Source organism: Olegusella sp. (genome assembly GCF_057238325.1).
Map to the genome: position 1 here is coordinate 56776 of NZ_DBHHGF010000004.1, position 91504 is coordinate 148279.

Here is a 91504-nt window from a genome sequence, read left to right on the forward strand (position 1 = left end):
GCTTTTGTGTTTGCGGCAATTATTACGGTAACTGTAGTTTGTGTGCTACTAAATGGTTTGTTGGTACTTGCAATACAACAATTCGGCATCAATGCTTTGGAAAACATGGCAGAGGTTGGACCGGTACTAGTAGCTACTGCCTTGATGCTGCTTGTGCTACTTTCGTTTCAAATGCCTGTTTTGTTTTGGTGGGGAGCTCAACGTGGTTGGTTTGTTTTGACACTACCCGCGCTACTTCCCTTGTTGATGACTTTTAACGCTGTGAAGCAAGGCTTTTTGTTAGCAGTAGAAACGCTGTCAAAGTTGTATGTGCAGCTAGGAATGGGGTGGAGTTTAGTTGCTGTGGCGTTACTTGTGGGTTTGCTCTACTTTGCTTCTCTAAAACTCTCGCAGAGACTTTACACAAAAAGGGATTTGTAAGGAAAAGCACCTGGGACACATTGCTGTCCTAGGTGCGATGTGCGTCATAGGTGGATGAGTCGCCGCTTAGATAAGTGGGGTCTCACGATGATCAATCGTCAGATAATCTTTGTTGGTGGTATGAGCACCAAGAATTTCGGTCGTAAAGACCTCCAGTTGATCGATAGCATCATGAAGATCATTGACGCGATTAGGCTCGATGCATTCCATAATGAATGCACAGTGGGGAGTATTGTCCGTAGCTTCGGTGCGCTGACAGTCGCGCCAGTTCCAGCAGCGACAAATAGCTCCTGCATCGTCTAGGTATGCAAGCTCACCAGGTAGGGTGGGGTCAGGAGTATCTTCACCAACAGCGAGATAGTCATCTCCACCTTCGCTTACAGCGAGGCGGAAGGTACCCACAAAGGCATCGATATTCTCAACACCCATGGGGAAGGCATAGGTCAGAGAAACTGCATTAGATACATCAACTGCGGGGTTGATGGAGCCAACAGGATTATCTTTAAGAACGCGTTTAAGTAGGTTTTCGACTGAGCAGCGGGCGCCGTGCTTGGTCTTGAATTTACGGTATGCCTCGCGCCATACAGCGGGAACTTTGTTTTTGCTGATGGTATTGCTGGGTACCCATTTGCGCGCAACGATATTGGCACGTTTAAGCTCTTTCTGAGCACGGGCGACCAGCTCGGGATCAATTTGGTCGGTTGGCTTGATGCCATCTACTGTCAAAACGCCGATAGTTGCCTCGGGAAAAAGCTCCCAGAAAGACTCTTCAGTGACAAAATTAATCATACATTCCCCAATGTCTGCTGCTCGTGGTGAACACGCTTGAACGACTTGAATGTTCCCACATTAGTTAAGACTCATGCAGCAGAGTTAAACAAGTCGAAAATTGATGAACATATAAGAGACAGATTAGTAATGTCTTTTTGAGGCCCGGTACAGGGGGTAGACTGTTAGTTCCCAAACGATGAACGGAGTTTCCCTTGCCGCTGTCTTTCGATGAGTTTATGAAGTCTCAGCCTACCTTCTCCGAGGTACAGAGCGCCTCTGCGCCTGCCCTAAAAAAACAATCTCAACCAGCTGTTGGTACATCTGATAAAACACCTCTTCCCCATGTAGAGAGTGCTGTTGATATCGATAGTCTTAATGCTGCTCAGCGCGAAGCTGCGCTGTGTACATGTGGACCCTTGCTGGTTTTGGCAGGCGCTGGTTCAGGCAAGACGCGTGTGTTGACTCACCGCATTGCACATATGATTTCTGATGAAGGCGTACGTCCTTGGCAGGTGCTAGCAATCACTTTTACCAACAAAGCAGCAGCCGAGATGCGCGAGCGTCTGGATGCATTACTTCCTGGGGGCACGCGTGGTATGTGGGTGTGTACCTTCCATGCGATGTGTGTGCGTATGTTGCGCGAGGATGGTGAGCTGTTGGGATATCGTCCAAATTTCACTATCTATGATGACGATGACTCAAAGCGCCTTGTCAAGACCATCATGGATGAGTTGGATATTGATCCCAAGCAATTTCCCCTACAAGCTATTCGTTCGCGTATTTCTCAGGCAAAAAATGCAATGAAAACACCTGAGGATATGGCAGGTGAAGCCACAGGAGATCATAATCCGCTTAGCCTTAAAGCGGCTTGTGTATATCGAGAGTTGCAGCTTCGCTTGGCACGCGCAAACGCTATGGATTTTGATGATTTGCTTATCAAGGCATACGAGCTGTTGGCAAAACATCCCGAAGTATTGGACAAATATCAAGAGCGGTTCCGTCAAATTAGTGTGGATGAGTATCAGGACACCAACCATGTTCAGTATTCAATTACCAATTTATTGGCAGCAAAGTATCGCAATTTAATGGTGGTTGGCGATGATGACCAGTCAATTTATAGCTGGCGTGGCGCCGATATAAAAAATATTCTTGCTTTTGAGCAGGACTATCCCGATGCGCGGGTAGTTAAGCTCGAGCAAAACTATCGCTCAACCCATCATATTTTGTCTGCAGCAAATGCGGTGGTTAGTAACAATTCCCGACGCAAGGCTAAACGTCTTTTTACTGATCGCAGCGATGGAGACAAGATTCGTCTGTATCAAGCGGATGATGAACGCGATGAAGGTCGTTGGATTGGCTCGGAGATCGAAAAAATTCATGACACGGGTACCAGCTATGATGATATTGCGGTCTTTTATCGTACTAATTCTCAGTCGCGTGTACTCGAAGATATGTTACTGCGTGCGGGGGTGCCTTACAAAATCGTGGGCGGTACGCGATTCTTTGATCGGGCAGAGATTCGCGATGTAATGGCTTATCTCAAGCTCGTGGTCAATCCTGACGATGACGTATCGGCATTACGTATTATCAACACACCCCGTCGAGGCATTGGTACAACTTCCATTGGCAAAATCCGCAGTTATGCCACAGAAAATAATTTGACGTTTTTTGCAGCTGCTCAAGCTTGTGTGGCAGAAACAGGTCTTTTTAGTCCTAAGGTACGTGCAGGCTTGGGGGAGTTTACCGCAGCTATAGAAGCAGGTCGTCATCTGCAGGGTGACTTGTCAGATGTGGTTGAGGCAATTGTTGACAAAACGGGTCTTATACGTGCTCTTGAGGCAGAGCATTCCGTTGAAGCCGATGGTCGCATTGACAACATTCGAGAGTTTTTTGGTGTGGCTGCCGAGTTTGATGAGTCGCATGATGATGTTGCAGCAACGCTTGAGAGCTTAGCTCAACTTGCCGCGTCCGCTGCCGGGGATGAAGCTTCTGCAGCGCCCAGTGTAGCAGCAGAAAATGCGGCTAGCGTTGCTGCCAAAAAGCTTCCTGCCTTCATGGAATGGCTGGCTCTACGTTCGGATCTTGATAGCCTAGCTGGATCGAGTAGTGCTGTAACGCTCATGACTATTCATTCTGCAAAGGGCTTGGAGTTTCCTGTTGTTTTTGTTGCGGGTATGGAAGAGGGGCTTTTTCCTCATCGTGCAAAGGAAGGCGAGCCAGATTCCTTTGAGGAAGAACGCCGTCTTGCCTATGTGGCCATTACCCGAGCAGAGCGTAGGCTTTATCTTAGCTATGCAGCAATACGCAGAATGTTTGGCTCTACTTCGGCAAATGCGCCTAGCCGCTTTTTGGCAGAAATCCCTGAGGACGATATTCAGGCTATAGGGCTCGGCTCTTCGGGGTATCGTGGAGTCGGTTGGGAAAAACGTGGCGATCGACATGGTACCTATGGTAGTGGTCGCGGTAGCGAGGTTTATGGTGGTCAGGTCTTTGGCTCGCGCACGCGCTCAACAGGTGGTTCTCGTGAGATTGGCTCTAACGCACAACTCATTCGTCGCGATGCTGCAAAGGCAAATGAAAGCTTTGCGGTGGGTGACCGAGTGTCGCACAAGACTTTCAAGACGGGAATCGTGCGTGCAATAGACAAGGACACCTTGACGGTCTATTTCGAAAGTCTTGGCACTACCAAACGCTTGCTTAAGGGATTTGCGCCGATAGTCAAGATTGTTTAGGAGCAAACGACTCTTTGGTTCTGCTTGCGTTACTCTTTATATATCTGTGAGAGTCCCTATACAGGAGGTTGTTTGTGAAAGGCATTATTCTTGCGGGCGGCTCGGGAACGCGCCTCTACCCCTTGACCATGGTCACGTCCAAGCAGCTTTTGCCTGTGTATGACAAGCCGATGATTTACTATCCGTTGTCTACGTTAATGTTGGCTGGTATTCGCGACATCTTGGTGATTTCTACCCCTACAGATACTCCTCGTTTTGAGCAACTACTTGGTGATGGTAGTCAGTTTGGCATCTCACTTAGCTATGCTGTTCAACCTAGTCCTGATGGGCTAGCTCAAGCTTTCATCATTGGAGAGGAATTTATTGCAGGAGATTCTTGTGCGCTCGTCTTGGGCGACAATATTTTTTATGGCAATGGTCTTTCGCGTCATTTGCGTCATGCTGTCGAGGCTGCTGAGCGTGATGGGGGAGCGACGGTCTTTGGTTATTACGTTGATGATCCCGAGCGCTTTGGTGTGGTGGAATTTGGTGAGGATGGCAAGGCAGTTTCCATCGAAGAAAAACCTGTCAACCCCAAAAGCAATTATGCTGTGACTGGTCTGTATTTTTACGATAACCGAGTGACCGAGCTGGCTCGTCAGGTTAAGCCTTCTGCCCGTGGTGAGCTGGAGATTACCTCACTCAATGAGATGTATTTGCAGGATGGCGATCTTGATGTAGTAACGCTGGGTCGTGGTTATGCATGGTTGGATACTGGCACCATGGATAGCCTCTTTGACGCTTCTAACTTTGTTCGCACTATCGAAAGCTCGCAGTCCATTATGGTTTCGGTACCCGAAGACATTGCGTATCAAAATGGCTGGATTGACAAGGATGCGCTCAGACAAGCGGCCGAGACTTACGGTAAAAGTCCCTATGGTGAGCACCTGCGCCATCTGCTTGATGGCAAGATTCGCAAGGATAGTCGCTTCGAATAGGATTTGATAATCATTTCAAGCGGGTTTTGCTTGTTTATTTTGAATGAGAAAGCAGTACCGCTCTGGTAGCCGAAAGGAATCTACATGGCAGAAGAGAAATTTATTCCCAAGCATATCCTTGTGACAGGCGCGGCTGGTTTTATTGGCTCAAATTTTGTGCATTATGTCACCCGTGAGCACCCAAAGACACAGGTGACTGTGCTGGACAAGCTTACCTATGCAGGCAATATTCATAATCTTGATGGTATTGCATCCGAGCAGATGGGTTTTGTACAGGGAGATATTTGTGATGCTGAGCTGGTAGACCAGCTGGTGGCAGACTGTGATGCCGTCGTACATTATGCCGCCGAGAGTCACAATGACAATTCGATTTTGGATCCGTCACCCTTTATCCAAACCAATGTGGTAGGTACCTATACCCTGTTAGAAGCAGCACGTAAATATGGTGTGCGCTATCACCAGATTTCAACCGATGAGGTTTATGGAGATCTGGCCTTAGATGACCCTGACAAGTTCCACGAGGGTTCGCCTTATCGTCCAAGTAGTCCTTATTCTTCGAGCAAAGCAAGCGCAGATCATCTGGTACGTGCTTGGCATCGCACATTTGGCGTACGTGCAACCATTTCGAATTGCTCCAACAACTATGGTCCCTACCAGCACATTGAGAAATTTATTCCTCGTCAGATTACCAACATTTTGTGTGGTATTACACCCAAGCTTTATGGTGATGGCAAGAATGTGCGCGACTGGATCCATACCGATGATCACAGCAGCGCGGTCTGGGCAATTCTTACTCAGGGACGTGTAGGAGAGACTTATCTCATTGGTGCTAATGGCGAGCGCAACAATATTGATGTTTTGCGCTTGATTTTGGAACATATGGGCAAGCCTGCCGATGATTTTGATTGGGTGCGTGACCGCCCTGGTCATGACCGTCGTTATGCCATTGATTCGAGCAAACTCCAAACTGAGCTTGGTTGGCGCCCATCCCACACTGACTTTGAGAGTGGACTTGATGCCACTATCGCTTGGTACCGCGATAACCGTAGCTGGTGGGAAGATGTAAAAGCCGAGACCGAAGCAAAATACGCCAAACAAGGGCAGTAAGTAAAAATTCGAGGGAGCTTCAGTGGATTTTGGAAAGCAACTCGCGGCACACGAGACAAGCATACCGGGTGTTATTGTTTTTGACCTAACTGTGCACGGCGATAACCGCGGTTGGTTCAAGGAAAACTGGCAGCGTGCCAAGATGCTGAAGCTAGGACTTCCTGACTTTGGTCCTGTCCAAAACAATATTTCTTATAACGAGTCTCGTGGTGCTACTCGTGGCATTCATGCTGAGCCTTGGGATAAATTGATTTCTGTTGTAGCAGGCAAGATTTTTGGTGCTTGGGTAGATTTGCGTCCTGGCGCTAGCTACGGTCAGGTTTTTTGCTGTGAGCTAGATTCAACGCGGGCTATTTACGTGCCACGTGGCGTAGGCAATGCGTATCAGGCGCTTGAGGACGGTACCATCTATACCTATCTCGTTAATGCGCATTGGTCTGCTGAGCAAAAGAAAAACTATACTTTTGTAAATTTGGCTGATCCACAACTCAATATCAATTGGCCCATCCCTTTGGAGGAATCGATACGCTCCGAGGCAGACTTGCATCATCCTTTCCTTGCGGATGCCTTGCCCATGGGCCCTCGCAAAACATTTGTAGTGGGTAGCCATGGTCAGCTAGGACGTGCACTCCAAGCAGAAGTTGCGCGGCGTGGGCTTGAGGGCTGGGAGTTTCACGATATCGATAGTTTTGATATGTGTGACCCCTCAGCCTATAAAAGTATCGCTTGGGATACTTTTGGCACCATAATTAATGCGGCTGCTTTTACGGCGGTGGACAAGGCAGAGACCACTGAAGGTCGTAGAGCTGCTTGGAAAATTAATGTCGAGGGTGTCACCAAACTTTGCCGTACGGCTGCTGAGCATCATCTCACGCTTGTACATGTGAGTAGTGATTATGTTTTTGATGGTACTCAAGAAAGCCATAACGAAAGCGAAGAGTTTGCTCCTTTAGGCGTATATGGACAAACCAAGGCCGCAGCAGATGCACTAGTAGCGCAGCTCCATCGCCATTTTATTGTGCGCTCCAGTTGGGTTATTGGTGATGGCAAAAATTTTGTTCGTACAATGATGGATCTTTCGCATCGCGTTGCAACAGGCGGGCTTTCTCAGGTAAGCGTGGTTAACGACCAAATTGGTCGCCTGACCTTTACGGAAGATATGGCTGCGGGCATTTTGTGGCTGTTGGGATATCGTGAGGGTGATACGGCACTAGATGACCGTGCGCCACATGCTGAATTTGGTACCTACAATCTTACTGGTAGTGGTGCAAGTGCCAGTTGGGCTGATATTGCTGCGCGCATTTTTGATTTGACCGAGGGTAATGGCGATGCGGTCAAGCCAGTTTCTACAGCAGATTATTTTGCCGCTGCTACAAGTCCCATCTCTCCTCGTCCACATTACAGTACCCTTGCGCTGAATAAACTCTCAGCTACAGGTTTTGTTCCTGCGAATTGGGAACAATCGCTCAAAGCCTATATTGAGGCTAAGAAGGCTAATGAGGAGTAAGTGATGTTTGGACTCAAGACGGAAGCGTGCTTTGATAGCGCACATTTCTTGGCTGACTATCACGGCAAATGTGAAAACCTCCACGGTCATCGCTGGCGTGTCGTTGTGTATATCAAGCAAAACCAGCTTGGCGCTGAGGGAACAGAGCGCGATATGGTGCTTGATTTTGGTGAGTTTAAGCGTGTTGTGCGCGAAGAGGTTGCTGCGTTTGACCATATGTTTTTGGTTGAGGAGGGTACGCTCAAGCAGATCACCATTGACGCTTTGCGCAACGAGGGTTTTAAGCTCAAGATATTGCCCTATCGAACAACTGCAGAAAATTTAGCCAAAAATTTTGCTGAGCTTTTTGGCAAACGCTGTCTGCCTATAAGCCAAGTGGATGTATATGAAACGCCTTTGAACTGTGCAAGTTATTTTGTAGATTAGCTTTAGAGAGATTTTCATCGATTTTCCTGTATTCAAATTGGATTGGTTGTGCAAAAAGTAGTGTCATGGGGGGGGGTAGCAAGGTCCTTATGTTCCTCCTTTGGTGTTCGGTGGGGTGGGTATACTTCAAGTGCGAGCAAAATTTTGAACAGAGGAGCAAGTAATGGACAGGCGGGCTCTACATGGTGTGAACCTTACTGGCTGGCTCACGCTTGAATCATGGGTGACCCCTGGTCTTTTTGCGGATTCCGGTGCCCTTGATGAGCCTTCACTGATTCGTGCGGTGGGTGTGGAGCGCTATCAGGAGATTGTGCGCCATCATCGTGAGACTTTTATCTCTCAGGCAGATTTTGTACAGATTGCTGGTCGCGGGTTTAATGCGGTGCGTCTAACCGTGCCATGGTATGTGTTAGGTGATGATGGTCCCGAGACTGGTCCTTATGTGGGATGTATCCAGCAGGTCGATAATGCGCTTGAGTGGGCAGAAGATGTTGGACTCAAATTGCTGCTTGTGTTAGATATCAATCCTGGTCGCGAGACGGATGATGATGGTCTTGTACACGGTCGGGCGCGTTTTATCGATTATCGCCAAAGTGCTTTGCAAGTAATTGCTACTTTGGCTCGCCGTTATGCGTTGCGTGATGGTTTTGCTGGTATTGAAGTAGCAGATGAGCCTCTAGCTCAGGTACGTCATGGCTTGGTCTTAAGCGACGGCGTGCCTATGCACATCTTGCGTACCTATTATCGTGATGCGTACGAGCTTATTCGTAAGGAAGCGGGCGAGGATGTCGTTGTAGTTTTGCCCGACGCAGATTTACATCACTCTTGGCGTTCGTTTATGGGACAGCGTCAATACAAAAATGTTTGGCTTGATGCTCATCTTTACCATTACGAAGATAAGGTGGATGCTACAGGTCCTGTAGGCGTGCGCAAACTCGTGGCAAGTTCTCGCGCAGCGCTTAAAGCTACAGGACGTGGTCGTCTGCCCATGATGGTAGGTAAATGGTCTGGTTCTTTGCCTTTCCCAGATTCTCTGATGACACCTGAAGGTCGCATTGCACTTGAGCGTGTCTTTATAGCCGAACAAATTAATGCTTTTCGCGACTGTCCTGCGTGGTTCTTCCAGACTTGGAAGACGACAAGTAGGCTGATAGGCTGGGATGCTCGTGTGGCTTTGGCGACCTTTGAGAGGCGGATGCTCGACTAATGGCTATTGCACATTCTCATGCAGCTGCAGCCCAGGGGGAGGGTGTCCTTTCTTTAGTTGGTACACCTATTGGTAACCTTGGTGATATTTCACCACGTGTAAAGCAGACTTTGAGTTCTGCTGATGTGGTGCTCTGTGAAGACACCCGCGTTACTGGCAAGTTGATGTCACATTTAGGCCTGCATGTACCTCTTGAGCGCGCCGATGACAATGTGCTAGCGAGTCGTATTGAGCCTACGCTTGCACGTATTGCTGCAGGTCAGCGTGTTGCTTTTGTATCTGATGCAGGTATGCCTGGAGTATCCGATCCTGGTGTTCGTTTGGTAGACGCTGCACTTGAGCAAAACCTTTGCGTGGAAGTTATTCCTGGACCATCAGCGGTTACGTGCGCTTTGGTGGCATCAGGCCTACCCATGGAGCACTTCTTCTTTGAAGGCTTTTTGCCGCGGAAAGCAAGAGCTCAGCACGAGCGTTTGACCGAACTTTCGGTAGTGCCGGGGGCATTGGTACTCTATGAGTCGCCACGCCGTGTGGTAGACACCTTGACTGTGATTGCTCAGTCTTTTCCTCGACGTTTGGTAGCTTTGGTGCGCGAGTTGACTAAGTTGCATGAAGAAGTTTTGCGTGGGCCAGCAAGCGAGTTGGTAGATGAACTTGTGCAGCGAGAAGCTGCGGGCAATGTGCTCAAAGGCGAGTGTGTCATTGTGATTGCGCCACCTTCTGCAGACGAATTGCGCCAGATTGCTCTGCTTCTCTCACAAACTCAGGGGCAAGCTGTCAGTTTTGAAGAAGCGGCACAAGCAGGACTTGCCGCTGGAGAAGCAAAAACTGTTCTTGCTAAGCGTCTTGCCAAACAATATGGTCTCCCAAAATCTGATGCCTACTCTCGCATTTTGGAGCTCTCTGACAACTAAACTGCTTCCAGTCTGTTTGGAGCCTTTTTCTATGAGGAGAACAAATGGGGCTTGAGTTAGAATAATGAGTTGCATCATTCGCAGACTTTTAGCGGGAGACATTTTTCATGGCAGACAATTTGAACAAGCCGTCTTTCTATATCACCACCCCTATCTATTATGTCAACGCCGCTCCACACCTAGGTACCGCGTACTGCACTATCTTGAGTGATGTGCAGGCCCGTTATCGCCGTGCTGCTGGCTATGATGTCAAGTTCCTCACGGGTCTTGATGAGCATGGCGAAAAGGTTGAGACTACGGCCGCTGAACACAAGATGACTCCTCAAGAGTGGTGTGATTCGCTAGCTCCTGCCTTTACGGATATTTGGAAGACTCTTGAGATTTCCAACGATGACTTCATTCGTACTACCGAGCCCCGTCAGGAGCGCGCGGTGCAGTACCTCTGGGAGCGCATGCTGGAGTCGGGCTACATCTATAAGGGCAGCTATGATGGCTGGTACTGCGTTCCCGAGGAGACGTACTTCACCGAGACTCAAGTGCGCCACTCTGACGAGGAAAATCACACCGAAGGTCAGCATCTTTGCCCCGACTGTGGACGTCCCCTACAGCGTGTGCAAGAGGAAAGCTGGTTCTTTAAACTCTCTGCTTTCCAGGATCGCCTCCTTGCTTTTTATGATGAGCATCCTGACTTTGTGATGCCTGCCTTCCGCATGAAGGAAGTTCGTACCTTTGTTGAGGGTGGCCTGCAGGATCTTTCCGTCAGTCGCACGAGTTTTGACTGGGGTATCAAGCTCCCCTTTGATGAGAAGCATGTGACGTATGTCTGGTTTGATGCGCTACTTAACTACATGACGGCAGTGGGTTATGGTCAGCCAGGTGAAGCTGCCGCAGCAAATCTTGCGCGCCGTTGGCCTGCTCAGTATCACGTGGTTGGTAAGGATATCATCCGTTTCCACTGTGTTATTTGGCCTGCCATGCTGATGGCTATCGGTGAAGCTCTGCCCGAGCATGTCTTTGCTCATGGCTTCTTGATGGTCCGCAATGAAGAAACTGGCCAAGGCGAAAAGATGAGCAAGTCTCGCGGCAATGCTATTGCGCCTCAGGAGGTTATTGACCTGTTGGGTATTGAGGGCTACCGCTATTACTTTATGCGCGATTGCAAGCCTGGCGAGGACGGCGCTATTTCTTTTGCTCGCATGGAGCAGGTCTATAACGCTGATTTGGCTAATAGCTGGGGCAATCTTGTGTCTCGTGCACTTAATATGTCCGTTAAGTATTTTGATGGCAAGACGCCTGCGCTTCCCGAGGACTGGGCGCAACGCGAGAGTCCTTTGACACGGGTAGCTGCAGGTATTTATGAGCGCTATGCCGCAAAGATGGACGTTATGGCATATCCTGATTCAATTGATGAGGTCATGGCTCTAGTGGGTGCTGCAAATCATTACATTGAGGACTCCAAGCCTTGGGCTTTGGCAAAGCCAGATGAGAATGGTGTGGCTCAGCTGGACGAGCTGTCCTTTGTCATTGGTGGTCTACTTGAGGCAATTCGCATTTCTGCTCATTTACTTGCACCCTTCATGCCCGAGACCTCCTCTGAGGTTTTGCGTCGCCTTTCCCTCGGTGATGAAGCTGAGACTGACGATTTGGTTGCTGTTTGCAATTGGGGTCAGTTACCTTCTGGTGTTGCAGTGGAGAAAGGTGAAGCGCTCTTCCCACGTTTGGCAGCTAAATAAGTAGTATCAAGTAGAAGTGGTTGTCCAGAAGTAGCAGCAAATATAAATTTGTCCAACCAAAAGAGGGGAGAGCAGGCGTGACGACTGAGACCAAGCAACCGCCCCTGTCGTCTGTAGTTGCCTCTCCTCTTGCCAATCCTCGTGCGACTCATGCCGCTCTGGAGCGTCATGGTCTTGTTGCAAAGCATCGTTTGGGACAGAACTTCTTAGTTGATGATTCTGTTGTGCGTCGTATTTTGCAGCTAGCAGAGCTCAGCAAAGCAGATACGGTACTCGAAGTGGGGTCTGGTATGGGTACGCTTACCTGTGCGCTTTTGCCTCGCGCAGAAAAAGTCATTGCAGTTGAAGCAGATCACACGCTAGAGGCTGTACTCGCCGAGACTTGTGCCCAAGCCTCTGATCACCTAGAGATTCTTTGGGGCGATGCGCTTAAAGTGTTACCTACAGGTCTGGGTGAGGTGCAGCCGACTCAGCTGGTTTCCAATTTGCCATATCAAGTAGCGGCAACTTTGATACTCAAGGTGTTGAGTGAACTTCCTTCTATCAAACGGGTAGTCGTAATGGTACAGGCGGAAGTAGCAGATCGTATTGCAGCGGTACCTGGCAACAAAAATTATGGTGCGTATACAGCAAAGCTTGGACTTTATGCTCAGGTAACCGGACGTTTTGAAGTGAGTCATGCTTGCTTTATGCCAGCGCCACATGTTGAGTCAGCGGTTGTGCGTATTGATAGGCGACCGCTCGAGCAAGACTATGACCCTGTCTTTGTGTCTCAAGTTATTGATGCCGCCTTTGCGCAGCGGCGTAAAACTATTAGAAATTCCATGGCCGCAAGTGGCTTTGACAAAGCAGCCCTTGATACTGCATTCAAACAGGCAAATATTCAGGCAACGTGTCGTGCAGAAATGCTTGCTGTTGAGGACTTCATACAGCTTGCTCGAGCCTTGGAGTCATAGCGATGAATGCAGAGCTTAGTCAAGAACAGCTTAGTGCTGAGTATTGGTGTCTACGTGACAAAAAGAAACGTGTAATAAATTTGCCTCAGCCTTTGGCTGCGTTGGCGGATACTCACGGTCACCTTACGGTCTTTAGACAAGCAGATCCTGTAGATGCTTTGGTGCGCGCAGCTCTTGCAGGACTGAGGCTTTTGGTGGTGCCGCTTGATCCCACAGAGGATGTAAAAGATGTTCCTGCTTTTCTTAATTGGTGGGATGAAATCAGAGAACATGCACATGCGATGTTGGAGCAGCTGGCAGAGATAGGTATTGCGACAAGCGATGATAAAGATTTGCTTGATAAACTTTATTTCATTGCAGGTATTCACCCCTATGGTGCTCAGATTTGGCTTGATGACGCATCTACTCATGAGCGTTTGGATATGCTGCTGGCCAATCCATACTGCCTAGGTATGGGCGAAATTGGTCTTGATTTTGGCCCCTATCATGAGTTGTCTGCAGATGTACAAATTGAGACTTTTCGTCAGCAACTACGCATGGCGCATGAACACAACCTTCCTGTTGAGTTGCACCTGCGCGATGGAGAAAACGATAGTTTGGGTCATGACCTAGCGCTTCAATTGCTTCGTAAAGAGGGCGTGCCACAGGCAGGATGCGATCTGCACTGTTTTACGAGCGGTCCTGAAATTATGAAGCCTTTTGTTGAATTGGGCTGCCATATTGCCTTTGGTGGCGCTGCTACTTTTAAGCGTTCCGATGATATCCGAGCGGCGTTTTTTGCCTGCCCAGATGAGCTACTGCTGTCTGAGACTGATTGTCCTTATATGGCGCCAACTCCTTTGCGTGGTATGGAATGTGAGCCTGCAATGGCGGCTTTGACAATTGATTTTTTGGCCGAGCAACGCGAGTTTGCGGGCATTTCTTCTCGCGAAGAAACGTATCGCAACTTTTGGCATAACGCTCACGATTTCTTTGGACTTACGCTTTAACTTTTAGGTATTGATGCTCTAGGGACTGGGTATATCCCAAGCACTGGTCTTCCTCGTGTACTGCTTGTGCGCGAGGGGAGTTGCCCTGCCTTGAGTTCATATCAAGAAAATCAGCCATATAATCTAGAACCTCATTTACTTGACCATCTCATCGAGTTGATGTGGCCTACTCGCTGCATCGTCTGTGATATGCCAGGTCAGCTGCTTTGTGGTGATTGTCGTCAGAAGCTCAAGTGGATACAACAACGCTATGCCTGTCCCATCTGTGGCACTCCACATGGCTGGCTAACCTGTACAAACTGCGGAGCAGAAGCCCTGCGTGAAAGACGTGTGCGGGAAAACTCTGATACAGATGGAGGTCTTGCGCCCTATCACTGGGAAGCTCGTGCGACTATCTCGGCACTAGAGTTTTCAGGTAGCGGTGCTTTGCTTGTAACCACACTTAAAGACTCTCACGAGTTGCGTTTGGCTCCTATTATTGCAGCTTTGATGGCTACAGCCCTTGATGAAGCGGCAAGCTGGGCGGCAGCAGATGGTTGTGCACGTTATGACTCTCAGGAGTTAGATGGAATCTGTTTTGTACCTGCCTCACCTTTGGCTTTTATGCGTCGCGGTTTTGACCATATGGAACTTATTTCGCAGATGCTTGCAACTTTACTGGGTCTGCCTGTGTATGACGTATTGCTACGCCATGAGGGTCGCGACCAGCGTGAACTGGATAGACAGGGTCGCCTGCGCAACTTAGAAGGTTCAGTGGAGGTGATAGATGATGTAGCTGATGCACGTCTGTTGTTGGTAGATGATGTTATTACAACGGGTGCTACCCTGCGTGAAAGTACGCGTGTGCTGCTTGGACGTGGTGCTCAATCGGTCACTGCCTGTTCTCTTGCGCGCGCATGGTAGGCAAAGGTAAGCAGCTGGTATAATACGTATTGTCTTTCCAGGTCTGTGGTTGCGGACGCAAAGGGCTATAGCCTGTGCGTCTTAGTCCATGACAGACGAGGTCAAAAGGATCCACGTAAGTTCGGATCGCGATCCGAGCGAGCATGGCTCGTCCTAGAGGTAAGCCGCACCGCCCGTCCTACTAGAGATATTCCATCTCGCGGGCGAGAGAGTTTGTAGTGGGGGCACCGCGTCGCCCGAAGCGAAGACTCCTGTGCGCGAGTGTGGGGTCAAATACCAGGTCAGCTGGGAAGACTGTGATTTTTGGTAAGCTCATAGTGGCTTTGAGAGGATAGTGTATGGGGCGAAGTACAAAAAAGCAGCTCACTGGCCTTGTTTGTACCGTACTTATTACGAGTTGCTTGATGGGCTGCAAAGCCAAACTTCCTTTTAAACTTCCCTTTGAGCTACCAGACTTGTCTCATATCACTTCCTCAACAACAAAGCAGGGAAGTATCGCTGATGGCCTTGCTTCTCTCAAACGCAGTGGCTCTGATTTGGCGGAGCCTACTATTCGTGAGACTGGCGTACTCACAATCGGCATCAACACCAATCTAACTTCGGCACCTTTTGTACTTTCGACTCTGGGTGGCGACGCTGTTAAGGGTTACGGCATCGAGTTGGGCGAGGCACTAGCCGATGAGCTGGGCTTGGATGTGCGCTTTGTGAATGTGAACGATATTGATTCTGCCTGTGCCAATACTGTTGATATTGTGCTGGGTGTTTCAAAGGATGATGTCAAGAAATGCAGTATTGTTGGCCAAACCAATGAAGCAGCACCTTCTTTCTTTTATCGCGGCGATGAGCGCGTGCTCGATAAAAAAGAGTTGTCGGGTAAGAGTTGTGGTTTGGTGGCAGGTAAGTCTTCTGAGGCAACTCTTAGTCGTACCGATCTCAAGATGAATCAAAAATCTTATAGCAACCTCAATGAAGCTTTTGATGCTCTTGATGTCGGTGAAGTTGAATATGTGCTTTGTGATGCCTATGCTGGTGCTTTTCTTGCCAATCAGTACAAGGATATTCACTTTGCCGGTAGCCTGATAGCTCCTGTAAATCGCGGTATCGCTGTGCTTTCTTCTAACAAGGGTCTCATTACTGAAATAGGACGTGCTCTTGAGACCCTTAAATCCAATGGTGTTGATACTATCTTGCGCACGAGGTGGTTGGGTAAATTTGCAGGCCTGAGTGCTGAGACGCAGATAGGCGGCATCAAAATTACCGAGAAGAAAGATGATGCTCCTGAAGTGGCCACCAATGCAGGTACAGCAACAGCGCCTGCAAATACAGGTGATTCTGAGGGCTTTGCTAATTCTGGTTATGGCAGCTATGTTGATTACAGCGACTACGGCAATTACAACACGTATAACGACTATAACGAAGGTGGAAATGCTGACGCTGCTGAGACCAATACTGAAGCTATAGGTGGTGAGGAGACCACCTATAGCACAAATGAAGGTGAAAGTGGCGAAGAAACAGTCACGCCCCAAGAGTAGCCGCTGGGCGGATTGTTGGTGATGCTTTGGGTAAGAGAGGGTATCAAAGCAATAGGGCAGAGCTTTTGAGCCCTCGTTTTATAGGACTACAGCAAGGAGGCGCCGATGGTGGATATTAAAATTTCGGGACGCAAGGTTAGCGTCACGGACGCCATGCGCGATGCCGTTGAGGAAAAAATTGGTGGTGCCCTCAAAGTGTTTGATATTCAGCCTATGACCTGCGATGTTGTACTGCGTGTGGACAAAAATCGCTCTAACCCTGAGCGTCGTGCCTGCGAGGTTACGGTTTTTGTTCGTGATACTGTCGTACGTGTTGTTGCTGAGGCCCAGGATATGTATGCGGCAATTGATGAAGCTGCTGACAAAGTAGCTCGTCAGCTGCGTCGTTATAAGACTCGTGTGGTCGATCGCCACCAGCATGCAGGTCATGCTATGCCTCGTCCTCTGCCTACCTCTGTAGAGGATTTGGCAGATTTGATTGAGCCAAGTGAGGACGACGATCAGCTTGTACGTGAGAAGTATGTTGACCTTAGGCCTATGACTGAGGAACAGGCACTGGTGCAGACCGATTTACTCGGCCACGATTTCTTTGTTTTTGAGAACGCAACGACCGGTCTTATAAATGTCATCTACCACCGCCACAATGGTGGTTACGGCATTATCAAGCCAAAGATCGAGGAGTACGATGAGCGAGCTTAGTCGCGAGAACGAACAGCACATTGATATTCAGGAGGGCTCTGCTGCCAACAGCGGGGCCCTTCCCCCACAAAATGAGGGCAGCACGTCCGCTGTAGCCCCTCTTGAAGTAAGGCGCATTGGCAACGCATATCACAAAAAGCGTACGACGCGCATCATTGTAGATACCACCTCTGACTACAACGTTGAAGTTTTAAAACAGCTTGGTGTCGAGGTGATTCACTTCCGCTATGTAGGTCCTGATGGTGAGCATGAGGATGATCTTTGGACCTCACAGACGCCGCATGACTTCTATGAGTACATGCGCAAAAATCCTGAAGCACGTTTTACCACTGAGGCAGTCACGCCAGGCACATACCTTGAGATTTTTGAGAACGCTGCCAAGGAAGGCACGCCCACGCTCTACCTTTGCCTGTCTGAAGGTCTCTCCTCAACTATTAACTCTGCTCGACAAGCTGCAGAGATGATTGCCGAAAAATATCCAGACTTTGAGTTATATGTGCTAGATAACTGCTGTGATTCGGCCGCAGCAGAGCTTTTGGCTATTGAAGTCGTGCGTCAAGCTTCTTTGGGGCTTACTGCTGAGGAGCTCTATGCATGGGCACAGGATGCACGCTATTTTGTGCATGGTTACTTCACTCTTGATAGTCTGCATTGGTTGGGTTTGGGTGGACGCATTCCGCCCGCAGCAGCTCAGTTGGGCGGAAAGTTAGATATGAAGCCCGAGCTTTCTTACGATACCAATGGTTCCCTCACACTGCGTGGCGTGTGCCGTGGTCGCAAAAAAGCTCTGCGTGCCATTCTGCAAGACTTTCGTGATAACTATGCCCACGACTCTTCATTACCGCTGGGCATTGTCTCGGCCGATGCCGACAAAGATGCGGACTGGATTGAAGCTCAGGTTCGCAAAGAAAAGGGTTGCGAAGATGTCGCAGTTATTCGTAGCTCGGTTTCTCCCGTGTTAGGTTCTCATGTGGGTCCTGGTATGGTAGCGCTTTGTTTTTGGGGTGTTGACCGTAGAGAGAAACTATCGCTGACTGACCGTATTGCACGTCGCGTGCGCAAGCGGGGGACCGACGAAAAGTAGAATAGCTTGTGTGCCTGGCGTTTTATATGAAGAAGAATAGAAACTGCGCAAAAAGGGAACCCTAACAGGGATTCGTGTCTTGTGGACAGAAAATTTTTGTCTATACAGCGCAGTATTCAATGGAGGAATAGATGCACGATCAGCATGCTCAAATACACGCTAAATCTCGGGTTGCCTTTATCGGTACGGGCATCATGGGTGCGCCCATTGCAAAACATATTCTAGATGCGGGCTATGACCTTACGGTGTTTAATCGCAGTAAGGACAAGATGGCAGCTCTGGCAGCAGCAGGTGCTCATGAGGCAAGCTCCATTGCCGATGCTGCCCAGAATGCTGATGTGGTCTTTACTATGTTGGGCTATCCCACTGATGTTGAGGATGTATATCTGGCAACGGCAGGTATCCTCGCAAGTTCCAAAAAGGGCGCCTATCTCATTGACCTTACAACCAGCTCGCCCGAGCTTGCACGCGATATTCACGATGCGGCTGAAGTTTCGGGTAGACATGCCTTTGATTGTCCTGTAACTGGTGGACAAGAAGGTGCTGAGGCGGGTACGCTAACACTTATCATTGGTGCTGACGAGCCTACGGTAGCTCCTGTACTTCCTCTTCTTCAAACTTTTTCTGCCAAGCAGTACTACTTTGGTGCCGCAGGTAAGGGTCAACTTGCAAAACTTGCCAATCAAGTATCGCTTGCTTCTTGCATGATGGGTTATGCCGACGCTATGGCTTTGGCCGAGCAGGCAGATCTTGATGTTCAGCAAACCCTACAGATGATTTCTGATGGCATGGGTGGATCAGTTGCGATGACTCGCTTGGCTCCCAAGTCACTTGCGGGCAACTATAAGCCAGGCTTTTTAGCAGAGCATCTGCACAAAGACCTGAACCTTGCTTTGGCATCTGCGCAGGATTTGGGCATCACGCTTCCTGGTACGGAGACGGCGTTTACCCTCTATGACCTGCTTTGTCAGGTGGGTGGCTCTCGTATGGGGACCCAAGCTCTGACTCTGCTATATGCCGACCAAGAAACGGGCGAAGCAGCTGGTCTTGACTGGTCTATTTTGGAAGCAGAGCAGGATGAAGATGAAGAGTGTGATTGTGGCCACAACCATGGTCATCATGACCATGAGCATTGCCACAACCATGGTCACGATCACAACTGCAACTGTGATCATCACCACGAGGACTAAGGCTGCTGCAAACAAGTAGCAGATAGAATGGATTTGTTTATGAGTGAGAATGAAGCACAACGCTCCATGGCGGTGCTCATTGACTATGAAAATTTGGCATTAGGTACAGGTAAACGCAAGCGTAATGGCCACCAAGAGCCGGGGCCTCGTCCCGATGTTAAAAAAATTCTCGAGCGTTTGGTTGAGAAAGGCCGCATTGTTTCTAAGCGTGCCTACTGTGATTGGCAGCGCTTTGACGATGCAATTACACCCTTGCATGAGCTGGGTATTGAGCTAATTGAGATTCCTGACCGTGCCTATACGGGTAAGAATTCGGCAGATATTCGCTTGTCTGTTGATGCAGTAGAGATGTGTCTTACCAAGGATCACATCAATACGTTTGCCATTTTATCGGGAGACTCTGACTTCTCTCCGCTGGTAGCCAAGCTCAAGGAATTTGGCAAAACAGTTGTAGCGGTGGGTATGAAGGAGTCAACGAGTCCACTGCTTTCCGAAAACTGCGATGAATTTATCTTTTACGAAGACATTGTCAGTGATACGGGCATCCCTGATTTTCGTAGCAAGGTTTCCAAGGACAAACACGAGTGCTATCAGTTACTTTTTGAGACCATTGATGCACTCCAGCGTGAGAATGATAGTCCTGCTCTCGCTAGTCTTATCAAGCAAACGATGCGTCGCAAGCGCCCGCAGTTTTCGGAGCGTACCTACGGTTATCATTCCTTTACCAATCTTTTGCGCGAGGCATCCAAGCTTGGTTTCCTTGAGACACATCAGGATGAAAAGAGCGGCACTGTTGTCGTAGATGGATTTAAAGAGTAATGACTGCCGTAAAGGCATATGAGAGGAAGCGAACTATGACTGAACAGCAAACAACTCTGAGCGATGAAATGCTTGCCTCCTGTGTGGAAGAGCTGGGCGGCGTTCGCCGTAGGGCACGCCAAGAAGCGGCCCATGCGCTCGCCGCCGTTGCACATGATACACCCGAGCGCATTTATGACATCGTACCTCAGTTGGTGGAGGCTCTCTATCGTCCTGAAGCTCAGACCCGTTGGGAGGTGCTCGATGCGCTTTCTTGCATCGCCGCCGAGCGTGCTGACTTGGTAGCGGATGGTTGTGATGGTGCTGAGGCTGCCCTTTTTGATGAGAGTTCTTCTTCGGTGCGTGAGTCTGCATTTAGATTCCTTTCATGTTTTGGTGCAACTACCCCTGAGAGGTCCAACGCAGTCTGGCGTCTGTTGGATGAAGCTGTGCAATGCTATCATGGTGACCCCGAGTATCGCGACATGTTGGCAAGCTTGTTGCTCTTTGCACAAGGCTCTCTATCTGATGAGACTCGTGCTGCGTTGATTGAGCGTGTGAGTTTTGATGCTGAACATGGACATGGCTATATCAAGGCTTTTTCGGGAGATATCCTTAAAGCTTTGTCCGATGCAGCAGATTCCAACGGTGAGTAGTATCATTTTTTTCGTTTTGCAGGCTGTCGATATGAGATGCAATGCTGCTTATTACCGCAAAGATGAAATTGCAGACCTTGTCGGTCAGCGCGAAATTTACACTATGACAGCATTGGTTTTGCAGGAGGTTTAGATGGCAGGAAATTCTCAGATGTTCTCTGGTTTTAAGCGCATTATGTGGCCACTTATCGCTGTGGTCTGCCTTGTTGTGGGCTTATTGATTGGCAAGTTTGTGCTTACCAGCAATACAAGCGTTGCATCAATTAAAAACCTTGGTGACAAGACTACAATTGCCGCTGACAAACTTGATACCGTAATGGCGATGTATACCTATGACGGAAAGACCTCCAACATTACCGTTAAAGATGTATTGGAGCTTTCGGGTAACCTTGATAGTGCAAAACAAAAAGATGGTAGCTACACATTGCCCTCTGCTGATGGAGTACTTGCTGCTGCACGCACTCAGATTGTGTTGCAAGAGGCAGAAAATCAAGGAATCAAGATTTCTGATAAAGAACTCGATGAATACACTACTCAGCAATTAGGTAGTGCCGACTACGAGACGCTTGCCAAAAACTATAAGGTTGATGTTGATGTCCTCAAGAAGCTGATTCGTCAGCAGGCTATGACTACCAAGCTGCGCGAAAAGGCAACAGGTTTGACTGCTCCTACGGCACCTAGCGCTCCTACTAAGCCTTCTGATGACAACAAAGACAAGGCTACCGAAGATTATGCCAAGTACGTCATTAAGCTCGCGGGTGATCAATGGGATTCCAAGAAGAATAGCTGGAAGGATGAGGCGGGTAGTTATGCCGCGGCTCTCGCCAACTATGATTTTGATGGCAAAACTGCCACCTATGAGGTTGCAACCATTGCCTACAAGACTGCAATGACTGAGTATTCAACCAAGAGCCAAGAGATTACCCAGACTTATCAGAAGTTCTTCAATAGTCTTTTTGCTAAAGCAACGCTTTCTTTGAGCACGCTCGCCAGCTAAGGAAGTAAACACTATGCGTGTCATAGTGAGCAAATGTTTGCAGGGTTTTGCCTGCCGTTATGACGGTGGAGCAAAGCCCTGCTTTGCTGTCTCAAAACTATGTGAAAAAGCCGAAGCACTAGGGGTTTGCCCCGAGTGTGAGGCAGGTCTTCCCGTACCCCGACCACCCGCAGAAATTCAAGATGGCAGGGTATTTTTCAAAGACGGGCGCGAGGTGACAGAGGCTTTTTACCGTGGTGCTAATCTCTGTTTAGAGCAAGCAAAGCACTTTGGAGCACCGCTCGCGGTTCTTAAAGAGAAAAGTCCCACATGCGGTGTCTCGTACGTTTACGATGGTACATATTCAGGAGTATTACAGGAGGGTACGGGTATCTTTGCTCGACTGCTCCAGGAGGAGGGGATGTGTGTGGTAAGCGAAGAGGTTGTTGAGAGTTGCAAACCGTCTGTTGAGCACCCCGTAGCTATTATTCTTGGGACTGGCTTGGGTCATATTGCAGAGCTGGTTAAGCCTGTGCGTCGCATTGATTATCACGATATTGAAGGTTTCCCTGTGGACGCGCGACCTATTGAAGGCCATAGTTTTGAAGCAACCATTGGCACAATTGATGGAGTGCCAGTCATTGTATATCCCGGTCGTATCCACCTGTATCAGGGGTATTCTACCGCTGAGGTTACCTCATTGGTCCGTCATGCTCATCATTTGGGTGCACGAGATATTATTTTTGCTTGTGCAACTGGTGCAGTTGAAGGCAAGGACCATGTGGGCTTAGGCATCCTGTCCGATCAGATTAATCTGACGGCACGTAGTCCTTTGGCTGAATGGGATGAGATTCGTAATATCGATACACCTTTTGTGGATATGACTGATGCCTATAGTCCTTATCTGCGTACCCTTGCTCGTGGCGTCGCTGATGATGCAGGTATTGCCGTTGAGGAAGGTGTTTTTGCTGGTGTGCTCGGTCCCTGTTTTGAGACCAAGGCTGAAGTGGCTGCGCTGCGCACGTTAGGCGTGTCTTATGTGGGTATGTCAACAACCTGTGAGGTTATTATGGCTCGCGCTCTGGAGATGAATGTTTTGGGTCTTACCTTGGCGGCAAACGCTGCAGGGGATGGCACTTCAACACACGAAAGTGTGCTTTTGCAGGCGGGCAAATATGCAGCTAACTTTGAGCGTCTCGTGCGTGGCGTTTTAAGAATGCTCTAGATCAAGTAGTAGTTCCATCAATCAAGATCTTCATAGAACCCGGCGCGGTAGTTGTCAAAGACTACTTCGCCGTTTTCTTGTGTCTCATCAAGCAAAACATCGGCTTTGATTTGGAAATCACGGTCATCATCTGAATCGCTAATGATTTGAGTAACTTGCCAACGATATTCGCTCTTCTCATCTTGTTCGTCGATGGAGAAGAATTGTGTGGAACGCGCATCACCGTCTAGTTTGATATAGCCGTGCTGCTCAAAGAAGGCATCGGAGCATTCACGCCAACGACGTTCTCCCCAGCCCCAATCGATATCAATGGCGCCTAATGCTTGAATATCGCGTGCGGCGAGCAGGCGTACACGCTGCCAGAGTGCATTGCGGACAAGTAGCGTAATAGCGCGGCGGTCACGGACAACAACATCTTTTGCCACAGGTGGGAGCTGTTCTTCACCGCTTATGCCAGAAGATTCCCACTCGTCAACTAGGCTAGAGTCTACGGTACGTACGGTAAAGCCCAGCCAATCGATGATTTCTCTCAGTTGGTCGTTGAGCTTATCGGGGGGTACCGTGCGTGAAAGTGCACGATATGCTTCGGAGAGGTAACGCAGCAGTGTACCTTCGGATCTGCTCATGCCAAAGCCTGAGACATAGCTTCTAAAGTCGTTTGCTGTTTCGAGCATGTCGCGGAGTACGGACTTAGGATGTAATTCAAAGTCACGGGCCCAAGGAACTTCTTTGCAGTAGGTATCAAAAGCGCGGTAAAGCAGATCGGCGAGGGGTTTGGGGTAGCTCACCTCAGCTATGCGCTCTATGCGCTCGTCGTATTCAATACCCTCTGCACGCATAGCTGCCATTGCTTCGTCACGGGCGCGTCGTTCCTGTACACGCAGAATCTGCCAAGGATTTTCGAGTGTAGATTCAACCATGGAAATGAGGTCATAGGTATAACTCTCACTTTCTGGGTCAAGCAGCTCAAGTGCTGCAAGCAAAAAAGGTGAGAGTGGCTGATCAAGAGCAAAATCGTCAGGTAGTTCCACCATTGTGGAATAGTTGGTACTACCATCGGGTTGCTTGGCGCACAATACCACCTCAGCATCAATGAGTGTTGCCATAACTTCATCAACACGATTATTGAGACGTTGTTTTTGCTCGTCTGTCTGAGCAGAATCAGCGATGAGTTTGCGCATGCGCGCCATGGCATCTCCACCCTGCATAACTTCAGCAAGCACCATGGAGTGTGTGACGTGTAGGTGCGGTGTAAGCGTTTCGGGAATAGACTCTACAAGCTGGTTAAGGGTTTGTTCGTTCCAAGCTACAAAGCCCTCAGGTGGACGCTTCTTTTTGACGCGACGACGTGCTTTGGGATCGTCACCTGCCTTTGCGAGTGCTTTGGCGTTTTCAATTTCGTGCTCGGGTGCCTCTGCAATGACGAGGCCCTCGGTATCAAAACCCGATCGACCTGCACGACCAGCAATTTGGTGAAATTCACGGCTTTTAAGACGGCGCATACGATTGCCATCAAACTTGGTAAGCGAAGTCATTACGACAGTGTGAATGGGTACGTTGATTCCTACACCGAGCGTATCAGTACCGCAAATGACAGGCAAAAGACCCCTCTGGGCAAGCTTTTCTACGAGCAAGCGATATCGCGGAAGCATTCCTGCATGATGTACGCCAACTCCTGAAGAGAGTAGGCGCTTAAGTGTTTTGCCAAATGCTGTGCTAAAGCGGGTATCTTTGGAAGCACGGCTGATCGCCTCACGCTGAGCTTTGTCCGACACGCCAAAGCTTGAGAGCGCTTGCGCTGTTTTGAGGGCTGCATCTTGGGAGCTATGGACAATATAGAGTGGTGTTTCGTTATTTTTGATAGCGAGTTCGACAGTTGCTTCTAGAGGTGTGAGGGCATAACGATAGTGCAAAGGAACAGGACGCTGTGCGTCAAGTACCAAGTCAACGTTTCTATTTGTATGCTCTTCAAGTGAGGAAGCAATCTGGTTGATGTCACCCAAGGTGGCGCTCATGAGCAAAAACTGAGTGTGAGGTAGAGTGAGTAGAGGTACCTGCCATGCCCAACCTCGGTCAGGGTCAGCATAGTAGTGGAACTCATCCATTGCTACAGCCGCAACATCGCTCTGCTCACCCTCGCGGAGGGCTAGATTGGCAACAATTTCTTGGGTACAACAAATAACTGGTGCATCAGAATTGATATGGGTGTCACCCGTTATCATGCCGACATTGTCGCGACCAAGCAGATCAACGAGGCTAAAAAATTTCTCGTTAACGAGCGCCTTTATAGGGGCGGTGTAGTAGGCTACCTTGCCAGCGCAGAGTGCAAGGTACAGCATGCCAAGGGCTACTAAGGATTTTCCTGAACCTGTAGGGGTGCCCAAAATCACATGATTGTCTGCAGCAAGACCAAGCAGAGCTTCTTCTTGGTGGGGCCAAAGCTCGATATCACGTGACTCTACCCAGTTCAAAAACTCGTCAAGAGCATCTTCGGGTGCCATATCCTCGTCGTAGAGGGGGAGCTGCCCCGAAGCTGGCAGCTGACTCTCACCATCGTTTATCCATGTATTCGAGGTTTCAGAGAAGGTATCCATTGCATGAGAGTTTGTGTTGCTTCCTGAACTGTTTTGAGAAAAAGGCTCTGTTGCGCTGTGTACCATAAAACTCCCTGTAAATGCCTATATAAATAAAAGCGCTGCTTGGTGATAGTACTGCTTGTGCTCTTTCTATCCTAGCGTAGCGATGGCGCAACTTATGCAAAGCGCAAAGGAACGCTTGGATAAAACTTGGCAGCTATTGTTGAGCGCACAGTCTTTTTGAAAGAGTAACAAAGAAAGCTGCTGGTCAAGCCCCTGTAGTTTAAGGTCAGCTGACCGTCAGTTTAAGACAAGGCAAATTCAAATTTTGGGCTCTGAACTGCTCATATGCTTCTAGGCTTGCTTGTATGGCAGGCAAGTGTTAGGAGAGAAAATGCTTGTAGTAGATGAGGGATATGTCTTTGACGATGCCTACGATGTGGGTGAAGTTGGGTATTTTTGGGAGCGCTGTCATCCTGAGAGTTTTCATGAGGCACAGGAGCGTTTTGTGCGAGAGGTCGATCCTTATGCCATGCATTTGATGATGCCATGTGAGAGTGATATCCAGCTAGTGCAGATGATGTTTACCGAATGGCTTGTTTTTGACTATGTAGCGCCTGATGGACATAATCCGCTTTATCACTATATGGATGCATGCAATGGCGCCGGGCGATGTCTGGCAGCTGATCAACTGAAGCAAGTAGAACATTCGCAGTTTTTCTCCCAGTTTTGGGTAATTGCACAGGACGAGGAGCATGGGACTGCACTGTTAGCGGATAGCGAAAGCAAACAGCTTTTTCATCTGCACAATGGATTGGTGGCACGTAATGAAAACTGGGAAGATGGATTATTAGGTTTGAGGATTGCACATATCGATGGTGAGTGGCGCATGGTGGGTGGTATACCTCTTCATGATCGAGGTCTACGCAAAGATGAGCATGTTTGCGTAACTGAGATGAGTCAATATCGCTTTGAAGGTCCTGATGCAAAGAAAAACTGCGCGCAGAGCTATCTGTCATGCGCTCGTGATTTGATTGGCACTCGGGGTCGTTATCGGGGGACTGTAGAGGTAGTGGCCTATCCTGAGTCCGAAGCTGCTTGTTCAACTGACTTGCCATAGCCGCCTGAATTGAGACTTGGTGTTGCAGCTCACAAGCTAGTATCCTCATACTGCAATATGACTGTGACACCAAGGGGGTAATTCATGACCAGAGAAGGATTGCATCCAGAAAAACCTAAATACTGGCAGTGTGGGCAGTATCAACTTGAGCTCTCATATCCTCTTGTTATGGGCATCCTCAATGTTACTCCTGACTCTTTTTCCGATGGCGGGCGTTTTACATCAGTAACGCAGGCGGTCGAAGCAGCGCAGCTCATGATTGAGCAGGGCGCAGACATCATTGATGTGGGTGGAGAGTCGACGCGCCCTGGATCGGATGAGGTGGTGCCTTCAGAGGAGCTTTCACGCGTGCTGCCCGTGGTACAAGAACTTATAGTACGAAATATTGTGGTGTCGGTTGATACTCGTCATGCCGAGGTTGCGCGTGCCTGTGTGGAAGCTGGGGCGTCTATTATCAATGACGTATCAGGTTTTCGCGATCCCAATATGGTAGAGGTTGCAAGAGGCTGTGATGCAGGTCTTGTAGTGATGCATATGTTGGGCGAGCCAAAGGGCATGCAGTTGGCTCCCCAATATGAGGATGTTGTAAGGGATATTTCACGTTATCTCTGTGAACAAGCCCAGATGCTCGAAGAGGTAGGTATTGCTCACGAGCGTATTTGTATTGATCCTGGCCCCGGTTTTGGTAAGACAACAGACCATAATTTGTCTTTGCTCCGTGCGACCCGTCAGCTCTCAGAATTGGGCTGGTCTTTGATGGTGGCAGTCTCGCGCAAACGTTTTGTGGGCGAGATTACTGGCGTTGCCAAGGCGGACGAGCGAGTTTTTGGGTCGATTGCTGGAGCTTGTTATGCTGTGGCACATGGAGCAGCTGTGGCGCGTGTACATGACGTGGCGGCTACAGTGCAGGCATTTCGGATGCTTCGTGCAATACAGGATGTCTCCTAAAAGCAAGGCGTCTTTTAGTGCTGCTGCTTGGCCTTGAGATTACGTAGATTGATGACGGTGGCCTCCATACCGTGGGGTACGTAGTTCATGGTATTGAGGTCATCGGGAAGATAATCTACCAAGCTTTGCGAGACAGCTTTTTCGGCAAGCACGAGCTCATCTGCACTAGGAATATGTTTGGGGTTGGCTACAGCACAAATCCCATGAACCTGAGCCCCTTGTGCGGTGAGTCTTTGTTCATATCCAGTTTCGGGATCTCCTGGATGATCTCGGCGTACATCATCACTTATCCAGCAAATGTCATAGCCAGCCATTTCAAACTGTGGACGAGAGTAAAGCCAAAGCGGTGTGCTATCGGTCTTAAAGACTATTTTGGCTTCTGGTGCAAGAAAGCGCCTCAGCGCAGCGAGTTGAGCTACATGTGTGAGACGTAGTTTGGCATGACGTCGTTTGGGGTGGGGAGTTGGAAAGTTGATGTAGATACGGTCCAGTTCAGCTGGTGCAAAAAAATCTTCTAGGTGCTCAGCAGTACCAGGGATGAGTACAGCGTTTTTAAGCTCTGCTTCACAAATTGCCTGAGCAGCATAGGCGATGCATACGGGCTCATTGTCGATGCCAAGAAAGAGTACATTAGGATTGCGGCGAGCAGCTTCGACAAGAAAGGCTCCTTTGCCACAACCTAAATCTAGATGAACTTCGCGAAAAGCAGAGCTCGGACTCCCATCAAGAGGCTTGCAGGCTGTTGCCCACAGGCCTGCAAGCTGGGAAGGAGAAGTTTCGATTGCGTCCGCATAGCGGGCGAGTCGTTCCTCAAGGACAAAACCCTTGGGGAGACGTAGGTGAAGCGCATGCATGTGTACGTCCTTGCTTAGTCGGCTTCCTCAAGATTCTGGAAAGCTGCCATGATAGGTGGAATCATCTGCTTTTTGCGGCTCACTATGCCAGGCAGAGTAAAGATTCCATCAACGGGCTCGACACCAAAGGCGCGACGAGCAATATCATCGGCGCCAACACCGTAGTACAGCAATTCGGTAGTTTGGCTTTTTACATCGGTAAACATGTAGAAGACCATGGGGATGTCGTTGGCAGCAGCGGCTTCTTTAAGGTAGGGACCCACAAGAGCCTCAGCAGCCTTGCGACTATTGGCAGTCATGTACGAGCCTTGGCCCACGCCAAACTTTGCTTGACCACGACTAAAGATCTTGAAGTCTGAGTTAAAGACCTCCTCGGCAGTACGACCACTGACGTCGGCACCTGCATCAAACATAGCATCTGCGTAAGGCTCTATATCTTCACCACAGATAGCAGCTAATGCCTTGCCCGCAACACGGTCACGCTGGGTGCAGGTGGGGGAGCGGAACATTAAGGTGTCAGATAGAATTGCTGACATCATCAATCCAGCGATATTCTTGGGAATCTCGACACCTAGTTCTTGGTAGATGCTATAGAGAATAGTGCAGGTGCAGCCCACGGGTTCATTGCGGAAGTAGGCAGGCTGAGAGGTCTCGATAGTGCCAATGCGGTGGTGGTCGATGATTTCCATAATGATGGCTTCTTCAAGACCATCGACAGCCTGAGCGCGCTCGTTATGATCGACCAAAATGACATGCTTGCGGTTGACTGACAGCAGATTGGGTACCGAGACAACGCCAGCATAATGGCCGTTTTCATCCAACACGGGGAAGAAACGGTGGCGAGACTGGGCGATAACCTTGCGTGCTTCATCTACAGAGGTATCTACTGAGAAACGCAGGATACCGTCGGTGAGCATACGGTCGCGTACAGGCAACGACATCGTGATAAGACGAGAAGCAGCAAAGGTGTCATATGGTGTGGTAATGACAGCGATACCTTTTTCCTCGGCAGATTTTTTTACTACGCCAGAAATACGTGCGCCAGCGCACACTACCATGCAGCTGACATTGGATTCAACAGCAAATAGCTGGGTCTCAAAACGATTGGTGACCAAAACAATATCACCCTCGTGGACGGAGTTTTCCATCAGCTCGGGGGTGGTGCCTACAGTTACGGCGCCACGTTCAATACGGGCTTCGGGATCACCGAGTACCATTTCACCCTTGAGGGTTTCAACAACATTGCGATACTTGGTGTGTGCCGCAGAAAGAACACTGTTATCAAAGATATCCATATTGGCATTAGCGATATCTTTGATCGCAATGATGCCTTGTAAGTCGTTGTTTTCGTCGGTAATGCAGAGCGTATCAACTTTGGTATCGCGCATCTTGTTCCAAGCGCTAAACAGACTCATATCGGCATCGATGCCCTCAGATTTTTGAATTTGAATATCTTTAATCTGGGGAGTGACTGTGGTGATGAGTTCTGGCTCCTTGAATCCAAAATGATTAAGAACAAAAGCAGTCTCACGGTTGATGGTGCCTGCGCGACGAGGCTCATAGATATGCTCTCCCGTGTGATTTTTGAGATAAGCGTAAGAAATGGCAGAGCAGATGCTGTCCGTATCTGGGTGAAGGTGGCCGATTACGTTGACCTTACGAATGTTTTCGGGCATACATGCCTCCTGCGAAGTTGACGCGCAAAGTGATGCACGTACTTTGTCTTGTTGTGCAGGAATGGTACAGCGTTTCATGGTCATTCCTACCCTCAGATAGGACTTACGGTGGGAATCCATAGGTATGCGACGAGCAACAAACAAAAAGTCCTAAAAAATAACCGGTGCGATGTCAAATTCTTCGTTGTGAAGGGTGAGAGTATGAGGTTGAGCACAGGCGGAATTTGCCGTGGGGAAGTCATGTCGGAAATGCGATCCGCGGCTTTCAGGACGCGCAAGCATTGCTGCAACAAGAGCTCGTGCGCTGAGACAAGCGTGTGTAGCGCGCGTTGTAAAAGCGATGCTTCGAGGATCTGAGCATGGTGTGGAGTGTTGAGATAGCTGACTTTGGATATGAGATAATTGCTGCTGAGCGTAGGTAAGCGTTCTACTCTCTCGCCCCAGCAAGCAGTTTGTATCCATAATGCTGCGAATTTGTTTGAGTGCGTGTTGGCAATCTGTAATGCTGGTGGCCTTTGTGGGCAAAGCTATGTTTTGCATTTTTGTCGTATGGTTTTGTGCGTATGCTGCTGCAGCCTGACCCGCAATTTCGCCAAAGACGAGGCAGTTGGCGCTGGAAAGACCTCCTATTCGGTCTGCTCCATGCATACCACCCGTTGCTTCTCCGCAGGCAAAAAGTCCAGGTACGTCACAGGAAGCTGAGTTGTCAATATAAATGCCTCCGTTTGTGGCATGAGCATAGGGGGCAATGCGTACGTTTTCAAAGGGACTGCAGTTAAAGCTGTTGTAAAACCAGTATGCATATGTCTGCATAAATTCGGGAAGTACATCAGGTAACGTATAACTTAGTTTTGCTCCACCGGCCTGGCCTGTGATAGCAAGATCAACAAGATGGTCAGGCAGGCTTGCCGAGAAGGGTCCATGGCCTGCGCGAGCTGTCATAAGATCAGGTAAGTTTTGCTTCTCAAATCTCTCTAGACAAGCAAAACGGAAGCTTTTCTCATTAAAAATGATCCCTTTTTTGGGACTCAAAAGCCCTGGCATAATCTGGATGAATTCTGCGTTGATAAGTGCGGCTCCATGTTTTAGAGCAATGGCCTGAGCAGTGCCCAGTACATCAGGCATAGTTAAAGTACGACCAAAAAGTCCACCAAAACCGCCTGTTGCAAGTACGACTGCACCCGCTTTGATCTGCCTTAATCCATCATGGGTGGAGTCATAAAGCAGAGCTCCACAAATGCCATAGTCGTCTTCTAGCAGGTCGAGTAGCTCATGGTAGGGGAGCTGCACCACCTGTTGAATTTCAAGGGCATCTGCAATTGCTTTACGATATGCGCTGCGACCAAGGCCATACCAACTGCGTTGCTTGTGGTCAAAGCAGGGAATGAATTCTTGCTGCTCGGCAGCTTTGGCATGACGCAGGTGAACTCCACGAGATTCAAGCTGTTGAATTGCAGGCTTGATGCCTTTGACAAATTGCGTGACCAGGGTAGGCACTGCCACTCCGCGTCCAACGGCTAGTATTGTCTGTGCGAGTTCTGCTTCATCTGATATGTCTTGGGGGCTGATGAGCCCAAGGCCCCACGTGCCACCAAAAAAGCTTGAACCAGAAAAGATGCTAGCCGTGCTTGCTAGTATGACACGTGCACCAGTTTTGGCGGCAGCAAGGGCAGCGGTAGTGCCTGCAATGCCTGCGCCTATGACCAAGACATCACAATCACGCATGGTTATGCCAAAGCGGATACAAAATCGCTGATAAGAGTACGTAGGTCCTCAATGCCCTGTCCTGTCTCTGACGAGCAAATCAATACAGGAGTATCCCCAGGGGCTTTGAGCTGGGCACAAAGCGTGCGTGTTTGCTTGACCTGTTTTTGTTTGCTCAGCTTGTCTGCTTTGGTCAAAACAATTGCCATGGGAAGCTGATGGTCGGCAAGGTAGTTAACCATTTGAACGTCAAGAGGACTTGCATCGTGACGGATATCGATAAGACATACTACCAAAGCATGCTGGCGAGGCTGTTCAAAATACCCATTCATTAGCTCGCTCCAGCGCTGGCGTTCACTCGCGCTGACTTTTGCAAAGCCATAACCAGGTAAATCGACAAAATCGACCATATCAGTGGGAAAGAAGTTGATGGTGGTTGTCTTTCCTGGTTTGGACGAAACCTTGACCAAGCCGCGACGATTAAAAAGTCGATTCATGAGTGATGACTTGCCCACATTGGAGCGTCCTGCAAAAGAGACTTCTGGGCGAGTAGATTCGGGTAATTGCGCAGCAGTGCCATAGGCAGCCGCAAAGTGAACCTGTTGATAATTAATAGACATGCACACTCCTCCAGCCGAGTCCTCTCATTGTGCCAGAATCTTTTACTCTCTGCTGTGCAGTAAAGAGGGCCCGCTGAATAGTAGATTATCGAAAGGTCCCCACGCCTGAAGCAAGCTTTTTTGCTGCGGATGCTTTATGAACCCGTTGCATCCCCCTTTATGCAGACGGTTCAAAAGCGTACCAAACCGCCGAAGAATGGGGGGTGCATTATAAACCGCTTGCGAGGGAAGGTGAAGTTGGAAAGATGCATGGATGCTTTCATACAGCGTGGTTCTATAGTGCTTAACCGTTGTAAAATGACTGAAATTCAAGCAAGTTTTGAGTCTGAATGGGGTAGATATGAGGCTACTACTTGTATTTTTCTGTCTTGTTATCTCTCTGTGCTCATGTGGTTGCAGTGCTATCACTGTGCCAAAAAAATCAATTTCTAAAGGATCAGAGTCTGTACCTGCGGGTTCTTCTGCTGCGGACTCCACATTTGAAGGTTCAGCATCTACCAATATAAAGCCTCAGGATTCCGCTCATAGTAGCGCTGAATCAAAGAAAATTACACAAGAAACGCTCTTCTCGAGTGTTGATCAGACTCTTCTATCGCAGATGAAATGTGAGCCGTTACGCGATTCTCTACTTCGAGCAGCTACTAGAAATTTTGGAAAAATCACCTCTTCTGTGCAGGTACATATTGGAACAGGTTCCCAAAATAATGAAGATTGGTGGGTAATTCTGATTAAATGTCCGGCAGATGATTTGTTTGATGAGGGCTATCGTGCCTTTTTGACTAACAGCCCCTCTATTGATGACGCTTTATTGGCAAATGGTGAGATTGGGACATGGATTCAAATTCTCGTAAAGGCGGATGGATATACCCAGCAGTTTTATAATGAGAATATTGCTCATATTGATACTATCAATACTGATTATCCATTTGAAAACATTACATGGGATGAAGAGCACTTAGCTAAGGTCCAAGCTGCCTTAGCTAGGGCTGATGATTATATGAGAAACTAAGCGACTTGTACGGTCTTTGTAGCAGTGCTACCAGAGGCAGCTCCAGAATAAGTAACTCTAAAGCTTGATGTTGGATTGCCTATACAGATCGCTGGGGAGCAACGGCGAGCATTAACATCCCAATTGCTTCCAGATCCGTAGGGAAGCTTTGAGACAGTTCCAAATGGGGTAGAGAGCTTAACAGTAGATCCCCATTGATAATTGCTGCCCTTGCGAACTGTTGATCGAATCCAAAGCCACACCGCTCCACCATATGTTCCTCGACGGAGTTCTACTCGAAAGTACGTAGTAGAAAACTCGTCGACGGTGGATGATTTTGAAAAACTGACAGAATATGGATTGATACGCTGTCCTTTAGATGCCATAGTAAATCCTTTCTGGGAATAATTCCTTTGTTCAATCTGATATTCAGTAAGTTCAGAACTCCCGTGCAATGCTTGGGTTATTGTGCGCGACTTTTCAAATTCACTCTTCATCCTTGCAAGCTTCCTTCTAGGCGCTGTCGCCTCACCTATTACCCCCTGAAGAATTTCTAAGCTTTTTCGCTCATCTTTGGTACATGTGACTATTGACGAAAAACGGAGGAGAAAGTTCCGGCCACCCGAGGGCAGCCGGAACAGCGAGGTTAGAGGATGTTGGGGAACTCGGGCTTTAGCTGCTCGCGCAGCTTGGCGAGGCGCGAGTGTAGCGTGGTGCGCGGGATGCCGAGCTCAGCTGCGATGGCCGACTCGCTCAGCCCCCGCTCGCTCTGGAGCCGGATATGGCCGCGTGTGAGGCTGTCAGGAGCTGGTTAGCAGCTCCATGTTGATCTGGTGCGGATGGGTTTGCGGGCGGCCGGTCTGCGGACAACCCGAGGTCGGCAGCGCGCGGCTAGGCCAGCAGCCAGGAATGGCGGCAAAATAATCTAACGTTGCAAGCACGATGTCGCTTTGCGGCAGCCGACGCAACGTACACGGCATTTTTTGTATTCCGTCAAGAGTCTTTCGACACTTGGGGACTTATATGTTACGGAATACACATTTTTGCTACTGATTAGCCTGCTCGTGGCCAACGAGGCGTGGATTCGCTGTGAAATCTTGTAAAATCTACGGCTATTGCTGTCGCATTTATGACAAGGAGTATGTGGTGCTAATCGTCGACCTCAAGCCCGGCGTTCACGTCACAGGCGTTCTGCCCGGGCAAGACGTTGAGGTCGTGGCCGCCAATCCCGTCGGAGGTGCCGTAAACCTTGTCTTCCAGAAGATAGACGGCTCGTACGACTCGGCCATTCTCTTCCCTGACGATCTTATCAAGCTGCAAATACGCGAGGGCGGAGACCGTCGCCAATTCGACGGCGACCCGAACGGCTTCCTCTTGGCGGCCGAGGCGCTGCGCATCAAGTACTCGTACGTGTTCGACACGCGGCTTGCCATGCACACCTCCATCATCGAGCCTCTTCCTCACCAGATAACGGCCGTCTACGAGGACATGATGCCTCGGCAGCCGCTCCGATTCCTTCTGGCTGACGACCCTGGTGCAGGCAAGACCATCATGGCTGGGCTTCTCATCAAGGAGCTGATGATTCGCGGCGAGGTGGAGCGGTGCCTCATCGTGTGCCCGGGCGGGCTCGTTCAGCAGTGGGTGGAAGACGAGCTCGGCCCGAAGTTCGGGCTCGAGTTCCGCATGCTCACCAACGACGTCATCGACTCGACCAAGTCGGGCAACCCCTTCAACGACATTCCGCTGCTCGTGGCCTCCGTGGACAAGCTGGCGCGGGATGAGCGCCTTCAGGCGATGCTCGTGGAGTCGTCCTGGGACCTCGTCATCGTGGACGAGGCGCATAAGATGGCCGCCCACGTGAACGGACGCAAGGTCGGTTACACGCGCAGGTACCACCTGGGTGAGCTGCTCTCGGCACGCACGCGGAACCTCCTGCTCCTGACCGCCACGCCACACAACGGCAAGGAGGGCGACTTCCAGGAGTTCATGAAGCTTCTGGACCGCGACCTCTTTGAGGGCGGTGCTCGCGATGGCACGCCGGTGGACCTGACGAATCTCATGCGCCGCCTGCAGAAGGAGGAGCTTCTCACCTTCGAGGGCAAGCCCCTCTTCCCGATACGCGAAGCCAATACGATGCAGGTGGAGATGTCTGCCGCCGAGCAGGCGCTCTACGAGAACGTGACCGCCTACGTGCGCGAGGGCTTCAACCGCGCCGAGCGCATCGTGAGCAAGGACAAGCGCAACGCCGTCGGCTTCGCCATGACCTCGCTGCAACGCCGCTTGGCTTCTTCGCCGCTTGCCGCGTACCGTTCGCTCTCGCGCCGCCACAAGCGGCTTGAGGAGCGTGCCGTCGAGGTGCGCGAGCACGGCACCTACACGATGAAGAGCGCAGCCGTCCCCGACCAGGAGGGCTGGGCGTGGGACGAGTGGGACGCCGACGACCGCGACTACGAGCAGGACACGCCCGAGGGGCTCATCGTGCTCGACACCGCCACTGCGGCCGAGACCTTGGAGGAGCTGGAGGCCGAGCTCATCGAGCTTGACGCGCTCGAATCGGAGGCGCGGCGCGTGCTCGACCTGCGCGAGGACCGCAAGTGGCTCTCGCTTCTGGACCTGCTCGAAAGCGATGCGATACGCGGCCCTGACGGAAACCGTGAGAAGCTCATCATCTTCACCGAGTACACGGACACGCTCGAATACCTCGAGGCGCGTCTCACCGACTACCTTGGGAGCCACCAGCGCCTGCGCACCATTCGCGGCGGCATGAACCGTGACCAGCGCCGCCAAGTGGAGGCGGACTTCAAGCAGGACAGCACCGTGAGCGTGCTCATCGCGACCGATGCCGCCGGCGAGGGCATCAACCTCCAGGTGGCGCATCTGATGATCAACTACGATTTGCCGTGGAATCCGAACCGCATCGAGCAGCGTTTCGGGCGCATCCACCGTATCGGGCAGCGTCATACCTGCCTCATGTACAACCTCATCGCTGACGGCACCCGCGAGGGCGAAGTGTGGAAGCGGCTCTTCAACAAGCTCGACCAGGAGAAGGCCACGCTCAAGGGCAAAGTGTTCGACATCCTGGGCCAGGTGACCTACGACGACAAGAGCCTGGCCGATTTGCTTTTGGAGGCGGTGCGCGCTGACCAGACGCCCGAGCGGCAGGCGTACCTGGACACGGTCATCGACTCGGCACTCGACCGCAAGCACCTCGAGGCCATCATGGCACGCGATGTGCTCGCCACGGACACGCTGAGCCTGGATGACGTGACGCGCGTGCGCACCGACATCGAGCGCGCCAACGCTATGCGCCTGCAGCCACACTACATCAGGAGCTTCTTCCAGCGGGCGCTCGCGGACCTGGGTGGGCGGCTCATCGCCAAGGGTGACGGCACGTGGCGCATCCGGAAAGTACCGCTGGCGTTGGCGGTGAAGAGTTCGAACGGTGCACGCAGGCCGCTCGCTACGAGCTACGAGTCGCTCGCCTTCGACAAGGAGTCGGTGGCGGACCCGGGCAGGACCGACCTCGTGTGCGTGGGGCATCCGCTGCTCGATGCCGCCGTGGAGGAGACGCTTGCCAAGCACATGGACACGCTCTCGGCCGGCACAATCCTCGTTGACGACGCCAACCGCACGACCATGCCGAGGCTGATGATGGCGTACTCGCTTTCTATCTGCGACGGCGAGGGACGCGACGTGCAGCGCCGCCTCTACTACGTGGAGGTGGAAGGCGGAGGCGGCCCGTCCATCTACCGGCAGGCACCCTACATCGACTACCGCCCGCCGACGGCCGAGGAGATGGCCGCCTATGACGAGGACCTTGCCTGGGACTGCATCGGCAGCGCGGACGACATGGAGAAGGCAGCCGAGTCCGAGGTCATGGATCGGCTCGTGAGCGCCGACGTGGCCCAGATCGTGGCCGAGTGCAACGCCGCGCTCGACCGCATCGCCGCAGCCGTGGAGAAGCGCCTGGACCACGCTATCGTGCGCGCGAGCCGCGAGGCGCAGCTGTGGGCGCTCAAGGTGCAGGAGGGCGACGAGAGGTCCGCCATCGTGGCGCGCAACCGCAAGCGCGACGTGAATGAGCTCATGCGCCGCAAGGACGTGCGCCTTACCGAGATTGCAAGCCAGCGCAGCATCCGCCCGAAGCCGCTGCAGCTGGTGGGCTGCGCCATCGTCTTGCCGAAGAGCTTCTTCAGCACCGACGCCGGCGAGCAGGAGGTTAAGGACCTCGAGGCCAAGAAGGCTTCAGAGCTGCGCGGCATGAACGCCGTGATGGCAATCGAGCGGCACCTGGGGCACGTGCCCTACGACGTGAGCCGCGAGAACGTGGGCTGGGACGTGGAGTCGCGCGTGACGAACCCCGAGGACGGGACCGAGGACCTGCTCTTCATCGAGTCTAAGGGCGTGCACGAGGACGCCGATACCGTGACGCTTTCCGCCAACGAGGTGCTGAAGGCCGCCGGCAACCGCGAGCGTTTCGTCTTGGCCATAACGCGCCCGCACGGTGACGCAATCGAGACCACCTACCTCTACGGCTCCATACACGACGACTACAACCAGGCGCTCGACTGCTACCCGATGAAGATCGCGGAGCTCATCAAACGCGCCGATGAGACCATAACGTACGACATCAAGGACGGGACATGTACAAGAAGAAGCTGATAGAGACCTCGATTCCGCTGGACGAGATCAACGCGCAGGCCGTGCGCGAGAAGTCGATACGCAAGGGGCACCCGTCCACGCTGCACCTGTGGTGGGCGCGGCGTCCCCTCGCCGCCGCGCGCTGCGTCATCTTCGCGAGCATGGTGGACGACCCGTCCGAGCACCCAGAACTGTTTGCCACCGAGGAGGAGCAGAACGCCGAGCGCGAACGGTTGCACGACATGATCCGCAGGCTGGCGGACTGGGACAACATTGGCGACGAGAAGCTCTACGCCGACGCCTACGTCGAGATGGTGAAGTACGCACCCGATGGCAAGCTGCCCGAGTTCCTCGACCCATTTGCGGGCGGAGGGGCGCTCCCGCTGGAGGCGCAGCGCCTCGGCCTCGTGAGCCACGCGGCAGACCTGAATCCCATTCCCGTCACGCTCAACCGCGCGATGATCGACATACCGGCACGTTTCTGCGGACAGAAGCCGGTGCATCCCGGCGCAAGCATGAACCAGCAGGTCGATTGGCCTAGGGCCACCGGACTTGCCGAGGACGTGCGCTACTACGCTAACATGATGCGCGAGATGGCCAAGGAGCGCATCGGCCAGAACTACCCCGACATCGAGGTGAGCTCCGGCGGCACCAAGCGCACCGCGACGCCCATCGCCTACATATGGGCGCGTACCGTGACCTGCCCTAACCCCGCATGCCGCTGCGAGACGCCTCTCATCCGTTCCTTCTGGCTGTCCAAGAAGAAGGGGCATCGCGCCTACATCGATCCCATCGTCCACGATGGTGACATCGACTATCAGGTTCGTTTTGAGGGCAACGGCTGGACTGATTTTGCCCATGTCGAAAACGAAACCGTTGGTCGCAAGGGCGGCAGATGCCTGCACTGTGGAGGTCCACTGTCGCTTGAATATATCCGCGCAGAAAGCCGTGAGCATGGACTTGGAACGCGACTGATGGCGATAGTGTCCGAGAGTCCATTTGGTAGGGGACGATGGTATTCAATTCCTGATGCATTAAACCTGCAACTACCGACTTCCATTAAGAAGTCAGCTTCAATCCCCCATGGTGAAGCACAGGGAAAAGCAAGGGCAAACGTTGGCGTTTACGGGCTTACCAACTTCGAACAGTTGTTTACAAATAGGCAGCTTACTGCGCTCGTAACTATTTCTGACTTGATCAAGGAACTGGGACCGACTATCGAAAGAGATGCCTTGAGCGCCGGCATGCAGAATGATGGATTGGGGCTCGGAGAAGGTGGTGCGGGCGCAAAGGCATACGCTGAAGCCATAGCTGTGTACCTGGCGTTTTCGGTCGATAAACTAGCCGACCGCTGCTCATCCATTTGTACTATGGATTCTTCCCGAGAGACGCTGCGTAATGTTTTTGCAAGGCAGGCTATACCCATGGCATGGGATTTTGCTGAATGCAATCCCTTGTCCGAATCTACGGGATCGTTTTCTAGCATGTCTGGGCAAGTTGCGGATGCTCTATTGACGCTGCCAGCAAAACCTCAATGCGATGCAACTCAAAGAGATGCGGCCCAAACCGATGGTCTTTCAGGGTTGCTAATATCAACCGATCCGCCTTATTACGACAATATTGGATACTCTGATTTATCTGACTATTTCTATGTATGGCTAAGGCGAAGTGTGAGGGATATATATCCGGACACTTTTGCTACCATGCTGGCACCTAAAGCTGAAGAGCTTATTGCTACGCCTTACCGGTTTGCAGGAGGAGCAGCAGAGGCCAAGCAATTTTTCGAGAATGGCATGCGAGAGACTTTTACAAGGTTGGCAAAAGCACTTTCTCCCGAATACCCTCTAACCGTCTATTACGCATATAAACAGTCGGAGTCAATCGATGACGGAAGGTCATCGTCTGGTTGGGAGACAATGCTGCAGGCCTTAATGGACTCAGCTCTTCAGATCACGGGCACGTGGCCGATGCGAACCGAAATGTCAAATCGTACAATAGCCTCTGGTACAAATGCGCTTGCATCCTCCATCGTCCTCGTCTGCCGCAAGCGCGAAGAGGGCGCACCCATCGCCATACGTCCCGAGTTCCAGCGCGAGTTGCGCCGCATGCTCCGCAGGGGCGTCGAAGACCTGCAGAATGGCTCCATCGCTCCTGTCGACATGGCGCAAGCCTCCATCGGCCCGGGCATGGCGGCCTTCTCCAAGTACGCGCAGGTGCTCGAATCGGACGGCACGCCGATGAGCGTGCACACAGCCCTTGGCATCATCAACGAGCAGCTCGACGCCCTCATGGGCGAGAGCGGCGAGTCGTTCGACAACGAGACGCGCTTCTGCATCACCTGGTACGAGCAGTTCGGCTTCACCAAGGGAGACTTTGGCACTGCCGAGACCCTGCGTAATGCCCGCAGCGCCAACTTCAACGAGCTCGTGCATTCCGGCGTGCTCGTGAACGACGGCGGCAAGACGTGGCTCGTGAACCCGGCCAAGGCGGAGGCACCTGGGCAGACGCGGCTGTTCAACTCCGTGTGGTCGGACCTGATGACCGCGATCACTGCGCTCGAGATCGGCGGCATCGACGCCGCTGCGAAGTTCGTATCCGAGCTCAACATGGGCAAGGCAGACCGCGCCAAGTCCCTCGCCTATGTACTCTTCCAGGCGGCAGAACGCAGCGGCAGGACGGAGGACGCGACCGTCTTCAACGGGCTCGTCACTTCGTGGACGGACATCTCGGAGCGTGCCGAAGAGTACAAGCGGGCCAAGCCCGTCCAGTTCCAGCTCGACTTCAACGCATAGGAGGCGCAAGAACCGTGGAGATAAAGGCCAACAACAACACCCTCATCGGCAGCGCCTTCGATGCGATGCGCGATCCGCTCGGCATGTTCGAGATGCGCGAGATGATCCGCCGCTACCACGACGAGTGGTGGCGCGACGGCGTGCACGGGCACCTCTACGAGGACCAGCGGCGTGACGTCGCGCCCGCAACGGAGTCGAACGACATGAAGTGCATCGACTCGCTCGACGTGCTTCTCATGTTCCGCCTCATCATCCAGTCGTGGAAGGACGTCTTCATCGCGGTGCTCGACCGGCGCAGCCAGACGTGGTGCCGCGAGCTCATCGACACGAGGAACGCCTGGGCTCACAACACCGGCGACGGCTTCTCGGACGAGGACACCGCGCGGGCGCTCGACACCATGGCGCGCCTCATGGAGCAGATCGACCCCGAGACCGCAACGGCCATTCGCGACCTGTACCGCCAGCTCGTATCGCGCGACCAGGTGACCGTGGCGCAGGCCGCTCCCGCGGACACGCAACGCGCTGCGGTATCGCCTGTTTTTGCCACAGGCGGTACCGAACCGCTTCGCCCGTGGCGGTCTGTCGTCGCCCCGAAGGACGACGTCGCACGAGGGCGGTTCAAGACGGCCGAGTTCGCGCTCGACTTGGCGACCGTCGCCAAGGGTGACGCACGCTTCGAGTACCAGGACCCCAAGGAGTTCTTCAGCCGTACCTACATCACCGAAGGCATGCGGTCGTTGCTCATAACGGCGCTCAAGCGCGTGAGCGTGACCGACGACGATGACGGCGACCCCGTGGTGGAGCTGAAGACCGCGTTCGGCGGTGGTAAGACACACAGCATGCTGGCCGTGTATCACCTGATGCGCAACTCAAAAATCGCCAAGGAGCTGCCCGGCATCGCCGAAGTGATGGAGCAGGCGCGCGTGCCGAGCCTGCCCGACAAGGTGTACGTGGCCACGCTCGTGGGCACCGACCTAGAGCCCGCCAACTTCAAGAACCCGCCCTTCCTCAAGGGCAAGGTGAACACGCTTTGGGGTGAGATGGCCTACCAGCTGTGCCTGCAGAAGGGCGACCCCGAGCCGTACTCCATCATCCGCACCTCAGACAGCAAGAGCGTGGCTCCCGGCACCGACGCGCTCGTGCGCTTCTTCAACGCCATCGGTCCGTGCGTGGTGCTCATGGACGAGTTCGTGGTGTACGCGCGCAACCTCTACGGCAACGACTCCAAGAACCTGCCGGCGGGCAACTTCGCCAACGTGCTCTCCTTCATGCAGCAGCTGACCGAGGCCGTGAAGCGCACGGAGAATTGCATGCTCATCGCGTCGCTGCCCGCCAGCGCACGCGAGCTGGGCGACGAGGGCGGCGAGGAGGCGCTCAAGCGTGTGGAGCACGTCTTCGGGCGACTGAACACAGTCTGGCGCGCCGCCAACAACGAGGAGGGCTTCGAGATCGTCAAGCGCCGCCTGTTCAAGGACTACGACGAGCGCCTTGCGGAGCCCGTGGTCGACGCCTTCATGGAGTACTACAAGGCCGACCCGGACAAGTTCCCCATCGAGTGCCGCGACCACGCCTACCGCGAGCGCATGCTGCGGTGCTACCCCATCCACCCGGAAGTGTTCGACCGGCTCTACAAAGACTGGAGCACGCTTGCGAACTTCCAGCGCACGCGTGGCGTCCTGCGCTTCATGGCGACGGTCATCCACAACCTGTGGGACAACAACGACGCCGACCCGCTGATCATGTCGGGCTCCATCGACTACAGCGACAGCCGCATCTTGGAGGAGATCTTCCAGTACCTCGACCCGGCGTGGAACGCCGTGGTGGACAACGACGTGGACGGGCCGAACTCCGCACCGGCCACCATTGACAAGAATAACGGGCGCTTCTCGCGGCCCAGGGCGGCGCGGCGCGTGGCTCGCGCGATCTTTTTGGGCAGCGCGCCGACTGCACGCGGCGAGAGCCTGCGCGGGCTCGACGCCTCGGACGTGCGCCTGGGCGCGGCTATACCCGGCACGGGCGTGACCGTGTACGACGACGCGCTGAACAAGATGCGCGACGAGCTGAGCTACCTGTACAACACGGGCATGCGCTACTGGTACGACACGCATCCGACGCTGGAGAAGATGGCGCGCGACCGCGCGAGCCGCATGGACGCAGCGGCCATCGAAGCCGAGATGATCCGCATCGTCCGCGACGCGGAGAGGTCGAGCGCGAGCGGGTTCGCCTCGGTCTACATCTGCCCGAACTCGTCTGTGGAGGTGCCTGACGATGACTCGCTGGCGCTCGTGATTCTGCCGCCGAGCAAACCTTTGGGCAAGGACATAGAGCGGTCGAGCGCACGCGCGTTTGCCGAGGACTGCCTAACCATGCGCGGTGACGCGCTGCGCACCAACCGAAACGAGCTGCTGTTTGCCGTGGTGAGCTCGTCGGAGCTGCCCGACGCGAAGGAGGCTGTGCGCCGGGCTCTTGCCTGGGCGAGCATCGATGCCGAGGCGGAAGGGCTGGAGCTCACGCGCGCCGCGCGGACGGACACCTCGCGCAAGCTGGCCACCGCGCGCGACCGTGCGAAGCGGCTGGTGCTCGGCGCGTACCGGCACCTGCTGGTGCCGTCCCAGGATGCGGGAGATTTGCGCCGCATCGAGTGGGACGACCTGGCGATTGCCGGGAACGAGAGCATATCCAAGCGAGCCTTCGAGCGGGCCACCAAGGAAGAGGCCGTGCTCACCGAGTACTCGCCGTACCTTTTGAACCGCGACCTTGTGCAGATGCTCTGGCAGGGGTGCGACCATGTGGACGTGGCGGAGCTCGCCACCAATTACGCGCGGTATTGTTACCTGCGTCGCTTCTCCGACACGGGTGTGCTGCGCGAGTCAATCGCAGCTGCGGTTACGAGCAAGCAGTACTTCGCGTATGCGGATGGGTTTGACGAGACGGCCGGGAAGTACCTCGGGCTCGTGCTGGGCGACCGTCCCATCGTGAGCATGCACGACGGGCTTGTGGTGCAGCGCGAGAAGGCGCTAGAGCAGCTGGCGTTTGACCATAGCGGCGATGGCGTGGCTGGCGGCGCTGGTGCTGGTAGCGACGAGAACGTCGGTAGCTCGGGTGCGGGTGACTCTGGCTCCGGCGGCGGTGGCGTTGTGGAGCCGCCGAAGGTGCTGCCTCGCGAGGTGGAGCTTCAGATGCAGCTCGACAAGCTGACTGCTGGCTACCAGGTTGGGTCGGTTGTCGAGGAGATTCTGCAGCAGCTGTATGACCTCGCCGGTTCGAGCGCGGAGCTTACGTTTGAGGCGTATGTGAGCGTGCCCGACGGGATTGACGAGCAGACGCAGCGCGTGATCAAGGAGAACGCTAATGCGCTGGGGGTCACGATCCGGGTGAGGTAGAGACTGGGGCCGATGGATAGGTTGTGTGAGCAATGAAAGAGCAGCGAACTATTGACATAGATCACCTTATCGCAGATGGAGAGAATCCGCGCTTCGAGGCGGTCTCTACAGAGGAAGACGCTCTCTTCTCGATTCTCGAGGACCAGTCGCTGGCTTCAGGGAACAAGATCCTAAATCTGGCCCGCGACATCGCTGCACATGGACTCAATGCTTCCGAGCTGCTCATCGTGAGCCCGATAGGGGGAACTGACGACTACCGAGTGCGCGAGGGCAACCGGCGCGTCACCGCTATCAAGCTGTCGTTACATAGCGATAAAGTGCCTGAGGGTTTCAGCACCTTAGCTCCGTATTTCAAGGAGCTCGGTGAGACGATGCAGAAACACCGTCGCATCGAATGCTACGTGTGTGACGACGAAGACGAGATTCGTCGATTGCTTGTCCTTCGCCATGGCGGCGAGAACGGTGGCGTTGGCACCGTGAAATGGAATTCAGTGCAGACAAGCCGGTTCTCGGAAGGCGGGAACCAGCAGACCGCACGTGCCCTCTCACTCATCGAGCACCTGAAAGAAGATTATGGCCAAGGGGAGCTTTGGCGTGCAGCGGCGATTATCCCCGCAACGAATCTTGGCAGGCTCATCTCGACCCCAGAGGTGCGGCAGGCGCTCGGCATCAGTGCGGATGGAAATGATGCGCGTTATTTGGGCGGGCACGATGAGCTGCTGCTTGATGTTCTCGGTCAAGTGAAAAACGGAGGCGTCGGCCCGATTTATAACAAGGAAGCTCGTGTGCAGCTTGTTGAGGAGGCTGCACAGAGGGTTGAGCCTGAGGGGTCGAAGCAGGGGCGGCTGCCGTTTGAGCATGCCGAGCCTGACAGGTGTGGCGACAGCCCTACAGAAGCTGTTAAAGAGCAAGCGGCTGACCTAGACCACAGGCACGTGAGCGCAACTAACGGCGAGGATGACAACATCCTCTCTAGCCCACACATTAACGTGCTGGGGCAGCCACAAGAAGATGCTACTTCTGAAACTGCAACCGGCGCTTCAGGCGGGTCTTCTAATCTTGAGCCGGATGATGAGACGACAAACGACACCGACGCCACTGGAACTGTTCGTAGGAAGCCGGTGAGTCGCGCCGGGGACAACGGGATGTTCGGTTGCGTGCTGCGACCAAAGGGAACCAAGTCGAACGATCTTTACAGGGCAATCGACTGGATCGACCAGCAATACCTTGGCAACCCCGGTGGCTATAGTCACCTGCTGCCCATTCTCGGATTCTCCCTTCGCTTGCTGTTGGAAACCGTAGCTCGCGAATACTATGAAGCCCAAGGCAAGGAGGCAGGGCAGAATGCCTTCAACAGCTTCATGAAGGACGTCGCCAAGCCTGCCATAAAGAAGAAGCTGGATGCCACCGATAAGAGCTACATGGCGCTTGCCTCCGAATGGATTGATGGCGATGTTCCCTTTGATGCACTGTTCCACAAATGGGCACATGGCGTCATACCAGTCGAACGTGCGTCATTGGTGAGGCAATCAGAGCTTGTGGCGCTTATCATCCAAGAGTTATGGTCCGATGGAGGTGGTCGGCAATGAGAGCCACCCGCTTGTATATCGAAGACTTTCGACAGTTCAAGGAATGCGAGATTGTCATTGGCAATAAGCTCACTGCTGTGGCCGGGAACAATGGAACAGGTAAGTCCACGATACTGGGCTTGCTGGCGAACTCGTCGGAGCTACGCGGGAAGAAGACCTACATCGGAAAGTCATTCCGGGGAGAGTTTGCGGAGCTATTTTCAGGGTCACCAGAGCACGATCCTGCAGGCAGCAATAAGATGCGCCTTGACTACATGGAGCATGGACAGACGAAGTCAGTGGTGTTCAGAACTGCATGGCAGAATAAAGGGACTAGGTTCCGTGTCATACCAAAGCGTGAGACTGAGGATGGCAGACTCACGGAAGCGAAGCTCGAATCGCCAGTTATCTATCTCGGGCTATCGAGGCTCTATCCATTTGGCGAAGCCGATGCTAAGACGCTGAGACGGCGGTCGCAACACTGGGCTTCAGATTCAGATCGAGACTGGTTCATTGAAAAGTACCGCTGGATACTCAGCATTGGGGATACTGAGATCCAATCAGTAAGCAGCTTCGATATCGCCCAATCGAGAAAACGCGGCACTGGCGTAGAGACTGCTGAATACGGCCCTTCTGCTAATTCAGCTGGACAAGACAATCTGGGTCAGATACTCATGGGTGTGCTTTCGTTCAAGAGGCTTGCACGTGAGCTCGGCGACGCATGGGATGGTGGACTGCTGCTCATCGACGAAGTAGACGCCACACTGCACCCTGCAGCCCAGAGGAAGCTCGTCGATCTCTTGCTAAAAGAGGCCGGGAGAAACAACTTCCAAGTGGTATTCACCACACACAGCACCGTCGTGCTCGAATATTTGGCAGACAAAATCGGCTCGGTTACCAAGGACGAGCCGGGCGATGTCGAGATTGCTTATCTTACCGATGCAAACATGGCGCTTGAGGTGAAGAGAAATCCTTCTTGGCATACGATGACCAACGATTTGTTCGTGCGAACGACGGGCGTGGCATCGACCAAAGTGGGCATCTTCTGCGAAGACGCCGAGGCCGCTTGGTTCATACGTGAACTCATCGAGGCACTGTATCCTTCTCTTTGGCCAAGAGTTCATTTTATCGAAGCGACCTTTGGTTGCGACATGCTCCTTCAGCTCTATCGCCATGACTACCCGTACATGAAGGATCGCGTGTTGGCGCTCGACGGTGACGTATCCGATGACAAGATCAAAGAACAGGTACCAGCCCTCTATCTACGCGAAGGCGGAAACATCGTCCGACTCCCTGGTGATGTTAGGCCCGAGGAAGTCATCTGGAACTATCTGGCGAACCTTGATTCTGGCGATCCAGTACTGGTGAATCTTGCGCCATACGACTACACAATCAAGGCAATCAAAGAGCATGGCCCCTTAACGCCGACGTATTCGGCCTATAGCCCAGATAGGAACAAGTTCAAAGCTTGGCTCAAAGACAACCAATCAGTCTTCAGCGATGCAAAGGTCGTGCAGGCGTGGGCGAATGCCAACCCATCCCTAGCCTGGCAGTTCATCGAGACGTTTACGAATGCCTACAACCGAGTTGCGAGAAGAACGTCGGCCGACCAAATGCCTATGGCCAAGAAGCCCGATGGCGCTTAAAATACGTACTTGTGACTGGGATTTACCGTGACCGGGAGGAGGTGCTAGCATGCCAATTACCTATACGCCATTGCGCTTCCCTGGAGGAAAGTCGAAAATCTATCCCTTCATGATTTCGCTCATTGAAGCCAATGAGCTGCGGGGATGCACGTATGCAGAAGCTTTCTGCGGCGGGGCGGGCTTGGCCATGAAGCTCCTCTTGAAGGGCGATGTCGCGAAGATTGTCCTGAACGATTATGACCCGGCGGTCTACAGCATTTGGGACGCCGTGGTGAACCATCCTGACGAACTATGCGCCTACATTGAATCAGCGCCGCTTAACATGGATGAGTGGGAGCGTTGCCGCGAGGTCTACCAGGGTGCGGACGATCCCTCCTTGGAACTGGGCATGGCTGCGTTCTTCCTCAACCGAACCAACCGCTCGGGCATTTTGAAGGGTGGCGTCATCGGTGGCAAGGAGCAGACCGGCACCTACAAGATTGACGCGCGGTTCAATCAAGAGACCCTCTGTAAGAAGGCGCGGTCTATTGCGGCAAAGGCTGACTGCATCGAGCTTCACAACCTCGACGTGCTCGACTTCATGAGCAGCGTTGCGCCAAAGTTCGGCAAGAGCTCCCTTCTCTACCTTGACCCGCCTTATGTGCAGAAGGGCCCGGGACTCTACGAGAACAGCTTCACCGATGACGACCACCGCGAGCTTGCTGCGCGCGTCAAGCAATACGGAGGCAAGTGGATGGTCACCTACGATACCGATGAACTGGTCGACGAGCTTTATACGCCAACTGATGATTGGCCAATCATTGTTGATGAGATCAAGGTTGGGTATAGCGCGGCATCCGCTCGAAACGTTGCATCGGAACGATTGGTGCTCGGTCCGGGCTTGGAGATGCCCGAGTCGTAGGACGCAACCATACGAAACTCCAACTTGTGACAGCCCCTTAGCCTAATACCAGGTTAAGGGGTCGATTGCTTTTGTCGGCCACGTCACGAAAGGACGGCCGACATGGCAGGTGATACGCATGGCAACAAGACGCAGGAAGAACCACAAGCACGCAAGACCTCGGGAACGAGGAAGCGGCGCAAGACAAGCCGCAGGTAGGAAGCGTGGACTGGGAAAAGGCCATCGCCGAGCGCGACGAACGCATTGCTGCGCTCGAGCAGCAGGTGGCCGATGCGGCGAAGTCAGCCGAGGCGGCGGATGCGTTGCGTGGCGAAATCGCGGAGCTCAAGGCACAGGGCGAGTCGGATCGCATCGACTTCCAGTTGCAGCTTGCGGGCGTGCGCAATGTTAAGGCGGCACGTGCGGTTCTCGATGACTACGGCGGCGATGTGGTCGCGCTCAAGGAAGCCGAGCCGTGGCTCTTCGCCGACGCACCCGCCAATCCGCAGGGCGGCAGGACGGGATTCCCCAACGCGGGCACGAGCTCCGACGAGGGCAAGACATTGAAACGCTGTCGCAGGCTCGCTGGCCTGGACGACTCGGACAAGGAATAGGGGGGCCGACGCTTGGCCAACAGCATCGCATTCGCGAAGAATTACGCATCCGTCATCGACGAGGTGTACCAGAGGGTGTCCGTCTCGGGCGTGCTCAACAGCGGCCGGCGTATGGTGCGCGCGAGCCACAACGCGCGCGAGATCCTGGTCCCGTGCATCGAGGTCACGCCGTCATCAATCTCCACAGCGACGATATCACCCGCTATTCTCGCAACCTCGGCTTGCGAGAGGGTTGCAGAGCGTATTGTGGTGTCGATGTCCATCGTAGCGCGAGCGTCGAGTCCGACGAGTGCTGCGACGAGCATGCCACCCTTCAGGATGAAGTTGTCCCGATGCTCGGAGAGGGAGACCCTCTCAAGGAAGTGCTCCATGACGTAGCTTCGTATCAGGGTTTGTGCCTTGTTGCCGTTGCCCTGTGTGAGGTTTCTCACCTTTGCCTTCAGCTGTGTGGACGTGCGGATCATAGCATCACCTCCGTGTACGTCCTGACAGCATCTTCGACTTTGAGCTTCTTGGCGTATTCCATCAGGTGGTATAGGTTCTTGCCATCGCTTGTCATGTACTCCCTCATGGCATATTGGAACACCTGAACGTCCATGTGATCCTTTTGGTGGATGATATCGCAGATCGTCCGATCCCTGTCGTATGCCCGGACGTTGTTGCCGAAGGCTGTTTGGATGTCTGTTGCGCCAAGCTCGTAGGTATCCAGCCGCACCTGGAAGACGTGTACGCCGCGCTTGCGCAGGTGCGTCGCGTTGTATCCAGCTCGGACGGTCGCATAGATAGACTTCGGCTCGCGCTCCATTAGGCCGTGCAAGTACAAGGCGGTCTCATGCGAGAAGACGATTCTCTTGTTTGCCAGTTGAAGCTGATAGAGGGTGTCTTCCCACGCGTCCTCCGCGAGGTAGACCCCATGCGCAACGCGCTCCATGTTGTTCTTTTGGACGTAGGCGGCAAGCGTCGGCTTGGAGATACCGCTTTCGACGACTTGAGAAGTGATGAGATAGCCGTTCCCCTCCAAGACAAGCCTGTTCAGCGTTTCTGATGCACCCATATTCATCACCTTACTCTTACGCTTTTAATTATATATTTTAAGAGCGTGAAAGTAAAGGTTGGATTTATGGGTCGATCTCCATCGTTTTAAGAAGCAGACCTTAGTACACATCTCAATTTTCTTTGGTGAAGTAGGTATGAATATCTGCTGTTTAACGAGTCGAGCGATCTGATAAAAGGCGTGCATATCACAACAGATATACTACGTTTGTACCTGTAAGGCGCTGGATGTCGAACTAAGCGACATGGTAGAAACAGTGCGGGAGGATGATGGCAAGCACCAAGCATTCAACTAATGTAAATGGACGTCCAGATGTGGCAGCGCTGCGTGATGCAATTGATGCGCGGCTGCGTGGTCGTGCTGCCTTCAGTGATGTTAGCTACCGCGATGAGCCTATCATTTTTTCAGGCAAAAAACTTAAGAGTTACGTACCTGAACAACTTGCACAAGCGAGGGCATTGGCACACAGCCCTGCAATGCTGCATCACGGTGAGGCATATATTTTTTGGCGTCAGGCAAGGTTGTTGGCTGACTACGAAGATGATTTTGAGTACCACGGACATTTCTCGCGCTATTTTCCTACCTATCAGTTGATGAGTAACGAGCAGCTGAGAGGTTATTTTTCTTGGCGTACCCAGTGGCGCCAAGGCAAGGTACAGGCTACGGAGACCTCCTTTGTATATCTTTGTGCTTATGAGTTGTTGCATTGTGTTGGTGTAGATGATGCACTGCAAGCTCACAAACAGCTGGGCCGATTACGTAAAGACTATGGCAAGGATCTTTTGGACCATCGCCTATTCAAAAATTTGACTGAGTGGATGGACGAGTTTGTCATCTATTGGGATTTGCCTCAGGAGCTATTGGAAGAATTGCCTCACCGTGATGAAGATAGTGTTCTGCAGGTTTTATCTGCAATTTCAGATACCAGTGATGAGCAGCTTTTTTCTGCTTTAACAGGACTTTCTTCGTATCATATTGAAGGCTCTGCCTTGTATAAAGCGCGTCCTGCTGCAGTTCGGCATGTTGTTTGTGGGGTTGTACGCAAAGTGAGTGCCCATCATGATCGCTCACTCAAGCGCAGTATGTTGGAGAGTTACTGTGGCGTATGTACAGAGCGAGACTTTCCCATGCTCCGCAATGCAGTTTTTGCCGATCCAAGGGCAAGGGCAAATCGCAGCTATGAACTTAGTCCTTTTGATCAGCTATATTGCCGAGGTGGTTTTTGGTCGCGCAAACGTTATTGGGGTATGGCAAAGTCCCGCAAAAAGTTTGGTGAATTGCTTAAAACCATTGATGCTGCCATGCGGGAACAGCTGAATTTTGAGCCTGCCATTGAAAGCCCCCTCAAAACCCGCTATATCGTAAAAGCAGCTCGTGAACTAACTCAGCAAATTGTGGATGAGCAGAAAGCAGCAGAACGTCGGGCGGTGCATATTGATTTTTCCAAGCTGGGAGGTATTCGTGCTGCTGCTGATACCACGCGAGATCGTTTAATTGTGGAAGAAGAACCTGAATTTGTTTCAGATTTTGCGGCAGTTACAACGGAAGTGTCCGACCCAAATATAACTGGTAGAGGGCAGTCAGAGCATGCTGGCAAGGACTGTCGAGTCACAGCGGAAGTATCTGAGCCAGATACAACTGTTACGCTCAGTGACGAAGAACGGGCTTTGCTTAGCTGCTTGCTTGAGCAGAACTCTGTACATGCATTTGAGCGCGAACATCAGTTGATGGCATCACTGCTTATTGAGTCCATTAACGACAAGTTGATGGATGTTATTGGTGATGTGGTAATTGATGCGGGTTCTGATGAACCCCAAATATATGAGGACTATTTTGACGATATAAGGGAGTTGCTCCATGCCTAGGGTACCCAAGCGCATAGCAAATACGGTAATCAATTCGCTGAAGGGTGGCGTTGTACCTCGCGTGGGCTTGCCCTATATCACAGTGGGTCGCGAGCATGAGATCGAAGCGCTGCTCCATGATGTAGAGGTTATCCGCGAAGGAGGGGCATCGTTTCGTTTTGTAGTGGGCAAGTATGGCTCGGGTAAGTCATTTTTGTTGCAGACCATTCGTAATTATGCAATGGATTTGGGTTTTGTAGTCATGGATGCCGATCTATCCCCTGAGCGTCGTTTGCAGGGCAGTCATGGTCAGGGTCTTGCTACCTATAAAGAACTTGTGCGTAATATGGCCACTAAGACTCGCCCTGAAGGTGGTGCGTTGACACTCATTCTTGACCGTTGGATTTCTGGTGTGCAGAGCACAGTAGTTGCCGAAGGTCTACCAGCTGATGCTCCCAATTTTGCCGCTGCCATCGAGCAACGTATTAGTGACGTCATAGCACAGATGGGTGAAATGGTTCATGGTTTTGATTTTGCTCACCTGCTACAGCTGTATTACCGTTCGTATCTAGAGGGTAACGATGAGATAAAAGGCAAGGTTATTAAGTGGTTTCGCGGGGAATATGCCAACAAGACCGAAGCTCGTCGTGAGTTGGGTGTAGGCATTGTCGTAGGTGATGATGATTGGTATGAATACGTCAAGCTCTTTGCGTTTTTTCTCAAACAGGCAGGCTATGCAGGCTTATTAATGCTGGTAGATGAGCTAGTCAATATCTATAAGGTGCCAAACTCGATTACCCGTCAGTATAACTACGAAAAAATTCTGACGATGTACAACGACACTTTGCAAGGCAAGGCATGCTATCTGGGCATCATTATGTGTGGTACACCCCAAGCTATCGAGGATCGTCGTCGGGGCGTGTATTCCTATGAAGCCTTGCGTTCTCGTCTCTCTGAGGGTCGTTATGGTGCGGGTGTCTATAAGGATTTAATGGCGCCCGTAATCCAGTTACAGCCGTTGACCCATGAAGAAATGCTGGTGCTGATAGAAAAGCTTCAAGACATCCATACGCAACTCTATGCGTATGAGCCTCGTCTTAATGAGATGGATTTGGTGAACTTTATCAAGCAAGAATACGAGCGTGTAGGTGCAGACACGCATATCACACCACGTGAGGTGATTCGCGACTTCATTGAGCTGCTGGATATTTTGTATCAACATCCTGAGGCTCAGGTAGCCGAGGTGATGGGGCAGGCAATAGGGCATGCAAATGAGGGCGATGCTGCGGCTTTTACAGATACCGCTGGCATTGCTTTGCCTAGTAGTGGCGCTCATGATATCTCTGACAGTCCGCGGCAAGACGTTTTTGAGTTCAAATTGTAAAAGGCTTTGCTTGTCTTGACTTTGTAGAACTCAGCTGTACTATCTGTATTAAATGAACTAATACAGTTATAGCTGAGGAGGTGCAAAGTGATTCAAATTAGCTATAAAGATTCTCGACCCATTCACGAACAAGTAGAAGATGGCATACGGCGTCTTATTGTGTCGGGGGCGCTGGCGCCAGGCGAACAGTTGCCTTCCGTGCGCGAGCTAGCATCCACGCTCGCTATAAATCCCAACACTATAGCCCGTGCGTATCGTGAGCTTGAAATGCAGGGTTATGTATGCAAAGTAGCAGGTAAGGGCTCGTTTGTAAGTGAAGGGGTGCCTGATGATCATCAGCGCATTAAAGATTTACGCTCTGCTTTTGACGAAACTGCAACTGAGCTTCTGTATTTGGGCGTTGATTTGGCCGCATTAAAAAAACAACTTGATGAGCTTGCTCGTGCTATGGGAGGGGAGGGACAAAATGACTAATGAAATGCTAATTACCAAGGATGTCGTAAAGAATTTTGGCGATTTTCGTGCGCTTGATTGTGCTTCGATAAACGTGCCAAAAGGCAGTGTTTATGGATTAGTAGGGCCTAATGGCGCTGGCAAATCTACCTTGCTCCGTCATGTCATGGGAATACTTCGTCCTGATGAGGGTGAAGTTTATATCGATGGCGAGCCTGTGTGGGAAAACGATGTGCTTATGCAGCGCGTTGTCTTTATTCCCGATGAGCTGTTTTACTTCCCTAATGCAACAATTCAGGATATGAGACAGTACTATTGCGGACTCTATCCTCGTTTTGATGATAAACGTTTTGAGGCTTTGCATGAGGTGTTTACTACGATTGATAGCAAACGCCCCTTGCGTCGTTTGTCCAAAGGCATGCAAAAACAGTCTATTTTTTGGTTGTCTCTATGTTGCCACCCAGACTTTTTAGTACTCGATGAGCCAGTGGATGGCTTGGATCCTGTGATGCGTCATCAAATCTGGAGTCTGCTCATGAACGATGTAGCCGAGCAGAACACTACGATTTTGGTTTCCTCTCATAACTTGCGTGAGCTCGAAGATGTCTGTGATCACGTGGGCATTATGCACAAGGGCAAGATTTTGTTGCAACGATCGCTCGAAGAGTTGGAGGGTAGTGTCTCCAAGGTACAAGTTGCCTTTGCAAATCAGCCGCCAGCGTTTCCCGCAGATATCAAAATCATGCATCACGAAAAGCAGGGTCATGTGCACACCCTAATCGTGCGGGGTAAGCGTGAGCAGCTTGTTGCGCATTTAACTGCACTACATCCGCTTTTTTTGGATGTGCTACCGCTCACGTTAGAGGAGATATTTATTTATGAGATGGGAGGTGTGGACTATGGCATCAAAGACATCCTTGCTTAGCCGCACGGTTTTTCAGGGACATATCAAACGCTTTGTTCCTTTGTGGTCGCTCTATACTGCAGTACTCACCATTTGGTTGCCCATTGGTCTGTCCCTGCGTTTTCAGAGCATGGAAAGTCCTACCGCCCAAGATTTGTATCTGGTGGTTTATACGCATACAAGATTTGGAGCATTTATCTTTGTGACGGCAGCCTTTGCAATTGTCTGTGCAGTTTGCCTTTTTTCGTATCTATACAAGAGTTCCTCGGCAAATATGATGCACGCTTTCCCGCTCAGACGCTCAACCCTTTTTGTATCAACCTATCTCGCTGGCTTGTTTATGATGCTGGTGCCTATGGCTATAGCGCTTTTACTAATGTTTTTGGTATGTGCTTCTCACCAGGTAATTTGGTTGAGCCTGATGTCGCAGCTGGCTGTATGTGTGCTTTTTAGCTCTTTGTTTTTCTTCTCACTGGCGTCGCTATGTTGCATGATTTCGGGCACTATATTTGCAGCCGTTGCGTTTTATGGCATTTGCCAGCTCGCTTGGAGTGCAGTGTACACGTTGGTGATGATTTTTATTGCCAGCTTTACCTATGGTATGGAGCAGCTACCCAAGTCTGTGTTGATGTTAGGTGGCAAAGTAGGGTTTTTGTCTCCACTACCGTATTTGCTAGGTCATGTCAAACTAGTTTCTAAGCATATTGAGCTTGCAGATGGTTTTAATCCAGCAACTATTGATGCCACAACACATATCGTTGGCCTTAATCATCTCATTGCGTTCTTTATCGCAGGCTTTGTTGTGACGGTACTTGCTTGGTGGATTTATAGCAAGAGACGCATTGAAAGTGCGGGAGATATGGTTGCTTTTCCCGTGCTCAAGTTGCCTGTACGCTGGTTGGCTGCCTTCATTGGCGGCATGGGAAGTACCTTTGTGATAGCTGCCCTGAGAGGTGTTGCGGGGAGTCGACAGGATCTTGCTGTATTTATTGGGTATTATGCACTCTTTGCCCTTATATGCTTCTTTGTGACCGAGATGATCCTCAATAAGACTGTGCGTATTTTTACTCGCAGCCGTGCTGTTGAAGCGCTAGCAATGTGTGCTTTGAGTTCGGTCTTACTTGTGGGTCTTGGTTTGGACTTGGCTGGTTTTTCGACCTCAATTCCACAGGTCAAAGATGTTTCAACCTTGAATCTTCAAATCCGTGATACCGACTATGCTGCTAAGGCAGGGCTTGGCCAAGATTCCGATCGGTTGATGCAACAAACGATCGATTTACATCAAACTATTGTGGAAAACCGTGATGAACTTAGGGCTGAGGCAGAGCGTATCAGTGGTTCTAACGATGGCAGGACGGTCTACGTGCGTTTTGCTTATCGGCTAAAAGATGGTCGCATATTGACCCGATCTTATCTAGTTCCTATCACTGAGGAAGCGCGTAAAGATCCCAATAGTGCTGCGTCAAAGTTGCTGAATATCTACCTTGATTCTGATTTCTTCCTTAATTCTTTGCTTGGCTACAATCACGCTGATTTTGAGTGGGTTGGTGCTGTGTTTGAGCCTAGCTACAAAGGTGGGTACTCAGGTGAAAGTATCAGTGTGGATAAAAATAAGGCAAAAGCTATGGGAGAAAAGCTCTTGTCTTATATCCAGAGTATATCTTGGAAAGAATTTATGCTTAGGCATATGGGAATAACTGCAAGCAATCCAAGCAATGGTTATCAGTATTGGGGTTCGCTGGTAATGAATGGTCGCTATGCAGGAACTAATAACACAACTGAGCGTATCTTGGCTGATACCGGTCTTTTGGATCACAGTGCGAGTAATCATGGTGAATGGGGCTACTCAGAAAATACCAATACCAATGATGATGGTAGTTTTACGACAAATATCAGTATCTGCCTAGATGTTGACACAGATCTTATGGCAACGGATTTTGCCGAGGTGATAAAAGCTTCGGGTATCGAATTGAATGCTGACGATGCGATTGTAAAGTAATACCTGTTTGCCCTCCTTTCCCAAGCGTCTTCCTCCTTCAGGTGGAAGACGCTTTTTTGACTGTGAGAAGTACATGACCGAACATTTGTGCTAGCGTGAAATGCTGGGAGGAAATATGGAAGCATTTGAGCGCTACGCGCCGTTTATTCAGGATTTTATTTACCGCAATGGTTGGCAGTCGCTGCGCGGGGTGCAAGTGGCTGCTGCTCATGCGATTTTTGATACGGACGATAATGTGTTGCTCTGCGCATCCACAGCTTCTGGCAAAACTGAGGCGGCATTTTTTCCCATACTGTCAATTTTGGAAGAAGAACCCTCAAGTTCTGTTGGAGTACTCTATGTGGGTCCACTAAAAGCGCTGATAAATGATCAATTTGGACGCTTGCAGGAACTTTGCGAAGAGGAAGAGATTCCTGTCTGGCGTTGGCATGGAGATGTTGCTGCTTCGCGTAAGGCAAAACTGATGAAGCATCCTTCAGGAATTTTGCAGATTACACCAGAATCTCTTGAGGCAATGTTGCTACATCGTCATTCAGCAATTCCCAAACTTTTTGGTGATTTGCGTTTTATTGTGATTGATGAGGTACATTCTCTCATGCGTGGCGATCGTGGTGCCCAGACTCTTTGTGTGATTGAACGCTTGTCTCGTCTAGCAGGAGTGAAGCCGCGTCGTATTGGGCTTTCTGCGACAGTGGGTGACCCCGAGCGTACAGGCGAATATCTTTCTGCGGGTACGGGGCGCAATACGCTCATTCCGCGCATTGATGATGCGGGTCAACGTTGGCGCTTGTCAATGGAACATTTTTATGTCAGTGATTATCAAGCTGTCGATGACGAGTTGGGACGCGGTCCCTATGCACGTCGGCATGAGGCAGAAAATGCGGCTGTATTGACCGATATCGAAGTGGATGGGGGTACACTGGCTGAAGAAGGATTTGCTCGTATGTCTCAGCGTAGCTATGAGGGCAAGACTGATACAGCACCCCAATTAGCAGATCCAGGTCTTGGATATATTTTTGAGCATAGCCGAGGTAGGAAGTGCTTGGTTTTTGCCAATTCGCGCGAGGACGCTGAGGCGGTTACTACGACACTTCGCTCATATTGTGAGGCAAATGGCGAGCCAGATCGCTTTTTAATCCACCATGGCAATCTTTCTGCTCCCTTACGAGAATCTGCCGAAGATGCGATGAAGGATGAAGAAACAGCCCTCACCACAATTACAACCTCAACTCTTGAGCTTGGTATTGATATTGGAAGACTTGAACGAGCATTCCAAATTGATGCACCTTTTACGGTATCAAGTTTTTTGCAGCGCATGGGTCGCACTGGTCGTCGTGGTACACCGTCCGAGATGTGGTTTGTCATGCGGGAAGAACGACCCGAACCTCGCTCTAGCTTGGATGAAACTATTCCTTGGAAACTTTTGCAAGGTATTGCTTTGGTGCAGCTATATATTGAAGAGCGCTGGGTTGAGCCTCCGCGCTTGGACCGCCTGCCCTTTAGTTTGCTTTACCATCAGACAATGGCAACGCTGGCATCAAATGGTGAAATGAGTCCCGCAGAACTTGCTGTACGCGTGTTGACCCTCACACCATTCCAACGGGTTACAACAGATAACTATCGAGTACTGCTTCACCACTTAATTGCGAGCGAACAAATTCAGCAGACTGATGAGGGTGGCCTTATTGTGGGCTTGGCGGGGGAGCGTGTGGTTAACAATTACCGCTTCTACGGAGTCTTTGTTGAGAGTGAGGAGTACACCGTTCGCAGTGAAAGTCAAGAGCTTGGCACTACGGTGATGCCGCCACCCGTTGGTGACAAAATTGCTATTGCGGGTGCCACTTGGCTGGTAGAAGAAGTGGATCATAAACGGCATTTGGTTTACTGCACACAGGTAAAAGGCCAGGTACCTGCCTATTTTGGCGAGTGTCCAGGTGACATTCATACCCATGTACTCGAGCGTATGGCACGCTGCCTTGTAGAAGATGTGACATATCCTTATCTAATGGATAACGCTCGCGCCCGCCTTGCTCAGGCGCGCCGTACAGCACGTGCTTCAGGCATGCTTAAAGTGCCACTTATCAATATCGGTGGAGATAGCTGGGCGCTATTTCCTTGGCTGGGTAGTTATGCTTTTTTGGCCTTGGAGCGTTTCCTTAAACTGCGCTGCTCAGAAGAGCTAGGACTTAAGGGGTTGGATTCAAGTCGTCCGTACTTCTTGCAATTTCGTATGAAAGCAGATGCTCAAACTTTTGTTGATGTGCTTGCCAAGCAGGCTCTGCGTCCGTTAGATCCCCTTGAGTTGCTTTATCCTGGAGAAGTGCCTGTTTTTGATAAGTATGATGCCTATGTGCCAGTTGAGTTGGTGCGTAAAGGTTTTGCATATGGGGTATTAGATACTGGGGGTATGCTGCAGCGCGTGCGTCAATGGTGTGGTTTGCCCAAGATGCCCGAGTTGCCTCAAATGTAAGGGTTCTAGCGGGGTGTTTGGGCGCAGGATAGCTAGGGAGAGCAAAATCATATGAGGCAGGGGAACTCATGAAACCAATGCTATTGGCTGCAATCATTGCAATTACGCTCGCACTTATTTTGTACACCATTGGTGTCTTTTCCGAACGTCATGCAAAAGTACTCAAACCAATACATCTTGCCATGTTTTGGTTGGGCTTGATTTGTGATAGTACAGGCACAGCTTTGATGAGCAAGATTGCCCAAGCAGGTGCTACAGGAATTGGATTACATGCAGTTACTGGTGCTATAGCGATTGCACTTATGGCATTCCATGCAATTTGGGCAACTGTGACGCTTGTGAGCCACAATGAAGAACGTGCTCGTACCTTTCACCGTCTAAGCCTTTTTGTCTGGTTGGTATGGCTTGTACCCTATGTTATCGGTGTGATTATGGGTATGCATTAGACAGGTTTATGTAGGGACTTTTGGCGTTAGAGTTTTGTTGGTAAGGACGTCGTATTGCGTAAAAGGCGGCCGTACTGCCGTCTAAGGCGAACGCAAGGGGATGCGCTATGGCTATTAGTTACGTAGATTCCAGCGAGCTCGATGAGTATCTGATGATGCCTGATTGTCCTGAATGTGGCAGTGAGGACGTAGCCTGTATGGAGACCTACCAAGATGGTGAGTGGGTCATCAAGCAGTACCTCTGCAACAAATGCGGGCATGTTTGGACTGAGCGAACCAAGGCATAAGAAGCGACCCAAGGTATAAGACGATCACTGGTTATATCAACTGGAGAGCGGCCTCGGCAATGAGTTCGTTCACGGTGGGATGTGGGTGGATTACCGCAGCAAGCTGAGCTGCTGTCATGTCTTGCGCGATGGCTACAGTGAGTTCTCCGATGAGGTCTGTAGCACGCGGACATACAAGCTGTGCCCCCAAAATTCGTCCATTGTCTTTTGCGGCAATTAGCTTGAGATAGCCTGAGTCACCACCTTCTATCAGGCATTTTGCATTGGATCCAGTGACAACTTTTGCTGTGCGGATTAAGAGTCCGCGCTCTTTTGCCTCGGCTTCAGTAATGCCGATGGATGCTACCTCAGGTGAGGTATAGACACAGCTAGGGATGAGCTGTTCATTCATAAGCTGTTCTTCATGACAAATGACACGTATAACATTGCGTGCCTGGGCCATTGCTACGTGTGCGAGTTGAGTTGTTCCTGCACGGACATCGCCAATTGCCCACACATGAGGCAAGCTGCTGCGTCCGTCATCGTCGCAAACAAGGGCACCGCGTTCTAATTTTGCGTGGATATTATTTGCAAATAGTCCAGTTGTTTCGGCAGTGCGTCCAGTAGCAATAAGTACGCCTCGAGCACAAATCTGCTGTTCATCACCCTTTTTGTTGCAATATCTGACACACAGGATATCGTCTTGTTGCGTAATTTCAGCAACACGAGCAGCAGTCTCAATTTTGACGTTTGATTTTTTGAGATGCATGTTTATCCGTTGGGCGATTTCCTTGTCAAAGGGTGGCAGTATGCGCTCCATTGCCTCAAGGATGGTAACTTGTCGACCTAACGCAGTATATATTTCTGCACATTCGACTCCGATAACGCCGCCACCAATGATTATCAATGAGGAAAGATCTTTCCCTTCGCCCTCAAGAATGTCATCGCTGGTGAGTACTCCAGGAAGCTCAATGCCAGGAATGGGAATGCTCTTGGGGACAGAGCCTGTGGCGATGACGGTCTCACGTGCTTCGTATTCCATGTTGCCACAAACAATGGTGCATGATGCATCGTTTGCAGAAACTATCTGTGCCTCTCCTTCTACCAGCTTAACCTTGTCTTTTTTCATAAGTTTGGTGAGACCATCACGAAGACTTGTCACGATTTTTGTCTTGCGCGCGTGCATGGCAGAAAAGTCCAACTGTACACCCGAGGATGCGATGCCATATTCATTTCCGTTGATGGCCTCGACATAGGCTTTAGATGAGCGAAGCAGAGCTTTCGTGGGTACGCAACCGCGGTTAAGGCATGTGCCGCCAAGAAGATTTCGCTCAAAGAGAACAACTGATTTGCCGCGACGAGCAGCCTCGTCGGCTGCGGTATAGCCGCCAGGACCTGCACCGATAATGGCAATATCAAACATATTCTCTCCTAGCGGGCAGCAATTGATAGAACTAATCGTGTAAGGTCAGTAGCGACTTGGGTATCTATATTTTCGCCCTCAAGACGGATAAGTAATTCGGGCTCATCAAGTGCACAGCCCGAAAGCGCACGTTCTACCAAGATGGGTAAACCCTCAGCAAGAGCGTCTGTCCAGAGATAGGCTTGCTGTATGAGTCCATCTGCTATCTCAAGGTCAAGACGGACGGTACCCCAAGAAAATCGAGCTTCAGCCCCTTGGGACAGATGACGTTTTTTTCCAAGATTCCATGCGGGCGAAGCAAAACGTTCGCGGAGTTGCGCAAGATAATCCTCATCAATTTTAGTAGGATCTATGCACTCTACCTTAGAGTTGAAGACCTTTCCAAATGACTGGGCAAGAGCGGACTTGAGCTGATTAATGGTGAGCGAGGGAGACAGTTCGGATAGGTTGACGACGCGTGAGCGTAGCGATTTGACGCCGCGTGCTTGTAATTTGAGTGGTGAAGGTCGCAAGTAGCGGCTAAGTGCACCAAAATCTGCCGCAACAAGAAGCGTTCCATGGTGGTAGCTATGCTCACCTTCGTGCAAATATGCACAACCCGAAAACTTTCTTCCATCTACGGTGAGGTCATTGCGACCTGTAGCCTGCGCATTGATACCAAGCGACTGTAGCGCACTAAGCACTACCGCGTTTTGCTTTATAATATCAAAGTCTTTTGTTGGTACAAGGAAGGTAAAGTTCAAATTGCCAAGATCGTGATATACCGCACCACCTCCAGAAAGTCGGCGCACAAGGTGTCCACCCTCAGCTTCGAGAGCGGGTACATCACATTCATCAAGGGCATTTTGATTGCGCCCAATTACCACGGTGTGGACATTTTGCCAAAGATACAGTACGCAGCAATTGGGGCCCGTCTGCTCAAATAAGAGTCTCTCAAGAGCAAGATTAGCATAGGGGTCATAGCCCTTTGCTTCTATGAGTCCCAGGTGCTTTATCACTGCGATACCCTCTCGTTGTAATTGGGCATTTCTTATTTACTCAGCATCAAAGTCGTAGCGTAGGCGTGGCTTACGCGCGGCGCCTACCTCATCAGGTCGTCCTATAGGGCAGGTAAAGGGTGCATCGCGAAGGCGAGCCCCATCATGGTGCACCTCGGCCAAAATAGTCTTTAGGATGCAGATAAACTCATCAAGAGTTTCTTTGCCCTCAGTTTCGGTAGGCTCTACCATGAGTGACTCATGCACGATAAGTGGGAAGTACATAGTGGGTGGATGAATACCAAAATCAAGCATACGCTTGGCAACATCCATTGAGGATACACCGCATTCGTCCTTGAGAGACCCTATGTCCGTCACAAATTCGTGCATACAAGAATCAGGGAAGGGGATAGTGAAGTCCTCACGCAGTGCTGCAAGTAGATAGTTAGCATTAAGAACCGCATTGGCTGAACTCTGTCTCATGCCATCTGCACCAAGTGACAAAATGTAGGTATATGCGCGCAGGACTACAAGGAAATTCCCATAGAAGCTGCGTACCCTACCCACGCTCTTTGGGGGTGTTTCAAAGGTAAAACCAGAATCAGTCTTGGTGATAAGGGGTCCTGGCAAATAAGGTGCAAGCTCTGCTTTGCAGAGTACAGGACCTGAACCTGGACCACCTCCGCCATGAGGTGTCGAGAAGGTCTTGTGTAGGTTGAGATGAGTGCAATCAAAACCCATATCGCCTGGGCGGACACGTCCCATAATTGCGTTGAGATTTGCGCCGTCGTAGTAGCAAAGGCCTCCTGCTTCGTGGATGATGCGGGTAATCTCGAGGATATTGCGATCAAAAAGCCCGAGTGTATTGGGATTGGTAAGCATCAATCCAGCAGTGTGTGGACCTACGACTGCCTTGAGTGCATCTAGGTCGACTCCACCTTCATCGTTAGAGGCTACCGAAATTACGCGAAAACCAGCCATACTTGCCGAGGCAGGATTGGTGCCATGCGCAGTATCGGGAACGATAATTTCGTCGCGTTCGGTTTTGCCATGATCGAGGAGCCAAGCACGGATGAGAAGCAGCCCTGTAAGCTCGCCATGGGCACCCGCTGCTGGCTGTAATGTCGTAGCATCCATGCCACAAACTTCGCGGAGCGATTGATCGATGTTATAAAGCAGCTCAAGACAACCCTGTACAGTTGATACAGGCTGCAAAGGATGAATGTCAGCAAAATTTGGCATGCTGGCAAGGGCTTCGTTGACGCTGGGATTGTATTTCATGGTGCAAGATCCCAGGGGATAAAAGCCGTCGTTGACGCCATGGGTCTGCTTCATAAGCTCAGTGTAATGGCGAGTTATATCGACTTCGGAGAGCTCAGGAAGCCTTGGCGCGCATGTGCGCAACTGTGCGGTATCAAAGTTAATCTCAGGTACATCTAGTTCGGGTAGAAGTTCGCAGTGGCGTCCCGAAACGCTGCGCTCAAAGAGGAGTTTCATACGCCGCTCACCTCCTTTAGGGCAGCAATGAGTAGATCGATTTGCTCGCGACTGTTGAGTTCGGTACAACACCAGAGCAGGCCGCCGTCGACAGGAAGACCAGCAAGAATTCCTTTCTCGCTCAGTGCGGCTATTATCTGGTCTGTATCAGAGGGACAGTTGGTAAGGAACTCATGGAAGAAAGGACGCGTGTCGCGCAAAGTAAACCCAGGGATTTCTTGTAGACGTCTTTGCAGGTAATGTGCGTGAGCAGTGCAGCTTTGTGCGACTTTATAGATGCCTTTGGGACCCATCGCTGCTAGATAAACCGAAGCCGTCATAGCGCACAGCGCTTCGTTGGAGCAGACATTAGATGAAGCTTTTTCACGGCGAATATGCTGTTCGCGTGCTTGGAGTGTCAATACAAAAGCGCGGCGTCCCTTAGCATCGGAGGTCTCGCCTACAATGCGACCCGGCATCTTGCGCATGAGCTTTTTTGTGCATGTCATCAAACCCAGATAAGGACCGCCAAAGCTTAGCGGTAAACCAAGAGGTTGTCCTTCGCCTACGGCTACATCAACTCCATACTCACCAGGAGTTTTGAGTAAGCCCAAGGAAATAGGATTAAAGCTCATAACGAGCTTGGCGCCCTTGCTGTGTGCTGCTGTGACAATTGCATCGATATCTTCAATCACACCATAGTAGTTAGGACTTTGTACAAGCACAGCAGCTGTGCCAGCGTTAATAGCGCTCTCAACTGCAGCAATGTCAGTTGTGCACTTATCTGCAGCTACAACGCTTACTGGTACCTTGCGGCTTGCACAATAAGTTTTGACGACAGCGATGGTTTGCGGATCGACGGTAGCAGAGATAATAACGTCTTGGCGTTTGCGCTCTTGACACATCAGCACTGCTTCTGCAGCAGCACTTGCCCCGTCATACAATGATGCGTTGGGAACTTCCATGCCTGTGAGTTCGCAAATCTGTGTCTGGTACTCAAAGATAGACTGGAGCACGCCTTGACTTATTTCTGCTTGATAGGGCGTATACGCAGTACGGAATTCCTCCTTGCTGGTAACGCTCTGCACGATTGCGGGGATGTAGTGGCGGTAGGCGCCAGCACCGCGAAAGACACTCTGAAAGCGCTGATTTTTGTTGGCGAGCTTGCTGAGAGTATCAACAACTTCTAATTCGCTTTTTCCTGTAGGCAGCTCGAGTTTGGATACCAGCGCCTCTTTAGGGACCACTTGATAAAGCTCATCCAAGGAGTTTAGGCCTACGGCCGAGAGCAGCTCTTTTTGCTCTGCAGTAGTTGATGGGACGTAGACTCCCATGGTTTATGCCTCCTCGTTGGCGCAATGTTCCTCGTAAGCTTTGGCATCAAGCAGCTCTTCTATATCACTTACTTCTTCAACTTTGATGAGCCAACTGCCATAGGGATCCTCATTTACCAGCTCAGGAGAATCAGCAAGCTCCTCGTTGACTGCAGCAACAATGCCTGTAACAGGGCTAAATACGTCGGATACTGCTTTGACGGACTCGATATCAGCAAAGGGCTCGCCAGCAGTGACACCATCTCCTTCTTCGGGAAGATTGACAAATACGATGTCGCCAAGGGAATCCTGCGCAAAGTCAGTCAGACCTATTGCATAGATATCGCCATTTTTCTCGACCCACTCATGGGATTTGGTGTACTCAAGTTCTTCTTTAACCTCTGCCATGATGCAATCCTTTCTTATTGCTTGTAGTTACTCGGACCTTTTAGGTCCGTTTGGTGCTAAGAACTGCAAATTAGTCGTGCTTGTAAAAAGGAAGTTCTACGATACGCACAGCTAAGCGTCTGCCACGGACATCGGCTTCTGCTTCGGTACCAACTGCGGCATGCGCAATATCGACCTTTGCCATAGCAATTGACTGCTTAAGGTGGGGTGCAAAAGTGCCTGAGGTTGTGTGGCCAATGAGCTTATCGGCGATATATAAGTTTTGATGTTCGCGTAAAATGCCGCGTCCTGTTGCCACAAGCCCTACGCGTGTGACGTGCGGATTGCCTTTGGAAAGCAAAGCCGTGTGTCCGATGAATTCGTCTTTGTCGAGTTTGACGCCAAAGCCCAGACCTGCTTCTAGTGGTGTGGTCTGCTCATCCATCTCATGTCCATAAAGTGGCATAGCTGCTTCAAGACGTAGGGTATTTCGAGCGCCCAAACCACAAGGAATGAGTCCTTCTTCTTTGCCTGCTTCGCGGAAAAGTTGCCAGAGTTTTGTGACATGCTCGTTTGCACAGTACAGCTCAAAACCCTTTTCACCGGTATAGCCTGTGCTTGACACGAGGCAGTCAATTCCACCCACAAGGACATGAGGGCAAAAACTGTAATAGCCTTGGGGTAGCGTTTGGGGGTCAGTAAGCTTTTCGATAATGGTTTGTGCCAAAGGTCCCTGTAGTGCTAATTGGGCAGTGCTGCTCGATAGGTCTTCAAATTGCGTATCAGGCAGCAAGTTTGCCTGCATATGAGCAATGTCTTTGTCATGATTGTCGGCGTTAATAACAACAAAATAATCATCGTCGGCAAATTTATAGACGATAAGGTCATCAATGCAACCGCCCTGCTCGTTACACATAATGCCGTAACGACACTTGCCTATCTTCATTTTACTGTAGTCATTGGTAATTAAATGGTTGATGGTAGCAAGGGCACCAGGACCTGAAAAACGTACCTCTCCCATATGAGATACATCAAAAAGACCGCAATGTGTACGCACAGCCTCATGCTCTGTGCGAATGCTGGTGGGGTACTGTACTGGCAGCAGGTAGCCAGCAAAGGGGACGATTTTGCCACCTTCCTTTACATGGATGTCGTACAGGGGTGTCTTTTTCATAGTTACTCCCTCAAGACTTTGTGGCTTCCAGCGCGAAACTGTAGAGTCATGTTTTGCGAACAGAGCAAAACCTCAGCTCCGTGCCCTTGTCTTTGACCTGAAAGATTCTCCAAATAAATGGATTGCTTCTTCGGTGATCGGATGACCTTTCCAAGGTTTCGTCGGCGAACGGTCCTTTTGCCTGAGAGTTATTGCCGCCCCTTCGGCTCCGTGTGAGCTACGGTCTCTCCCGTTCGTGTCTTCCGAGAGTATTCACTTTTCGCACTCGTAGGTACTTGCCGCCATACTAACAAGCGATCTCGTGTTTTATCGCTAGCAATCGATTTGGGGTGGCGGAGACACGGTGAACGGAGTAGTGAGGATGAAAGTAAGCTGTTTTGCCTGTTATTATCGACTAAGAAGTAAAGAAAAGTAAGGCTGCTTTGTAGTATGCAAAGCATGGCATGAGGAGAGATATGGCAGAGTTTGTCTACCAGATGTACAAGGTTCGCAAAGCTTTTGAGGGCAAAGTCATTCTTGATGATGTGACAATGGGCTTTTTCCCTGGTGCCAAGATTGGTGTTGTGGGTCCTAACGGTATGGGCAAGTCGACCCTGCTCAAAATCATGGCAGGTATGGAAGACATTTCCGCAGGTGAAGCAAGGATGGCACCAGGCTATAGCGTAGGTATGTTGCAGCAGGAGCCACCTTTGGATGATTCCAAGACGGTGAAAGAAAACATCGAAATGGCTTTTGGTGATTTGCTTGCCAAGATTGAGCGTTTCAACAAAATCGGCGAGAAAATGGGCGAGCCCGATGCTAATTTTGATGCTCTGATGACCGAGATGGGTGAGCTGCAAACCGAGATCGATGCGGCAAATGGTTGGGATCTGGATAGCCAGCTGACGCAGGCGATGGATGCTCTGCAGTGTCCTGATCCAGACGAGCAGGTCGACCACCTGTCGGGCGGCGAACGTCGTCGTGTGGCGCTGTGCAAACTGCTGTTGGAGGTGCCTGATTTGTTGCTGCTAGACGAGCCAACCAACCATCTGGATGCAGAGTCGGTACTCTGGCTTGAGCAGTTCCTCAAGAATTACTCCGGTGCTGTGCTGGCGGTCACACACGACCGCTATTTCTTGGATAACGTTGCCGAATGGATTTGCGAGGTTGACCGTGGAACGTTGTATCCATATAAGGGCAACTATTCCACCTATCTGGAAACCAAGGCAGCACGTCTTGAGATGGAGTCCAAGCAAAACGCACGTCGTGCCAAAAAGATGAAGTCTGAGCTGGAGTGGGTACGCAGTTCTCAGAAGGCACGCCAAGCAAAAAGCCGTGCTCGTCTTGCTGCGTATGAGCAAATGGAGGCGGAGGCGCGCCAGACCAAAAAGACTGATTTTACGGACATCCAAATTCCCGTGGGTCCTCGTTTGGGTAACAAAGTGCTTGAGGTTGAGCATTTGCACAAGGCCTTTGGTGACCGCGTACTCATTGACGATTTGAGCTTTACGCTGCCGCGCAATGGCATTGTTGGTGTGATTGGTCCCAACGGCGTAGGTAAGTCGACTCTGTTCAAAATGATAGTGGGACAGGAACAACCGACGTCTGGCTCGTTGGAGCTGGGGGAGACGGTAAAGCTTTCTTATGTCGATCAGGGACGCGCTGGTCTTGATGCCGAGAAGAATGTCTGGGAAGTTGTGTCGGATGGTAATGATTACATTGTTGTCGGTGATCAGGAAATCCCCAGTCGTGCTTATGTTTCTGCTTTTGGTTTTAAGGGTACCGACCAGCAGAAACGTGCAGGTGTTTTGTCGGGAGGCGAGCGTAACAGGCTCAACCTTGCTCTGACCTTGCGTCAGGGTGGCAACTTGTTGTTACTAGACGAGCCTACTAACGACTTAGATACCGAGACGCTTGAGAGCTTGGAAGAAGCTCTGCTTGCCTTCCCTGGTTGTGCCGTGATTACTAGTCATGACCGTTGGTTTATGGACCGTATCGCCACGCATATTTTGGCATGGGAAGGTACTGACGAAAACCCCGGTGCCTGGCATTGGTTTGAGGGCAACTTTGAAGACTATCAAGCAGACCGTGTACGCCGTCTAGGTCCGGATGCTGCGCGACCTCATCGCCTGCACCGCAAGCTTACAAGGGACTAGGCTCTGCTTTCCTGCTAAGTGATTTTGGTGCCGCTCCATTGCTGGGGCGGCATTTTTGTGCGAGTCATCAACCTGGTCTCGCGCGTTTTATGTGCGAGACAAGAAGTGGGACAGTATCAAAAGCCACACTATGATTTGTGACTTGATGGAGGACAAAAAGGGGACGAGTTTTGGCATCTAGGTTGTGTTTGCCTTTGTTTCACGCGGACACTCAAACGCCACACTCTATTTCACGCCAATTGCCAAACGCCACGTTCTACTTCACTTTTTTAGCCAAAAGCCACATATCTCTTCATGCCCAAAAAATCTACCTGCGCAAACGTCAGGTCCTTTGAAATAGAACGTGGCTTTTGACATTTTTTCTGAAACAGAACGTGGCTTTTGACAAGCAAAGCTGTATTGATTGAAAGAATATGTGGCGTTTGGCATGTAGAGCTGCGCCATTTGAAATAATCCGTGGCGTTTGACAAGCAGAGCTGACCTGCTAGGTGAGGCCAAAAACACTGTATTGTGACCAGAAATCGCAGCTCCAGCAGGCAAAACACCGTTTTGTGACAAATTAATTTCTTGATAAAGCATCTACCAGCGGTTTTGTAAAAGGCAAACTCGTGTTTTGGTGTTCTTGCAATTTTAGAAGTCACGAAAGGGTGCTTTTGCGGTGGTAGTGACATACGAAATGATGTTTCCTTGGTAGCAGATAGTTGATACACAAGTCTCATACGCGTGGATAAATAGGGGATTCCATCTGTGCTCGCACGTTAGAACCAAACACAGTTTATCGTGCCGATGCTGAAGTCAAAGATTTAAGTTAGCTAAGGTTGACAAATGTAAAAGAAGGAATACCTTAGTAAAAGTTAGCCATGGTTATCTTTAGGATAAGGATAGAAAGTGGAGGTAGGTAATGAATAGGATGACGACTCTTGCAGCTTCGGGCATTTCTTTTGCTCTAGCAGCAACTCTTGCACTGACGGGCTGTGGTGGCAACAATACTCCAACACCTGCTGGATCTGCTGGTTCCTCTGCTGGTAGTGCAAGTAGCTCACAGAGTGCTACCCAGACCGTTAGTCTTTCTGATTGGGCAGGTACCTGGAATGGTTTTCTGCTTACCTAAGCAATCCCGAGCTCGATAGTACCTTTAAGGAAGTGGGCGAGCGAGACAAGAAGTCTGCCGATGAGGTAAAGAAGGACTTCTCTGCCAAGGTAAAGGCCGACTTTGACGGTCTTAAGGTTGAGGGCGATACCATCACCTTCCTTGATGGCTTTGAGGATAAGGGCGGCAAGGAACTTACCCATGCTGAGTATCACTTCAAGGAAGCACGCAAGGTGGAGCATGGTGGACACCAGTTGGAGTGGGATGTTTTTGAGGCAAGCGATCCTCAGGCAGAATATCCCGTACTGCTGATGATGCCTGTGCACGGCGAAGAAGAGATGGTCCACTTCCACATGCGCTATGGCAAGAATGCCGACGAGCTGATGGCTGCTGACGATTGGTATCCCACCTTTGTTAAGCCCAATACCACACTTGAGCAGGTCAAGGGCGAAATCAAGGAGTAACGCGCATACAGAGCCTGCGTTGGCTGTCGAAACCCCCAGCTTTCGGCAGCCACTTTGCTCTCTTTGGTTACGTTTTGCGTGAGAAAAGATGCTGCAAGGAGTTTTTATGCACTACACAAGAAGAGACTTTCTGAATATGTGTACCGGGGCGTGTTTGTTGCCTCTTATGGGAGCATCGCTTGCTGCATGTAAAAAAACGTCGCATGTACCTGCTGGGAGTCCCTTGGTTTACGCATCATTTTTCCCCGTGTATGACCTTGCACGCGAGGTGGCAGGAGATGCGGTAGAGATACGCTCGTTTATGCCTGCGAATAAAGATCCTCATCTGTGGGAACCAACTCCCAAGGCTTTGCGTGACCTTTCAGCAGCTCATTTGCTCATTATCAATGGCGCCAATATGGAGCATTGGGTCGACCAAGTGCGTGACAACATTCCAGCACTCCCCATGCTTAGGCTCTCGGATAGCGTTGATTTGATTACCTATAAAGGTGCTGCTGCAATGGGTGAGTTTCAGTATATGGCGCGACTTGAAGTCAAGCCGGGTACCTACGGCTTTGAATTTGGTCATACTCACCAAGACATCATGCGTGTTGCTTTTATCCAAGCATCGGCAGATACCTCCGAAAAAGAACTCATCAGACTTGGCCGTGAGGTTATGAGTAAGCAGGGCAAAGTTGTTGTCCAGCACTCCACCATAGATGTTCAAGCAAACGAAGTGTATGCACTTGAAATGGGACACGAGAGTGGCTATATCGGCTTTACGCTGCCTAAAGGCAAAGATTGGCTCTTAGTTTCTGATCGCGCATCGGAAGATTTGCTTTCCTATCGTTTGGTTACCAAAGAAAATGGCGATGAGATTCCTGTAAAACAGGTAGTAGAAGGTGCTTCTTCGGGACATGACAAAGTCACATTTGACCCACACTCAGGGCTTTCGCTCAAAAATGCAAAGCACTACTGCAATCTCATTTGTGACTGCTTGAGCAAGCAGTTCCCTGATGGAGAACGTGGCTTCAGAAAAAACAAGGTCGATGTGGTGTCACGTCTGACTGAACTTGATGCAGAGTATCAGGACAAATTTGCAGGTCTAAAGCGTCGCGAGTTTGTAGTTACACACAATGCCTATGCCTACCTCTGTCGGGACTTTGGTATCAGGCATTTTCCTCTTCAGGGACTTACATCCACCGAGGCTCCTGCCCTAAAAACCGTGCGAAAAGCAGTGGAATTCTGTCGCAGTCATGACGTTAACACGGTGTTTTATGAGCTTGGTGCATCGTCTAAGGAGCAGATGCAGTTGCGGGTGAAATCGGAGGACGTGCCGCTCCTCTGGCTTCGATGGAATATGTGAGTGAAGAGCAGGGCGCTGAACTGCACGGTTATGTCGAAATCATGCGTTCGAATCTCGAAGCTATCTATCAGTCCTTGGTTTAGGAGGGCAGATGAACGCCGTTGAAGTATGCGATCTGAGCTTTGGTTATACAGCAGAGCCAGTGTTGAAAAAAATATCCCTAAGCGTCGCCGAAGGTACGTCTTGCTGTATTACAGGCGAGAATGGCTCGGGCAAGTCGACCCTGCTCAAACTGATTTTGGGTGAGCTGAAGCCGCGCGAGGGTAAGATTTTAGTTTTTGGTGAGCCTGCATCACATATGAGCAATCCTCGTTGTATTGCATATGTGCCCCAAGCAAATGTCATGGACAAGGTGGCATTTCCTACAACTTGCCGCGAGATGGTATCGCTAGGTCTTTATGGTGACTTTGGTTTTATCAAAATACCGCGCAAACGTCAGTTTGAGCGAGCGGAACAGGCTTTGGCTGATATGGGATTAGCGGCATATGCACGCGTGCCTTTTAACGAGCTTTCGGGTGGATTGCAACAACGTGTCATGATTACGCGCGCGCTTATCAACGACCCCAAACTCCTTGTGCTTGATGAGCCTACGGCAGGTGTGGATAGTGGAAGCAAGATTTGCTTCCTTGAGCTGTTAGATCGCGTACGAGCAGAACGAGGTATTAGCACGCTTTTGGTGTCACATGAGCTAGAGCTTGTGTCGGCGCATATGAAGTTGGATGCGACCTGGCGAATTGTAGATGGGAGGATTACCCATGCTTGAGTTTGATTTTATGCGGCGCACTTTGCTTGCGGGCGTGATGTTGGCAGTCGCATTACCTCTGATTGGCATTGTGATGATTAATCGCAAGACCTCGATGGTAAGTGATGCATTATCCCATGTGTCTTTGTTGGGTGTGGGTATCGGTCTGATGGGTGGCTTTGATCCCGTACTGGGTGCGGTAGCAAGCTGTGTAGCGGCGGCTTTTATGATTGAGGCCGTTCGTGCGCGCTTGCCGCATTTTGGGGACATGTCTGTTGCAGTCATCATGAGTGCTGGGTTGGGTTTAGCTGTCATTTTGGCGGACTTAGCTCCAGGTGGTAATACTTTTGAATCCTATCTTTTTGGCTCGATTGCTTCGGTGACTTTAATTGATTTGCTTTGGACAGCAGTGGTGTTTCTTGCCGTTGTAGCTGTAAGCATTATTTGTTATGCGGCTCTGTTGGATTTAGCGGTAGATGTAACCTTGGCGCGACTGGCAGGTGTCAAAGTTGGTGTAGTCAACGGCATTTTCACCTTGCTTTCTGCGATTACGATTGGTCTTGCATGCAAGGTTGTGGGCGCACTGTTGGTAGTATCTTTGGTCACACTGCCAGTAGCGACCGCTCTGCTTGTTAGCCGTAGTTACAAGCAGACTTGCATTTTGTCGGTGGTTTTAGGCGTGATTTATACGCTCTGTGGCTTGAGTTTTTCGTATTACTACGATGTCCGACCGGGTGGCGCCATCGTGGTTGCTGCGGTTATTGGCATCATTTTGTTTACCATTTACGGGCGTCTATGTCGTCGACCCAAAACTATGGTAGAAGCCAGTGTTCCCACAAAAGTAGAAGCCAGTGCCCCCACAAAAATAAACAAAACAGCAGCGGCGGGGGAGTAGAACTTCTTTTTTTTTTGCTTTGCTTGGTAGAAGGAATTATGTAGCGCTTTGCTTTTTTGCTAGACAGCAGAAGGGTGGAGCGCTATGCTTTAGCAGAAAGTATGAATATATGCTCATACATTGTCTAGGAGGACAAGATGAGTGAGATAAAAAAGCAACAAAGTTGTGACTGCAAGGAAGAAAAGCAGTGCCATTGCCACGAGGAAAAGCACGAACACAGCCATGATTGCCACTGCCATGAAGGACATGATCACGACCATGTGCATAGCTGCTCAGGCGATAGTAGTCATACTCATGATTGCTGCCATAGCAAAAGAGATCATAGCCATGGATGCTGCTGTGGTGATTTTAGCCATCCTCGCAATGAAGATGAGGAAAATCCCAAGGCTAAGCTTAGCCGTATCATTGCTTCTTCCATCCTCTTGCTAATTTGTGTGATTGTCGAGCGTACGTTTGTGCCCTCAATGTGGGTTCGCCTTGCGATGTTTGCCGTGCCATATGTAGTTGCGGGCTACGATGTGTTGGCAGCGGCTTGGCAAGGCATTCGCGATCATGATCCTTTTGACGAGAGTTTATTGATGGCTGTCTCAACGTCGGGTGCGTTTGCAATTGGTTTTTTGCCTGGCGGTGCGCCTGAATTTGCTGAGGCCGTCTTTGTCATGCTTTTTTATCAGGTAGGAGAACTCATCCAAGATTCTGCAGTGGATAAGAGCCGCGATTCCATTGAAGAGCTTATGGACATTCGCCCTGATGCTGCCAATGTCGAACGTGCAGGAGAAGTGGTGACCGTGGCTCCTGCAGAGGTAGCGCTAGGTGAGCTTATTATTATTCGCCCTGGTGAGCGCGTGCCTTTGGACGGCATTGTTGTTGAGGGTAATTCAAGTTTAGATACCGTTGCTCTTACTGGTGAGAGTCTTCCGCGAGCTATTGGTGTAGGCGATGAAGCAATTTCAGGCTGCGTCAACCAATCGGGTACCTTGTGCGTACGCGTGACAAGCAGCGCCGGCGAATCCACAGCAAGTCGTATTTTGGATTTGGTTGAGGGCGCCCGCGAACGCAAGTCTCACTCTGAGCGTTTTATCACACGTTTTGCGCATTACTACACTCCTCTTGTAGTATTTGCTGCGTTGGCGCTTGCTATCTTGCCGCCATTGGTATCTGGTAACTTTGTTGTCACTTTTCCCACATGGGCGCTACGCGCTTTGACTTTCTTGGTTGTGAGTTGCCCCTGCGCTTTGATGGTGTCAGTACCCTTATCTTTCTTTGGTGGCTTGGGCGGAGCTTCGCGCCAGGGTATTTTGATTAAGGGCGGCAATTATCTTGAGGCTCTTGCAGCAGTTGATACTGTTGCTTTTGACAAAACAGGTACATTGACACGTGGCGCCTTCAAAGTAACTGCAGTGCATGATATTGCCTGCGTTGAGGCGGGGGAATACAGCAATGGTCGTGGCTATGCTGGTCTTGATGCTTGCGATGAAGATGAGCGTCGTCTGTTGCATCTTGCGGCCCATGTTGAGAGTTTTTCGACCCATCCCATTGCACTTGCTTTGCGTCAGGCTTATCCGGAAACAGACGATGATTGTAAAGTAAGTACTGCTAGCGAAATCGCTGGTCAAGGTGTTGTTGCAACTGTTGATGGCAGACGAGTCGCTGTAGGTAACGAACGACTTATGGAAACAGAAGGTGCGCGTTTTCATCGCTGTGAGCATGCAGGTGCTGCGGGTACGGTTATCCATGTTGCAATTGATGGTGTTTATGCTGGTCATGTTGTTATTGCTGACGAGATCAAAACTGATGCCGCCGAGTCAATTCTGGCAATGAGGGAAGCCGGAGTTACAAAAACGATTATGCTCACCGGAGACCGCCAACAGACTGCAGCTGAAGTTGCTGGCAAAGTTGGTGTTGATGAATATCATGCAGAACTTCTTCCTGGTGATAAGGTCAAACAAGTCGAGCGCCTGCTTGCTGCTGAAAAGGCTGGCGGGAAGCTTGCCTTTGTTGGTGATGGTATCAATGATGCTCCGGTCTTGGCGCGTGCGGACGTGGGTATCGCGATGGGCGCACTTGGATCAGATGCTGCTATCGAGGCAGCGGATGTCGTACTGATGGACGATAGACCTTCGCAGATTGCTGTTGCCATTCGTATTGCTCGTGGCACTATGCGTATCGCTCGTCAAAATATTTTCTTTGCCCTGGCTATTAAACTAGCGATTCTGGCGTTGGCTGCGGTGGGCTTAGCTCCTATGTGGCTCGCAGTCTTTGGAGATGTAGGCGTTATGATTCTTTGTGTGCTTAATGCAACTCGTGCATTGCGCTTGAGCTAGACGCCTCTTATGTCCTGAGCTGTTCTTTCTACTCCGTTGCAAGTTGAGCTTGCAACGGAGTTTCTTTACCCGCATTTATAACGCTACTTGTCAAAAGCAATAAACTGTTTCAATCAGCATTGCTCTACTTGTCAAACGCCACGCATTCTTTCAAACAACATGGTTTTGCTTGCCAAACGCCACGTTCTGTTTCAGAAAAAATGTCAAAAGCCACGTTCTATTTCAAAGAGCCTGACGTTTGCGCAGGTAGATTTTTCTCGCGTGAAGAGGTACGTGGCTTTTGGCTAAAAAAGTGAAGTAGAACGTGGCTTTTGGTACTCGGCATGAAACAGAGTGTGGCGTTTGGCAAGCAGGACTGCGACAGTTGAAACGATCTGTGGCTTTTGGCACTCGGTATGAAGCAGAACGTGGCGTTTGACATCTGGTGTGAAATGAAACGTGGCTTCTGCCACACAATGCGCTGCTACAAGGCGAGTTGATAGTGCGGACGTGCACTCTTCTCGCACACTCTGCTTCTACCGGACCCAATCTCAGGTTGGGTCAGCATACACTATACCTGCAAGTTTTGTGTAAATATGCAGCTAGAAGGTTTATCAAATAAACTATCCCAACCTGAGGTTGGGATAGTTGAAGGCGCGGGCAAGGTATACGCCCAGACGCATGTTTCTGCTTAGATGCTGCTACCTATCTATAGGGCTAATCTAGAGTCTTTAGCGCCTCGGCTACAGGAGCAACTGCCTCTTCGCACTCCCGTTGAGTGGGGGCCTCAGCCATGACGCGGACAAGCTGCTCGGTACCTGAGGGACGCACGAGCAAGCGACCGTTACCGTTAAGTTTTGCCTCTACTGCGGCAATTGCAGTCTTAACACTATCGTGATTAAGTGCATGTTCTTTGTCAGAGACAGGTACATTGACCAGTGCTTGCGGGAAAATCGTTACAGGAGCGGTGAGTTCGGAGAGGGACTTGTTCTTTTTGACCATAACCTCAAGGATGCGCAGAGCAGTCATGATGCCGTCGCCCGTAACCTCATAGTCAGAGAAAATTACATGACCAGATTGTTCGCCACCCAGTTTGTAGCCATTCTCACGCATGCAAGCATGGACGTATTTGTCACCGACTGCAGTCTGGGCCGTCTTGAGACCGTTGGTCTCACAAGCCTTGAAGAAGCCCAGATTGCTCATTACGGTAGCAACAACCATGTGATCAGGGAGTTTACCTAGTTCATCTAGGTATTTACCGCAGAGGAACAGCGTTAGGTCGCCGTCTACAACTTCGCCTCGCTCGTCTACTGCAATGCAGCGATCGGCATCGCCATCAAAAGCAAAGCCGCAATCCAGCAGGTTGCCACGGACATGATCTTGCAGGGTAGAGATATGCGTGGAGCCACAATTGACATTGATGTTAAAGCCGTTTGGCGTGTCATTGATGACATGCACCTCGGCTCCGAGGTTGGTAAAGACGCGCTCGGCAACAGTCCAGCTTGCACCATTTGCGCAGTCTAGTCCAATTTTCATGCCATCAAGACGGAAGTTTGCGGTAGCGATCAAATGGTTGAGATAGCGTTCACGGCCTGCTTCATGGTCGATAGTGCGGCCGATAGCATCACCTGTAGCCAAAGGAACCTCGACCTTACCATCGATGTATTCCTCAACTTTTTCGAGGATCTCGGGCTCCATCTTGAAGCCATCACGATTGACAAGTTTGATGCCATTGTCCTGGTAGGGGTTGTGACTAGCAGTAATCATGATGCCGCAGTCAAAACCGCCATCAATAACAACATAGCTCACGGAAGGGGTAGGAGTGACATGCAGTAGGTAGCCGTCAGCACCGCTCGCCACCAAACCAGATGCAATGGCATACTCAAACATGTAACTGGAGCGTCGGGTGTCCTTGCCCACCACGATGCGCGCTTTGCGACCCGTGCGTAGGCCGTAATACCAGCCAATATAGCGGCCAATCTTGAATGCATGCTCAACCGTGAGACCTTCGTTTGCCTTGCCGCGGAAACCATCGGTGCCGAAGTATTTCATTTGAACTCCTTTTTATGTTCAGGTACTCCGCCAAAAGCGTTCGCGCCATATTTTAGCGTTTTGAATCTCATGCGCAGTAATGCCCGCGATATCTACGGATTAGAAGGCGATAGATATATGGTTGTCGCACCTAGTTATTTATGGAACACTATATGCGCGGGCTTTTGGGTCCGTGCATCTTTTTGTCGTAGACGTCGTGGCTGGGGGAGCGATGAAAAAAATCCTTGTTGTGGTAGACATGCAAAATGACTTTGTTGATGGGGCTTTGGGAACACCGGAGGCTCAGGCGATTGTTCCTGCAGTAGTCAAGAAGATTGCTACGTATCCCGCTGATTGCGTGTGGGCAACAAGGGATACGCATTCTGTTGACTATCTTCAGACCCAGGAAGGCTCTCATTTGCCAGTGGAGCATTGCATCAAGGACAGCAAAGGCTGGCAAATTTGCCCGCAGGTGGCTGCGGCGTTGAGTTCTGAAGCACGTATTTTTGACAAGCCAAGCTTTGGTTCTATGGCTTTGGCTCAGGCGCTGGTAGAAGAAGATGCCCGTGAACTTGTGCTTTCTGGTACGCACATTGAAGTCGAGTTTATTGGTTTGTGCACAGATATTTGCGTTGTCTCCAATGCTTTGCTTGCCAAGGCGGCATTGCCTGAGGTAACGGTATCGGTTGATCCAAGCTGTTGTGCTGGGGTAACGCCAGCAGCGCATGAGGCTGCACTTGTCACTATGCGTAGCTGCCAAGTGCAGGGTGCATAGCTTGCATTAACGTAGTAGCTAGGACCTGATTTTGCAGAACTACCAATCGTTCTACCATCAGTTTGTCTACTGGGACATTGCTTCCTGATGGTAGACCTGTTTTGCTAGGCTTTTAACGTTTTGCTCGCTCGCGCATCCAAGCAAAAACAAACTGCTGCTGCACGCCGCCAAGACGCTCATGCCACACAAAACCATAGTCTCGTTCGGCTTTCTTTATCCAGGTATCGCGGGGCACTGCTTCTAGATAGCCTAGGCCATAGAGGCAGATGCAGCTTGCAACTTTGGGACCGATGCCTTGAAGAGTTTGAAGTTCGGCCATCTGTGCAGAAAGGGCTGCATAGGGGCGAGTAAGAGATAATGGCCGCCAGCCCCTTACAACCTGCGTTGCCAGAGACTGTAGGTAGGGTTTTCGATAACCAAGCTTGAGCCTCGCACAAAGTGTTTCATCGCCCAGAATTTCTAAAAGACGAGAAGCTGTTGGAACGCAGCCAACGGGATTGCCCTGCTTCATCAGCAAGTCCATAGTATGCTGAATGCGCGTGATAGAGGAGTTTTGACTGATGACAAAGCTCACAGCGACATCCCACCAGTTCTGATAAAGCACACGTATGCCTTGCTGTGTCTTGAGCACTTCTTGTTTGAGAAGGCCCGAGGCGATAAGTTCTGCTTGCATAAGTACATAGTTATCATCGAGTGCGAGGTAGTGTCGCCAATAGTTCAATTCCTCCGCAGAAAGTTCGCTGCCGTCAGACTGGCTTAGTGACAGCGTATTACCTGTCTGCTGCGCCAAACATAGCTGTTGGCCCGATGCAATGAGGTAGCTTGTGGCATCTGCTTTTTGAACCGCATGCCAAGTGAACACCTGTCCACTTTTTGCGATGGCAGAAAGTGAGAAGTCCTTGACCGTAAAGCTTGCCATACGCACCTCTTTCCGTGTCGTTTATCTGCAGGATAACGCGAGTTAGCAGATAGTGCAGACTAACTTGGACTCCGAGCTGTCATAAGGAGGCTATTTGCGATACGCTAGGAAAGTTAATGCTTAGCGCGGATATTTGCGCCGCATGCCAGGGAGGAAAACGTGAATCGTACTAAGATCGCACAGCTATTTGCTGATAAAGATGAGTTTGGTGGACGTGATATTACCGTTGCCGGTTGGGTTCGTTCCGTTCGCGATATGAAAAATTTTGGCTTTGTCGTGCTTAATGATGGCAGCTGCTTTAAGGACCTGCAGGTGGTTATGCAGCGTGATGGTCTTGTCAACTATGACGAAATTTCCGCTTGTGGCACCGGTACAGCACTTATTGTTCGCGGTAAGTTTGAGCTGACTCCCGACCGTCCTCAGCCTTTTGAGCTGCAGGCAAGTGAGATTATTGTTGAAGGTGCCTGTGCTGATGATTATCCTTTGCAAAAGCAGCGTCAGCCCAAGGAATTTCTGCGTACCCAGCAGCATCTGCGCAGTCGTACCAATTTATTTCGTGCGATTTTTCGCGTGCGCAGCGTGACGGCCTATGCAATTCACCGCTTTTTCCAGGAGCGTGGCTTTGTTTATGTGCATACGCCCATCATTACTGCAAGTGATGCCGAGGGTGCTGGCGAGATGTTCCGCGTGACAACACTTGACGTAGCTAACCCGCCGCGTCTAGAGGATGGCAGCGTTGATTGGAGTCAGGACTTCTTTGGCAAATCGGTAAATCTTACCGTGTCTGGTCAGATTCAGGGCGAGAACTTTGCCCTGTCTTTTGGTGACATCTACACTTTTGGTCCGACTTTCCGTGCAGAGAATTCCAACACTCGTCGTCATGCAGCAGAGTTTTGGATGGTTGAGCCCGAGATGGCTTTTGCGGATCTTACTGATGAGATGCAAAATTCTGAGGATATGCTCAAGTATGTTATTCGCTATGTACTTGACCATTGCCCTGATGAGATTGAGATGTTTAATAAGTTCATTGATAAGGGTCTACGCGAGCGCCTGGAGCATGTGGCAAGCTCTGACTTTGCACGCGTAAGCTATACCGAGGCAGTGGAGATTTTGACGAAGGCTGTCTCTGAGGGTACTAAGTTTGAATATCCTGTTGAGTGGGGTATTGACCTGCAGACCGAACACGAGCGCTATTTGACCGAGAAGTATTTTAAGCGACCGACGTTTGTGACTGATTACCCGCGCGAGATTAAAGCCTTTTATATGCGCCTGAATGACGATGGCAAGACGGTTGCTGCAGCGGATTGTTTGGTGCCAGGTATTGGCGAGATTATCGGTGGCTCTCAGCGTGAGGAGCGCCTTGATATTCTTGAATCTCGCATCAAGGAGCTGGGTATGAATCCCGATCAGTATAAGTATTACCTTGATCTGCGGCGTTACGGTGGTTGTCACCATGCGGGTTATGGTTTGGGCTTTGAGCGCCTGGTGATGTATCTCACAGGTGTCGATAATATTCGTGATGTGTTACCTCATCCTCGCACAGTAGGTAATGCTGAGTTTTAGTTGAGTTAGCAGTTAGACTGGTCACCGGATGGAAAGGAACTTTATATGAGTGAGCCTGTTAAACCAGAAATTAGCTATGACGATTTTGACAAGCTTGATATCCGTGTTGGCCTCATTACCTCGGTTGAGGATGTTGCTAAGTCCAAAAAGCTTGTAAAAATTACAGCAGATTTTGGTGATTTTACGCGCCAGATTCTTTCTGGTTTTAAAGATGAGAATCGTGATCCTCAAAGTGTTGTAGGCAAAAAGTGTCTCTTTGTCGTGAATATGGCGCCGCACAAAATGGCAGGCGAGATGTCGGAAGGGCTTTTGTTGGACTTGGGTTACGACGATGGTCTACGTCCACCCGCGCTGGCAATTCCTGACTTTGACGTTCCTGCAGGCACTCGTTTGAGCTAGTTTGTTAGTTGACGAGTTACCTTTTGAAATAAATATTACGCGTTCCGAGACACATATTGGCAAAATAGGCCGTCTATCTGCATGGTAGGCGGCCTTATTCAGGTTCGTATACTTTGTAGTGGCTACTGACTTGGTAGACCCTTCCAGTCATCCTTCTCGGTACCAAGCTGATGGATGTTAGCAGGCTGCATCAAGCCATCACAGGCCTTATCTGCCGCAAGAAGCCTTATCAAAGAGCTCCGTTTACCTTAGCAGTTCCAGTACCTACGCCACGTGCAATTACCTACTGGATTGCTCTTTTGTTTCGAATAGGCTCTTAGTTGTTTCGTTGGCGGGTTTTTACTTGACAATAGATTATATCGCATTATATACATTATATGACGTCATAATAGAAAATCTGTTTGATGTCAGCGTATTGGTATTGAGTTAGGAGGATGTTATGAAGGAAGAACATATCGCGCAAGTTGTCTCAGCTGTCGAAGCAGTTCGCGAAAAGCTGCAAAACGGAGGGGTGCAACATATTTTCTTTGTTGCTTGCGGAGGATCGCAAGCAAGCATGATGCCTGCTCAGTACATCTTTGATCGTACGCTTTCTATTCCCGCATCTATTTATACGTCGAATGAGTTTAATTACGGTACCCCGAAAGGCTTTAACTCTTCTTCTGTTGTTATCACCTGCTCACATTCTGGCGCTACGCCCGAAACGGTAACAGCTGCCCAGAAAGCAAGTGATGCCGGTGCTATTTCTATTGCGTTCTCCAATGTAGTAGATTCCCCGCTCTGGAAAGCAAGTACCCATCCCATCCACTATGACCACGGAGAGGGAGCAGAGGATTGCGATAAGGGCGGATCGGTTATGCTGTGTCTCTGGTTTAGGCTGCTCGCGCTTCTTGATTCTGAACATGCTGCGCAATGGCAAGCAGGAGATAAGGCTATCGATGGTCTGGCAGCTGTTAAGGAAACCGCTTCAAATCTCTATCGCGACAAGTTGTTAGCATGGGCTAATGCCAACAAGCGTGCAAAGATTATTTATACCATGGGCTCTGGCGCTCCGTATGGTGAGATGTATTCGCTATCGGCCTGTTTCTTTATGGAAATGCAGTGGCTCCACTCCGGGTGTATTCATACCGGTGAGTACTTCCACGGGCCATTTGAGGTTACCGACTACGATGTGCCGTTCGTCATTGCGCTCTCTAATGGTGCCACACGCCATCTTGATGAGCGTGCGTATGCCTTTGTGCAGAAGTATTCAGATCATGTACTTGCAATTGATGAGAAGGACTTTGATTTCTCAATGCTGGGCACTTTCTCATCGGATGTCGAAGAACTCCTCGCTACTGAGGTTTTAGGCGCTGTTGTACGTGTCATGGTTGATGCACTTGCGCATGATCGTGGCCATGCGCTTTCTGTCCGTCGCTATATGTGGCAAATGGAGTACTAATCATCCCATAGTTTTTCGCGATGTTTTTGAGATAGGAGAGACTCTATGCGACTCATTTCTCTCGGCGACAATACGGCAGATTGTTATTATGATGAGCACATCTTTTTCCCAGGTGGCCAGGCAATTAATGTTGCTGTAGATGCAAAAGCAGACGGCGCCGAGAAGAGCTCCTATCTTGGAATCTTTGGGGATGATGCCTATGCTTCATATCTTCAGCAGTTACTTGATACCTTAGATGTTGGGACCGACCGCTGCCGTGTCGTGTATGCAGATACTCCACGACCAGGTATTCGTATCGTCAATGGTGAACGCAGCTTCCTTCATAGCCCCATAACAGAGCGCGATTGTTATCCGCATCTGGTTAAGTTGTCATTTTCGCCACGTGACTTTGATTTGCTTTCTACATTCGATGTATGTCATACCACCAACGAAGCTGATGTTGATAGTGATCTTTTCTCGCTTCATCAGGCCGTTAAGCTTTCGTATGATTTTTCAACGGATAGAAGTGAAAGACGTTTGCAGCGGGTATGTCCCCACATCGATTTAGCTTTTTTCTCAGGAGAAGGACTTGATGAGTCCGAAGTCCGTATGTTGATTTCTGCTGCACACGGCTGCGGTTGCCCACTGGTGGTGATGACCATGGGAGTACGTGGAAGCATTTGCTCTGACGGTACCAACATGTATGAGCAAGGCATTACGTCAGTGAATGCAATTGATACATTGGGTGCAGGCGATTCCTATGCTGCTGCATTTCTTGTCAGATACTTTGATACCTATGACATACAGGCGGCAATGGTATTTGCGTCTGAATGCTCGGCAAAAACCTGCACCATCAGGGGGGCATTTGGTCATTCAGGCAGCATGATTTAAGCGGGCGCACAGTAAAGCAATGCATCATAAATCTATAAGAGACAAAACACAAGGCGAAGTTAACGGGAGGACAGCATGAACTTTAAGTTTGGTATTCCAACTATTTCTCGTAAAGAATTTCTGAAAGGTGCTGGTGCAACAGGCCTTGCGTTTATGGCTGCTTCACTTGCAGCATGTGGTTCTTCATCAAAAAGTGATGCCGGATCGGGTAGTGCTCCTGGCGCTACGTCAGCAGGCACAGGCGTAAACATTGCGGTAGCGGGTGCAGCTGTTGCACTTGATCCCATTGTTGCTGGTGACTCCATCTCTATGTGCATCATCTCAAATGTATGTGAGGGACTGTTTGTAAAAGATGAGAACGCTGAGATTCAAAACGGTCTCTGCAAAGAATATACCGTCTCTGATGATCAGCTGACCTTTACTTTTACCTTGCGCGATGGGCTCAAGTGGTCAAACGGTGATGACCTTGTTGCCGATGACTTTATTTATGCGTGGCAGCGTAATGCCGTAGCAGATAATGGTGCCGCTGACTTTCAGTATCAGATCGAGATGGCAGCTATTAAGAATTATGCTGCAGTACTTGCGGGCAAAGCAGATGTAAGCGAACTTGGTATTTCTGCACCTGACAAGAAGACCATCGTGATTGAAGTTGAGCATCCTGTACCATTCCTGTTTGACATTTTGGCTTTCACGCCTTGGGCGCCTGTTCAGAAGGCATTTCGTGAGGAGAAGGGAGCAGACTTTGCACTTACAAAGGACGACATGCTCTACTGTGGTCCCTTTACCCTTACTGAATATGAATCTTCGTGTAATCAATTTACTATCACGAAGAACCCAGATTACTGGGACGCGGAAAATGTTGCGATTCCAAGCGTTACCTTTAAGGTTATTACCGATACCCAGCAGGCAGTTATGTCGTATGAGCAGGGAGATGTTGACTACGTCGAACTGACAGGTGATCTTGTTTCCCAGTATGAAAACGATTCAGCGTTTACGGATACGCCCGGTATCTTTAACTACTATTTGATGATTAACACCAAAAAGAAAGGCTTGGATAATCAGAACTTCCGTATGGCACTTGCCTACGCGCTTAACCGTGATGACATCTGCGATAGCATCCTGAAAGATGGATCGACGCCTGTTAACCAAATGTGTATGGTAGGTCTTTTTGCCAATGAAGCAGGCAAAGACTTTGCCACGGCAAGTCCACAGCTCTATGTCTACGATGAAGAAAAGGCTAAAGAGGCCTGGAAGCAAGCAAAGCAAGAAACTGATCTGCGCGAGATTACTATTATCTATGACGAGGAAAAGGAATTCGCAAAGACCACCTGTGCCTACATTCAGGATACCGTACAGAAGCTTCTTGAAGGTCTGACCATTAACCTGCAGTCAACACCTAAGAAGAATCGCCTTGACCTTGAGGGCAAGAGAGATTACGAAGTTATCTTCCATGCATGGGGTCCTGACTACTCTGATCCTACTGCTATTCTTGCTATGTATCGTAGCGATCATCCCTCAAACTATAGTAACTGGGCAGATGACGAGTTTGATTCAACCTATGACACTGCAAATACCACGGATGCTGGTAACGCAGACGCCCGTTGGGATGAACTGATGCGTTGCAATGAGATTTGTACTGAGAAAGCAGTGTGTATTCCTATTTACCAGACAGGTCTGGCAGCCCTTACCAATGCATCTACGCATGGCATAACAGCACATATTACAGGTATTCCTTGCTACTACAAATTTGTAACCAAGAGCTGAAGTAGCGAAGTTTCTTAGTTTGATTGGATTTTAGGAGGGGTCAGCTATGGCTCAGGCAGTGATGAAGAAACAAAGGGGGCAATCGAGTGCAATGGGGCACTATGTAGCCGAAAGACTTGCCATAGCGGTTGTTACCTTATTTCTCATTCTGTTTATCCTCTTTATGCTCCTCTCACTTATGCCGGGCTCACCGTTTAACAATGAGGAGAAACTTTCACCCAATCAAATTGCAGCATTGAGAGCACACTACGGGCTTGATAAGCCCGTGCTAGAACGCTTCTTCCTGTATGTATGGAATATGTTGCATGGCGATTTTGGTGTGTCCTACAACATCCAAACCAATATGCCTATTGCGCGGATGGTAGGTCCCCGTATTGTTACTACGCTGGGTATCGGCTTTGCCGCAGGTGTAGTTGGAGCTATAGCTGGCTTCCTTCTAGGTGTTCTTGCTGCACTTAAGCAGCGCTCTGGTTGGGATACCGCCGCAACTATTATTGCGGTCTTAGGTGTGAGTCTACCATCTTTTGTATTTGCCTTGGGACTGTCTTACTTTGTTGGCTTCAAACTTGGATGGTTCCCCATTCTTTTTAGCGCTTCTGATCCAATTAGGTCGGCTGTGCTACCGGTTATAGCACTTTCCATGTTTCCTTTGGCAAGTGTCGAGCGCTATACAAGATCTGAAATAGTTTCAATTCTTGACTCTGATTTCATGCTTCTTGCAAAATCAAAAGGGCTTCCTGGGGGATTGCTTATTACGCACCATGTTATTCGAAATACGCTCATCAGCGTGTTAACCGTATTTGTGCCCATGTTGGTTAGCTTGATGTCAGGCAGTCTGGTTATGGAAAAGCTCTTCTCCATACCGGGCTTAGGAAGTCTATATATTACGGCCATACAGTCAAACGATTATAACGTTGTGCTGGCTATTAGCTTTATCTACAGCGTGATATTTATTCTGTCTATGCTCTTGGTTGACATTTTGTATGTGGTAGTTGATCCAAGAATTCGTATTGCGGGAGGGAGCGACTAGTAATGAATACCTCTACAAAAGAGTTAACCAATGAAGAAACACTTTTTAGCCTTGCTTCCTCAGATCATAGTGAAGCTGATGAGCGAGAATACGTTAACTATTCATATGTCCGTGAGACACTGCATCGATTTCTTGCCAATAGGGGCGCAGTCATAAGTGTTGTGATTATTGCTGTTATTGTTGTTATGGCTATTGTGTGTCCTATGGTTAGCCCTTATACATTTTCAGATGTTAATTCGCGACAAACCAATCTTCCGCCGCGGATTCCAGGCATTGAAGCGTTCGGTATCTTTGACGGGACAGTGGGAGATGTTGATGCCTATACTAAAGCGGGCTGTCCTGATGAGTACCATTTCTTTGGTACTGACAACCTTGGTCGCGATATTTGGGTGCGCGTATGGACAGGTACACGTATTTCCTTAACCATTGCATTTGTCGCCGTTATTATCGATGTACTTATTGGTGTTATATATGGTCTCATATCAGGATATTTTGGCGGAAAAATAGACATCTTAATGCAGCGATTTACCGAGGTTCTGAGCTCTATTCCACAGTTGGTCATTGTAACGCTCATGATTGTTGTGATGAAACCAGGACTCAGTAATATTGTCATTGCCCTGTTCATTACGGGTTGGATCGATATGAGCCGCATTGTTCGTGCGCAGGTTCTTAAATTTAAGAATCAGGAGTTTGCTTTGGCAGCACGTACGTTAGGGGCAAGCTCGTGGTCCATTATTTTTAAAGAAATCCTTCCCAATGCGTTGTCTCAAATTGTCGTGACTTTTATGTTCTCCATTCCTAACGCCATATTCCTTGAGGCATTTCTCGCCTTTGTAGGCCTTGGCGTCCCTGCCCCCATCGCATCGCTAGGAACCATGATTAACGATGGTTATAAGTCTGCCATGGTGTATCCCCATATGGTGGTTGCGCCAGTTCTAGTATTAGCGGTTCTTATGTTGGGATTCAATCTATTTGGCGATGGCCTCCGTGATGCCATTGACCCAGAAAGGGCATAGGTACTCGTCATGGATGCTCACAACAGCTCAACACGCGAACGCATACTCAAGATGCGTGACGTGCGGATTTCCTTTAATACGGCAAACGGTGTGGTACATGCGGTCCGTGGCGTAAATCTTGATGTGTATCGTGGCGAGACCGTAGCTATCGTCGGAGAATCGGGAAGTGGTAAATCGGTTACTGTCAAACAAGTTATGGGTATTCGGTCCCATAACGAGGTTATTGAGGGTGGAAGCGCTGAGTTTATCTATACGGACGAGAAGGGCGAAAGGCGTATTGTTGATTTGATATCTCTTTCAGACGGTGAAATGACGAAGCTCAAGGGTAACCATATTGCCATGGTGTTCCAGGATCCGCTTACTTCGCTTGATCCTACCATGACCATTGAGCGACAGCTTGCAGAAGGCATTACCTACCACCAGCACCTAGTTGGTAAAGCACTGCACGAGCGTTGCGTTGAACTCTTAGATCTTGTAGGAATCACCGATGTTGAGGCTCGTCTTAAAAGCTATCCTCATCAACTTTCGGGTGGTATGCGACAGCGCGTGGTTATTGCTATTGCTCTTTCATGCAATCCTGAGCTTTTGATTTGTGATGAGCCTACTACAGCACTTGATGTAACCATACAGGCTCGTATTCTTGAACTTATACTTGAAATTCAACGCAAGACTCACGTTGCAGTTATTTTTATTACGCATAACCTGGGTGTTGTTGCTAAAGTGGCAGACTACGTCAATGTTATGTATGCGGGCAAAATTGTGGAGGCAGGCACCTCGGAAGATATCTTTTTTGACCCACGCCATCCCTATACTTGGGGTCTGCTTTCAAGCATGCCGTCTGTCTTGTCCAAAACAGAAGCTCGTCTGTATACCATTAAGGGTAATCCACCCAATATGCTCAACGAAATTGTGGGGGATGCATTTGCGCCGCGCAATCCCTTTGCACTTGAAATTGATTTTGAAAAAGAACCACCGTGCTTTGATGTAAACAATCATCACTGGGCGGCAACTTGGTTGCTTGATGGGCGGGCTCCAAAGATCGAGATGCCAGAGCAGTTGAGGGTGCGCATTGCGCAGCTGAAGGGAAGCGAGGATATCGGCTATGAATGATAGTAAAGCAGCAGTTACAGCTGATATGCCTCATACAGTCAAGATGACCGAAAAGCAACCCATCCTGAGTGTACGCAATTTAAAGCAGTACTTTAAAATTCCTGGTGGCAATGTGGTAAAGGCTGTCGATGATATTTCATTTGACATTATGCCGGGTGAGACATTTGGCTTAGTAGGAGAATCAGGGTCAGGTAAATCAACAACAGGTAGAGCAGTAATTCGGCTTGATGAGATTACTGCGGGTTCAATTACCTTTGACGGAGATGATATCTCAGGAAAGCTTAACTGTGATGTGACAGGTCGTCTTCGGTCAAATATGTCGATGGTATTCCAAGACCCTATGGCATCACTTAATCCATACCGCAAAATCATTGATACCATAGCTACCGGACTTGATGCTCATTTCCCTCATATGAATAAGAAAGAACGTGAACAGCGCGTCTATGCAATAATGGATAGAGTTGGTCTTTCTAGCTCGCAGGCAAATCGCTATCCGAGCCAGTTTTCTGGCGGTCAGCGCCAGCGCGTTGGTTTGGCACGAGCACTTATTATGAATCCTAAATTGCTTATTGCAGATGAGGCAATTTCGGCGCTTGATGTTTCAATTCAGGCACAGGTAGTTAATCTCATGAAAGATATACAAGATGAGACAGGTGCGGCGTACCTGTTTATTGCTCACGACCTTTCTATGGTGCGTTATATCTCAAAGCGGATAGCTGTTATGCATCTTGGTCATATTGTTGAAGCAGGGCTTACGGATGAAGTGTTCTCTCATCCTGTTCATCCGTATACGCGCGCACTTATATCTGCCATTCCTCGTTGCAATCCGTCTACGGAACGGGTGAGGAAGCCACTCGTATATGATGCTGAGGCAAGTGGTATATCCTATATAGAAGGAACGCTTCATTGCGTTACAGAAACGCACACTATTCTTGCAACGCAGCGTCAGTACGAGGAATGGACAAAGTGACGGTAAGGAACGTCATCTATGAATGAGAGCTTACTAGAAGCAGAGCATACTGATCCAGTGACCCCATTGGGAGAAATTGTTGATACCAGTTCAGGCGGTCTTCTCTACCTTGCACTTGAAAGCGATATCAGGCAGAAAGTCCTCTCGGGTGAATATGCAGTAGGAGATCATATTCCAACTGAGTCAGAGCTTTGCAATCAGTATGGAGTAAGCCGTATAACGGTTCGTCGTGCTGTGCAGAATCTGGTTGAGGATGGTGTGCTTAAGAAAATCCGTGGACGTGGAACATTTGTTATGGTTCCTAAGCACGTGATTAAGGTTACCTCTATCGAGGGCGCTGGATGGAAAAGTAATCACCATGACGTGTATGAACGAGCTCTTGTTCCTGCAAGTGCTTCTATTGCAGCAAGCCTTCAGGTAGCCGAAGGGGAGGGTGTTCAATTTATCCGGCGCCTTATTAGGGAAGAAGATTTTCCGATAGCTATTGACGAGCTCTATGTTTCTCCCACTATATGTCCGGGCTTGCTTGATTTAATGCATGATGATGTTTCTTTTTATTCCTTGGTAGATAAGCACTATCATTTGGCATTTGGTATCGAAGACCTTACGATTGACACATCAATTGCGCGATCCGATGAGGCTCAGCTGCTGAAGTGCGCGGTGGGGGCGCCGCTGTTTATATTACGTAAGGTCATGTGGTGCGCTGATGGTAAGCCTATGCACTTCTCTAAGTCAATCGTGCGTGGTGACCGCGTTTCGTATCATTTCCGCGTTAATCGCGATGGGTCTATTGTAAATGATGGTAGAGAATTCACGCTTTCAGTAAAGTAGTACTACTGCCTATCCTTCAGATGCAAACCCAGGTTCTGCTGCTATGAGTTCTGATTTTGCTGGGGCAACTTCTAATTGGTTATGTTCTTGATATCGGTTTTGGTGAGGTTGTAATTTCCTAGACGGTCGCGCTCAAGCGATTATACAAAAGCAATTTCATTTTCGGAGATGTGAAAGGGATCGTCCGTTGCCGGTAGCGCTTCGATGATAGTGGCTCAGCAGATCTTGGTATTAATATGGCATAGCCTGTTAGAAAAAAAGCGGCGTCTCTTAAGGATCGAAGACGTTGTAGAGCATGTCTATCTATGGAAGTTTAGTTGTCCTTAGGCTTTCTTTTGAGTAAGAGGACACATGCACTTAAAACTGCAGCAACAACAGCGTTAAGAGCTACGGCTACTGAGAGGCTGTCCTCTCCTGTCTGCGGTAGTGCAGCTTACCTTGAGGTGTTTGGCTGGAGTAGTGAGTGTCTTTGGTACATTGGGCCTGGTAGGAGTTTGAGGCGTATTCGGCTTTTCAGGTATAATCCCTTTGTACATATAGGCAACCTCGGTGGTACCTTTGGCTACCTTGCTCGTCTCGTTATCTTGGGTCTTATTGGGAACGAGCACGTAGGTCTTGCCCTCAAATTCGATAGTCGTAGGCTTGTGATCATCGGAAGTATCATACGGGGTACCTGTTGGAGAAGCAGGAGTATCTTCTCGTCCTTTGAGATGGTATGGCTCTTCTCGTCAACGTAATGGACAATTACGTTGCGTTTACAGGTTCATAGAGATACTTGATGGTCTGGAGTTTTTCTTTGACAACACCTGTCTCTTTTGTTGAATCGCCCATCAGCCTAGGGATGCCATCTGCTTTATTGACTAGCACGTAGATAACGCTGTTTTTTATCCTTGATTGCCTTTGGGGTGGTAGCTTCGTATTTAGTCAGACCAACAGGTATATTGATGATGACGTCCTCGGTTCCGTCTATGGTGTTATCACCCTCATCAGCAACGAAATTGCCGTCAGAGTTCCAAATGACCTTTAGTGCCGCCAAGAACGTCTCCCGTTTTCTTAATATGGAACTCTTCCTTGACATTGCCTTTCGTGATCTTGTCGATTACGGCAGTAACATCACCTAAAGAGATACCTTTGCCAAGTGTGCGCTCAGCTGTTTCAAAATAATTGAAAGGCTGGTTTTTAGGATTGATAGCCCTAGTGCATTAGTGGTAGAGACATAAAGTGTGTCCTTTGAGTCAATCGCACCACTGTTGAACAGGGAGGATGAATCATTGCTGCTAGGTGTATCACCTTTAGGGGGTGTTAATTGAGGTAAGCATACCAGTAAGCTGCGTGTTATTGTTGGCATCCTTTACTTTATTCGCGGGTGTATAATATCCCGAATTCCGAAGCAAATTTTAGCAAATAGGGTCATCTACCTGTGTAGATG

At 50.3% G+C, this 91504-nt stretch carries 78 protein-coding genes, 1 pseudogene and 2 riboswitches (1 of these 81 cut by a window edge); of the genes and pseudogenes, 57 read left to right on the top strand and 22 right to left on the bottom strand.

Annotated elements, in window-relative coordinates; all coding sequences use genetic code 11:
* Nucleotides 1-420, top strand: partial view of an ABC-2 transporter permease gene (locus tag ACO5JD_RS04495; RefSeq protein ID WP_484987947.1) — the 3' portion only. The gene continues 297 nt to the left of window position 1, outside the view; the window shows 420 of its 717 coding nt (coding positions 298-717); the start codon falls outside the window, past its left edge; its stop codon occupies nt 418-420.
* 66 nt (nt 421-486) lie between these two features.
* On the opposite strand, the gene ACO5JD_RS04500 is transcribed toward ACO5JD_RS04495, so the two are convergent.
* The gene (locus ACO5JD_RS04500; RefSeq protein ID WP_484987949.1) at nt 487-1209 is read right to left on the bottom strand and encodes a B3/B4 domain-containing protein; all 723 of its coding nucleotides are present in this window, start codon (nt 1207-1209) and stop codon (nt 487-489) included.
* 218 nt (nt 1210-1427) lie between these two features.
* Between ACO5JD_RS04500 and ACO5JD_RS04505 the strand changes: the two genes are divergently transcribed.
* The 20 genes from ACO5JD_RS04505 to ACO5JD_RS04600 all read left to right on the top strand — a co-directional run bounded on the left by ACO5JD_RS04505 (nt 1428) and on the right by ACO5JD_RS04600 (nt 22802).
* Nucleotides 1428-3923, top strand: a complete 2496-nt coding sequence (locus tag ACO5JD_RS04505) for an ATP-dependent helicase (RefSeq protein ID WP_484988078.1) — start codon at nt 1428-1430, stop codon at nt 3921-3923.
* A gap of 74 nt (nt 3924-3997) precedes the next feature.
* A complete protein-coding gene (gene rfbA / locus ACO5JD_RS04510) occupies nt 3998-4900 on the top strand; it encodes a glucose-1-phosphate thymidylyltransferase RfbA (RefSeq protein WP_484987951.1) in 903 nt (300 codons plus the stop codon).
* 84 nt (nt 4901-4984) lie between these two features.
* Nucleotides 4985-6007: a dTDP-glucose 4,6-dehydratase gene (gene rfbB, locus ACO5JD_RS04515; RefSeq protein ID WP_484987953.1), complete on the top strand. Its 1023-nt coding sequence runs from the start codon at nt 4985-4987 to the stop codon at nt 6005-6007.
* A 22-nt stretch (nt 6008-6029) separates the two neighbouring features.
* Entirely contained in the window at nt 6030-7514 is a 1485-nt protein-coding gene (locus ACO5JD_RS04520; RefSeq protein WP_484987955.1) for a sugar nucleotide-binding protein, read from the top strand.
* A gap of 3 nt (nt 7515-7517) precedes the next feature.
* Entirely contained in the window at nt 7518-7940 is a 423-nt protein-coding gene (locus tag ACO5JD_RS04525; RefSeq protein ID WP_484987957.1) for a 6-pyruvoyl trahydropterin synthase family protein, read from the top strand.
* Nucleotides 7941-8103: 163 nt separating this feature from the next.
* The gene (locus tag ACO5JD_RS04530; RefSeq protein WP_484987959.1) at nt 8104-9147 is read left to right on the top strand and encodes a glycoside hydrolase family 5 protein; all 1044 of its coding nucleotides are present in this window, start codon (nt 8104-8106) and stop codon (nt 9145-9147) included.
* Nucleotides 9147-10061 carry a 16S rRNA (cytidine(1402)-2'-O)-methyltransferase gene (gene rsmI / locus ACO5JD_RS04535; RefSeq protein ID WP_021625595.1) on the top strand — a complete coding sequence of 305 codons (915 nt, stop codon included), beginning with the start codon at nt 9147-9149 and terminating at the stop codon, nt 10059-10061. Before ACO5JD_RS04530 ends, rsmI begins: the two co-directional genes overlap by 1 nt.
* A gap of 107 nt (nt 10062-10168) precedes the next feature.
* Nucleotides 10169-11794 carry a methionine--tRNA ligase gene (gene metG / locus ACO5JD_RS04540; RefSeq protein WP_484987961.1) on the top strand — a complete coding sequence of 542 codons (1626 nt, stop codon included), beginning with the start codon at nt 10169-10171 and terminating at the stop codon, nt 11792-11794.
* Between the two features lie 77 nt (nt 11795-11871).
* Nucleotides 11872-12750: a 16S rRNA (adenine(1518)-N(6)/adenine(1519)-N(6))-dimethyltransferase RsmA gene (gene rsmA, locus ACO5JD_RS04545; protein ID WP_484987963.1), complete on the top strand. Its 879-nt coding sequence runs from the start codon at nt 11872-11874 to the stop codon at nt 12748-12750.
* Between the two features lie 2 nt (nt 12751-12752).
* Nucleotides 12753-13739 (top strand): TatD family hydrolase, encoded by a 987-nt coding sequence (locus tag ACO5JD_RS04550; RefSeq protein ID WP_484987965.1) that lies wholly within the window; start codon nt 12753-12755, stop codon nt 13737-13739.
* A gap of 90 nt (nt 13740-13829) precedes the next feature.
* Nucleotides 13830-14642, top strand: coding sequence for a ComF family protein (locus tag ACO5JD_RS04555; protein ID WP_484987967.1), 813 nt, complete (start codon nt 13830-13832; stop codon nt 14640-14642).
* Nucleotides 14643-14980: 338 nt separating this feature from the next.
* Nucleotides 14981-16174: a substrate-binding periplasmic protein gene (locus ACO5JD_RS04560; RefSeq protein WP_484987969.1), complete on the top strand. Its 1194-nt coding sequence runs from the start codon at nt 14981-14983 to the stop codon at nt 16172-16174.
* Nucleotides 16175-16279: 105 nt separating this feature from the next.
* Entirely contained in the window at nt 16280-16873 is a 594-nt protein-coding gene (gene hpf / locus ACO5JD_RS04565) for a ribosome hibernation-promoting factor, HPF/YfiA family (protein ID WP_484987971.1), read from the top strand.
* Nucleotides 16860-17957 carry a DegV family protein gene (locus tag ACO5JD_RS04570; RefSeq protein WP_484987973.1) on the top strand — a complete coding sequence of 366 codons (1098 nt, stop codon included), beginning with the start codon at nt 16860-16862 and terminating at the stop codon, nt 17955-17957. The genes hpf and ACO5JD_RS04570 overlap by 14 nt, the downstream gene beginning before the upstream one ends.
* 131 nt (nt 17958-18088) lie before the next feature.
* On the top strand, nt 18089-19147 hold the full coding sequence (locus ACO5JD_RS04575; RefSeq protein WP_484987975.1) for an NAD(P)-dependent oxidoreductase: 1059 nt from the start codon (nt 18089-18091) through the stop codon (nt 19145-19147).
* Between the two features lie 39 nt (nt 19148-19186).
* Nucleotides 19187-19966: an NYN domain-containing protein gene (locus ACO5JD_RS04580; protein WP_035438260.1), complete on the top strand. Its 780-nt coding sequence runs from the start codon at nt 19187-19189 to the stop codon at nt 19964-19966.
* A 35-nt stretch (nt 19967-20001) separates the two neighbouring features.
* Nucleotides 20002-20601 (top strand): hypothetical protein, encoded by a 600-nt coding sequence (locus tag ACO5JD_RS04585; RefSeq protein WP_035438251.1) that lies wholly within the window; start codon nt 20002-20004, stop codon nt 20599-20601.
* Nucleotides 20594-20734, top strand: a complete 141-nt coding sequence (locus ACO5JD_RS04590; protein WP_021625582.1) for a hypothetical protein — start codon at nt 20594-20596, stop codon at nt 20732-20734. The genes ACO5JD_RS04585 and ACO5JD_RS04590 overlap by 8 nt, the downstream gene beginning before the upstream one ends.
* Entirely contained in the window at nt 20735-21598 is an 864-nt protein-coding gene (locus tag ACO5JD_RS04595; protein WP_484987977.1) for a hypothetical protein, read from the top strand.
* Nucleotides 21599-21611: 13 nt separating this feature from the next.
* Nucleotides 21612-22802, top strand: a complete 1191-nt coding sequence (locus ACO5JD_RS04600) for a purine-nucleoside phosphorylase (protein ID WP_484987979.1) — start codon at nt 21612-21614, stop codon at nt 22800-22802.
* Between the two features lie 17 nt (nt 22803-22819).
* On the opposite strand, the gene ACO5JD_RS04605 is transcribed toward ACO5JD_RS04600, so the two are convergent.
* Nucleotides 22820-25462 (bottom strand): DEAD/DEAH box helicase, encoded by a 2643-nt coding sequence (locus tag ACO5JD_RS04605; RefSeq protein ID WP_484987981.1) that lies wholly within the window; start codon nt 25460-25462, stop codon nt 22820-22822.
* Nucleotides 25463-25772: 310 nt separating this feature from the next.
* On the opposite strand from ACO5JD_RS04605, the gene ACO5JD_RS04610 reads away from it, so the two are divergent.
* Nucleotides 25773-26498 carry a hypothetical protein gene (locus ACO5JD_RS04610; RefSeq protein ID WP_484987983.1) on the top strand — a complete coding sequence of 242 codons (726 nt, stop codon included), beginning with the start codon at nt 25773-25775 and terminating at the stop codon, nt 26496-26498.
* A gap of 84 nt (nt 26499-26582) precedes the next feature.
* Entirely contained in the window at nt 26583-27446 is an 864-nt protein-coding gene (gene folP / locus ACO5JD_RS04615; RefSeq protein ID WP_484987985.1) for a dihydropteroate synthase, read from the top strand.
* A 14-nt stretch (nt 27447-27460) separates the two neighbouring features.
* On the opposite strand, the gene trmB is transcribed toward folP, so the two are convergent.
* The 4 genes from trmB to yihA all read right to left on the bottom strand — a co-directional run bounded on the left by trmB (nt 27461) and on the right by yihA (nt 32300).
* Nucleotides 27461-28300: a tRNA (guanosine(46)-N7)-methyltransferase TrmB gene (trmB, locus tag ACO5JD_RS04620; RefSeq protein ID WP_484987987.1), complete on the bottom strand. Its 840-nt coding sequence runs from the start codon at nt 28298-28300 to the stop codon at nt 27461-27463.
* A 14-nt stretch (nt 28301-28314) separates the two neighbouring features.
* On the bottom strand, nt 28315-29976 hold the full coding sequence (locus tag ACO5JD_RS04625) for a putative manganese-dependent inorganic diphosphatase (RefSeq protein WP_021625575.1): 1662 nt from the start codon (nt 29974-29976) through the stop codon (nt 28315-28317).
* 150 nt (nt 29977-30126) lie between these two features.
* Complete coding sequence (locus ACO5JD_RS04630; RefSeq protein ID WP_484987989.1) at nt 30127-31701, bottom strand: FAD-dependent oxidoreductase; 1575 nt, start codon at nt 31699-31701, stop codon at nt 30127-30129.
* 2 nt (nt 31702-31703) lie between these two features.
* Nucleotides 31704-32300, bottom strand: coding sequence for a ribosome biogenesis GTP-binding protein YihA/YsxC (gene yihA / locus ACO5JD_RS04635; RefSeq protein ID WP_484987991.1), 597 nt, complete (start codon nt 32298-32300; stop codon nt 31704-31706).
* Between the two features lie 340 nt (nt 32301-32640).
* On the opposite strand from yihA, the gene ACO5JD_RS04640 reads away from it, so the two are divergent.
* Complete coding sequence (locus ACO5JD_RS04640) at nt 32641-33309, top strand: hypothetical protein (protein WP_484987993.1); 669 nt, start codon at nt 32641-32643, stop codon at nt 33307-33309.
* On the opposite strand, the gene ACO5JD_RS04645 is transcribed toward ACO5JD_RS04640, so the two are convergent.
* Both ACO5JD_RS04645 and ACO5JD_RS04650 read right to left on the bottom strand, forming a co-directional pair.
* Nucleotides 33306-33674: a hypothetical protein gene (locus tag ACO5JD_RS04645; protein ID WP_484987995.1), complete on the bottom strand. Its 369-nt coding sequence runs from the start codon at nt 33672-33674 to the stop codon at nt 33306-33308. The genes ACO5JD_RS04640 and ACO5JD_RS04645 overlap by 4 nt on opposite strands.
* A gap of 260 nt (nt 33675-33934) precedes the next feature.
* Complete coding sequence (locus ACO5JD_RS04650; protein ID WP_484988080.1) at nt 33935-34069, bottom strand: winged helix-turn-helix transcriptional regulator; 135 nt, start codon at nt 34067-34069, stop codon at nt 33935-33937.
* A 365-nt stretch (nt 34070-34434) separates the two neighbouring features.
* Between ACO5JD_RS04650 and ACO5JD_RS04655 the strand changes: the two genes are divergently transcribed.
* The 7 genes from ACO5JD_RS04655 (at nt 34435) to ACO5JD_RS04685 (ending at nt 48812) form a co-directional block, all read left to right on the top strand.
* Nucleotides 34435-37950, top strand: a complete 3516-nt coding sequence (locus tag ACO5JD_RS04655) for a helicase-related protein (RefSeq protein ID WP_484987997.1) — start codon at nt 34435-34437, stop codon at nt 37948-37950.
* The gene (locus ACO5JD_RS04660; RefSeq protein ID WP_484987999.1) at nt 37932-40721 is read left to right on the top strand and encodes a DUF1156 domain-containing protein; all 2790 of its coding nucleotides are present in this window, start codon (nt 37932-37934) and stop codon (nt 40719-40721) included. Before ACO5JD_RS04655 ends, ACO5JD_RS04660 begins: the two co-directional genes overlap by 19 nt.
* 14 nt (nt 40722-40735) lie before the next feature.
* Nucleotides 40736-44104 (top strand): DUF499 domain-containing protein, encoded by a 3369-nt coding sequence (locus tag ACO5JD_RS04665; RefSeq protein WP_484988001.1) that lies wholly within the window; start codon nt 40736-40738, stop codon nt 44102-44104.
* Nucleotides 44105-44136: 32 nt separating this feature from the next.
* A complete protein-coding gene (locus tag ACO5JD_RS04670) occupies nt 44137-45693 on the top strand; it encodes a hypothetical protein (RefSeq protein ID WP_484988003.1) in 1557 nt (518 codons plus the stop codon).
* The gene (locus ACO5JD_RS04675; protein ID WP_484988005.1) at nt 45690-47318 is read left to right on the top strand and encodes an ATP-dependent nuclease; all 1629 of its coding nucleotides are present in this window, start codon (nt 45690-45692) and stop codon (nt 47316-47318) included. The genes ACO5JD_RS04670 and ACO5JD_RS04675 overlap by 4 nt, the downstream gene beginning before the upstream one ends.
* Nucleotides 47319-47367: 49 nt before the next feature.
* Nucleotides 47368-48219 carry a DNA adenine methylase gene (locus tag ACO5JD_RS04680; RefSeq protein WP_484988007.1) on the top strand — a complete coding sequence of 284 codons (852 nt, stop codon included), beginning with the start codon at nt 47368-47370 and terminating at the stop codon, nt 48217-48219.
* Between the two features lie 203 nt (nt 48220-48422).
* On the top strand, nt 48423-48812 hold the full coding sequence (locus ACO5JD_RS04685; RefSeq protein ID WP_484988009.1) for a hypothetical protein: 390 nt from the start codon (nt 48423-48425) through the stop codon (nt 48810-48812).
* A 41-nt stretch (nt 48813-48853) separates the two neighbouring features.
* On the opposite strand, the gene ACO5JD_RS04690 is transcribed toward ACO5JD_RS04685, so the two are convergent.
* The gene (locus tag ACO5JD_RS04690; protein WP_484988011.1) at nt 48854-49276 is read right to left on the bottom strand and encodes a nucleotidyl transferase AbiEii/AbiGii toxin family protein; all 423 of its coding nucleotides are present in this window, start codon (nt 49274-49276) and stop codon (nt 48854-48856) included.
* Entirely contained in the window at nt 49273-49866 is a 594-nt protein-coding gene (locus tag ACO5JD_RS04695) for a type IV toxin-antitoxin system AbiEi family antitoxin domain-containing protein (RefSeq protein ID WP_484988013.1), read from the bottom strand. The genes ACO5JD_RS04690 and ACO5JD_RS04695 overlap by 4 nt, the downstream gene beginning before the upstream one ends.
* A 269-nt stretch (nt 49867-50135) precedes the next feature.
* Here ACO5JD_RS04695 and ACO5JD_RS04700 point away from each other — a divergent pair, with 269 nt between their 5' ends.
* From ACO5JD_RS04700 to ACO5JD_RS04735, 8 genes are all read left to right on the top strand, one after another.
* On the top strand, nt 50136-51731 hold the full coding sequence (locus tag ACO5JD_RS04700; protein ID WP_484988015.1) for a TerB N-terminal domain-containing protein: 1596 nt from the start codon (nt 50136-50138) through the stop codon (nt 51729-51731).
* Nucleotides 51724-53094 carry an ATP-binding protein gene (locus ACO5JD_RS04705; protein WP_484988017.1) on the top strand — a complete coding sequence of 457 codons (1371 nt, stop codon included), beginning with the start codon at nt 51724-51726 and terminating at the stop codon, nt 53092-53094. Before ACO5JD_RS04700 ends, ACO5JD_RS04705 begins: the two co-directional genes overlap by 8 nt.
* Before the next feature lie 87 nt (nt 53095-53181).
* Nucleotides 53182-53568, top strand: coding sequence for a GntR family transcriptional regulator (locus ACO5JD_RS04710; protein ID WP_021626818.1), 387 nt, complete (start codon nt 53182-53184; stop codon nt 53566-53568).
* The gene (locus ACO5JD_RS04715) at nt 53561-54472 is read left to right on the top strand and encodes an ABC transporter ATP-binding protein (protein ID WP_484988018.1); all 912 of its coding nucleotides are present in this window, start codon (nt 53561-53563) and stop codon (nt 54470-54472) included. The genes ACO5JD_RS04710 and ACO5JD_RS04715 overlap by 8 nt, the downstream gene beginning before the upstream one ends.
* On the top strand, nt 54447-56450 hold the full coding sequence (locus ACO5JD_RS04720) for a hypothetical protein (protein WP_484988020.1): 2004 nt from the start codon (nt 54447-54449) through the stop codon (nt 56448-56450). The genes ACO5JD_RS04715 and ACO5JD_RS04720 overlap by 26 nt, the downstream gene beginning before the upstream one ends.
* Nucleotides 56451-56565: 115 nt before the next feature.
* Nucleotides 56566-58920, top strand: coding sequence for a DEAD/DEAH box helicase (locus tag ACO5JD_RS04725; RefSeq protein WP_484988022.1), 2355 nt, complete (start codon nt 56566-56568; stop codon nt 58918-58920).
* 68 nt (nt 58921-58988) lie between these two features.
* On the top strand, nt 58989-59366 hold the full coding sequence (locus ACO5JD_RS04730; protein WP_484988024.1) for an HsmA family protein: 378 nt from the start codon (nt 58989-58991) through the stop codon (nt 59364-59366).
* A 107-nt stretch (nt 59367-59473) separates the two neighbouring features.
* Nucleotides 59474-59653, top strand: a complete 180-nt coding sequence (locus ACO5JD_RS04735) for a hypothetical protein (RefSeq protein ID WP_484988026.1) — start codon at nt 59474-59476, stop codon at nt 59651-59653.
* Nucleotides 59654-59684: 31 nt separating this feature from the next.
* Here ACO5JD_RS04735 and lpdA read toward each other — a convergent pair whose 3' ends face one another.
* The 6 genes from lpdA to gcvT form a co-directional block, all read right to left on the bottom strand.
* On the bottom strand, nt 59685-61055 hold the full coding sequence (gene lpdA / locus ACO5JD_RS04740; RefSeq protein WP_484988028.1) for a dihydrolipoyl dehydrogenase: 1371 nt from the start codon (nt 61053-61055) through the stop codon (nt 59685-59687).
* Between the two features lie 8 nt (nt 61056-61063).
* The gene (lplA, locus tag ACO5JD_RS04745; RefSeq protein ID WP_484988030.1) at nt 61064-62053 is read right to left on the bottom strand and encodes a lipoate--protein ligase; all 990 of its coding nucleotides are present in this window, start codon (nt 62051-62053) and stop codon (nt 61064-61066) included.
* Nucleotides 62054-62089: 36 nt separating this feature from the next.
* Nucleotides 62090-63529 (bottom strand): aminomethyl-transferring glycine dehydrogenase subunit GcvPB, encoded by a 1440-nt coding sequence (gene gcvPB, locus ACO5JD_RS04750; RefSeq protein ID WP_484988032.1) that lies wholly within the window; start codon nt 63527-63529, stop codon nt 62090-62092.
* Entirely contained in the window at nt 63526-64842 is a 1317-nt protein-coding gene (gcvPA, locus tag ACO5JD_RS04755) for an aminomethyl-transferring glycine dehydrogenase subunit GcvPA (RefSeq protein WP_484988034.1), read from the bottom strand. The genes gcvPB and gcvPA overlap by 4 nt, the downstream gene beginning before the upstream one ends.
* Before the next feature lie 3 nt (nt 64843-64845).
* Nucleotides 64846-65229, bottom strand: a complete 384-nt coding sequence (gene gcvH, locus ACO5JD_RS04760; RefSeq protein WP_484988036.1) for a glycine cleavage system protein GcvH — start codon at nt 65227-65229, stop codon at nt 64846-64848.
* Between the two features lie 70 nt (nt 65230-65299).
* Nucleotides 65300-66382: a glycine cleavage system aminomethyltransferase GcvT gene (gene gcvT, locus ACO5JD_RS04765; RefSeq protein WP_484988038.1), complete on the bottom strand. Its 1083-nt coding sequence runs from the start codon at nt 66380-66382 to the stop codon at nt 65300-65302.
* Nucleotides 66383-66466: 84 nt separating this feature from the next.
* A riboswitch (glycine riboswitch) is annotated at nt 66467-66538 on the bottom strand.
* 3 nt (nt 66539-66541) lie between these two features.
* Nucleotides 66542-66624, bottom strand: a riboswitch (glycine riboswitch).
* Between the two features lie 213 nt (nt 66625-66837).
* Here gcvT and ettA point away from each other — a divergent pair.
* Nucleotides 66838-68517 carry an energy-dependent translational throttle protein EttA gene (gene ettA, locus ACO5JD_RS04770; protein ID WP_484988040.1) on the top strand — a complete coding sequence of 560 codons (1680 nt, stop codon included), beginning with the start codon at nt 66838-66840 and terminating at the stop codon, nt 68515-68517.
* A gap of 261 nt (nt 68518-68778) precedes the next feature.
* Here the strand turns inward: ettA and ACO5JD_RS04775 are convergent, their stop codons facing one another.
* Complete coding sequence (locus ACO5JD_RS04775; protein ID WP_484988042.1) at nt 68779-69096, bottom strand: hypothetical protein; 318 nt, start codon at nt 69094-69096, stop codon at nt 68779-68781.
* 322 nt (nt 69097-69418) lie between these two features.
* Here ACO5JD_RS04775 and ACO5JD_RS04780 point away from each other — a divergent pair, with 322 nt between their 5' ends.
* The 6 genes from ACO5JD_RS04780 to ACO5JD_RS04805 all read left to right on the top strand — a co-directional run bounded on the left by ACO5JD_RS04780 (nt 69419) and on the right by ACO5JD_RS04805 (nt 75377).
* Nucleotides 69419-69628, top strand: a complete 210-nt coding sequence (locus ACO5JD_RS04780) for a hypothetical protein (protein WP_484988044.1) — start codon at nt 69419-69421, stop codon at nt 69626-69628.
* On the top strand, nt 69592-70071 hold the full coding sequence (locus ACO5JD_RS04785; RefSeq protein ID WP_484988046.1) for a ZinT/AdcA family metal-binding protein: 480 nt from the start codon (nt 69592-69594) through the stop codon (nt 70069-70071). The genes ACO5JD_RS04780 and ACO5JD_RS04785 overlap by 37 nt, the downstream gene beginning before the upstream one ends.
* 223 nt (nt 70072-70294) lie before the next feature.
* Entirely contained in the window at nt 70295-71416 is a 1122-nt protein-coding gene (locus ACO5JD_RS04790) for a metal ABC transporter substrate-binding protein (RefSeq protein ID WP_484988048.1), read from the top strand.
* A gap of 91 nt (nt 71417-71507) precedes the next feature.
* Complete coding sequence (locus ACO5JD_RS04795) at nt 71508-72179, top strand: metal ABC transporter ATP-binding protein (RefSeq protein ID WP_484988050.1); 672 nt, start codon at nt 71508-71510, stop codon at nt 72177-72179.
* Nucleotides 72172-73053, top strand: a complete 882-nt coding sequence (locus tag ACO5JD_RS04800; protein WP_484988052.1) for a metal ABC transporter permease — start codon at nt 72172-72174, stop codon at nt 73051-73053. Before ACO5JD_RS04795 ends, ACO5JD_RS04800 begins: the two co-directional genes overlap by 8 nt.
* Before the next feature lie 137 nt (nt 73054-73190).
* Nucleotides 73191-75377 carry a heavy metal translocating P-type ATPase gene (locus ACO5JD_RS04805; RefSeq protein WP_484988054.1) on the top strand — a complete coding sequence of 729 codons (2187 nt, stop codon included), beginning with the start codon at nt 73191-73193 and terminating at the stop codon, nt 75375-75377.
* A gap of 696 nt (nt 75378-76073) precedes the next feature.
* On the opposite strand, the gene glmM is transcribed toward ACO5JD_RS04805, so the two are convergent.
* On the bottom strand, nt 76074-77408 hold the full coding sequence (gene glmM / locus ACO5JD_RS04810) for a phosphoglucosamine mutase (RefSeq protein WP_484988056.1): 1335 nt from the start codon (nt 77406-77408) through the stop codon (nt 76074-76076).
* 211 nt (nt 77409-77619) lie between these two features.
* Between glmM and ACO5JD_RS04815 the strand changes: the two genes are divergently transcribed.
* A complete protein-coding gene (locus ACO5JD_RS04815; RefSeq protein ID WP_484988058.1) occupies nt 77620-78162 on the top strand; it encodes a cysteine hydrolase family protein in 543 nt (180 codons plus the stop codon).
* Nucleotides 78163-78274: 112 nt separating this feature from the next.
* Here the strand turns inward: ACO5JD_RS04815 and ACO5JD_RS04820 are convergent, their stop codons facing one another.
* Complete coding sequence (locus ACO5JD_RS04820) at nt 78275-79081, bottom strand: DNA glycosylase (RefSeq protein WP_484988060.1); 807 nt, start codon at nt 79079-79081, stop codon at nt 78275-78277.
* Nucleotides 79082-79240: 159 nt separating this feature from the next.
* Here ACO5JD_RS04820 and asnS point away from each other — a divergent pair, with 159 nt between their 5' ends.
* From asnS to ACO5JD_RS04870, 10 genes are all read left to right on the top strand, one after another.
* Entirely contained in the window at nt 79241-80644 is a 1404-nt protein-coding gene (gene asnS, locus ACO5JD_RS04825; protein ID WP_021626533.1) for an asparagine--tRNA ligase, read from the top strand.
* Nucleotides 80645-80689: 45 nt separating this feature from the next.
* Nucleotides 80690-81043 carry a methionine--tRNA ligase subunit beta gene (locus ACO5JD_RS04830; RefSeq protein ID WP_021626532.1) on the top strand — a complete coding sequence of 118 codons (354 nt, stop codon included), beginning with the start codon at nt 80690-80692 and terminating at the stop codon, nt 81041-81043.
* A gap of 439 nt (nt 81044-81482) precedes the next feature.
* Nucleotides 81483-82484, top strand: a complete 1002-nt coding sequence (locus tag ACO5JD_RS04835; RefSeq protein ID WP_484988062.1) for an SIS domain-containing protein — start codon at nt 81483-81485, stop codon at nt 82482-82484.
* A gap of 45 nt (nt 82485-82529) precedes the next feature.
* Nucleotides 82530-83354 carry a PfkB family carbohydrate kinase gene (locus tag ACO5JD_RS04840; protein ID WP_484988064.1) on the top strand — a complete coding sequence of 275 codons (825 nt, stop codon included), beginning with the start codon at nt 82530-82532 and terminating at the stop codon, nt 83352-83354.
* Nucleotides 83355-83429: 75 nt separating this feature from the next.
* A complete protein-coding gene (locus ACO5JD_RS04845; RefSeq protein WP_484988066.1) occupies nt 83430-85118 on the top strand; it encodes an ABC transporter substrate-binding protein in 1689 nt (562 codons plus the stop codon).
* Between the two features lie 46 nt (nt 85119-85164).
* The gene (locus ACO5JD_RS04850) at nt 85165-86148 is read left to right on the top strand and encodes an ABC transporter permease (RefSeq protein ID WP_484988068.1); all 984 of its coding nucleotides are present in this window, start codon (nt 85165-85167) and stop codon (nt 86146-86148) included.
* Between the two features lie 2 nt (nt 86149-86150).
* Nucleotides 86151-87164 (top strand): ABC transporter permease, encoded by a 1014-nt coding sequence (locus tag ACO5JD_RS04855; protein ID WP_484988070.1) that lies wholly within the window; start codon nt 86151-86153, stop codon nt 87162-87164.
* A 9-nt stretch (nt 87165-87173) separates the two neighbouring features.
* On the top strand, nt 87174-88274 hold the full coding sequence (locus ACO5JD_RS04860; RefSeq protein ID WP_021626526.1) for an ABC transporter ATP-binding protein: 1101 nt from the start codon (nt 87174-87176) through the stop codon (nt 88272-88274).
* Entirely contained in the window at nt 88267-89244 is a 978-nt protein-coding gene (locus ACO5JD_RS04865) for an ABC transporter ATP-binding protein (RefSeq protein WP_484988072.1), read from the top strand. The genes ACO5JD_RS04860 and ACO5JD_RS04865 overlap by 8 nt, the downstream gene beginning before the upstream one ends.
* An 18-nt stretch (nt 89245-89262) precedes the next feature.
* Nucleotides 89263-90075: a GntR family transcriptional regulator gene (locus ACO5JD_RS04870; RefSeq protein ID WP_021626524.1), complete on the top strand. Its 813-nt coding sequence runs from the start codon at nt 89263-89265 to the stop codon at nt 90073-90075.
* A gap of 313 nt (nt 90076-90388) precedes the next feature.
* On the opposite strand, the pseudogene ACO5JD_RS04875 reads toward ACO5JD_RS04870, so the two are convergent.
* The 3 genes and pseudogenes from ACO5JD_RS04875 to ACO5JD_RS04885 all read right to left on the bottom strand — a co-directional run.
* Nucleotides 90389-90490: pseudogene (locus tag ACO5JD_RS04875) on the bottom strand (hypothetical protein); the annotation flags it as partial.
* A 329-nt stretch (nt 90491-90819) separates the two neighbouring features.
* The gene (locus ACO5JD_RS04880; protein ID WP_021626522.1) at nt 90820-90942 is read right to left on the bottom strand and encodes a hypothetical protein; all 123 of its coding nucleotides are present in this window, start codon (nt 90940-90942) and stop codon (nt 90820-90822) included.
* Nucleotides 90929-91111 carry a hypothetical protein gene (locus tag ACO5JD_RS04885; protein ID WP_156894182.1) on the bottom strand — a complete coding sequence of 61 codons (183 nt, stop codon included), beginning with the start codon at nt 91109-91111 and terminating at the stop codon, nt 90929-90931. Before ACO5JD_RS04885 ends, ACO5JD_RS04880 begins: the two co-directional genes overlap by 14 nt.
* Between the last annotated feature and the right edge of the window lie 393 nt (nt 91112-91504).

What these genes read in the sequence shown, in the direction of transcription:
- ACO5JD_RS04625 (WP_021625575.1), bottom strand. Translation starts at nt 29,976, where the DNA reads ATGCCCGAAAACATTCGTAAGGTCAACGTAATCGGCCACCTTCACCCA.
- ACO5JD_RS04575 (WP_484987975.1), top strand. Translation starts at nt 18,089, where the DNA reads ATGCACGATCAGCATGCTCAAATACACGCTAAATCTCGGGTTGCCTTT.
- ACO5JD_RS04570 (WP_484987973.1), top strand. Translation starts at nt 16,860, where the DNA reads ATGAGCGAGCTTAGTCGCGAGAACGAACAGCACATTGATATTCAGGAG.
- ACO5JD_RS04640 (WP_484987993.1), top strand. Translation starts at nt 32,641, where the DNA reads ATGAGGCTACTACTTGTATTTTTCTGTCTTGTTATCTCTCTGTGCTCA.
- ACO5JD_RS04700 (WP_484988015.1), top strand. Translation starts at nt 50,136, where the DNA reads ATGGCAAGCACCAAGCATTCAACTAATGTAAATGGACGTCCAGATGTG.
- gcvPB (WP_484988032.1), bottom strand. Translation starts at nt 63,529, where the DNA reads ATGAAACTCCTCTTTGAGCGCAGCGTTTCGGGACGCCACTGCGAACTT.
- ACO5JD_RS04500 (WP_484987949.1), bottom strand. Translation starts at nt 1,209, where the DNA reads ATGATTAATTTTGTCACTGAAGAGTCTTTCTGGGAGCTTTTTCCCGAG.
- ACO5JD_RS04780 (WP_484988044.1), top strand. Translation starts at nt 69,419, where the DNA reads ATGAATAGGATGACGACTCTTGCAGCTTCGGGCATTTCTTTTGCTCTA.
- folP (WP_484987985.1), top strand. Translation starts at nt 26,583, where the DNA reads ATGACCAGAGAAGGATTGCATCCAGAAAAACCTAAATACTGGCAGTGT.
- ACO5JD_RS04525 (WP_484987957.1), top strand. Translation starts at nt 7,518, where the DNA reads ATGTTTGGACTCAAGACGGAAGCGTGCTTTGATAGCGCACATTTCTTG.
- ACO5JD_RS04855 (WP_484988070.1), top strand. Translation starts at nt 86,151, where the DNA reads ATGAATACCTCTACAAAAGAGTTAACCAATGAAGAAACACTTTTTAGC.
- ACO5JD_RS04645 (WP_484987995.1), bottom strand. Translation starts at nt 33,674, where the DNA reads ATGGCATCTAAAGGACAGCGTATCAATCCATATTCTGTCAGTTTTTCA.
- ACO5JD_RS04690 (WP_484988011.1), bottom strand. Translation starts at nt 49,276, where the DNA reads ATGATCCGCACGTCCACACAGCTGAAGGCAAAGGTGAGAAACCTCACA.
- trmB (WP_484987987.1), bottom strand. Translation starts at nt 28,300, where the DNA reads ATGCATGCGCTTCACCTACGTCTCCCCAAGGGTTTTGTCCTTGAGGAA.
- ACO5JD_RS04670 (WP_484988003.1), top strand. Translation starts at nt 44,137, where the DNA reads ATGAAAGAGCAGCGAACTATTGACATAGATCACCTTATCGCAGATGGA.
- glmM (WP_484988056.1), bottom strand. Translation starts at nt 77,408, where the DNA reads ATGAAATACTTCGGCACCGATGGTTTCCGCGGCAAGGCAAACGAAGGT.
- ACO5JD_RS04805 (WP_484988054.1), top strand. Translation starts at nt 73,191, where the DNA reads ATGAGTGAGATAAAAAAGCAACAAAGTTGTGACTGCAAGGAAGAAAAG.
- ACO5JD_RS04550 (WP_484987965.1), top strand. Translation starts at nt 12,753, where the DNA reads ATGAATGCAGAGCTTAGTCAAGAACAGCTTAGTGCTGAGTATTGGTGT.
- ACO5JD_RS04605 (WP_484987981.1), bottom strand. Translation starts at nt 25,462, where the DNA reads ATGGTACACAGCGCAACAGAGCCTTTTTCTCAAAACAGTTCAGGAAGC.
- rfbB (WP_484987953.1), top strand. Translation starts at nt 4,985, where the DNA reads ATGGCAGAAGAGAAATTTATTCCCAAGCATATCCTTGTGACAGGCGCG.
- gcvH (WP_484988036.1), bottom strand. Translation starts at nt 65,229, where the DNA reads ATGGCAGAGGTTAAAGAAGAACTTGAGTACACCAAATCCCATGAGTGG.
- ACO5JD_RS04850 (WP_484988068.1), top strand. Translation starts at nt 85,165, where the DNA reads ATGGCTCAGGCAGTGATGAAGAAACAAAGGGGGCAATCGAGTGCAATG.
- ACO5JD_RS04845 (WP_484988066.1), top strand. Translation starts at nt 83,430, where the DNA reads ATGAACTTTAAGTTTGGTATTCCAACTATTTCTCGTAAAGAATTTCTG.
- metG (WP_484987961.1), top strand. Translation starts at nt 10,169, where the DNA reads ATGGCAGACAATTTGAACAAGCCGTCTTTCTATATCACCACCCCTATC.
- ACO5JD_RS04735 (WP_484988026.1), top strand. Translation starts at nt 59,474, where the DNA reads ATGGCTATTAGTTACGTAGATTCCAGCGAGCTCGATGAGTATCTGATG.
- ACO5JD_RS04725 (WP_484988022.1), top strand. Translation starts at nt 56,566, where the DNA reads ATGGAAGCATTTGAGCGCTACGCGCCGTTTATTCAGGATTTTATTTAC.
- ACO5JD_RS04530 (WP_484987959.1), top strand. Translation starts at nt 8,104, where the DNA reads ATGGACAGGCGGGCTCTACATGGTGTGAACCTTACTGGCTGGCTCACG.
- ACO5JD_RS04680 (WP_484988007.1), top strand. Translation starts at nt 47,368, where the DNA reads ATGCCAATTACCTATACGCCATTGCGCTTCCCTGGAGGAAAGTCGAAA.
- ACO5JD_RS04730 (WP_484988024.1), top strand. Translation starts at nt 58,989, where the DNA reads ATGAAACCAATGCTATTGGCTGCAATCATTGCAATTACGCTCGCACTT.
- ACO5JD_RS04800 (WP_484988052.1), top strand. Translation starts at nt 72,172, where the DNA reads ATGCTTGAGTTTGATTTTATGCGGCGCACTTTGCTTGCGGGCGTGATG.
- ACO5JD_RS04815 (WP_484988058.1), top strand. Translation starts at nt 77,620, where the DNA reads ATGAAAAAAATCCTTGTTGTGGTAGACATGCAAAATGACTTTGTTGAT.
- ACO5JD_RS04795 (WP_484988050.1), top strand. Translation starts at nt 71,508, where the DNA reads ATGAACGCCGTTGAAGTATGCGATCTGAGCTTTGGTTATACAGCAGAG.
- ACO5JD_RS04720 (WP_484988020.1), top strand. Translation starts at nt 54,447, where the DNA reads ATGGCATCAAAGACATCCTTGCTTAGCCGCACGGTTTTTCAGGGACAT.
- ACO5JD_RS04860 (WP_021626526.1), top strand. Translation starts at nt 87,174, where the DNA reads ATGGATGCTCACAACAGCTCAACACGCGAACGCATACTCAAGATGCGT.
- ACO5JD_RS04595 (WP_484987977.1), top strand. Translation starts at nt 20,735, where the DNA reads ATGGCAGGAAATTCTCAGATGTTCTCTGGTTTTAAGCGCATTATGTGG.
- ACO5JD_RS04830 (WP_021626532.1), top strand. Translation starts at nt 80,690, where the DNA reads ATGAGTGAGCCTGTTAAACCAGAAATTAGCTATGACGATTTTGACAAG.
- ACO5JD_RS04870 (WP_021626524.1), top strand. Translation starts at nt 89,263, where the DNA reads ATGAATGAGAGCTTACTAGAAGCAGAGCATACTGATCCAGTGACCCCA.
- ACO5JD_RS04505 (WP_484988078.1), top strand. Translation starts at nt 1,428, where the DNA reads ATGAAGTCTCAGCCTACCTTCTCCGAGGTACAGAGCGCCTCTGCGCCT.
- ACO5JD_RS04610 (WP_484987983.1), top strand. Translation starts at nt 25,773, where the DNA reads ATGCTTGTAGTAGATGAGGGATATGTCTTTGACGATGCCTACGATGTG.
- rsmI (WP_021625595.1), top strand. Translation starts at nt 9,147, where the DNA reads ATGGCTATTGCACATTCTCATGCAGCTGCAGCCCAGGGGGAGGGTGTC.
- gcvPA (WP_484988034.1), bottom strand. Translation starts at nt 64,842, where the DNA reads ATGGGAGTCTACGTCCCATCAACTACTGCAGAGCAAAAAGAGCTGCTC.
- lpdA (WP_484988028.1), bottom strand. Translation starts at nt 61,055, where the DNA reads ATGTTTGATATTGCCATTATCGGTGCAGGTCCTGGCGGCTATACCGCA.
- ACO5JD_RS04585 (WP_035438251.1), top strand. Translation starts at nt 20,002, where the DNA reads ATGACTGAACAGCAAACAACTCTGAGCGATGAAATGCTTGCCTCCTGT.
- ACO5JD_RS04775 (WP_484988042.1), bottom strand. Translation starts at nt 69,096, where the DNA reads ATGCTTTATCAAGAAATTAATTTGTCACAAAACGGTGTTTTGCCTGCT.
- ACO5JD_RS04600 (WP_484987979.1), top strand. Translation starts at nt 21,612, where the DNA reads ATGCGTGTCATAGTGAGCAAATGTTTGCAGGGTTTTGCCTGCCGTTAT.
- ACO5JD_RS04660 (WP_484987999.1), top strand. Translation starts at nt 37,932, where the DNA reads ATGTACAAGAAGAAGCTGATAGAGACCTCGATTCCGCTGGACGAGATC.
- hpf (WP_484987971.1), top strand. Translation starts at nt 16,280, where the DNA reads ATGGTGGATATTAAAATTTCGGGACGCAAGGTTAGCGTCACGGACGCC.
- ACO5JD_RS04630 (WP_484987989.1), bottom strand. Translation starts at nt 31,701, where the DNA reads ATGCGTGATTGTGATGTCTTGGTCATAGGCGCAGGCATTGCAGGCACT.
- ACO5JD_RS04835 (WP_484988062.1), top strand. Translation starts at nt 81,483, where the DNA reads ATGAAGGAAGAACATATCGCGCAAGTTGTCTCAGCTGTCGAAGCAGTT.
- ACO5JD_RS04560 (WP_484987969.1), top strand. Translation starts at nt 14,981, where the DNA reads ATGGGGCGAAGTACAAAAAAGCAGCTCACTGGCCTTGTTTGTACCGTA.
- ACO5JD_RS04865 (WP_484988072.1), top strand. Translation starts at nt 88,267, where the DNA reads ATGAATGATAGTAAAGCAGCAGTTACAGCTGATATGCCTCATACAGTC.
- ACO5JD_RS04820 (WP_484988060.1), bottom strand. Translation starts at nt 79,081, where the DNA reads ATGGCAAGCTTTACGGTCAAGGACTTCTCACTTTCTGCCATCGCAAAA.
- ACO5JD_RS04705 (WP_484988017.1), top strand. Translation starts at nt 51,724, where the DNA reads ATGCCTAGGGTACCCAAGCGCATAGCAAATACGGTAATCAATTCGCTG.
- ACO5JD_RS04715 (WP_484988018.1), top strand. Translation starts at nt 53,561, where the DNA reads ATGACTAATGAAATGCTAATTACCAAGGATGTCGTAAAGAATTTTGGC.
- yihA (WP_484987991.1), bottom strand. Translation starts at nt 32,300, where the DNA reads ATGTCTATTAATTATCAACAGGTTCACTTTGCGGCTGCCTATGGCACT.
- ettA (WP_484988040.1), top strand. Translation starts at nt 66,838, where the DNA reads ATGGCAGAGTTTGTCTACCAGATGTACAAGGTTCGCAAAGCTTTTGAG.
- gcvT (WP_484988038.1), bottom strand. Translation starts at nt 66,382, where the DNA reads ATGAAAAAGACACCCCTGTACGACATCCATGTAAAGGAAGGTGGCAAA.
- ACO5JD_RS04840 (WP_484988064.1), top strand. Translation starts at nt 82,530, where the DNA reads ATGCGACTCATTTCTCTCGGCGACAATACGGCAGATTGTTATTATGAT.
- ACO5JD_RS04675 (WP_484988005.1), top strand. Translation starts at nt 45,690, where the DNA reads ATGAGAGCCACCCGCTTGTATATCGAAGACTTTCGACAGTTCAAGGAA.
- ACO5JD_RS04695 (WP_484988013.1), bottom strand. Translation starts at nt 49,866, where the DNA reads ATGGGTGCATCAGAAACGCTGAACAGGCTTGTCTTGGAGGGGAACGGC.
- ACO5JD_RS04580 (WP_035438260.1), top strand. Translation starts at nt 19,187, where the DNA reads ATGAGTGAGAATGAAGCACAACGCTCCATGGCGGTGCTCATTGACTAT.